General features: G+C 43.1%; 119 protein-coding genes and 1 riboswitch (1 of these 120 only partly in view). Of the genes, 19 read left to right on the top strand and 100 right to left on the bottom strand.

The window, feature by feature from the left end; all coding sequences use genetic code 11:
- The 9 genes from ftsH to pth form a co-directional block, all read right to left on the bottom strand.
- Nucleotides 1-951 carry the start of an ATP-dependent zinc metalloprotease FtsH gene (gene ftsH / locus A5868_RS18675; protein ID WP_010779624.1) on the bottom strand. It extends 1,119 nt beyond the left edge of the window, so the window shows 951 of its 2,070 coding nt (coding positions 1-951); it begins with the start codon at nt 949-951; its stop codon lies off the left edge, out of view.
- 104 nt (nt 952-1,055) lie between these two features.
- Nucleotides 1,056-1,601, bottom strand: coding sequence for a hypoxanthine phosphoribosyltransferase (gene hpt / locus A5868_RS18670; protein ID WP_010779623.1), 546 nt, complete (start codon nt 1,599-1,601; stop codon nt 1,056-1,058).
- 13 nt (nt 1,602-1,614) lie between these two features.
- Nucleotides 1,615-2,949 (bottom strand): tRNA lysidine(34) synthetase TilS, encoded by a 1,335-nt coding sequence (gene tilS, locus A5868_RS18665; RefSeq protein ID WP_086306427.1) that lies wholly within the window; start codon nt 2,947-2,949, stop codon nt 1,615-1,617.
- Between the two features lie 81 nt (nt 2,950-3,030).
- A complete protein-coding gene (locus tag A5868_RS18660; RefSeq protein ID WP_010779621.1) occupies nt 3,031-3,477 on the bottom strand; it encodes a S1 domain-containing RNA-binding protein in 447 nt (148 codons plus the stop codon).
- A 56-nt stretch (nt 3,478-3,533) separates the two neighbouring features.
- Nucleotides 3,534-3,968, bottom strand: coding sequence for an FtsB family cell division protein (locus tag A5868_RS18655; protein WP_010779620.1), 435 nt, complete (start codon nt 3,966-3,968; stop codon nt 3,534-3,536).
- 74 nt (nt 3,969-4,042) lie between these two features.
- On the bottom strand, nt 4,043-4,312 hold the full coding sequence (locus A5868_RS18650) for an RNA-binding S4 domain-containing protein (RefSeq protein WP_010779619.1): 270 nt from the start codon (nt 4,310-4,312) through the stop codon (nt 4,043-4,045).
- A 3-nt stretch (nt 4,313-4,315) separates the two neighbouring features.
- On the bottom strand, nt 4,316-5,878 hold the full coding sequence (locus A5868_RS18645; RefSeq protein WP_086306436.1) for a putative polysaccharide biosynthesis protein: 1,563 nt from the start codon (nt 5,876-5,878) through the stop codon (nt 4,316-4,318).
- Between the two features lie 39 nt (nt 5,879-5,917).
- A complete protein-coding gene (gene mfd / locus A5868_RS18640) occupies nt 5,918-9,430 on the bottom strand; it encodes a transcription-repair coupling factor (RefSeq protein ID WP_086306426.1) in 3,513 nt (1,170 codons plus the stop codon).
- 99 nt (nt 9,431-9,529) lie between these two features.
- On the bottom strand, nt 9,530-10,087 hold the full coding sequence (gene pth, locus A5868_RS18635) for an aminoacyl-tRNA hydrolase (RefSeq protein WP_086306425.1): 558 nt from the start codon (nt 10,085-10,087) through the stop codon (nt 9,530-9,532).
- 348 nt (nt 10,088-10,435) lie between these two features.
- Here pth and A5868_RS18630 point away from each other — a divergent pair, with 348 nt between their 5' ends.
- Together A5868_RS18630 and A5868_RS18625 are read left to right on the top strand one after the other, a co-directional pair.
- On the top strand, nt 10,436-11,416 hold the full coding sequence (locus tag A5868_RS18630) for an L-lactate dehydrogenase (protein WP_010779615.1): 981 nt from the start codon (nt 10,436-10,438) through the stop codon (nt 11,414-11,416).
- Nucleotides 11,417-11,625: 209 nt separating this feature from the next.
- Nucleotides 11,626-13,032: a L,D-transpeptidase family protein gene (locus tag A5868_RS18625; protein ID WP_086306424.1), complete on the top strand. Its 1,407-nt coding sequence runs from the start codon at nt 11,626-11,628 to the stop codon at nt 13,030-13,032.
- A gap of 352 nt (nt 13,033-13,384) precedes the next feature.
- Here the strand turns inward: A5868_RS18625 and A5868_RS18620 are convergent, their stop codons facing one another.
- The 20 genes from A5868_RS18620 to A5868_RS18525 form a co-directional block, all read right to left on the bottom strand.
- Nucleotides 13,385-14,107, bottom strand: coding sequence for a YebC/PmpR family DNA-binding transcriptional regulator (locus tag A5868_RS18620; protein WP_086306423.1), 723 nt, complete (start codon nt 14,105-14,107; stop codon nt 13,385-13,387).
- A gap of 77 nt (nt 14,108-14,184) precedes the next feature.
- Complete coding sequence (locus A5868_RS18615) at nt 14,185-14,688, bottom strand: VanZ family protein (RefSeq protein ID WP_086306422.1); 504 nt, start codon at nt 14,686-14,688, stop codon at nt 14,185-14,187.
- A 63-nt stretch (nt 14,689-14,751) separates the two neighbouring features.
- Nucleotides 14,752-16,206 (bottom strand): C40 family peptidase, encoded by a 1,455-nt coding sequence (locus A5868_RS18610; protein ID WP_010779611.1) that lies wholly within the window; start codon nt 16,204-16,206, stop codon nt 14,752-14,754.
- A gap of 218 nt (nt 16,207-16,424) precedes the next feature.
- Nucleotides 16,425-16,955, bottom strand: a complete 531-nt coding sequence (gene mreD, locus A5868_RS18605) for a rod shape-determining protein MreD (protein WP_010779610.1) — start codon at nt 16,953-16,955, stop codon at nt 16,425-16,427.
- Nucleotides 16,952-17,812, bottom strand: coding sequence for a rod shape-determining protein MreC (gene mreC / locus A5868_RS18600; protein ID WP_010779609.1), 861 nt, complete (start codon nt 17,810-17,812; stop codon nt 16,952-16,954). The genes mreD and mreC overlap by 4 nt, the downstream gene beginning before the upstream one ends.
- A 159-nt stretch (nt 17,813-17,971) precedes the next feature.
- The gene (locus tag A5868_RS18595) at nt 17,972-18,610 is read right to left on the bottom strand and encodes a thiamine diphosphokinase (protein ID WP_086306421.1); all 639 of its coding nucleotides are present in this window, start codon (nt 18,608-18,610) and stop codon (nt 17,972-17,974) included.
- Nucleotides 18,610-19,260 (bottom strand): ribulose-phosphate 3-epimerase, encoded by a 651-nt coding sequence (rpe, locus tag A5868_RS18590; protein ID WP_086306420.1) that lies wholly within the window; start codon nt 19,258-19,260, stop codon nt 18,610-18,612. Before rpe ends, A5868_RS18595 begins: the two co-directional genes overlap by 1 nt.
- 79 nt (nt 19,261-19,339) lie before the next feature.
- Nucleotides 19,340-20,221 carry a ribosome small subunit-dependent GTPase A gene (rsgA, locus tag A5868_RS18585; RefSeq protein WP_086306435.1) on the bottom strand — a complete coding sequence of 294 codons (882 nt, stop codon included), beginning with the start codon at nt 20,219-20,221 and terminating at the stop codon, nt 19,340-19,342.
- 198 nt (nt 20,222-20,419) lie between these two features.
- Nucleotides 20,420-22,579, bottom strand: coding sequence for a Stk1 family PASTA domain-containing Ser/Thr kinase (gene pknB / locus A5868_RS18580; RefSeq protein WP_086306419.1), 2,160 nt, complete (start codon nt 22,577-22,579; stop codon nt 20,420-20,422).
- Entirely contained in the window at nt 22,576-23,319 is a 744-nt protein-coding gene (locus tag A5868_RS18575; RefSeq protein ID WP_086306418.1) for a Stp1/IreP family PP2C-type Ser/Thr phosphatase, read from the bottom strand. The genes pknB and A5868_RS18575 overlap by 4 nt, the downstream gene beginning before the upstream one ends.
- A 21-nt stretch (nt 23,320-23,340) precedes the next feature.
- A complete protein-coding gene (gene rsmB / locus A5868_RS18570; RefSeq protein ID WP_086306417.1) occupies nt 23,341-24,693 on the bottom strand; it encodes a 16S rRNA (cytosine(967)-C(5))-methyltransferase RsmB in 1,353 nt (450 codons plus the stop codon).
- Nucleotides 24,693-25,634 carry a methionyl-tRNA formyltransferase gene (fmt, locus tag A5868_RS18565; protein ID WP_086306416.1) on the bottom strand — a complete coding sequence of 314 codons (942 nt, stop codon included), beginning with the start codon at nt 25,632-25,634 and terminating at the stop codon, nt 24,693-24,695. Before fmt ends, rsmB begins: the two co-directional genes overlap by 1 nt.
- The gene (def, locus tag A5868_RS18560) at nt 25,627-26,118 is read right to left on the bottom strand and encodes a peptide deformylase (protein WP_086306415.1); all 492 of its coding nucleotides are present in this window, start codon (nt 26,116-26,118) and stop codon (nt 25,627-25,629) included. The genes fmt and def overlap by 8 nt, the downstream gene beginning before the upstream one ends.
- Nucleotides 26,119-26,596: 478 nt before the next feature.
- Nucleotides 26,597-28,999, bottom strand: a complete 2,403-nt coding sequence (gene priA, locus A5868_RS18555) for a primosomal protein N' (RefSeq protein ID WP_086306414.1) — start codon at nt 28,997-28,999, stop codon at nt 26,597-26,599.
- A gap of 147 nt (nt 29,000-29,146) precedes the next feature.
- The gene (rpoZ, locus tag A5868_RS18550) at nt 29,147-29,449 is read right to left on the bottom strand and encodes a DNA-directed RNA polymerase subunit omega (RefSeq protein ID WP_010779599.1); all 303 of its coding nucleotides are present in this window, start codon (nt 29,447-29,449) and stop codon (nt 29,147-29,149) included.
- Between the two features lie 4 nt (nt 29,450-29,453).
- Nucleotides 29,454-30,068 carry a guanylate kinase gene (gene gmk / locus A5868_RS18545; protein WP_010779598.1) on the bottom strand — a complete coding sequence of 205 codons (615 nt, stop codon included), beginning with the start codon at nt 30,066-30,068 and terminating at the stop codon, nt 29,454-29,456.
- 110 nt (nt 30,069-30,178) lie between these two features.
- Nucleotides 30,179-31,063 carry a YicC/YloC family endoribonuclease gene (locus A5868_RS18540; RefSeq protein WP_086306413.1) on the bottom strand — a complete coding sequence of 295 codons (885 nt, stop codon included), beginning with the start codon at nt 31,061-31,063 and terminating at the stop codon, nt 30,179-30,181.
- Nucleotides 31,064-31,084: 21 nt separating this feature from the next.
- A complete protein-coding gene (locus tag A5868_RS18535) occupies nt 31,085-31,300 on the bottom strand; it encodes a YdbC family protein (protein WP_010779596.1) in 216 nt (71 codons plus the stop codon).
- 61 nt (nt 31,301-31,361) lie between these two features.
- Nucleotides 31,362-32,978, bottom strand: coding sequence for a patatin-like phospholipase family protein (locus A5868_RS18530; protein ID WP_086306412.1), 1,617 nt, complete (start codon nt 32,976-32,978; stop codon nt 31,362-31,364).
- Nucleotides 32,979-33,095: 117 nt separating this feature from the next.
- Nucleotides 33,096-33,800 (bottom strand): class A sortase, encoded by a 705-nt coding sequence (locus A5868_RS18525; RefSeq protein WP_010779594.1) that lies wholly within the window; start codon nt 33,798-33,800, stop codon nt 33,096-33,098.
- Nucleotides 33,801-34,067: 267 nt separating this feature from the next.
- Here A5868_RS18525 and A5868_RS18520 point away from each other — a divergent pair, with 267 nt between their 5' ends.
- Nucleotides 34,068-34,838, top strand: a complete 771-nt coding sequence (locus tag A5868_RS18520) for a hypothetical protein (protein ID WP_010779593.1) — start codon at nt 34,068-34,070, stop codon at nt 34,836-34,838.
- Between the two features lie 38 nt (nt 34,839-34,876).
- On the opposite strand, the gene thiT is transcribed toward A5868_RS18520, so the two are convergent.
- From thiT to A5868_RS18505, 3 genes are all read right to left on the bottom strand, one after another.
- Nucleotides 34,877-35,464 carry an energy-coupled thiamine transporter ThiT gene (gene thiT / locus A5868_RS18515; protein WP_010779592.1) on the bottom strand — a complete coding sequence of 196 codons (588 nt, stop codon included), beginning with the start codon at nt 35,462-35,464 and terminating at the stop codon, nt 34,877-34,879.
- Nucleotides 35,465-35,512: 48 nt separating this feature from the next.
- Nucleotides 35,513-35,611: riboswitch (TPP riboswitch) on the bottom strand.
- A 68-nt stretch (nt 35,612-35,679) separates the two neighbouring features.
- A complete protein-coding gene (locus A5868_RS18510) occupies nt 35,680-36,042 on the bottom strand; it encodes a hypothetical protein (protein ID WP_010779591.1) in 363 nt (120 codons plus the stop codon).
- A gap of 72 nt (nt 36,043-36,114) precedes the next feature.
- Nucleotides 36,115-36,573, bottom strand: coding sequence for a low molecular weight protein-tyrosine-phosphatase (locus A5868_RS18505; RefSeq protein WP_086306411.1), 459 nt, complete (start codon nt 36,571-36,573; stop codon nt 36,115-36,117).
- Between the two features lie 53 nt (nt 36,574-36,626).
- On the opposite strand from A5868_RS18505, the gene A5868_RS18500 reads away from it, so the two are divergent.
- A complete protein-coding gene (locus A5868_RS18500) occupies nt 36,627-37,595 on the top strand; it encodes a 2-hydroxyacid dehydrogenase family protein (RefSeq protein WP_086306410.1) in 969 nt (322 codons plus the stop codon).
- Nucleotides 37,596-37,597: 2 nt separating this feature from the next.
- Here the strand turns inward: A5868_RS18500 and A5868_RS18495 are convergent, their stop codons facing one another.
- The 9 genes from A5868_RS18495 to larA all read right to left on the bottom strand — a co-directional run bounded on the left by A5868_RS18495 (nt 37,598) and on the right by larA (nt 45,682).
- Complete coding sequence (locus A5868_RS18495) at nt 37,598-38,173, bottom strand: TetR/AcrR family transcriptional regulator (RefSeq protein WP_086306409.1); 576 nt, start codon at nt 38,171-38,173, stop codon at nt 37,598-37,600.
- Between the two features lie 11 nt (nt 38,174-38,184).
- Nucleotides 38,185-39,186 carry a Holliday junction branch migration DNA helicase RuvB gene (gene ruvB / locus A5868_RS18490; RefSeq protein WP_010779587.1) on the bottom strand — a complete coding sequence of 334 codons (1,002 nt, stop codon included), beginning with the start codon at nt 39,184-39,186 and terminating at the stop codon, nt 38,185-38,187.
- Nucleotides 39,187-39,251: 65 nt separating this feature from the next.
- The gene (gene ruvA, locus A5868_RS18485; RefSeq protein ID WP_010779586.1) at nt 39,252-39,845 is read right to left on the bottom strand and encodes a Holliday junction branch migration protein RuvA; all 594 of its coding nucleotides are present in this window, start codon (nt 39,843-39,845) and stop codon (nt 39,252-39,254) included.
- Between the two features lie 279 nt (nt 39,846-40,124).
- The gene (locus A5868_RS18480) at nt 40,125-40,670 is read right to left on the bottom strand and encodes a DUF924 family protein (protein WP_086306408.1); all 546 of its coding nucleotides are present in this window, start codon (nt 40,668-40,670) and stop codon (nt 40,125-40,127) included.
- Nucleotides 40,671-40,697: 27 nt separating this feature from the next.
- Nucleotides 40,698-41,507, bottom strand: a complete 810-nt coding sequence (larE, locus tag A5868_RS18475) for an ATP-dependent sacrificial sulfur transferase LarE (RefSeq protein ID WP_086306407.1) — start codon at nt 41,505-41,507, stop codon at nt 40,698-40,700.
- 133 nt (nt 41,508-41,640) lie between these two features.
- On the bottom strand, nt 41,641-42,351 hold the full coding sequence (gene larD, locus A5868_RS18470) for a D/L-lactic acid transporter LarD (protein ID WP_010779583.1): 711 nt from the start codon (nt 42,349-42,351) through the stop codon (nt 41,641-41,643).
- A 14-nt stretch (nt 42,352-42,365) separates the two neighbouring features.
- Entirely contained in the window at nt 42,366-43,646 is a 1,281-nt protein-coding gene (gene larC, locus A5868_RS18465) for a nickel pincer cofactor biosynthesis protein LarC (protein ID WP_086306406.1), read from the bottom strand.
- Nucleotides 43,643-44,383 carry a nickel pincer cofactor biosynthesis protein LarB gene (gene larB, locus A5868_RS18460; protein ID WP_086306405.1) on the bottom strand — a complete coding sequence of 247 codons (741 nt, stop codon included), beginning with the start codon at nt 44,381-44,383 and terminating at the stop codon, nt 43,643-43,645. The genes larC and larB overlap by 4 nt, the downstream gene beginning before the upstream one ends.
- 24 nt (nt 44,384-44,407) lie before the next feature.
- Entirely contained in the window at nt 44,408-45,682 is a 1,275-nt protein-coding gene (gene larA / locus A5868_RS18455; protein ID WP_010779580.1) for a nickel-dependent lactate racemase, read from the bottom strand.
- A 161-nt stretch (nt 45,683-45,843) separates the two neighbouring features.
- On the opposite strand from larA, the gene A5868_RS18450 reads away from it, so the two are divergent.
- From A5868_RS18450 to A5868_RS18430, 5 genes are read left to right on the top strand one after another with little or no spacing between them, the layout of a single operon-like run.
- The gene (locus A5868_RS18450; protein WP_010779579.1) at nt 45,844-46,500 is read left to right on the top strand and encodes a Crp/Fnr family transcriptional regulator; all 657 of its coding nucleotides are present in this window, start codon (nt 45,844-45,846) and stop codon (nt 46,498-46,500) included.
- Between the two features lie 44 nt (nt 46,501-46,544).
- Nucleotides 46,545-47,528, top strand: coding sequence for a cobalt transporter CbiM (gene cbiM / locus A5868_RS18445; protein WP_086306404.1), 984 nt, complete (start codon nt 46,545-46,547; stop codon nt 47,526-47,528).
- Complete coding sequence (locus tag A5868_RS18440; protein WP_086306403.1) at nt 47,521-48,306, top strand: energy-coupling factor transporter transmembrane component T family protein; 786 nt, start codon at nt 47,521-47,523, stop codon at nt 48,304-48,306. Before cbiM ends, A5868_RS18440 begins: the two co-directional genes overlap by 8 nt.
- A 2-nt stretch (nt 48,307-48,308) precedes the next feature.
- The gene (locus A5868_RS18435; RefSeq protein ID WP_086306402.1) at nt 48,309-49,019 is read left to right on the top strand and encodes an ABC transporter ATP-binding protein; all 711 of its coding nucleotides are present in this window, start codon (nt 48,309-48,311) and stop codon (nt 49,017-49,019) included.
- 56 nt (nt 49,020-49,075) lie between these two features.
- Complete coding sequence (locus A5868_RS18430) at nt 49,076-49,900, top strand: ATP-dependent sacrificial sulfur transferase LarE (RefSeq protein ID WP_086306401.1); 825 nt, start codon at nt 49,076-49,078, stop codon at nt 49,898-49,900.
- Nucleotides 49,901-49,958: 58 nt separating this feature from the next.
- Here the strand turns inward: A5868_RS18430 and A5868_RS18425 are convergent, their stop codons facing one another.
- The 8 genes from A5868_RS18425 to A5868_RS18390 all read right to left on the bottom strand — a co-directional run bounded on the left by A5868_RS18425 (nt 49,959) and on the right by A5868_RS18390 (nt 58,459).
- Complete coding sequence (locus A5868_RS18425) at nt 49,959-50,249, bottom strand: hypothetical protein (protein WP_010779574.1); 291 nt, start codon at nt 50,247-50,249, stop codon at nt 49,959-49,961.
- 196 nt (nt 50,250-50,445) lie between these two features.
- Nucleotides 50,446-50,874, bottom strand: coding sequence for a peptide-methionine (R)-S-oxide reductase MsrB (gene msrB, locus A5868_RS18420; protein WP_086306400.1), 429 nt, complete (start codon nt 50,872-50,874; stop codon nt 50,446-50,448).
- A gap of 79 nt (nt 50,875-50,953) precedes the next feature.
- Nucleotides 50,954-51,511 (bottom strand): Maf family protein, encoded by a 558-nt coding sequence (locus A5868_RS18415; protein ID WP_086306399.1) that lies wholly within the window; start codon nt 51,509-51,511, stop codon nt 50,954-50,956.
- A gap of 19 nt (nt 51,512-51,530) precedes the next feature.
- On the bottom strand, nt 51,531-53,531 hold the full coding sequence (gene mutL, locus A5868_RS18410; protein WP_086306398.1) for a DNA mismatch repair endonuclease MutL: 2,001 nt from the start codon (nt 53,529-53,531) through the stop codon (nt 51,531-51,533).
- A gap of 13 nt (nt 53,532-53,544) precedes the next feature.
- Complete coding sequence (gene mutS, locus A5868_RS18405; RefSeq protein WP_086306397.1) at nt 53,545-56,100, bottom strand: DNA mismatch repair protein MutS; 2,556 nt, start codon at nt 56,098-56,100, stop codon at nt 53,545-53,547.
- Nucleotides 56,100-56,486: a YlbF family regulator gene (locus tag A5868_RS18400; RefSeq protein WP_010779569.1), complete on the bottom strand. Its 387-nt coding sequence runs from the start codon at nt 56,484-56,486 to the stop codon at nt 56,100-56,102. Before A5868_RS18400 ends, mutS begins: the two co-directional genes overlap by 1 nt.
- Before the next feature lie 15 nt (nt 56,487-56,501).
- Nucleotides 56,502-57,296, bottom strand: a complete 795-nt coding sequence (locus tag A5868_RS18395; RefSeq protein WP_010779568.1) for a TIGR00282 family metallophosphoesterase — start codon at nt 57,294-57,296, stop codon at nt 56,502-56,504.
- Nucleotides 57,297-57,679: 383 nt separating this feature from the next.
- Nucleotides 57,680-58,459, bottom strand: a complete 780-nt coding sequence (locus A5868_RS18390; protein WP_010779565.1) for a Cof-type HAD-IIB family hydrolase — start codon at nt 58,457-58,459, stop codon at nt 57,680-57,682.
- Between the two features lie 481 nt (nt 58,460-58,940).
- On the opposite strand from A5868_RS18390, the gene rpsD reads away from it, so the two are divergent.
- Nucleotides 58,941-59,552: a 30S ribosomal protein S4 gene (gene rpsD, locus A5868_RS18385; RefSeq protein WP_010779564.1), complete on the top strand. Its 612-nt coding sequence runs from the start codon at nt 58,941-58,943 to the stop codon at nt 59,550-59,552.
- A gap of 195 nt (nt 59,553-59,747) precedes the next feature.
- Here the strand turns inward: rpsD and A5868_RS18380 are convergent, their stop codons facing one another.
- The 9 genes from A5868_RS18380 to A5868_RS18340 all read right to left on the bottom strand — a co-directional run bounded on the left by A5868_RS18380 (nt 59,748) and on the right by A5868_RS18340 (nt 67,235).
- Nucleotides 59,748-60,077, bottom strand: coding sequence for a hypothetical protein (locus tag A5868_RS18380; RefSeq protein ID WP_139843642.1), 330 nt, complete (start codon nt 60,075-60,077; stop codon nt 59,748-59,750).
- 40 nt (nt 60,078-60,117) lie between these two features.
- Nucleotides 60,118-60,501: a hypothetical protein gene (locus A5868_RS18375; protein ID WP_086306395.1), complete on the bottom strand. Its 384-nt coding sequence runs from the start codon at nt 60,499-60,501 to the stop codon at nt 60,118-60,120.
- A 3-nt stretch (nt 60,502-60,504) separates the two neighbouring features.
- Nucleotides 60,505-60,714 (bottom strand): helix-turn-helix transcriptional regulator, encoded by a 210-nt coding sequence (locus A5868_RS18370; RefSeq protein WP_086306394.1) that lies wholly within the window; start codon nt 60,712-60,714, stop codon nt 60,505-60,507.
- Between the two features lie 148 nt (nt 60,715-60,862).
- The gene (locus A5868_RS18365) at nt 60,863-61,567 is read right to left on the bottom strand and encodes a TVP38/TMEM64 family protein (RefSeq protein WP_010779560.1); all 705 of its coding nucleotides are present in this window, start codon (nt 61,565-61,567) and stop codon (nt 60,863-60,865) included.
- The gene (locus A5868_RS18360) at nt 61,567-62,499 is read right to left on the bottom strand and encodes a sulfurtransferase (protein WP_086306434.1); all 933 of its coding nucleotides are present in this window, start codon (nt 62,497-62,499) and stop codon (nt 61,567-61,569) included. Before A5868_RS18360 ends, A5868_RS18365 begins: the two co-directional genes overlap by 1 nt.
- A 307-nt stretch (nt 62,500-62,806) precedes the next feature.
- Nucleotides 62,807-63,979 (bottom strand): hypothetical protein, encoded by a 1,173-nt coding sequence (locus tag A5868_RS18355; protein WP_086306393.1) that lies wholly within the window; start codon nt 63,977-63,979, stop codon nt 62,807-62,809.
- A gap of 550 nt (nt 63,980-64,529) precedes the next feature.
- The gene (locus A5868_RS18350; RefSeq protein WP_086306392.1) at nt 64,530-65,744 is read right to left on the bottom strand and encodes an ABC transporter permease; all 1,215 of its coding nucleotides are present in this window, start codon (nt 65,742-65,744) and stop codon (nt 64,530-64,532) included.
- Entirely contained in the window at nt 65,734-66,420 is a 687-nt protein-coding gene (locus A5868_RS18345) for an ABC transporter ATP-binding protein (RefSeq protein WP_086306391.1), read from the bottom strand. Before A5868_RS18345 ends, A5868_RS18350 begins: the two co-directional genes overlap by 11 nt.
- Nucleotides 66,417-67,235, bottom strand: a complete 819-nt coding sequence (locus tag A5868_RS18340; RefSeq protein ID WP_010779555.1) for an efflux RND transporter periplasmic adaptor subunit — start codon at nt 67,233-67,235, stop codon at nt 66,417-66,419. The genes A5868_RS18345 and A5868_RS18340 overlap by 4 nt, the downstream gene beginning before the upstream one ends.
- Before the next feature lie 255 nt (nt 67,236-67,490).
- Here A5868_RS18340 and A5868_RS18335 point away from each other — a divergent pair, with 255 nt between their 5' ends.
- Both A5868_RS18335 and A5868_RS18330 read left to right on the top strand, forming a co-directional pair.
- Complete coding sequence (locus tag A5868_RS18335; protein WP_086306390.1) at nt 67,491-68,033, top strand: biotin transporter BioY; 543 nt, start codon at nt 67,491-67,493, stop codon at nt 68,031-68,033.
- A gap of 104 nt (nt 68,034-68,137) precedes the next feature.
- Nucleotides 68,138-69,298 carry a macrolide family glycosyltransferase gene (locus A5868_RS18330; RefSeq protein ID WP_086306389.1) on the top strand — a complete coding sequence of 387 codons (1,161 nt, stop codon included), beginning with the start codon at nt 68,138-68,140 and terminating at the stop codon, nt 69,296-69,298.
- Between the two features lie 46 nt (nt 69,299-69,344).
- On the opposite strand, the gene A5868_RS18325 is transcribed toward A5868_RS18330, so the two are convergent.
- The 7 genes from A5868_RS18325 to A5868_RS18295 all read right to left on the bottom strand — a co-directional run bounded on the left by A5868_RS18325 (nt 69,345) and on the right by A5868_RS18295 (nt 75,818).
- Nucleotides 69,345-70,244, bottom strand: a complete 900-nt coding sequence (locus tag A5868_RS18325) for a ketose-bisphosphate aldolase (protein WP_086306388.1) — start codon at nt 70,242-70,244, stop codon at nt 69,345-69,347.
- A 23-nt stretch (nt 70,245-70,267) separates the two neighbouring features.
- Nucleotides 70,268-71,119 (bottom strand): class II fructose-bisphosphate aldolase, encoded by an 852-nt coding sequence (locus A5868_RS18320; RefSeq protein ID WP_086306387.1) that lies wholly within the window; start codon nt 71,117-71,119, stop codon nt 70,268-70,270.
- A gap of 204 nt (nt 71,120-71,323) precedes the next feature.
- A complete protein-coding gene (locus A5868_RS18315; protein ID WP_010779550.1) occupies nt 71,324-72,409 on the bottom strand; it encodes a PTS fructose transporter subunit IIC in 1,086 nt (361 codons plus the stop codon).
- Nucleotides 72,410-72,585: 176 nt separating this feature from the next.
- Nucleotides 72,586-72,900 carry a PTS fructose transporter subunit IIB gene (locus A5868_RS18310; RefSeq protein ID WP_010779549.1) on the bottom strand — a complete coding sequence of 105 codons (315 nt, stop codon included), beginning with the start codon at nt 72,898-72,900 and terminating at the stop codon, nt 72,586-72,588.
- 21 nt (nt 72,901-72,921) lie between these two features.
- On the bottom strand, nt 72,922-73,416 hold the full coding sequence (locus tag A5868_RS18305; RefSeq protein ID WP_086306386.1) for a PTS sugar transporter subunit IIA: 495 nt from the start codon (nt 73,414-73,416) through the stop codon (nt 72,922-72,924).
- Nucleotide 73,417: 1 nt separating this feature from the next.
- The gene (locus A5868_RS18300) at nt 73,418-74,887 is read right to left on the bottom strand and encodes a BglG family transcription antiterminator (protein WP_010779547.1); all 1,470 of its coding nucleotides are present in this window, start codon (nt 74,885-74,887) and stop codon (nt 73,418-73,420) included.
- A gap of 289 nt (nt 74,888-75,176) precedes the next feature.
- Nucleotides 75,177-75,818 (bottom strand): DUF1054 domain-containing protein, encoded by a 642-nt coding sequence (locus tag A5868_RS18295; protein ID WP_086306385.1) that lies wholly within the window; start codon nt 75,816-75,818, stop codon nt 75,177-75,179.
- 325 nt (nt 75,819-76,143) lie between these two features.
- On the opposite strand from A5868_RS18295, the gene A5868_RS18290 reads away from it, so the two are divergent.
- Together A5868_RS18290 and A5868_RS18285 are read left to right on the top strand one after the other, a co-directional pair.
- Nucleotides 76,144-77,154, top strand: coding sequence for an alcohol dehydrogenase catalytic domain-containing protein (locus A5868_RS18290; protein ID WP_010779545.1), 1,011 nt, complete (start codon nt 76,144-76,146; stop codon nt 77,152-77,154).
- Between the two features lie 212 nt (nt 77,155-77,366).
- Nucleotides 77,367-78,098, top strand: coding sequence for an MIP/aquaporin family protein (locus tag A5868_RS18285; protein ID WP_010779544.1), 732 nt, complete (start codon nt 77,367-77,369; stop codon nt 78,096-78,098).
- 46 nt (nt 78,099-78,144) lie between these two features.
- Here the strand turns inward: A5868_RS18285 and A5868_RS18280 are convergent, their stop codons facing one another.
- The 5 genes from A5868_RS18280 to A5868_RS18260 all read right to left on the bottom strand — a co-directional run bounded on the left by A5868_RS18280 (nt 78,145) and on the right by A5868_RS18260 (nt 83,044).
- A complete protein-coding gene (locus A5868_RS18280) occupies nt 78,145-78,402 on the bottom strand; it encodes a hypothetical protein (protein WP_086306384.1) in 258 nt (85 codons plus the stop codon).
- Between the two features lie 219 nt (nt 78,403-78,621).
- Nucleotides 78,622-80,139, bottom strand: a complete 1,518-nt coding sequence (gene gltX, locus A5868_RS18275; RefSeq protein ID WP_176281413.1) for a glutamate--tRNA ligase — start codon at nt 80,137-80,139, stop codon at nt 78,622-78,624.
- A 366-nt stretch (nt 80,140-80,505) separates the two neighbouring features.
- Nucleotides 80,506-81,459, bottom strand: coding sequence for a Gfo/Idh/MocA family protein (locus tag A5868_RS18270; RefSeq protein ID WP_086306382.1), 954 nt, complete (start codon nt 81,457-81,459; stop codon nt 80,506-80,508).
- A 66-nt stretch (nt 81,460-81,525) separates the two neighbouring features.
- Entirely contained in the window at nt 81,526-82,140 is a 615-nt protein-coding gene (locus tag A5868_RS18265) for a TVP38/TMEM64 family protein (RefSeq protein ID WP_086306381.1), read from the bottom strand.
- A 31-nt stretch (nt 82,141-82,171) separates the two neighbouring features.
- Entirely contained in the window at nt 82,172-83,044 is an 873-nt protein-coding gene (locus A5868_RS18260; protein ID WP_086306380.1) for an alpha/beta hydrolase fold domain-containing protein, read from the bottom strand.
- An 82-nt stretch (nt 83,045-83,126) separates the two neighbouring features.
- Between A5868_RS18260 and A5868_RS18255 the strand changes: the two genes are divergently transcribed.
- Nucleotides 83,127-84,146, top strand: coding sequence for an acyltransferase family protein (locus A5868_RS18255; RefSeq protein ID WP_010779536.1), 1,020 nt, complete (start codon nt 83,127-83,129; stop codon nt 84,144-84,146).
- A 23-nt stretch (nt 84,147-84,169) separates the two neighbouring features.
- On the opposite strand, the gene A5868_RS18250 is transcribed toward A5868_RS18255, so the two are convergent.
- The 13 genes from A5868_RS18250 to A5868_RS18190 form a co-directional block, all read right to left on the bottom strand.
- A complete protein-coding gene (locus tag A5868_RS18250; RefSeq protein WP_086306379.1) occupies nt 84,170-85,357 on the bottom strand; it encodes an iron-containing alcohol dehydrogenase in 1,188 nt (395 codons plus the stop codon).
- 135 nt (nt 85,358-85,492) lie between these two features.
- Complete coding sequence (locus A5868_RS18245; protein ID WP_086306378.1) at nt 85,493-86,227, bottom strand: alpha/beta fold hydrolase; 735 nt, start codon at nt 86,225-86,227, stop codon at nt 85,493-85,495.
- Between the two features lie 157 nt (nt 86,228-86,384).
- Nucleotides 86,385-87,092, bottom strand: a complete 708-nt coding sequence (deoD, locus tag A5868_RS18240; RefSeq protein WP_086306377.1) for a purine-nucleoside phosphorylase — start codon at nt 87,090-87,092, stop codon at nt 86,385-86,387.
- A 44-nt stretch (nt 87,093-87,136) separates the two neighbouring features.
- Nucleotides 87,137-87,955 carry a purine-nucleoside phosphorylase gene (locus tag A5868_RS18235; RefSeq protein ID WP_010779532.1) on the bottom strand — a complete coding sequence of 273 codons (819 nt, stop codon included), beginning with the start codon at nt 87,953-87,955 and terminating at the stop codon, nt 87,137-87,139.
- A 25-nt stretch (nt 87,956-87,980) separates the two neighbouring features.
- Entirely contained in the window at nt 87,981-89,153 is a 1,173-nt protein-coding gene (gene deoB / locus A5868_RS18230; protein ID WP_086306376.1) for a phosphopentomutase, read from the bottom strand.
- 480 nt (nt 89,154-89,633) lie between these two features.
- Nucleotides 89,634-90,587, bottom strand: a complete 954-nt coding sequence (locus tag A5868_RS18225; RefSeq protein WP_086306375.1) for an ABC transporter permease — start codon at nt 90,585-90,587, stop codon at nt 89,634-89,636.
- Nucleotides 90,587-91,717 (bottom strand): ABC transporter permease, encoded by a 1,131-nt coding sequence (locus A5868_RS18220; protein WP_010779529.1) that lies wholly within the window; start codon nt 91,715-91,717, stop codon nt 90,587-90,589. Before A5868_RS18220 ends, A5868_RS18225 begins: the two co-directional genes overlap by 1 nt.
- Complete coding sequence (locus tag A5868_RS18215) at nt 91,710-93,245, bottom strand: ABC transporter ATP-binding protein (RefSeq protein WP_390888199.1); 1,536 nt, start codon at nt 93,243-93,245, stop codon at nt 91,710-91,712. The genes A5868_RS18220 and A5868_RS18215 overlap by 8 nt, the downstream gene beginning before the upstream one ends.
- 199 nt (nt 93,246-93,444) lie before the next feature.
- Nucleotides 93,445-94,545, bottom strand: a complete 1,101-nt coding sequence (locus A5868_RS18210) for a BMP family lipoprotein (protein ID WP_086306373.1) — start codon at nt 94,543-94,545, stop codon at nt 93,445-93,447.
- A 60-nt stretch (nt 94,546-94,605) separates the two neighbouring features.
- Nucleotides 94,606-94,998, bottom strand: coding sequence for a cytidine deaminase (locus A5868_RS18205; RefSeq protein ID WP_010779526.1), 393 nt, complete (start codon nt 94,996-94,998; stop codon nt 94,606-94,608).
- An 18-nt stretch (nt 94,999-95,016) separates the two neighbouring features.
- On the bottom strand, nt 95,017-95,679 hold the full coding sequence (gene deoC / locus A5868_RS18200) for a deoxyribose-phosphate aldolase (RefSeq protein WP_010779525.1): 663 nt from the start codon (nt 95,677-95,679) through the stop codon (nt 95,017-95,019).
- A gap of 65 nt (nt 95,680-95,744) precedes the next feature.
- Nucleotides 95,745-97,046, bottom strand: coding sequence for a pyrimidine-nucleoside phosphorylase (locus A5868_RS18195; RefSeq protein WP_086306372.1), 1,302 nt, complete (start codon nt 97,044-97,046; stop codon nt 95,745-95,747).
- Nucleotides 97,047-97,185: 139 nt separating this feature from the next.
- Nucleotides 97,186-98,247 (bottom strand): LacI family DNA-binding transcriptional regulator, encoded by a 1,062-nt coding sequence (locus A5868_RS18190; RefSeq protein WP_254908417.1) that lies wholly within the window; start codon nt 98,245-98,247, stop codon nt 97,186-97,188.
- 152 nt (nt 98,248-98,399) lie between these two features.
- On the opposite strand from A5868_RS18190, the gene A5868_RS18185 reads away from it, so the two are divergent.
- Both A5868_RS18185 and A5868_RS18180 read left to right on the top strand, forming a co-directional pair.
- Nucleotides 98,400-98,771, top strand: coding sequence for a hypothetical protein (locus tag A5868_RS18185; RefSeq protein ID WP_086306371.1), 372 nt, complete (start codon nt 98,400-98,402; stop codon nt 98,769-98,771).
- 93 nt (nt 98,772-98,864) lie between these two features.
- Nucleotides 98,865-99,632, top strand: coding sequence for an alpha/beta hydrolase (locus A5868_RS18180; RefSeq protein ID WP_086306370.1), 768 nt, complete (start codon nt 98,865-98,867; stop codon nt 99,630-99,632).
- A gap of 37 nt (nt 99,633-99,669) precedes the next feature.
- On the opposite strand, the gene A5868_RS18175 is transcribed toward A5868_RS18180, so the two are convergent.
- The 12 genes from A5868_RS18175 to A5868_RS18120 all read right to left on the bottom strand — a co-directional run bounded on the left by A5868_RS18175 (nt 99,670) and on the right by A5868_RS18120 (nt 108,946).
- Nucleotides 99,670-100,896 (bottom strand): zinc-binding dehydrogenase, encoded by a 1,227-nt coding sequence (locus tag A5868_RS18175; protein WP_086306369.1) that lies wholly within the window; start codon nt 100,894-100,896, stop codon nt 99,670-99,672.
- 27 nt (nt 100,897-100,923) lie between these two features.
- The gene (locus tag A5868_RS18170; protein WP_176281415.1) at nt 100,924-101,772 is read right to left on the bottom strand and encodes a mannose/fructose/sorbose PTS transporter subunit IID; all 849 of its coding nucleotides are present in this window, start codon (nt 101,770-101,772) and stop codon (nt 100,924-100,926) included.
- A gap of 27 nt (nt 101,773-101,799) precedes the next feature.
- A complete protein-coding gene (locus A5868_RS18165; protein WP_086306367.1) occupies nt 101,800-102,612 on the bottom strand; it encodes a PTS mannose/fructose/sorbose transporter subunit IIC in 813 nt (270 codons plus the stop codon).
- Nucleotides 102,613-102,640: 28 nt separating this feature from the next.
- A complete protein-coding gene (locus tag A5868_RS18160) occupies nt 102,641-103,129 on the bottom strand; it encodes a mannose/fructose/sorbose PTS transporter subunit IIB (RefSeq protein WP_010779517.1) in 489 nt (162 codons plus the stop codon).
- Between the two features lies 1 nt (nt 103,130).
- A complete protein-coding gene (locus A5868_RS18155; RefSeq protein ID WP_010779516.1) occupies nt 103,131-103,544 on the bottom strand; it encodes a PTS sugar transporter subunit IIA in 414 nt (137 codons plus the stop codon).
- 105 nt (nt 103,545-103,649) lie between these two features.
- A complete protein-coding gene (locus tag A5868_RS18150) occupies nt 103,650-104,450 on the bottom strand; it encodes an SDR family oxidoreductase (protein WP_086306366.1) in 801 nt (266 codons plus the stop codon).
- Between the two features lie 179 nt (nt 104,451-104,629).
- Entirely contained in the window at nt 104,630-105,103 is a 474-nt protein-coding gene (locus tag A5868_RS18145) for a hypothetical protein (protein ID WP_086306365.1), read from the bottom strand.
- 56 nt (nt 105,104-105,159) lie between these two features.
- Nucleotides 105,160-106,026, bottom strand: a complete 867-nt coding sequence (locus A5868_RS18140; RefSeq protein ID WP_086306364.1) for a helix-turn-helix transcriptional regulator — start codon at nt 106,024-106,026, stop codon at nt 105,160-105,162.
- Between the two features lie 33 nt (nt 106,027-106,059).
- Nucleotides 106,060-107,007 carry a sugar-binding transcriptional regulator gene (locus tag A5868_RS18135; protein ID WP_086306363.1) on the bottom strand — a complete coding sequence of 316 codons (948 nt, stop codon included), beginning with the start codon at nt 107,005-107,007 and terminating at the stop codon, nt 106,060-106,062.
- A 138-nt stretch (nt 107,008-107,145) separates the two neighbouring features.
- Complete coding sequence (locus tag A5868_RS18130) at nt 107,146-107,745, bottom strand: class I SAM-dependent methyltransferase (RefSeq protein ID WP_010779511.1); 600 nt, start codon at nt 107,743-107,745, stop codon at nt 107,146-107,148.
- A 4-nt stretch (nt 107,746-107,749) separates the two neighbouring features.
- Nucleotides 107,750-108,331, bottom strand: coding sequence for an SGNH/GDSL hydrolase family protein (locus A5868_RS18125; RefSeq protein ID WP_086306362.1), 582 nt, complete (start codon nt 108,329-108,331; stop codon nt 107,750-107,752).
- A gap of 54 nt (nt 108,332-108,385) precedes the next feature.
- A complete protein-coding gene (locus A5868_RS18120) occupies nt 108,386-108,946 on the bottom strand; it encodes a GrpB family protein (protein WP_086306361.1) in 561 nt (186 codons plus the stop codon).
- A 411-nt stretch (nt 108,947-109,357) separates the two neighbouring features.
- Between A5868_RS18120 and coaA the strand changes: the two genes are divergently transcribed.
- On the top strand, nt 109,358-110,281 hold the full coding sequence (coaA, locus tag A5868_RS18115; protein ID WP_086306360.1) for a type I pantothenate kinase: 924 nt from the start codon (nt 109,358-109,360) through the stop codon (nt 110,279-110,281).
- Between the two features lie 56 nt (nt 110,282-110,337).
- Nucleotides 110,338-111,906, top strand: a complete 1,569-nt coding sequence (gene guaA, locus A5868_RS18110) for a glutamine-hydrolyzing GMP synthase (protein ID WP_086306359.1) — start codon at nt 110,338-110,340, stop codon at nt 111,904-111,906.
- Nucleotides 111,907-111,954: 48 nt separating this feature from the next.
- Here guaA and A5868_RS18105 read toward each other — a convergent pair whose 3' ends face one another.
- From A5868_RS18105 to A5868_RS18075, 5 genes are all read right to left on the bottom strand, one after another.
- Nucleotides 111,955-113,166, bottom strand: a complete 1,212-nt coding sequence (locus A5868_RS18105; RefSeq protein ID WP_086306358.1) for a tyrosine-type recombinase/integrase — start codon at nt 113,164-113,166, stop codon at nt 111,955-111,957.
- Nucleotides 113,167-113,192: 26 nt separating this feature from the next.
- Entirely contained in the window at nt 113,193-113,393 is a 201-nt protein-coding gene (locus tag A5868_RS18100) for a DUF3173 domain-containing protein (protein WP_086306357.1), read from the bottom strand.
- 536 nt (nt 113,394-113,929) lie between these two features.
- Nucleotides 113,930-114,160: a helix-turn-helix domain-containing protein gene (locus A5868_RS18090; protein ID WP_086306356.1), complete on the bottom strand. Its 231-nt coding sequence runs from the start codon at nt 114,158-114,160 to the stop codon at nt 113,930-113,932.
- The gene (locus A5868_RS18085; protein ID WP_086306355.1) at nt 114,157-114,582 is read right to left on the bottom strand and encodes a sigma-70 family RNA polymerase sigma factor; all 426 of its coding nucleotides are present in this window, start codon (nt 114,580-114,582) and stop codon (nt 114,157-114,159) included. Before A5868_RS18085 ends, A5868_RS18090 begins: the two co-directional genes overlap by 4 nt.
- Nucleotides 114,583-114,898: 316 nt before the next feature.
- Nucleotides 114,899-115,252: a class Ib ribonucleoside-diphosphate reductase assembly flavoprotein NrdI gene (locus tag A5868_RS18075; protein WP_086306353.1), complete on the bottom strand. Its 354-nt coding sequence runs from the start codon at nt 115,250-115,252 to the stop codon at nt 114,899-114,901.
- Nucleotides 115,253-115,343: the final 91 nt, after the last annotated feature.

The following is a 115,343-nucleotide window of genomic DNA, read 5'->3' as shown; positions in this document are numbered from 1 at the left end:
CATTTCAACAAGTAACTGGTTTAAGGTTTGTTCACGTTCATCATGACCCCCGCCCATACCAGCGCCACGTTGACGACCAACAGCATCAATTTCATCAATGAAAATGATTGCTGGAGCATTTTTCTTGGCTGTTTCAAATAGGTCACGGACACGAGAAGCCCCGACCCCTACAAACATTTCCACGAAATCTGAACCAGAAATTGAATAGAACGGTACGCCTGCTTCACCGGCTACAGCTTTGGCAAGCAATGTTTTACCGGTCCCTGGAGGTCCCTCTAGTAAAACACCGGCAGGAATACGAGCGCCCAATTCGACAAAACGACGCGGGTCTTTCAAGAATTCTACAACTTCTACTAATTCTTGTTTTTCTTCTTCTGCTCCGGCCACATCAGAGAATCTTACACGGTTGGCTTTTTTGTCTGCTTCTTTCGCTTTTGACTTGCCAAAGTTCATGACACGACCGTTGCCGCCTCCGCCTCCGCCTTGTTGTCCTATCATCATATAGAAGAAGAAAATCATGATTAGGATTGGTAAGAAGCTGACTAATAATGTCACCCACATACCGCTGCTAGATTCTTCATCGATCTCTGTTTTTACATTGTTTTCTTTTGCTAGATCATTAACTTGGCTCAACGTTGAATCATTAGGCAAAATAATAGTTGAGAAATGAGTCGTTGTAGAATCGGTTGAACCAATGATGCTCAATCCACCAGAGTTTGCAACTTCTTGCTTCTCTTTGTACTCCCCAGTGATTTTGTACACACCACCAGCAGGTTGGATTTTAACATTTTTGATTTTGCCTTCTTGCATTTGTTCAGTAAAGGTTGAATACTCGATATCTGGCGAAGCTGATTTGTTATCCCCGAAAAGGAAATACACTACCATAACCATCGCCAAGATGACGAGAATATAATAGAGAGCATTTTTTACTCCCTTATTGTTTTTGTTCATCTGCGTCCTCCTCGCGCTTGTTAGCTCATTAGCTTATTAGCTTGTAAAAAAAGTTTTATCAATTTTGACCTTTTAAGTATATCACACTGTGATTTTTTCGGTCACTAATTTGATTGATAAATTTCAGGCTTTAATACGCCTACATACGGTAAATTGCGATATGCTTCTGCATAATCCAGTCCATAACCAACAACGAATTCATTTGGCACATCAAAGCCAACATAGTCCGCATGGATATCAACTACACGACCCTCGGGTTTATCCAACAATGTGACAATTTTCACTGATTTGGCTTTGCGGTATTTGAACAGATCCACCAAATAACCCAATGTTCGACCACTATCGATGATATCTTCAACGATCAACAAATCACGGCCCTCAACATTTGTGTCTAAATCCTTAATGATTTTTACTTCACCAGATGAAACGGTTTGGTTACCGTAACTTGAAACATCCATAAAGTCCAATTCTAAGTGTGCATCGATCTCACGAACGATGTCTGCCATAAAAGGTACAGCACCTTTTAAAATACCAACCACCAATGGATTATTGTCGGCGTAATCTGTCGTTAATTGTGCGCCTAATTCAACACAGCGCTTTTGAATATCTTCTCTAGTAATCAAGATTTTTTCAATATCTTTTGCTAGCATGTGGAAACTCCTTTCATTTCGCTACCTGAAGCGTATAGTCAAGTATGTAGTGTATTCTATCAGTTTCAGTTGTAATACTCAAATAGGAATTGACAAAAGGCAAAAGCGCTACGATTTCTCCCGCAGAATCTTCTACCACCCATGCGCGATCACGTGCATCTGTTGGGATTTTCTTGTCAATAAAATAACGATTTATCCTTTTTTTCAAACGCCCACTTAATTGAATGCGATCTCCCGCTTCTCTCTTGCGAATCTTTAGCGGGAGGTTCACTGTTGCGGGCAGGAAAACTTGATACCCCTCTTTATTGGAAGCTTCGCTGCTTTTTCTCAGCGCAATCCTTGCACCATCAGACAGCTCAGCCTCTTCACCTTCATCTAAATAAAGAACTTCTTTATCCACGAGGGATTTCTGCTCTAGATAAAAATGCTGATAACGACGTACAAATTGCCAATTATTGCCGATGTCTATTAACCATTGACTGGTAAAATCTTCCATTTTATCTAAGAGTAAAAAAAGTTGACGCTGTGAGACCGCGAGCGACTTCTGTTCACTGGCCTGTTGAAAAAACGAAGAAAGAAAATAATAACGAGCGCCCGTCTCCTGAGGAAGAGTTTCATAGGAAAATGACCACCGTTGACCGTCAAATTCAACATTTCTTAAATTTTCTTTTAGCGTTTCATTGATCAGCTGGTTAGCCCACATCAATTGTTGGTGAAATTGTTGCGCGTGCAGTAAGACTTGGGGATTTTCTTCTTTTAATTCAGGGACAACATTTTGTCTTATACGATTACGAAAATAATCTTGAGACGTGTTTGTTTCATCTTCAAAATAAGGGATATTTTCTTTTTCAGCGTAATCGTATAATGATTCTTTTGAAAATAGCAGCAGTGGACGTAGTAAAATTCCATTACCAAATCGTTGTTGACGCACTATTCCTTCATGGCCTGCAAGCGAACCGCCTCTAGTCAGACGCATCAATAGCGTTTCTAGCTGATCATCACCATGATGAGCTGTTAAAATCAGATCATACTTTTCTTTCTGCATAATTTCTTTAAAAAAACCATACCGAACATTTCTAGCTTCCGCTTCTACATTTTTCTCTGCTGGCTTTTCCCAGACCTTTAAATAAAACGGTATTTGCTGTTTTTCACAATACGCATGCAGGAAAGCTGCTTCTGCTTTGGATTCTTTACGTAACTGATGGTTTATGTGTGCGACACCTATTTTCAGCTTTCTTTGTTCTAGCAGATGCAGCAATACCATTGAATCGACCCCAGCCGAGACAGCTATTAAGATTTTTTTTCCTTCCACTAACTCTGGATTCTCTTTAAAAAAAGCGTGTTCCATATTAAATTCCTCATTTTTTAAAAATAGTAGTGACAACTATAAAAAAAGCTGAAATCCTAAAAGAATTTCAGCTTCCCTATTTTAACTACGACGGCCGCCTCGGCCTCCGCGTTTTCCTTCGGTATTGCGTTTGATCGATGACAAGCGATCATCGCTATCCTTTAAAAAGGAACTCATCAATGAATCGAAGTCTTGTTTGCCGCTATTTTGTTGGGGTTTGCCTTTAGCCGCTGGTCTTGGGCGGTTGTTGTCGCGAAACTCACGTTTGAAAGGTTTCTTTTCTGGTTGTGGTTGATCTTGGGCCTTACGTATTGAAAGACCTACTTTGCCGTCGTCTCCGACTGACGTAACTTTTACCGTTACCTCATCCCCGACAGTCAAAACATCATGAATGTCTTTGACGAAACCATTAGATATTTCACTGATATGGACTAAGCCCGTTTTGCCCTCTCCCAAGTCGATAAAGGCACCGAAATTGGTGATCCCTGATACTTTTCCTTGCAGCTTAGCTCCTACTTCGATTGACATAAAAAAAATGTTCCTCCTAATTTTTTTCCAATTTATTTTAAAACTGCGATTTTATATTAATTAGCAGTTTCGGACTTTACAACTTCGTCAGCAGACTGTTTGTCTTTGCTAGGCGTATTTGCTGAATCTGGTAAAACAAAAATCAATTCCCCATCTTTTGAATAATAGAAACGACTACGAGCTAGTTTTGCCACATAGTTATCATCTTTCAACAATTTTACATCTTGTTTTAACCCATTCACTTGATCATCCACTTTAGCAGATTCGGCTACTGTCTGAACCTTAATTTGCTTCAATTCGTTCAAATGACGATGTTCGTTGAAGATTTGAACTCCCATGACGATAGCGGCAAAAGCTGCGACAGCAAATAATGCTGCTAGACGACGACGCTTAAAAATTAATTGACGGTGCTGCTTTTGAAATTTGCGATATTGCTCTTTTGCATACGGCGTATCTAACGAAGCAATTTTCTGCGTCTCGTTTTCATTCATTCCTGCTCGCTCCTTACCATGAAATTCTTTACTATTATATCAATTCAGGATATAATTGTCTATTTGAATTATCCTTAATTCCCGTTATTTTCCACTCGTGTCTCACGAATGATCCGATACATTTTTGCTGCATCTTCTTTTTTTGTCGACTCATGCAACTCTTCTACCGCCACTTCTAGGACTTTGTTACCAAATTGAATGCGAAGCTCATCTCCCACTTTTATATCTGTTGAAGATTTTGCTAACTTTCCGTTTACTTGGATTCGTCCCTTGTCAGCTACTTCTTTCGCTACCGTACGACGTTTTATAATGCGCGCTATTTTTAAAAATTTATCTAATCGCATGAACTATCTCCTTTTCCAATTTATTCTTAATAATTTGCTGCCAAATGGCAACATCAACCACTCTCTAATGGTTAACAAACGTAGTTGAATGGCCAGCATCAAAAAAGCACTTCCTCCAATTCCTACACCAAAAATGGCTGCAACTAAAGCAAAACTTCTTTTTTGAATAGCACCAAAGATAATGCTGATACCGCCATAATAACATAAGAGTACGATGATCATCCCCGCTAAACAAATAAAAAGATTTCGCATAAAGTGTCGTTGCTTTCCATAGGCGCGGGTTTCACGGTTACATGCATAATGTAAAACAAATAAAGCGACTGCTAACCCCAGCAGAGTCGATAAGCTAGCACCAATTGTACCAAATTGATTCGTTAATCCCCCTGTTGTCACAACTTTTAACAGCAATCCAACGCCTGCTGCTTGCAACGAACTACGGTATTCATTTTGACTCTGGGCAATACTTTGGTAAGCTTGCACCATCGCCATAAGAAAGATCGCGAATACGAATAGCACCAGCGTGGCATTCCCCTGATAATCCTTGAATAACGCATAGTTCACATACGGCAACAACATCGCTAATCCAATTGAAGCTGCCGCTGCAATTGCACAGGTCAATCGAAGGAAAACTTGACTCGTTTTGACAAACATCCGACGGTCATCGTTGATTAAATAGCGGGTTAACAAGGGCAAGAAGCTTGAACTTAAAGCTAATGCTACAACTAATCCTAATTGTACCAGCGGCTGCCCTCTATCATAGACCCCTTTTGCGAGTTTCGCACCATGTTCGCTTAACCCAAAATCAACTAACGCTTTTTTTACAGTAAACGAATCAATGAGTTGAAATAAAATCAACAGACCGCTGTAGACAGTCATCAAACCACCTTCAAGAGCCACTCGCTTAGCAAGCTTAACCGTATTTTCGCCCACTCTGGGAAGCTTGAGAAGAATGCTGGTAGACAAGACTTTCCGTCGGTAATACCAGAGGACAGCTACTGCTGCAACGCCACCGACTAATGCCCCTGACATGGCAACCGTTCCTGTATGGTAAACATTCCAACCAAATTGTCTGAACGACCACGCAGCAATTATAATTACACCCACCCGGATCAATTGCTCCACCACTTGAGAAACGGCAGTTGGCACCATCAGTAATTTCCCTTGGAACTCTCCTCGTGTAATCGAAAGGAACGGCATAATTACAAAGGTAAACGAAACCACGCGAATCAAAGGAGCTAATTTTGCATCTCCCATCCAGACAGCGAATGGATAAGCAGAAAAGAAGAAAATGGCCCATAAAATCAAACCAAAACTGCTGATTAACGGAAATAACTCTTCCAGTGCTTGACGTTGTTTTCGAGGCTCTTTTTTCTCTACTACGTATTTTGAAATGAACTGCGGGAGTCCAGTTAAAGCAAGTGTCATCGCAATCCCGTAGATTGGATACACTTGTTGGTAAACGTAGAAACCTTCGTCACCTGCAAAGTTTTGATAAGGGACTCGGTAAACAGCGCTCAATAGCTTCGCGATGAATGACGCAGCCGTCAAGACGAAGGCACCTTGCATCATGACCCGCATTTCTTTATTTGCCAGTGCCTCCACCACCTATTCTTTGTATTTTTGTTCTCTTAACGCCCGGATAAATTTGCTGATTTCTCGTAACCAAATAGCCTCATCCATGGTTTTAGCAATAGTTAATTTGATAACCATTTGATCCTTTTCAACACCTAGAGTTGCTTTCATCTTCGTTACACTTAATGCTTCAAAAAGCTGTTCGACTTTATACGCTTTTGTTCCAACTTTGCTTAGGGTAAAAATAATTTGCTGCTGACGTTTTTGTATACTCTCAACTAATGCCCGATCGCCATCCATTTTGATTTGACCGACGTTCAGCAAATTGGCTACCTCATCAGGATAATCACCAAAGCGATCAATCAAGTCTGCTTCGACTTCATCTAGCATCTCCGTGCTTTCTAGTTCGCGAATCCGTTTATAGATCTCGATTTTTTGTCGTTCATCTTCTATATAAGTTCCCGGAATATAGGCGTCGATTCCAAGGTTGATTTCAACTGATGTACGCTCCACTTGGGTATTTTTGCCTTGCTTCCGATCTACTGCTTCGGAAAGCATTTGTGAGTACATATCAAAGCCGACTGCGTCAATAAAGCCATGCTGCTGAGCACCAAGAAGGTTTCCCGCACCACGAATAGATAAGTCCCGCATCGCGATTTTGAAGCCTGAGCCTAATTCAGTAAAGTCTTTGATTGCCTGCAGACGTTTTTCACTGACTTCATTCAGTATTTTTTGCGGCTCATACATGAAATACGCATAGGCGATTCGACTGCTTCGTCCTACACGTCCACGTAATTGATACAATGTGGACAGCCCCATATAATCGGCGTTTTCTACAAACAACGTATTTACGTTGGGAATGTCTACCCCCGTTTCAATAATCGTTGTCGTCACCAAGATGTCGTATTGTCCATCGATAAAGTCCATCAATGTATTCTCTAACTGTACTTCGGTCATTTGACCGTGCGCAAATCCGATTTTAGCATCTGGTACCAACATTTGTAATTCTTCTACTTTTCGTTCGATTGTCTCTACCCGGTTATACAGATAAAAGGCTTGCCCGCCACGTGCCATTTCTCGCTCGATCGCTTCACGGATCGCTCCGGGATTCGTCTCCATTACATAAGTTTGAATTGGGTAGCGATTTTCCGGAGGTGTCTCGATGACTGAAAGGTCACGTACGCCCAGCATCGACATATGCAGCGTCCGAGGGATCGGTGTAGCGGTCAACGTTAAGACATCCACTTGAGATCGGAGTTGCTTTAAGCGCTCTTTGTGTTTCACGCCAAAACGTTGTTCTTCGTCGATCACTAATAAGCCCAAATCTGCAAATTTTAAATCTTGTGACAACAGACGATGCGTACCGACTACAATATCGATTTGTCCTGTACGAAGTTGTTCAATCGTTTCATTTTGTTGCTTCTTTGTACGAAAACGACTCAACATTCCCACGTTTATAGGGAAATTTTCAAAACGTTCGGTCATCGTATCGTAATGTTGCTGCGCCAAAATCGTCGTCGGAACAAGGAATGCTACTTGTTTATTTTCTTTCATTGCTTTAAAGGCTGCTCGCAACGCAACTTCTGTCTTCCCAAAACCAACATCGCCAACCAACAGACGGTCCATCGGGCGCGCCTTCTCCATGTCGTGCTTGATTTCCGAAGCGCTCCGTAACTGATCGTCTGTTTCACTATAAGGAAAGGCATCTTCAAATTCCTTCTGGTATTCGTCATCTGGACCAAAAGCATACCCGCGCTCTGCTTCACGCTTCGCATATAGTTCAATCAAGTCATCTGCGATATCTTCAATTCTTTTCGATACTTTACTCTTTGTCTTAGTCCACTCGCTGCCGCCTAATTTATTGATTTTCGGCGGTTTTGCTTCAGAAGAAACGTACTTTTGGATTAGGTTCAATTGTGTAACTGGAATGAACAGTTTGTCGTCTTTTTGGTACAGAATCGACATATAGTCTTGATGGACCCCATCTATTTCGATAGTCTCCATCCCTATATATTTCCCGATTCCGTGATTTGCATGAACGACATAGTCGCCTGTCTTTAATTCATTATAGCTCTTCAGGCGTTCCGCGTTGGAGATCGTTTGGCGGCGCGCACGTTTTTTGGTTACATTTTGGAAAATTTCCCGTTCTGTTACCACTACTAACTTATCTTGCGGCAGCTCGAATCCATTCGTTAAATTTCCTATTACAATTTGCGTTTGTCCTACTACTATTTTATCTGGAGTTGTTTGCACTGCTTGGATAGCCACATCTCGAAATTCTTGTGTGAGTTTTTCTTGACGCTCTTGGTCAGAAACAAGGAATAGTACTGTTTGTCCTTGTTTTTGCCAACGATCGACTTCTGTTTTCAGTAATGGCATTTGCCCAAAAAATTGCTGCATCGAGCGGTACTGAAAATTATGGATTGCTTCGAAGCGCAAATTTCCCATTCCTTTTTGAAATAAGGAGAAGAAGCTTGTTACAAGTTTAGCCTTCTTTATTAAGTCGTGGGCATTCATTCCAAATGTTTGATCAGAAAACACTCTCAGCTCTTCGATTTTTTGCGTGTGCCACTCCGCTTCTTCTCGTTCCATTTCACGGTTCGTTTCCATTATTCGAGGATAGTCATCGACAAATAACAGCGCATCTTCAGCAAAGTGATCGAGTAGAGATACTTTTTCTTCATATAGTAAATCCGTATAATACTTGGCCTGCTCTGTAGGGATTCCATCTTCCCACGACGCAATGAGCTGACCAAAGTAATCATTTAAGAAATTATACGCTTCTTTTTCCTTCATGACCGCTAAACGATTTTGTAAAAGTTGAGTCACCTTCTGCGCGCCTTGTGTCAAATCTTCCGCAGAGAAAACCAAATCTGTAGTTGGGGTGATCCATGCTTCATCTAAATTCTCCACAGAGCGTTGCGTCTCTGGCTCAAAATAGCGTAAAGAATCTATTTCCACATCGAACAACTCTACACGAACAGGATATTCGGTCGTCAAAGGATAAATGTCAACGATACTGCCGCGCATACTGAACTCACCGGGTTTTCCGACCATTGTTTGCCGCTCATAGCCCATCAATACCAACCGTTGTGCTAAGTGATCTAGATCAACTTCGCTGCCGATTTTCCAATGTAGTTGATTGGCTTTCCATGTTTCAGTTGACGGTAAATACTTTCTCAATGCAGCGATCGGAACAACGTACAGTCCTTTTTCACCTTGAGAAAGCGCCTGTAGCGTAGCAACGCGTTCTGCTCTTGCTTCAGGGGAGGCAAAAGCCATTTCTGCCGAAAGTACTTCATCCACAGGAAACAAATGAACATCGTCAACGATCTGACGCAGTTCATCTGCTAATTGATTACTATAGTAAAGATTGGGCACTGCGATGATTGTCTGCTTTTGACTTGTCTGATACGTCGCTGCCATCACCAAAGCTTTAGCAGACCCAGAAAGACCGATCAGCAATTGCCGCTTCGCTTTTTTACTTAAATTCGCTTGCCACTCTTTTATTAGCGGCAGCTGATTTATAAATTCAATTAGATTCATCGTTCTTGCTCCTTATACATTCCTCTTTACACGTGCTGTCCAAGACTATTTAGAAAGCTTCTCGCCTCACATGCAGTTCCTATTTCCTCAGTATCAGGGTTAATTAAATCGATTCATTGTTTGTAGAAAATCCGCCCCTGCTACAAAGTCATCTGAGGCATCTGCCGCACGGGCGACACTGACAGCGATTGTTTCTGCTTCTTCTTTACTAAATGTACTTAATACATGGTTTACAACTGTTTTACCGTTTGGCCGTCCAATACCAACCTTGATACGATTAAATTCTTGTGTCCCAATATGAGAAATAATACTTTTTAATCCGTTGTGCCCCCCGGCGCTTCCTTTTTTTCTCAAACGCAATTTACCAAGATCCATATCTAAATCATCTGCGATGACTACTAATTCTTCAAGATAAACACCGAAGTACGTCATCAGTGGGCCAACTGCTCGACCAGATTCATTCATGAATGTTAAGGGCTTCACCAACAAGATTTTTTCGCCATTTACAAAGTAGTCTGCTACTTCCGCTTCAAACGTATTCTTTTTGAACGTAGCGCCATGTTCTTCTGCTAGACGGTCAACCACCATAAAACCAATATTGTGTTTCGTATTTTCGTATTTTTTCCCTGGATTTCCCAAGCCAACGATCATTTTCATTTGTATTCGCCTCATTTATAATTATCATAGTCACCTAAATGTCATCGTTTTTCAGTTGCATGACAAAATGCTGGATAGTCAGCTGACTACCCAGTAAGAAATTTTCTTTATACAGTATAACACAAACTATACTGTAGTGACCGTTTTCAATGCTCTAACCTGTTTTCAAAAACCTGTTATTTTTGCAAAAAATTAATCATATCAGCACCTTGGAGCATCAATGCATGAAACGCTTACTTTGGAAACAGCTGAAAAAACTGTATTATTAATGAGTAAAACACGTGACAAATTTCATTAATTAGTGTTATCATTCCACTGGAAAACAAATATAAGAAGGGATTGGTACACATGACTGCAACAGCAGCAAGTAAAACCCATCAAAAAGTAATGTTAATCGGAGACGGCGCCGTAGGTTCAAGCTATGCCTTCGCACTTGTCAATCAAAATATCGCTCAAGAAATCGGTATTATCGATATCGATACCAATCGTACGCAAGGTGACGCAATCGACTTATCACATGCATTAGCATTCACATCACCTAAAAAAATATATTCTGCTTCTTACGAAGACTGTCACGATGCTGACTTAGTTGTTATTACAGCGGGCGCACCACAAAAACCAGGTGAAACTCGTTTAGACTTAGTTGGTAAAAACTTACGCATCAACAAAAGCATCGTAGAACAAGTCGTTGCTTCTGGCTTCGACGGCATCTTCTTAGTTGCTGCCAACCCTGTAGATATCTTAACGTATTCTACATGGAAATTCTCTGGCTTCCCTAAAGAACGCGTTATTGGTTCAGGAACGTCATTGGATACAGCACGTTTCCGTCAAGCAATCGCTGAATTAGTTGACGTTGACGCACGTAACGTCCATGCTTACATTCTTGGTGAACATGGTGATTCAGAATTCCCAGTTTGGTCACACGCAAACGTAGCTGGCTTGCAAATTTACGAATGGGTAAAAGATAATCCAGAAGTAGATGAAGAAGCTTTAGTAAACTTATTCTTCGGTGTACGTGACGCTGCTTACGAAATCATTGAGAAAAAAGGCGCAACATTCTACGGTATCGCCGTTGCTTTAGCTCGTATCACTCGTGCAATCTTAAATGATGAAAGTGCTGTGTTCCCTCTATCAGTTTATTTAGAAGGTCAATACGGACAAAGCGATATTTATATTGGTGCACCTGCTGTTATCAATGCAAAAGGTATCCAAAACATTATCGAAATTCCATTAAGCGATGCTGAAAAAGATCGTATGGATGCTTCTGCGAAAGAATTAAAAGAAGTTATGGACAAAGCTTTTGCTGATCTTGAAGCTGAAGGAAAATAAGACACTTTTCGAAGCCGCAAGGAATCTGATGATTCTTTGCGGCTTTTTTAATATTTGCTAATGTTTCAGAACATATCATTCGTATTTTACTCATTCTGTGGTATATTTATAGTCGGTATATCATTTACACTTAGCGGCTATTATATAGAAGAAAATGCTTCGATAATGGATGAAAACCAAATACAGAAAAGCAATGAGGAGTTATTTCGATGACAAGAAATGAAAAAAGAAATTCTCGTGGCCGAACACGTATCGGCATGATTGTTGTTTTAGGTTTATTGGTAGTTTTAGTTGGCGGATACGCCGTTCGCAGTACATATTACGCACAAAGATTTCTCCCTAATACGGTAGTCAATGGCGTGAAGATTAATAATTTAACAGTAAGTGAAGCCAATCGAAAAATCACTCGCGAACTTTCAGACTCTCCTTTCTTGATTAAAATTGATGATCAAAATTGGAAAGAGATCAATCGCAAAGACTTAGGCTGGAAAAATGATTATTTGCCTGGCTTAAAGGAAATGCAAGAAAAGCAAAACCCCTTTAGTTGGGGAATGCAGTTAGTTTCTGCCGCTGACACAAAAGATGTCGAGGGCAATACATTAGACGAAAATAAATTAAACGCTGTTGGCGAAGCAGTCAGAGCAGAACTTACACAAACAAACACAACACGTACTGCCACTGAAAATGCAAAAGTCTCTCGTACAAATGAAGGCTTTGAGATCACTCCCGAAAAACAAGGGAACACGATTGATGTCGATGCAGCCGTAACTGCGTTTAAAGAGGCAGCGAAAGACGGAAAACATACTGTTGATTTTGATCATTATCTTGCCAAACCATCAATTACTAAAGATAATGCTGATTTGAAAAAGACAATGGACAAAATGAATGCTGTGGCAAAAATCAAGGCAAACTACAGCGTCAATGGTCAAAACTTCCAGATTCCTACATCAGACATTAACGATTGGTTGATTGACGATAATGGCACAATGTCTCTAGATCAGGATAAAGTAACAGCTTACGTGAAGAGCTTAGGTGAAAAATACAATACCAGCTCAAAACCAACAGAATTTAACAGCACTCGTCGGGGTAAAGTTTCAGTTCCTTCTGGTACATTCAGTTGGACGATCAATACTCCTGCAGAAGTTGAAGCCTTAACAAAACAAATTCTGGAAGGGAAAGATTTCACTCGTTCCCCTGTCGTTACTGGTGCAACGACAGCCGACAAACCATTAGTGGATAAAACATACATTGAAGTCGATCTTCAAAACCAACATATGTGGTACTACAAGGATGGAAAAGTTGCTCTAGAAACAGATATCGTTAGTGGGAAACCAAGTTCTCCGACCCCACCAGGAGTTGACTATGTTTGGTCTAAAGAAACGAATAAGACCTTAAGAGGAAAGAACGATGACGGTACTGACTATGCAAGTCCTGTGAAATATTGGATGCCGATTGATTGGACCGGCGTAGGACTTCATGATTCTGATTGGCAGCCTGAATACGGCGGCGAATTATGGAAAACACGTGGTTCTCATGGCTGTGTAAACACTCCACCAGACGTTATGGCAAAACTTTTCGATATGGTTGATGTCGGTACACCTGTTTTAGTATTTTAATAAATCAAAACCAGCGAACTTGTTTCGTTGGTTTTTTTAGTTCTTGTATCTACTTGTGTTGACGGAAAAGTCTTACTGATTTTCCGTCAACACTTTTTTATTGGAAAAGTTCTCAAACCATTCTTTACTACTATATAAATGAATGTACTTCTCTCTGCAAAAAAGAGCCATTCAATTTTTTGCTTTAAAATAGAGCATGCACAAATTATATTAAAAAATTGCAACACACTCTCCTTCTTTTAGATCTCTGATTTTTAATCAAAAAAAGTATGTTGCGCATTCGTTCTCGCAACATACTCACTAAAAATTTATTCAGCTTAGCAGAGTTGAGTACTTGAGAGCAGGTACTCACTTACTCCGCAGATGTAAATACTTCAGAAACATCATCATCATCTTCAAGCTTCTCAACTAAGCGATCCAATTTTTCTTTGCTTTCTTCGTCTAAACTTACAGTCGTTTGAGGAATCATTGTTAATTCCGCTTGAGCCAATACAAACCCATCCGACTCTAATTGATCTCTTACACTGACAAAATCCTCTGCAGCAGTATAAATCTCAAAAACCTCAGGCGAGATATCCATGTCTTCCGCGCCAGCTTCCAACACGTTTTCAAACATGGTATCCTCATCAACTGATAAACCCTCTCGTTCAATCGCCATATACCCTTTACGATCAAACATATAATTAACAGAACCCGTCTCACCTAAATTCCCGCCATTTCTAGAAAATGCAACACGTACATTAGTAGCGGTTCGATTGCGATTGTCTGTAAGCGCATGGACTAAGATAGCAACGCCCCCCGGACCATACCCTTCGTAAGTGATCTCATCGTAATGTTCCCCTTCACCTGCCGAAGTAGCCTTTTTTATCGCACGATCGACATTGTCGTTTGGCATATTTGCGGCTTTCGCTTTATCGACTACTAAACGTAAGGCTGGATTTACACTTGGATCAGGACCCCCAGCTTTAGCTGCCATATAAATTTCTCGAGACATCTTCTGAAAAATTTTTCCTCGTTTAGCATCTTGTGCATTCTTACGCCCTTGAATGTTATTCCATTTACTATGTCCTGACATGGTAGATTCCTCCAATTAATTATTGATCCCTCTTATTGTCCGTCTGATTGTATTTTTCGTCAAGAATAATCTTCACATTAACGTTTCTTACGAAGAGCACGATAAATGATAATAATTACGCAAGCCGTCAAAGCACCGCAAGAATCCAACATCACATCTTGGAATAAAGGCGTTCGTCCGCCCGTTAACATTTGATGAAACTCATCCGTAGCTGCATACCCAGTTGCAGCCATCCAAGCAAAATACAGGCTTAAGACCGATGACTTTTGCTTCAATTTCGGTGATAATCCTAAGTATAGACTTCCTCCTAAAATAAAATACGTCATGAAATGCGCACCTTTGCGAATAAAAAACTCGACAAATTTAACATAGCCTTTTGCAGAAATACTTACTTCGCTGCCCGCGTAGTTAAATGAAACGCGACTAAAGAACTCTTTCAATGGCTCGTTTGCTAATAATTTTTGAATTAAAGATACCTGACTTTGTTGTTGATACGTCATCGACGAACTAATAAATAAAATCATCATCATCAAAATGGCAATACCTAAATAAAAATTACCATTTTTCATTTGTTTCTGCATTGCTTTTCCTCCAATAAAAAAACCGGTACGAAACCCGTACCGGTCATAAGTGATTTAGTTTGATTACATACGAACCGCAAAGCTTGGTGCATAATAGCTTACAGAACTTACTGTAACTGTTTCACCTGGTTGTGGTGCGTGGATGTATTGTCCTCCGCCCATTGCGATCGCTACGTGGTATGTTCCACCAGGGCTACCCCAGAAATATAAGTCTCCAGCTTGTGCTTCACCGACTGAGATGCGTGTTCCAGCTGATTCTTGAGGAACAGTCCATCCGCCGATTTCACGACCAGTTGCTTGACGGAATACATATGAAGTAAAACCAGAACAGTCAAATCCTGCTGGTGTTTTACCACCCCATACGTAAGGTGTACCAATGTATTTCATCGCTTCAGCAACCACTGATCCGCTTGTAGCAGGCGGTGGTGTTGGTGTTGATGGTTTTGGTACTTCCGGCGCTGGTGTTGGCGTAGGTGCCGGAGTTTGATCATTAGTTGATGACGATGTTGAACCTTGATTGTTATTAGCGCTTGAGTTCCCATTGTCAGTCGGAGTTGCACCGCCACCTTGGAAGTTGTCTTCGCTAGATGATTCTGATGAAGAAGATTCTGTCGTGCTTGTTTGTTGTTCTGTTGATGATGTTTCTACTGTAGTTGAAGACTCAACTGTTGAGCTTTCAGTTGTCGTTGTGCTTGCAGCAGCTTCTTCTTGTGCTTTGCGATCTGCTTCCGCTTTCGCGTCTGCATCGGCCTTTGCTTTTGCATCTGTTTCAGCTTTTTTAGCAGCTTCTTGTGCTTCTGCAGCTTTACGAGCTTCTTCTTGCACACGTTGTTGTTCTTTGATTGCAGCATCTTGTTTTTCTTTCAGACTAGCTTTTTCGCCTTCAGCAGTTGCTTGATCAGCGGCTAGAGTCGTCGTTTGAACATTTAAGTCTGCTTGTTTCGTAATCAAATCACCTTTTTGGCTTTCCAATGTAGCTTGGTTTGCAGCGATTTGTTCTAATTGTTTTTGGTTTTCAGATTGTTTTTGTTCAACTTCTGCTTTGTCTGCTTTTTGTTGTTCAACTAAGTCATTGTTTGCTTTAGCGATTGTTGCCATCGCTTGAACACGACTAACAACATCGGTAAATGATTCAGCGTTCAATACGACATCCACAACATTTGAACCTGAAGATTGTTTTACTTGCGCACTTCGCGCTTGCTCTTTGATTGCTTCTGAGCGTTTTTCGATACGTTTATCCAACGTTTCAATTTGCTTTTGTAATTCTTGTGATTTTTGTTTTAATGATGCTTGTTCGTTTAATAACCCTTGGGCTTTATCGTTAATTGAAGCAACTTCACCTTCTAATGCACTGATTTGTGACTGTGCATCGGTTTGTTGATTCTGTAAACTTGAAATTTTAGCATCCTGATCAGCAATTTTACTATCGAATTCATCGGCAGAAGCTGCGGCTGGAGCTGCTAATGCGCTTAATGTTACTGAACATACCATTAATGCTGATAACAAACTTTTTTTCACTCTTATGTCCTCCGACTACTTAATCTTTTATTTTGAATTTTATTAGACTTTTTTTCTAACACATTCATGAGTTTACCACAGCTGTATGTCACCCATATAATAGCTTTGTTACAAAAACATTTCATTTTACTATTTTTGAGTTACAAATTCAGGCAACAAAAAAACAGAAGAAAAATTCTTCTGTTTTTTCCATTTGACCCATACCACTAGTTTTTCCTTTATAAATCAAGGTTTTCTTCAGGCGGGCCAATCAAAATTTTCTCTAATGGGAAGATTAAAATTACAAACGTTAGAATATTAAAAAGCAGTGTTGGACCTAGGTATCGGGGGACAAAAAAGTCTCCGCTGATGCCTGTTAAACCAAAGACTGACTGCAACAATAAACTAATTAATTCAAAGAGCGTCACACTAATCACAATAGTGAAAAAGAGCGTCAAAATATTTTGCTGGATTGTCTTTTTGAAAAGGTAAAACAGTAGGACCAAGAGTGGGAAAATGACGGCATAAATACCGATAACTCCTATGTAATAAAGGTCATACAAGATCCCTAAAAACAATGATGTTCCTAACAAAAACCGTTCATCTATCACGCGCGACAGGATCAATAGAACCAACAGTGCCAAATGCGCATTTGCAACATAAACATTGTCTGTCAAAGAAGCGATGATCCGCGTGATATGTGCGTCTAGTAAAAATAAGAAAAATAAGAGGAATGGCGTAATATATTTTAAGGTTGTCCGCGTAATCATTCAGTTGCTCCCGCCATTCTTTGGATAATCGTTACGACTGAGATATCATACATTTGCGCATAGGGTTTAATGTAGACCTCGCGATTTAACCCATAGCTATCTGGCTTGACCTTGACAACTGTTCCAATAGCAAGGTCTGCTGGAGAGTTTCCTCCTAAACCGGACGTTTGAACGACATCGCCTTCTTTGATGTCTTCTTCGCCAGTAATTTCCGATGCGATTAATTGTTGCGATTTTACGTCGTATTTATTCAATACTCCGAAAGAATTCCCCTTGCCGGAACTTATTTTTACTGGAAAATGATTGCTGCTTTTATTATCTGATGTTAATAACTGGATTTTAGATGAATGTGCATTTACTTCCATCACACGACCAATTAGTCCTTTCTTGGACATGACCGCCATATTTCCCTCAACACCATCGCTGCTCCCTTTGTCCACGATCAGCATATCTTGCCAAGTATCCGGCGAACGGGTAATGACATTTGCCGTTACCTTCTCATAGCTGGTCAATGTTTGGTTCAATTCTAGCTCGTTTTTTAAACGTTCAATTTCTTGTGCTTGATTTTTTGTTTGCTGTTTCACTTCATCGTATTGATCAACTTCATTTTTTAATTTTTGATTTTCTTCATACGTGTTCATCAAATTCGACACGGAATGAACGCCGCTGCTAAGCCAACGTCCTGGTGCAGTAATTACTTTATCGACAACACTGATCGTATCATTCACAGCTGATTGGACGATATTCGTGTCGCTGTCTTTCGCACGATTCGCTGCAGTAATCGAAACAGTCGCCACAACAACGATAACAACAATTAATATAATAATAATATTTTTATTCGGATTGAACTTTCTCACTTAGGCACCTCTGAACGCTATAATATAGATTGAATTTTACCACTAAATGGCGGTATAAAAAAGCGTGGACGGTTGATTTTAGAGAATTTTAGTATCTCACATCAAATAAAAAAAGAGCGGCAGATTTGTTTTAAAAAAAACAATCTGCTGCTCCTCTATTTATACATCCCTACTCTGAATCACAGCGATCAATCCCTCCTCAAAGGATACCTCTGCATCACCATCCAAAAATTCATTACTGGCTAAACTAGTGGGTTGTGCAAAGTCTACATTTGAGAGTTCATACTTCACATTTTTCAATGTCAATTTTTTTACAGGAACGATACAGCAAAATGCGACATACTTCATCATTGGGTTTTTAGCAATTTGATAACGTCCTGAAGAAATATAATTCACAACATTGCCTTCATCTGCGATCTCTATTTGACTTAAAAATGGCTGAAAGCGCGGCTCAGCGCCTAACCATAGATTGGCTAACAGATGATCCAACCGCCCGCCCGTTGCACCGATCAGCGTTATTTCAGCTTCAGGGAAACGTTCAAAAGTTGTTTGGAGTGCCAATTGTGTATCGGTGTCATCTTTTTCTGCTGGAGAAGTCATCACTTCCGCGACGCTGTCAAATACTTCCTTTTTTTCCTCTTCATTTAGAGAATCAAAATCGCCAATCGCTAAATCGGGAATGATTCCTTGACGCAACAGAAAGAGGTTCCCACGGTCAATTCCGATGACTTTATCGAATTCATTTGAAAAAGCAGGCCAGTGATTTGGATCACCGCCTGCAACAAGTAATATCTTCATTAGTCGATAGCCGCTCTCAAAGCATTGATTTTTTCTTGCGGGTTTTCTGCGTCATAGATATACGAGCCGGCAACAAATACATCTGCGCCTGCCTCCGCACATTTTTTAGCTGATTCTGGTTGAATACCACCATCTACTTCAATTTCATATTGGTAACCATGTTTTTTTCGTAGGCGATCCAATTCCGCGATTTTTTCAACTTGGCTCTCTATGAATGTTTGACCACCAAACCCTGGATTAACGGTCATCACTAAAATCTGGTCTACGTCACCCAAGATAAATTCGATTGATTCAATCGGTGTCCCGGGATTCAAAACGACTCCCGGCTTCACGCCTGCCGTTTTGATCATTTGAACCACACGATGAATATGCGGCGTAGCTTCCACATGAGCCATAATGATATCCGCACCCGCTTTTGCAAAATCATTGATGTAATTCTCAGGATTAGCAATCATCAAATGAACATCCAATGGTAATTTAGTTACTGGACGCAAGGCGCTCACGACAACTTGGCCGAATGAAATATTCGGAACAAAGTTTCCATCCATTACATCAATGTGGATGTAATCTACGCCGGCATTTTCAACCATTTTTACTTCTTCACCTAGTTTTGCAAAATCTGCGCTTAAGATCGATGGGGCAATTTTCATAATTAGTACTCCTTTTTCATTTTAATGTATTTATTTTATGCTTTTAAAGCCTTACTCTACTAAAAAACGATCCAGTTCATTATTTATTTTTCTTGTAAATAGGACGACGCTTCTCAATTTCCTGCAGGAATTGCAAGTAATTGTCATAGCGAGTTTGTGCAATTTGCCCTTCTTCGAGAAGGCGTTTTACTTCGCAGCCAGGTTCTTTCACATGACGGCACTCGCGGAATCGACAACGTGGAGCCGCCGAACGGAATTCAGGAAATTCTTTGGGTAATTCTTCAGCAGAGATTTCAAGAAAATCAATCGAGCTGAAGCCAGGTGTATCCGCCACTAGACCATCAAATAAATACAGCAATTCTACATGCCGCGTCGTATGCCGACCACGTCCCAATGAATCCGAGATTTCACCCGTTTCTAAATTCAAATCAGGAGAAACGTCATTCAACAATGTAGATTTTCCTGCACCGGATTGCCCCATAAACACAGTTAGATTTCCCTTAAACAAGTCTGTTAGCTTTTCCTTGTCCTGATCCCCGTCGATTACCGGGTAGCCTAAAGGCTCATAGACAGAACGAATGTCGTCAACTAATGAGTGGTCCGAGACTAAATCTGTTTTCGATAAATAAATAATCGGATGGATGTATTTATTTTCTAAAGTCACTAAAAAACGATCCAACAAATTGTAAGAGAAGTTAGGCTCAACTAAACTGGTTACGATTACGCCTTGATCCACATTGGCAACTGGCGGTCGAACCAATTCATTTTTTCTTGGCAGCAGCTCAAGGATGTACCCCTCACTGTTTTCTTCACTGCTGAAAACTACTTCGTCGCCTACTAAAGGTGTCAGCTTTCTTTTACGAAAATTCCCGCGTGCACGTGTTTGATAGGTCTTTCCTTCACTCGCAACATAATAAAAACCGCTTAGTGCTTTACGAATCTGTCCTTCGATCCGACTCATCTCCTTTTTTGTAAACATCTAACTATTTTTGAGAATCCTTTTACATTCAAACGTACGCCCACAATCATCCAATAGTTCTTTTTCTATCGAATAAACAAGAGATATATAGTTCAAATTCCATTTTATTGTAGCATACTTCAAAACCAATTTCAGTACAAATGACCTAAAAAACCTTTCCTCATGGAGGAAAGGTTTTTTCTACGGTACGGTTATTGTCTCTGCTTTTGTAACGCTTTTTGTAACAGCCGGTTTTCCATTCCGTTGAATCTCTATTGTAGCGGACCCACCTTCAGTGGTGGTTACGGAGACAGTCTGTTCTGTCGTAGGCGTATTTTTATCTAATGGGAAGTTTAAAACCTCCACAGCACTCGTGTTTTTTGCATCTTTTAGCATCACAGAAATTGTATCTTGTTTGTCATCCGGCCCATTGAACCGGGCGGAAATCTTCACATCAAATGTATTTTCCTTATTTTCAGGTCCTCTAGAGACATACACTGTCACCGTATCACCTGCTTTTAGAGAAGAAGTTCCCGCTCCCGGGTCTGTTCTTATGACTTTTCCTGCTTCTACCTCATCAGAAAATTCTTGCTGTTCAGAATACTTTAGACCTGAATTTGTAATCGTTGCTTCTGCCGTTGCTTTATCTTGGCCGGTTAAATCATCTAGCTTAACGTAGGCAGAGCCCGAACTGACTTTTAAAGTAATGATATCTTTTGACGTCAAACCAGCCCCGCTTACAGGGTCTTGGCTGATCACTTCATCAATCGAGGCCGTTTCACTTGAAACATTTACACGCTTGATTTGATTTTTTGTCAGCCCTAGCTCCAGCAAACTTTGTTCCGCTTCCGCATAACTCATTTGCGAATAATCACCAATTTTAATTTTTTGAGGACCATCGGATACTTCAAAAGTAATCTCATCTGTCTTTGGATCACTTTTTGTTCCTTCTTTAGGGTCTTGACTCAAAATTTGACCACTCGGAGCTGTTTCGTCAAAAATTTTCTTGATACGAATATTTTTTTCGGAGAATCCAATTTTTAGCAGATCTTCCTCTGCATCGTCAATAGTATCCCCTTTATAATTTTTCAGTGAGACCTTTTTCGTTCCCGAACTTATATACAACCGGACAGATTGGCTTCTTTTGATCATAGTTCCAGCATCAGGATTTGTTCTGACTACTCGACCCTTTTTGATAGTATCACTTGGTGCTTCATCGGTTTTACTATCAACAGTCAATTTCGCCGCTTTCAAGGCTGTTCGCGCATCTGCTTCAGTCATATCCTCCACTTGCGGGACAGATACTTCTGCCGAACTAATCATCATATAGCCTACTACTCCGCCGATCGCCAGCATCAGCAGTAGAAAAAGAAAAACAAAGCGTTTTTTGCCTTTTTTCTTCTTCGGCTTTTCTTCTGATACCGGAGGTTCTTCTTTTGGTTTTTCAATAGCAGGTGCCTCTTCTGGCTGAATCGGCGTCAATACTTTCGTTTCATCAAGCATCACCGTTGGCTGCCAAGGCAATTCATTTACGCGTGCCGGTATCAACGCTGTTGAAAGATCCGCCGCCATCTCATCAGCAGTCTTATAGCGATCTGCTGGATCTTTTGCTGTAGCATGCATCACGATATTCTCTAAGGCTTGTGGCACTTCAGGATCAAAGCCTTTTACTGAAGGCATGTCATCTTGAAAATGTTTCAAGGCAATCGTTACCGCAGATTCTCCATCAAACGGCACACTCCCAGTGATCATTTCATACAATATGATCCCTAAGGCATAAATGTCTGATTGCTTTGTTGCCATACTGCCTCGGGCTTGTTCTGGAGAAAGATAATGCACAGAGCCTAGCATGGAGTTGGTTTGGGTCAGAGAGGTTTCTGACAAGGCGATCGCGATTCCAAAATCAGTGATTTTAACAACGCCTGCCTGATCCATCAAAATATTTTGCGGCTTCAAATCACGATGAATAATGCCGTGAGCATGAGCCAAACTAACCGCAGATAGTATTTGTTCCATAATATCTACAATTTTGCCGTAAGGAATTGGCGATCGCGACTGGATATAGCGTTTCAGATCCATTCCTTTTACATATTCCATGACTAAATACTGCATGCCGCTTTCTTCATCTACATCGTATACACCAACGATATTAGGATGAACCATTTCGGTCGCCGCTAGCGCTTCACGCTGGAAACGACGAATTGCAGTTTGATCATTTTGAAAGTCAAAGCGTAATATTTTGATGGCAACATCACGATCCAAAATTAAATCGTGGGCCAAAAAGACGTTTGCCATACCGCCGCTACCGATGCTGGCGATGATTTTATAGCGTCCATTGACCAACTTGCCTATTTCAATCATGGACGAGCCTCCCCTTCAAAATGGATCAGCAAGACAGTAATATTGTCTGCACCACCAGCATCATTGGCAGCATTGATCAGCTGCTTCGTTTTTGCTTCCAATGTTTGATCGCTTTCTACAATTGAAAGAATATTTTCTTCGCTCACCATATTGGTCAATCCATCTGAACATAGCAGCAAATAGTCATTCTGATGGCACGCATGCTCTGAAACATCCGTTTTGATTGTTCCAGCTATCCCTACTGAACGAGTCAGTACATTTTTTTGCGGATGGATCGCTGCCATCTCTTTCGTGATCTCCCCAGACTTCAACAGCTCATTCACTAATGAATGATCATCTGTCAATTGCTGCAATTGACTATTTTGAATCAGGTACGCACGACTATCGCCAACATGTGCCAGAACGAATTTCTCGTCTAATAAAGCTGCGCTGACAATCGTTGTTCCCATTCCTTGCATCTCTGGATGCGCGATTCCTTCTTGATAGATTGCTTCATTTACTTTTTGAATTTCTTCTGTAAACCAGTGCCCAGCTTCCTCAGGCTGTGCAATCGTCGAGGTTGACCAAGCAGCGCCTAAACCGTCAACAGCCATTTTGCTAGCAACATCGCCAGCTAGATGCCCGCCCATGCCATCAGCTAATATCGCTAAATACATACCTGCTTGATTGGTAAAAACATTTGCATAGTCTTGATTCATGTTGCGCCGCTTGCCGATGTCTGATTGAAATTGGATCTCCATCTTTTTGTCCACCTCATTTATCTATTTTTTTCGCATTGCACAAATAAAGAACCCGTCTGTCATAAACATTTCTGGATATAAAACCAACATTTGATCATGGATCGCTGGTTCTAATTTCGTCTCTAAATTTAAGTCGATTTTTTCGAAATTTGAATTTTCATTCAAAAACTCATTCACCACTTGCTGATTTTCTTCTTTAGCCGTTGTACATGTACTGTATACCAAAATCCCCCCTGATTTCAATGTGGGGGCGCAATTCTTTAAGATTTCTAGTTGAATATTAGGTAATTGAACAAAATCCTGCGGCTGTTTCTGGTATTTGATGTCCGGTTTTCTGCGCATCAAGCCCAAGCCTGAACACGGTGCATCCACTAAAATACGATCGAAGCTTTCTGATGGGAAATTCTCCGCGGCTTCTCGTGCATCCATCTTTTTCGTTACGACAGTATCTGAGACCCTCAAACGTTCTGCATTTTCGCGTACTAGCTTTAACTTATGGTCATGAATATCTAGAGCAGTCACCGAGCCTTCATCATTTAGCAAAGCCGCAATGTGAGTCGTCTTTCCTCCAGGAGCTGCACAAGCATCCAGCACCCTTTGACCCGGTTCAATTTGCATAGCTTGAGCAACGAGCATCGAGCTTTCATCCTGAATGGTCAGCCACCCATTTTGAAACAACTCGCTGCCTGCTAGAAACCCTCGGTCCGCAACGATACCATAGGGTGACAGCTCACTGATGCGTGCTTCTATTCCATCTTCTTCTAACGCCTCAATTGCTTCTGCTCGTGTTAAGAAGCGCAAATCAATTCGTGCACTAACACGACTCGGCTCTAGCAAAGAGAGACCTAGTTTGCGCGTTTCTTCTTCACCAATCTCTGCGACAAATTTTTCTGTTAAAAATTTTGGTAAGCTGATTTCCGTTGCTAAGCGTTCAATAGGGTCCAAAATCAAGTCTAGCGAAGGCGCTCCTTCACGTTGGAACGAACGCAGCACCCCGTTGACAAACTTTCCTGTCCCAGGATTTCCTTTAGCCTTAGCGATTTCTACTGCTTCATTGATGATCGCATGGTCTGGGACCCGATCCAAATAGAGCATTTGATAAATGGAGAGCTGCAATAGGCTCTTGACCCACGGATCGACTTTCTTCGCTTTTTTGATAAATGGCTCAATATCGTAGGCTAACAGCAGCTGACGACTAATCGTTCCATAAACAAGCTCTGTTAGCAATGCAGTATCCTTGCCATCCACTTGATTCTTTTGGATCAACTCGTTTAGCAGCAAATTTGAATAAGCACCGCCTCGATTGATACGTTCAATGGCTTCTAAAGCTGTAAAACGAACAGACCGCAATAATTTTTTTGGAATTTTTCCCATTAGCCCACCTGTTGTCCTTCTTCGATTGTTTGTCCGCTACCATTTAGAAAGGCTTGGATCGTTTGTTTAGCCTTGCCTGCAGGCTGCAATTCTTCAATTGCTAGAACAGTGCCCTTCCCACATGCGATGTGTAAGGCTTTTTTTGTGCGCGCTGTGATTGTTCCAGGTTTCGCTGACGTCGTTTCTTCTACGGGCGTTGTGTGGAAGATTTTCCATCGCGCACCTTCGTAGGTGGTAAATGCCACAGGCCACGGATGCATTCCCCGAACTTGATTGTCTACTTCTTCAGCCGTTTTTTCCCAGTCAATCGCTTCTTGCTCACGACTGATATTTGGTGAAAAGGTCGCTTCTTCTTCGTTTTGCGGTAATGGCTTTAATTCACCTGAAATGATTTTAGGCAAGGTTTCCAGCAGCAAGTCTTTACCCACTCGGCTTAGTTTTTCAAACATGGTACCGACATCGTCTTGCTTAGTAATCGCAATCTTTTGTTGGCTGAAAATACCGCCAGCATCCATTTTCTTGATCATCTCCATGATCGTTACGCCTGTCTCAGCTTCACCCTCCATGATAGCGTAATGAACGGGGGCGCCGCCACGATATTTTGGCAATAAAGAGGCATGAACATTAATTGCTCCCAATTTAGGGACTTGCAGTAATTTCTCTGGTAAAAACTGGCCGAAAGCAGCCGTAATCAATAAGTCAGGGGCTAGTTCTTTGATTTTCTCCATTTCAGGTGACCCGCTGATTTTTTCTGGCTGCAATACCAACAAGTCATGCTTCAGCGCTGCTTCTTTCACCGGTGTTGGTGTGATTATTTTTTTTCTTCCCACTGGTCGATCTGGTTGTGTCACCACTGCAGCGACATCATACCCTGCTTCAATCAAGCTCTCTAAAATCGGCACTGAAAAGGCCGGTGTTCCCATAAATACAATTTTAGTCATCCACGTGTTCCTCCATATACCGTTCTAAGTCTTCTGGTTCAATTTTTTCGATCACTTGGTCAATAAATAGTTTTCCGTCTAAATGATCAATTTCATGCTGAAAGGCTCGGGCTAAATACCCATAAGCCGTTACTTCCATCTCCGAACCTTCACGATCATAATAACGCACAGTCACTTCATCTGCGCGCGCAACTGTTCCATAGGTTTCAGGGATTGAAAGACACCCTTCCACGTCAATACTAGTTCCCTTACGTTCAATAATCTCAGGATTGATAAAATCAAAACGATCGCCTTCATCAACTTCTACGACTGCGATACGGAGATTTTTGCCGATTTGGGGTGCCGCAAGTCCGATTCCATCATGGGCAACCATTGTTTCGTACATATCGTCTAATAAAGTGACGATCTCATCGGTGATATATTCGATCGGTGCTGCTTTTTTTAACAGTCGATCATCCGGGTGAATAATAATTGGGTAACGCATAGACGCCCTCCTTATTCCTATTAATGTATTTATTTTTCTTTCAGAAAAATAAATTTGATGTTCATGCCGTATATCATTCCACTAGTTTTTTCAACTTGATTTTCTTAATTTGCTGCTTCGATTATTCTAATTAGTTACTGCTAAAAAGTGGAACTGACATCCTTATTCCTATTAATGTATTTATTTTTCTTTCAGAAAAATAAATTTGATGTTCATGCCGTATATCATTCCACTAGTTTTTTCATCTTGATTTTCTTAATTTGCTGCTTCGATTATTTCTCATTAGTTACTGCTAAAAAGTGGAACTGACATCCTTATTCCTATTAATGTATTTATTTTTTTTTCAGAAAAATAAATTTGATGTTCATGCCGTATATCATTCCACTAGTTTCTTCAACTTGATTTTCTTAACTTGCTGCTTCAATTATTCTCATTAGTTGCTGCTAAAAAGTGGAACTGACATCCTTATTCCTATGTATTAAATAAAATACATAGGTTCATTGTCAATTGCGATCAGCAAGCCTTGCCGCTGGTCTTTCTGGCTCACCTGTAAAATATCTTCTAACGCAGCTTGCAGCTTAGGTTCTTTTTTATATTTAATGATCAATTGGTAATAGTAACGGTTTTTTATTCTTAAAATGGCTCCCGGCGTCGGCCCTAGCAAAATACTTTGAGGACTTAATTGCTGCCGTAGTTTTTCTGCTAATTGAAAAGCTTTTTGCGCCGCGCGCATCTCTTCTTGATGAGAGATCGTCACTTTGACTGTGTAATAATACGGCGGGTAATCTGTCTGATGACGAATCTGCATCTCTTGTTTGAAGAAGCTTTCATAGTCATGATGTTGCGCTAATTGGATCGTATAATGTTCTGGATTAAAGGTTTGGATGATGACTTCCCCGGCTTTTTCTCCACGTCCTGCGCGCCCGCTGACCTGGGTCAGCAACTGGAACGTCCGCTCACTAGATCGGAAGTCTGGCAGATTCAATGCTGTATCAGCATTCAGTACACCGACGAGTGTGACATTCGGAAAGTCCAATCCTTTCGCAATCATCTGAGTTCCCAGCAAAATGTCTGCTTCCTTGTCTCCAAAAGCAGTCAAGATTTTTTCATGTGCGCCCTTACGGCGAGTCGTATCTACATCCATCCGAAGCACTCGTGCTTCTGGGATCAGCTGCTCTAATTCCTCTTGCACTTTTTCAGTTCCCGTTCCAAAATAGCGAATCTTATCTTTTCCGCAGTTTGGACAACGATGAGGGATGCCTTCTTCATGTCCACAATAATGGCATCGCATCGTTTTCGTATCCATGTGGAGTGTTAGGGATATATCGCAGTTCGGACAAGGCAAAACAAATCCGCAGTCACGGCACATCACAAATGAAGAGTACCCACGACGATTTAGCAGAAGGACACTCTGTTCACCTTTTGCTAAACGGTCACGCAACTTATCTTCTAACGCTTCCGAAAAAGAGGAATTCAGCCGACGCTGCATCTCTTCTCGCATATCAACGATCTCAACCTCAGGTAATTTTGCCTGTGCATTGGCACGTTCTGTCAATTTCAATAATCGGTAAACACCTTTTTGCCCTCGCGCTCGCGATTCTAAAGAAGGCGTTGCACTTCCTAAAACTACTGGACATTGTTGGTATTTCCCACGCCAGATTGCTAAGTCTCTAGCATGATAACGCGGTGTTTCTTCTTGTTTATAGCTTGTCTCGTGCTCTTCATCAATAATGATGACGCCTAGATTTTCTAAAGGAGCAAAAATTGCTGAACGGGCACCTACGACTACATGGGCCTCTCCGCGTTCCAATTTTCGCCATTCGTCATACTTCTCTCCTTGTGACAATCCGCTATGCAATACAGCTACTTCGCTGCCAAATCGAGCTTTGAAACGTGTCGCCATCTGCGGTGTTAACGAAATCTCAGGTACTAGCATCATGGCTGTTTGTCCTTGCGCCAGTACATCTTGGATCACTTGTAAATAGACTTCCGTTTTCCCACTGCCAGTGACGCCTTCCAATAAGAAGACTTGATGCTCCTGATCGGCACTTTTTTTGCTGATTTCTTCATACGCTATTCGTTGCTGTGGATTCAAATCCAAGGCAGACGTCTGTTGAATGTTTCTATTCGCATAAGGGTCCCGATATTTTTCTACCGCGACAAATTCCAACCAGCCTTTTTTCTCTGCTTGATTCAAGTTGGCTAAAGAAAAATCTTCTGCCTTCATTTGCTTAACGGCGATCAATTCTTCTTCAGGCAGTGCCGCTAAATAATCCAGCAGCTGTTCTTGCTTATGCGAATTTTTCCGCAGTGTTGTTTTTAATGACTCCTTCTTTTCTGGCTGGAATAACCGTTTGATATATCGTTCGGTCTTCACTTTGTTTTTTGTATGTACTTCGTAGCGCAGCTCCACGATCCCTTGTTCTCGAAGAACGGCCAGTTCTTTCAGCCAGCCTTTTTCTTCTGCGTCTTCCCAGGTCAGCGACTCGGCATCGCCAAAATATTTCTCTCGAACATCGGCGTCCTCAACAGAAAGATATAGGCGCTTTTGATAATCCGCCTTCATGACGCTAGGCAGCATTGTTTGCAAGCAGGTAACTTTGAATGCAAAGGTCGTTTCCTTCATATAATCTGCCAATGCCAATAGTTCTTTGTTTAATACGGGTGCTAAATCCAATACGCGAATAATTGGTTTTAAGTTGTCCGGCAAAGGCTCTGGGGCTGTTTCAAAACCAACGACAAACCCTTGGACATGGCGTGAGCCAAAACCAACTTCTACACGCATACCGATTTCTACCGCTAATTGAGGCGGGATCAAGTAACTGAAGGGTTGATCCGTCTGCATCGCCGGCACATCTACGATCACTTGTGCTAATTTCATTTCTTCCGCCTCCATTCTTAAACAGTGTACTAAATTTTCTCTATGTACGTCTAAATTTATGACAGTATGTAACACAAAAAGAAGGGATTGCGCCAAAAGTATTGGTACAATCCCAGTTACGCTTCATTCGTGAGAGAACAGTTACGCTTAGTTTTGTTCGTTGCGAATCCGTGCTTCTAGATCACGTTGGTCACGTTCACGTTGCAAGTGGCGTTCTTCTTCTTCCATTTTCAACCGTTCGCGTTTGATTTCTGGATGCGGATCGTTAATCACAGCACCGGCATCGATTTCTTCTAGGGCTTGCCCTACACTTTTTACAGATTCAAAAGTTTCTAATGTTGGTTGTGCACCGGCATCTAATTCATGGGCACGTTTGCTGGCTAAAATAACTAATGAATATTTTGAATTTACATGGTCTAACAATGTATCAATTGAAGGTTTTAACATCATAAGCTTATATCTCCTTTAACATTTTTATATAGTTGCCAATGACTCGGTCTACTCGGTAATGCTCACTGACGATGATATCTTTGATACGATCAACAGCTTTGAATACTTCATCGTTAACGACAGCATAATCATAAAGGGCCATCATTTCGATTTCTTGGCGTGCAACACGCATGCGTTCTTCGATCACTTCAGGGCTGTCCGTACCGCGTCCAACGATCCGCGCTTTTAATTCTGCAAGATCCGGCGGCGTGAGAAAGATGAAGACGCCGTCTGGGACTTTTTCTTTTACTTGCTGCGCCCCTTGGACCTCAATCTCTAAAAAGACGTCCTTGCCTTCGTCCAACGTTTGGTTCACATAAGTGAGCGGTGTGCCATAATAATTTCCAACATACTCTGCATATTCCAGCATTTCGCCAGCTTCAATCATGGCCTCAAATTCTTCTTTGGTGCGGAAATAATAATCGACACCGTCTACTTCCCCTTCCCGCATCGGACGGGTGGTCATTGAGACAGAGTATTGAAACTCGTTATCGTCTCTTTCAAAAATGGCTTTTCTGACCGTTCCTTTTCCAACTCCGGAAGGTCCCGACAATACAATCAACAGTCCTCGTTCAGACATACTAACGCCCTTTCATGCTCTTTTTAGCTAACGCCTATTGTGCACTTTTTTTGTGAATATTTCAAGAGGCATCGTTGACCCGCACGCTATTTCTTAGAAAAAACGGCTATTTATTCAACATTCTGAATCTGTTCGCGAATTTTTTCTAACACCGTTTTTAATTGGACAACGATATCTTTGATCTGGATCGGGCTGGATTTTGACCCGATTGTATTGACTTCACGATTCATTTCCTGCAAAAGAAAATCCAATTCCCGTCCTACCGGTTCTTTTACCTGCAGCAGTTTTGCTAATTTCTCTAAATGGATACTCAGCCGATCCAACTCTTCATGGATATCGCCACGTTCCAATAAAATTGCTAATTCTGTCAGCAATCGATCCTGGTCAACCGTATTGCCTAAGTATTCCTCCAGCTTTGCTTGATAACGCTGCTGAAAATCGGCTTCGTATTCGGTCACAAACCCGTTCAGCTTTGTCACCAATGCTTGAACTTGCTTATTGTAGTCTGCTAGCACCTTTTGAATCCCTGATCCTTCATGCTCCCGGCTAGCCGCCAGCTGCGTAAAGGCTTCACTAGCAACCGTTTGGACCAATTCTTCTAACGTGTCTTCTTCCGTCGGCTGATCTACCAAGGTCACAAAATCGGATTGCTCCATCGCCTTCACCAGCACCTGCTCTACTGGAAAATCGACTACACCAAAATGTTCTTTTCCACCTGTTTGAAGCTCAGTAACTAATTGGTTTAGCAGTTCCCAGTTTACTGAAACTTTCTTATTGCCGCTTTTTAGGGGAGCAAGGTTAATGAACACATCCACTCGACCACGTTGAATTTTCTCTTTTGCGGCTTTGCGGATCAACGCTTCAAAGGGATTCAATTCTTTGGGCATCCGAATCTGCAAATCTAAGAAGCGATTGTTGACACTTTTTAACTCAATCGTTAACTCATAGGCTTCGTTCGTTTTAGCCGCTTGTCCGTATCCAGTCATACTTTTCATGCGCTTTTTTCCTTTCCTTCGCTACATATTTGCGAGCGTCTCTTTCAAAATAGCAAATTCTTCATTGCTTAATGTAACACCTTTTCCCATTTTCTCATGGTCAGGCGCCCAATCACGCAAATCAAATTTTGGCGGGCGTTCATTCCAGCTCACTAAGTTCAGCTCTTTGCGCCAGCCCTTCGGATTTTCCGACAGCACAGCGATTTCTTCCACGATCTCATAATTAAATTCTGCCATTGTAATTCCTCCAAATTTATATGTATTCCGTATTTTCCTTATTGTTATAGGTAAAAAACGATTAAATAGAACCCTCACGTATATAGCTTAAAAAAAGTGCCAGCAGCGTCGGAATCGGCCAACGGTGATAAAAAGATTTAAAGGCGCCTTTTCTCTGATACAGTTGCAGCACGTGGTAATAATCTGAAAACACATTATGATTCTCAATAAAATCTTCAATCTGCTCTTGGACAGAGAACGGGATCGTCCCTTTGACCGGCATCTCAAATTGCTGCAAGAGGATCTCGATAAATTCTTCCGGGGTATAGACTCTCACTGGTGGTACCTTTACCCAATAGGCAAAGAATTCCAAGAAGGCTAAGCTTAGCATCTCTACCGGGATACTTTGTCGAAAATATTTTTGCAGTTCTGGATAAAGAGACGCTGCGTCAATTGGAAATGCTTTTTTAACACTGCGTAAAAAGTTTTTTGTTAACGTTTCAAAATCAGCATGATCCTCAAAAAAGTAACGATAGCCTTGCAACTCTCCAAATGCTCGTTTAGCCTCTAAATAGCCCAGATCAATATTTTCTGATGAACGATCACTATGAAACAATAATAAATCTCCCAAACTCCACGGACTGGCCAAGTATAGCTCAGCAATTCCGTCTGACAACCGATATTTCCTATCTAGTCCAGGACCATGAACATCTACTATGATCACCTCAGTAATCGGCTCTCTCAAAGCGATATCCACGGGTAAATTGTTGCGATAGCCCCCGTCTACATAGAACTCACCCTTTAATTTTGCCATTGCCATCATGGGGAAAAAGGCGGAAGAAGCTAGCAGCCAGTCAATAATTTCTTCTTTGGGGCAATCATTCAACGAAACAACGACTTCCTGAAAAGCCGGAACTTTTGTTGTCACGATAGAAAATGGGCAACCCATCTGAATCTTTTTCGGATCCAAACGTTCCTCTAGCAACCTTCTAAGCGGCTCGGAAGAGAGTCCTTTTTGTTTTAAAGAGGTTCGAATAAAGGTTCGCAATTGATCGACCTGCGCGGAAAAATCCAGTATCTCCACTTCTTTAAAGGTAATATCTAAAACCTTGTCCGTTTCAATTTCTTTCCATAGAGAGAAGGCCTGGTCATAGTCTCCTTGGGCAATCAATGCACCATTCAGCCCTCCGACTGACGTACCCGTAATCACTTCAAATTGAATGTTTTTCTCCAATAGCGCTTTCCAAACACCGATTTGATAGGCACCACGCGCACCGCCGCCACCTAAGACAAGTCCTGTATGATAGACCAATTCTTTCTGCCAGATACCTTCATTGGAATAATACCCTTGCGTCACTAACCATTGCTGAATAACCAAGTTTGCCTCAAGCTTCAATTGTATGGATCGTTTGAACATTTGACGGGCTGTCGTTTCTAATAATTGAAAAGCGGTCTGCCAGTCCATTTCAGTTGAAATCAACAAGTTAGTGATTCGCCAAGTCTCTCCGGCATCGACTTTCTCTACTAACAGCCATTGAGAATCACGCTGAACCCAATACCCTTCCCCGCGTCTGACAGCAGCAAAAAATTCTGAACGCGCTTGTCCGTGAGAGGGATAGAAAGGAAAAAGCAAATGTGATTGCTGGAACACTTTCCAACTCGCTAATAGATCCGAAACGTACATCCTTTTGAGCGTCATCTAGGCCTCCTTGATTACTGTTGTGACTGATACATTCAGTGTCTGTGTCCAGTATAGCAGAAATTTTCCCGCAACAAAAAGCGCAACAGAACCTGATTGTTCTGCCACGCTTTATTTTTAATATGTTCGTTGTTCCATTTCAAAGGCTTTGAGCATCGTATCTGTCGCATTTTTTGTCGGTGTGATCGCCGTCAGCTCTCCTTGAACAATAATCCGTGTAACGCCCTCGATCTCGCCACAAGTAATCAAGGTGACTTGTTGTTTGTCTGGATGCACATCTAAATATTTTACTTCTGTCGGCTGCACGCGGACTTTCAACGTCGTTTTGTAGGTATAAATATTGTGTAGATCGGTTAGATAGATCAAATCGCCTTCTTTGATGCTATCAAGTGGTGTAAACAATAGGCCAGGCCGGTCCGCACGGTGGCTGGCTAATGCATAATTTCCTTCGCCCATTTTTTGGTCAGGAGACAAGGTTCCTGCACCATAAAAGAGGACTTCATTGGATAAGCCTTTAAAAATAGGCAGATTGATCTCTACAGAAGGGATCGCAATCCCGCCGATCACAGGCAAGCGCTTGTTACTCAACTGTGCTTGCAAGACGGCTTCTGTGCTGACTGGCTGTACAGCATCAAAATCAAACGTCTCTTCTTTTTGCATATTTTTATCGATTTCAGCTTGATCGAGTTGGGACACGGCATAACGTTCGCCATTATGCTGCATCAAAAAATACTTGATCTGATTATTGAAAATCAAAGCCAAACCTACTAAAAGTAATAAGAAAAGAAAAATATTAAGGATCCAATTTCTTTTTTTCTTCATCACAAGCCTCCTGCATTCTCCCGCTAATCATATCATACTCTTTTAGAACCGGTGATACTACTTTCACTTACTACAAAAAAAATTAAAAAAAGAAATAATTGCATTAGGGATTCGTTATTTATTAAAATCATTTTAAATGTTAAAAAGGTGCGATAGTGTTGCAGTTTTTAAGGGGTTTGTAATCTAATTTTAAAATAAAAGATACGAGCTTTTTTTTTATTATTGGGTTAAAATGATTGTGACAACTATTAGAAAGGGTGAAAATTTGTGCCAGATACGTTATTTGCTTACATCGATTCCACAAGTAATGCTGTTCTCTCAAAAGGTTTTTCACCCGCTGATTTTGTTGAAGGAATCGTTCATCAGCCAAAACATTTGTTATTGCTGGATCCCGTTGCAGAAGCTGGAGAATACGAACCTCATACAGGTTTAAAGGTCGTCACTAGCCCTGAACAAGTACAGCAATTTTTCGCTAATAAAGTCTTTACTAACTCAAAGGGAACCAAATGGATCGATTTTAATGATCTTGCGATGTTAAAAGAACTCACTCCATTAGAAATTTCTGAATTGCTTTATTTTGGTCATATGCGGACGCATCTGCATTCTCCCTTTTTTTATAAATTACAAAACAATTTTGTCTATTTCAACTTAGGCAATGAAACCATGCGTATCTACTATCGCTATTTAGATGAATTTTACCGCATCCTAGCTAGCAAGTTAACTCGGATCGTTTTGGAAAAAGTCAATGATCGCCGGTCGTTTTTCCGTAAAGGGTCTTCTGTCGCCCCATTGGATGGGGAACTATTGAAGGAATTGTACCCTATTTTGCAAGAAGGAGCCATTTTCTGCTTTAATTTATCTGAATTAAAAAATAAAACCTACCGAATCCCTATATTTTTATCTGATGAAAAGGGATGGCGGCGCAGTCCTAAGAATTATAAAAAAGATCAACAAATTGCAGAGATCAGTTATGACACATCGAAACAACAGTGGTCCTTGGATGTCGAAAATGATGATCCTGTCTTCTCATTTAGATAAAAGAAGCATTTGTCCGGCAGACAAATGCTTTTTTTTTATTATTCACTTTGTTTGCGAACCAAGATCCCATCTTTCGGTAAATACAACTGCGGAACTTTTTCCGCTACTAAAACTGCTACAATCGCCGTCACGATAGCTGTAACTAAGCCGCTGACCCCGTTCATGATAAACGAGAATATCCAAGGATTCATTCCCCATAACGCATAACTCCCCCAGAAAACCACACCGGCGATAAAATGCCAAAAGAATCTCGCTCCCGTTCCAGCGAAAGCACCTAAAATAATATTTTTACGTGCCCCTTTTGTATCTTCAGCCAGCAATGCTTGCTGTACCTTCTTGGCATAAAGTCCCGCAAATCCAGCAAACGTAAACGCGATCGGGTATTCGATCAACACTTGAATAACACTTAAGAAATACACATCACCTGCTGGAAAATGCAGGATTCCCCAAATAAATGCAGACAGCAGCGCAGGCTTCACTCCACGACGCAAGGCAAACAGAGTCATTGGGATCATTCCCAACGACAGGGTGAAACTACTGCCGATCGTTGTTGGGATCAGAGACAGCATGAATGCCAAAGCCGCCACAATCGTTCCTTCAATCATTATTCTTGTTTTGTTATGCATAAAAAAACTCCTCCTTTTGAACATACAGTCCACAAAGGAGAAGTAATAATCTTACTTCATCACAATTCCTACGCTCGAATAACCGAAACAGGTACCAGGGTTTAGAGTAATCTCAATCTCAGCCCGAAGGCTCCCCTTTGTGAAAGTATTATTCTTTTTTTTGTTCCCTCAAAGTATATCAGATGTCTGCATGCCCGTAAAGGTATACAATACTTTTAACGTGAAATGCTCTCTTGATCGCCGCTTGGGGACAACGTCGTCACCTTTTTAATGCGATCGATCGTCAACATCACTAACTGATTGTCCTGTGTACGAATAACAATCGAATCATTCGTTACCACTTTAGGCAACCAACCAGAGATTGTTTGAAATTTTTCTTCGTCTTTTTCATCTTGCACTTGAATGACCACTAAACTATTTTGTAGTGCCGCCATTTTTAGTTTAAGAAAAATGTTCTCATTTGCTTGCTCTTGCGCACGTTTTTCAGCAGAATCATTCAAAAAATCCGAGATGAAACGATACGATGAATTAGAAAACAGCTTGATTAAATTCTTTTTAGGTTTCTCGTTTTTAGTCATTCAGCTTCCTCCTATCAAGAGCATGATTACGTAGTATGATTTTACTTAAATTTCTAGGAAAAAACAAGGAATCTAGTCCATTTCAAAAAAAGTTAACCATTCATTTAAACCTTTTTGAATCAATTGGTACGTTTCTTCAAAATCCCCGGTGTACCAAGGGTCTGGAATATCTTTTCCTGCATATCCAGAGACACGATCCAAGTAAAGATAGATCTTATCATTTGTCCCTTCAGGCGCCATTGCCTGAAGGTCGCTGACGTTTTCTCGATCCATCCCTATAATATAATCCGCCGTATAAAAATCCTCCGTCGTCACTTGACGTGCGCGCATTCCTTTGGTGGAAATCGAGTGCTCCGCCAATAGCTGCTGTGTTCCATGATGAGGCGGATTTCCCACTTCCCAACGGCTCGTTGCTGCTGAGTCAACTTCGAAAGTGCCGTTTCCTTCTTTTTGAAGCGCGTCTCGAAACATTGCTTCTGCCATTGGCGAACGGCAAATATTTCCCATACAAACAAATAGAATCTTTTTCATGTCATTCCTCCTGTGCTATAGTCAATTTATAGAAATGAAACGGGGGATCGTAAATGAGTAAAATTTATCTTTCCGCCAAACTTCCTAAGCTTGGCACAACATTATTAAAAAAAGCAGCACTTGATTATAAGGTCTATGAAGGCACTGGGTTGATCACTAAAAAAGAATTGATCCAACAGGTCGCCGATTGTGAGGTATTGATCTGTCCGCTATCCACACAAGTTGATCGCGACGTCATAGATGCCGCTCCAAACTTAAAATTGATCGCAAACTTCGGTGCAGGATTCAACAATATCGATACCGATTATGCAAAAGAAAAAAATATCTATGTAACAAATACGCCTGTCGTCTCTACTAACGCAACTGCTGAGCTGACTGCCGGATTGATCATTGCCTTGTCTCGCCGCATCGTTGAGGGCGACCGTTTGATGCACGACAAAGGTTTTGATGGGTGGGCGCCTCTCTTCTTCTTGGGCCATGAATTAAAAGACAAGACATTAGGGATTATCGGAATGGGCCAAATCGGACAAGCATTAGCTACTATGATGACTGCTTTTGGCATGAAAATCGTCTATAGCCAACGACACCCCTTAACGCCTGAACTAGAAAATGACTTGCAGGCAACGTTCGCTTCACAAGAGGACGTCATACGCCAAGCAGATATTCTAACGCTTCATGCACCGTTAACGAAAGAAACACACCATCTTTTAACAAGCGAGACCTTTAAACAGATGAAGAACAGCGCCTTCTTGATCAACGCCGCTCGCGGACCGCTCATTGATGAAGCTGCCTTGCTACAAGCATTAAACGACAAGCAAATCGCTGGAGCTGCTTTGGATGTCTATGAATTTGAGCCGAAGGTTACTGAAGGGCTGAAGGAATTATCGAATGTCGTCTTAACGCCTCATATTGGCAATGCCAGTGTAGAAGCACGAGACCAAATGGCTGAAATTGTCGCAAAAAATGCGATCGCTCTTTCGAAAAAAGAACCAATTACTCATATCGTCAACGGACTGGACTGAGCCTAACGCTCATTCCAGTCTTTTTCATAGAGTCGATACGCAAAGAACTCGATGTCCTTAGCAAAACGAAACAATTGTGCCGCGACTGTAATCGGCGGCTGCTCCGCTCCAGCCAGCAGCCAGTCGATCAAAATCCCGCCACACCCGTGAGCCAAAAAACGAGCATAAAATTCTTTATCAGCAGGTGAAAGCTCTCCTTCCTGATCGACTTCATCGAACAAACGGACAAACAACTGCTTGGCCAGCTCATTAAACTCTTTCGTCAGTATCTCCGGTCTTACCCTTACAGTATTCAAATAGAATTGATGACAGAGCTGCATCTCCTTTAACATTTTGAGAACAGACTCCTCCCAATTTGTAAGAGACAGCTCAACAGAAATCAAATACTGCAGGCCTCGCTGATAATAAGCATAGTGGAGCAGGTCATTCTTATCCTTAAAGTGATAATAAAACGTTTGGCGGTTCAGGCTGGCCTGCTGACTGATGTCTTGAACGGTAATTTTGTCGTAACTTTTTTCTCGGCACGCGGCGACTAACGCTTGAACAAATGTTTCTTTGGTCGCTTTTCCTTCCGCCATCTTTTCACCTTCTATTCTTGATACGGATAATTGAAGTGCTCATAGGCCAGCGGTGTCGCCATCCGCCCCCGCGGTGTCCGCTTAATAAAGCCTTTTTGAATCAGGTACGGTTCGTACATATCTTCCACTGTTTCTCGTTCTTCGCCAATATTCACCGCTAATGTGCTCAATCCGATGGGGCCTCCGTGGTAAAGCTCGATCATTGTCTTTAACAGCTTCTGGTCGATATAATCGAGACCGGCTTCATCGACTTGTAGCAGCCCCAGCGCTTGGTCAGCGATCGTTTGATTGATCACCCCATCTGATTGCACCTGCGCAAAATCACGAATACGCTTCAAGAGGCGATTGGCGATTCGGGGGGTGCCTCGTGAACGTCGGGCGATCTCTACCGCACCTTCTCCTACGATCTCTGTCTGAAAAATGTCGGCTGAACGCAAAACAATTTCCCGCAAGTCGTCTTCTTCATAATATTCCATATGAGAGATGATCCCGAATCGGTCACGCAATGGTGCTGACAGCATCCCGGCACGAGTGGTAGCGCCCACCAAAGTAAAGGGGGGCAACGGGAAATGCACGGGATGAGCAGTTGGTCCCTGGCCTACCATGATGTCTACATAATAATCCTCCATCGCTGAATACAGTGTTTCCTCCGCTACTCGCGGCAATCGATGGATCTCATCGATGAATAACACATCTCCAGGCTCTAATTCATTCAATATCGCTACTAGATCCCCTGGACGTTCGATCGCCGGACCACTTGTCGAGCGAATCTGGACATCCATTTCATTGGCGATCACCATCGCCATTGTCGTCTTCCCTAGACCTGGCGGGCCATATAATAACACATGGTCGAGTGCCTCTTGGCGATTTTTTGCCGCTTCGATGTAGATTGATAATTCTTGCTTGACCTTGTCCTGACCGATATATTGTGCAAGATAACGGGGACGCAGTGATTTTTCTAAACTTTTATCACTTTCATCCGCATCGGGTGAAAGCAAACGTTCCTCATCCATCCCTCTTCCTCCTACTTCCTAGTTCATAAATGCATTTTCCACTAACGAAAAACACCTTTGATCCTCTATTTTTTCATCATTAGTTTCAGTGCTGCCCGTAAATAATCGTCGGTATTTTGCAGCGTTTCTTTTTCCAAGATCTTTTCGACTTTTTTGATTTCTTTTGGACTATAGCCTAGCGCTTGTAAAGCTTCCATAGCTTCCGCCAAGGCAGTATCGTCGTTTCCTTCATAGAACAAGGACATTGGATCATCGACCAATTCGGCTAGCTTGCCTTTCAAGTCCAAAACCATTTGCTGTGCTGTTTTTTTGCCAACTCCTGGGAATTTGGTCAAATAAGTCACATCTCCCGCTTCGATCGCCTGGATCAGTCCTTGATGGTCTTCATTTGCCATGATCGCCAACCCGCTTTTCGGGCCGATTCCAGAAACAGAAAGCAGGCGCAAAAACAATTCCTTTTCAGCCAGTGTCTCAAAGCCATATAATAAATGCGCGTCTTCTCGGATAATCTGCTGGACATAGATCGTCACCGACTGCTCCATTTTACTGCTGTAGCGATAGGGATTTCCCAACGCGATTTGATAACCGATACCATTCACATCCAGCACCACATAGCTGGGGCTGATGAAGGTCAAACGGCCTGTAATATATTCGTACATAGTGGTTCCTTTCTTGTATCAAAGAAAATTTTTCTACTATTATTGGATTCTTCTTTTCATGGTAACACGTAAACGTGAAGAAACATTGACAGCCTCCCGTCAATCCCTTTATCCTTTGGACTGTAATAAAAACCTTTAGTGTCCATAAAACAAGCATACTAGTGATCAGCAGGCAATTTCTGCACATATGTTCTCATTATTTTAGCACAAAATGCGTCGGTAAAAAACTCTTACCTTTGAATCTCCCCCATCCACGGTTATGAAAAAAAGACAAAGTCTCTAGGACTTCTCCTTTTCTAAATACGTTTGTTCTTCTGCCGTAGTGATTCGGCCCAATGCTTTGTTTCGATAAGGAAAACGGCCAAATGCCTTGATGGTGTCATGATGTTCTTTTGCGTAGCGGTACCGTTTCTCTAAGCCGGGCTCCTTAAAATAGGGCAGCGAAAACGTTTCTTGAATAACCAGCGACTCAGAATGCATGAATGGCATGTATAAAAAGGAGCGCTCTTCAACACTCAGATTCTCTTTTTCCTTCATGAGTGCCGCTTCTTGTGCCAACACCAATGCCACCGCGTCTCCTTCAAAAGCGCGTCCATCTTCTCTATAGATATTTCTGGCAAACTGATCCAATACGATGATTTCTGCCAATCTGCCCCGCATATTTTTTCTCCAAAAAACCAGCTCACCTTTTTTTGCCGCTGTCAGCATGTCACCAAAACGTTTTTCAATTGTCTTATCCAATTCCGAATCAGATGCAAACCAGTCACTAGGATCTAGTTCCTTGAACCAAAAAGTCAATACGCTCTCATAATCATAAGAATCCATTTGCTCCACTCCTGCTTTTTGAACGACTTATTTTTTCTCCAATAGTTTGTTCATTTTTCCATAAGCATAGCCTTTTATGTCCAAAGATACAAATGGGTACCCAAAAGATTCGAGCGTTTTTTCGACGGCTTCTGATTTCTCAAGGAAAAGCGGAAACTTCTCTTTCTCGATTTCGATTCTTGCGACTGTATTGTGGTCTCGTACGCGGACAATCTTGAATCCTTGCTCTTGAAGATAGATTTCAGATTTTTTAACACGCTCCAGTCGTTCGCTGGTCAATACATCATTGTATTCAAATCTTGATAGAATATGACAGGTCGCTGGCTTGTTCCAAGTAGGAACCTGATAGTCTCTTGATGCTTTTCTGACATCGGGCTTGTAAAACTCCGCTTCCTGCAAAGGGCTTCGAACATTGAATGCGTCTCTGGCCTTTAACCCTGGGCGGTAATCAAAAGCATCATCCATGATCATTCCATCAACAACCCAATTAAATCCTAGATTCTCTTTAATTGCCGACAATTCTTGGTAGAGTAGACGTTTACTGTAAAACCAGCTTGAAGGTTGGTTGCTTCTGATTTCCTCAATACTCAATTCATCCAAAAAAACACCTTGAGTGCGGGCACCGATTTTTTTTGAATTCTCCATCGCGTCGAGATATTCTTTTTTCATGATTAATTCTGAATCCGCTACGACAGAAAGAACGTTCTCTTCTCCTAAAACATCTAGTGCCGCCGCTAGAACTAAAGAACTATCCACACCGCCTGAAAAAGCGATCACGACCTTCTCCATCGAGGCCAAAACAGCTTTTAATTTTTCTACCTTTTCTATGTATTCCATTTGTAAAACTTCCTTTTTTTAGGATTGATCCGTTTGGAAATCAGCTATAAAAGACTCTCTCATCTACTCTTGAAAAAGCAGACGAGAAAGTGGTATAGATGTACAAAAGCTCCTCTTTAAGATTACTCAGCGTTTAAAATTTCAAAAATCCTTTTACGAACATCGCTGCTAAAGCGGCTCCGACAAAAGGCGCGGTACCGGGTACGATCAAGCCATATTGCCAGTCATTGTTCGCTTTGTTTTTGATTGGCAGCAGTTGGAAGGCCATTCGCGGACCTAAGTCACGGGCTTGGTTCATGGCGAATCCTGTCGTACCGCCTAATCCCATACCGATTGCCCAAACCAGCAAACCAACACCGATCGGCAGCATAGATTCTGCATTATGTGCGATGGCAAGGATCGTTGTTAAGAAAATAAACGTAGCGACTGTTTCCACAAAATAGTTTCTAGGCAAGTTCCGTAAATTAGGGTTCGTTGAGAAAATATTGCGAATAGCGATTGGATCAACTTGTCCCTCAGAAGCTTTGAAATGATCTGCATACATAATATAAATAATAATAGCACCGACAAGTCCGCCTAGCATTTCAGCGATCACATAGGGAACAAAATAGCTCCATGGGATCATCCCTAAGATTGCTTGTGCTAGCGCCATTGCTGGGTTGATACACACACCACCAAAAATAAATAAGACCACAGTGATCCCGAATGCCCATGTAGTAATGGCAAACAAATGACCCGAGCCTGCGTATTTCGTTTTCTTTAAAACATCGTCGCAATGGACGCCTAGACCAAACATAATCATTAATGCGGTCCCCATGAATTCTGACAATAAGTGATGTAACATAAATATGCTCCTTTTTAACTATATTTTTCTAATTTTTTATACACTTCATAGATCGATAAATTATTTTCTTTAGCGATTCGTTGACAGTCTTGGAATTCCAACGTGTTCTTTTCAATGTCTTCGTAACGATTTTGCTTCACCTGGATTTCTCCATACGGTGTCTGCTTCGTAACAAACTGTCGCGCCATCACTGTTCGAGCCATCTGGGTATACCGCACCCCGATCGTTGCTGTTTGTTTGAACAAAAGCTTCGTAAAGAATTCTTTTTGCTCTGGTGTACAGAGGACCGTCAGTAGAATCCCACACCGGTTTTTCTTCATCTGGATCGGCGTATAAAAAACATCAAGCACGCCCTGATCCAATAAGAGAGCCATCACAAACCCTAATTGCTCTGGCGTTTGATCGTCAATATTCGCCTCGATCTTTAAAATTTGATCTTGCGTCTGATGATTTTCCCGTTTGCTTGGCTCGACAGCCATCAACGAACCTCGCAGTGCATTGAATTTCCCTGTTTCTCGTTTGCCGAACCCATACCCCACTTTCTCAATTTGCTGGACACCGTTGAGAACAAATGAAGGGTGAATTTCCTTGAAAATGGCGATCCCGGTGGGTGTGACGAGTTCTGTCCACACGTCAGTGTCTTGATGGATGATCAAGTTGGTTCCTTTTCTTAATTGCATCACTGCCGGTACAGGAACAGGCATGACCCCATGGGCGACGGTGATGGTGCCAGAGCCTTCTGTTATCGGCGAGGAATAAACGTGCGCAATTTGCAATTGTTCCCATAGAATAAAGAAACTTACGACATCGACGATTGAATCGATCGCCCCTACTTCATGAAAATGGATTTCTTCGATTGGTTTGTTGTGTACAGCGGCCTCTGCCTTGGCAATGTCGTTGAAGACCTGTCGACTATGTTGCTTGACCTGTTGAGAGAGGGTACTCTGATCAATCAGCGCTAAGATGTCCCGTAGATTTCGAGCCTCTGAATGGCTATGCGTATGGGCATGACTATGTTCGTGGGCCTGCTCATGGGCAGGATGCACATGAGACGCGTGTGCATCGAAATCATGAGGGACACCGTTATCCTTGATTCCGTGGGCTAAATGAACATCAAAATCAGTTCCATAGATACTGTTTTTAGCGATCCTTTGAACATGGAGATGGTAATTCCCTACAGACAGCTTGGCTAATTCTTGTTCTAACGCCGCCACATCTCCGCCTAGATCGATCAAAAGTCCGTTTAGCATGTCTCCGCTAAGACCGGAGAATGGTTCTAAATATAGATTTTTCATTTTTTTCTCCTTAATTGATTGATCATGCTGGCTGAGTAGGCTGCACCGAATCCGTTATCGATGTTGACGACGCTGACACCAGAAGAACAGCTATTCAGCATCCCCAATAAGGCCGTCATTCCTTGAAAATTGCTTCCGTATCCGATACTTGTTGGAACAGCGATCACCGGCACATCGACCAAGCCTCCTACTACACTGACCAATGCGCCTTCCATTCCAGCGATCACGATCACGACAGACGCCTGTTGAATCTCTTCTAAACGAGCAAACAGCCGGTGGATCCCAGCAACGCCCACATCATAGATCCGCTTCACCTGGTTGCCGAAGGTTTCTGCTGTCACGGCTGCTTCTTCAGCAACAGGAACATCGGATGTCCCCGCAGTAACGATCGCAATATACGTTTCAGAGTCTGGCAGCACAGGCTGAAGGACAAAGCACCGGGCCAGCTCAAAATAACTTCCATCCGGGAACGTGTCCTGCAACGCACGCCCCTTTTCCGAAGATATCCGCGTCGCAAGAATCGGCTTTTGTTCTTCTTTAAGAACAGTCACTATTCCGATGATCTGTTCAAGGTTCTTTCCTTCGCCGTAAATGATCTCAGGAAAACCATTTCTTTCTTTTCGTTGCGTGTCGATCTTGGCATAACCTAATTCATTAAAGCCCGTCAGTTTTTCAGCAGCTTCCTCAACGGACAGTTTTCCTAGCTGTACGTTTCTAAGCAATTCTTTCTTGTCCATCGTGTTCATCCCTCCAAACGACTTCTATTGAACGATTACAGATAAGCCATCTCGGATGACCGTGACTTTTGCCTCATTGCCTTCAATTTCAAACGCCTTTTCCATCGCTTCATCAATGGTCTGAGCACTATCCATATGCATAGTCGTGATCAATGTCGGATCAACTTTATCAGAAACGTAGATCACATGATGGTGAACCAAGATTCTTGCTAAGATTTGCGATGTCCACTGATCTGGGACCGTTTCTAAGCGCGGTGTATGGATTGCTTGATCCAAGAATTCTTTTGGATCACTGACATCTGCTAAATTATGGTAAAACCCTTCGCCGCCGTGACCGTCTCCTGATGCAGCGACCATAATAATGACGCCGCCTTCTTTATTTGTTGCCTCGGCTGCGGTCATTCCTTTCACTGCTTGGTAAATGTTTTGGTCAAGAGGAAAGCCCCCGTTTGTTGAAATCGCAATGTCACTTGGGATTTTTTGCACACTGGCTAATTCACGAACAAACTCACAGCCGACTTTATGTGCGTCCTCCATATCTCCCGCGAAAGAGCCGATGATCTTTTTTTCTCCATCGAGAACCACATTCACGATGAATGCTAAGTTGGCTGTGCGAGCTGCATATACCATATCCTTATGAATCGGATTGTGATTCAAATTTCCTGTTCTCGCTTTTTGAGAGTCGATAAATTCGCCAGAGTGGTTAGCCATGATGGTTCTATAAGAAGCAACCCCCGGTAAAACTGCCTTTCGTCCGCCAGAAAAGCCTGCGAAGAAGTGGGATTCAATGAACCCTTCGGCAATCAGCAGATCCGCTTCTGCCGCGATGCGATTGATAATGCAGTCGCCGCCGGAGGGCAGTTGACCGATTTTTTTCATCGAAGAATCATCTGTTGAGACGTGCATGACGATTTCTTCATTATCAACAATTTCCTGACCGTATTTATTGATAAGTTCTTCCCGTGTGGATGGTCGGTGGAACCCTGTCGCAACCAAAATACGGATACGGGCGTCTGGGGCTGTGCTTCGGATACGGCGTAACAGAATAGGTGTGATAATATGTGAAGGAACGGGTCTTGTGTGGTCAGAACTGATGATGACGATGTCCTTCTTGCCTTTCGCCAATTCTTCTAATGAACGGCTTCCGATCGGATCGTCCAATGATTTTTCTACGGTCTCTTTTTCTGAAAGAGCCGCTTGGAAATTCTCTGCTTTTGACTCCAATAGACCTGCAAAATTCTTTTCAGGGATTTTTGCTGTGATCAATTGTTTGTCGTATGGTAATTTAACGTCTACCATCGTGTGTCATCTCCTATTTTTTACTTACGGACGTTAGTATACTGAAATGAAATTTCAGAGATAGCGCAATTGATAGTAATATTTGTTAACGTGTTTTTTTCGATCGCGTAGATAATATGTAACAGGAAATCAAATCAAAAAAAGAAAAAGGAGTTTTTTTGGTGGAGGCAGATTATTTAGTTTCTTTCTTAGAAGAGAAGCAAACGACCATTATCAAAAAGAGAAGACATACCTATTTGTCTTATCACGGATTAGAGGAGGCCTATACGTATGTCCTAAAGGATGGGATCGTCAAAACGAGTATCATTCTTAAAGACGGGCGAGAATTTAATCTATCGTATATTGTCGCTCCAGACATTATTTCCCTATTAAAGGATGAGGTATCGAACTATACTTCAGCCCCCTTTAACGTCCGGATCGAATCGGAGGAAGCGAGTTTCTATCGTATTCCGAGAGCGAGCTTTTGGGAATATGTCAAGCACAACCAGCAATTGCAGGACTATGTTCGAGATTATTACCGAAAAAAATTATCCGAAAACATACAAGCCCTGCAAAACATGACGATGAATGGGAAAAAAGGGGCAGTCTGCGCCTTTATCAATAAACTCGTCACCCTTTTTGGCATCAAGCAAGCGTCGGGAATCTTGATCGATTTTCCTATAACAAATGAAGACATCGCTGGGTTCTGCGGCATCTCAACGCGAAACAGCGTGAATCGGATCATCCACGACCTTAAACAAGAAAAAGTGATCGAGATCCAGCATCAAAAAATCGTCGTTCTTGATCTGGACTATCTTGCTGATTACACCACACAATGACAAAAAAATGATTTTTCCTTATTATGAAAAAGGAGTCTTACCTTATGCACATCCCTGAAAATTATCTTAGTCCTGAAACCTGCGGCGTCATGCTGGCCACAGCTGCACCGTTTTGGTATCTCTCTATACGAAAGGTCGAAGCGCAAGTCTCATTGCACAAGGAAACGATCCCTATGCTGGGTCTTTCCTCCTCTCTTTCTTTTCTGATCATGATGTTTAATCTTCCGGTACCGGGGGGAACAACGGCTCATGCAGTCGGAGGTGTCCTTCTTGCTATCTTGATGGGTCCCTGGGCTGCTTGTCTTTCTGTCTCGGCAGCACTGCTCTTACAGGCGCTCCTTTTCGGCGATGGCGGGATTCTCGCCTTCGGAGCGAACTGTTTTACGATGGCTATCGTTATGCCTTTTGTTGGATACGGCGTCTATCAATTAGTTAAAAAGCATTGGCCTAAAATAGGTGCCTTTCTGGCTGCGTATCTAGGTGTAAATGCCGCAGCGTTTACGACAGCGGTCTTACTAGGCATACAGCCTGTACTTTTCCATGATGCTGCCAATCATCCCCTTTACAATCCGTACCCGTTAGCCATCACTATTCCCGCGATGATGAGCACGCATCTGCTAATCATTGGTTTTGTTGAAGGGTTCTTCACATTAGGTGTGCTGAAATTTGTCAAACGAACAAACGAAACCGCGCCATTGTCGGCACCCGTCGAAGGAACAAATACACAACGGTTGAAGTATGTTCTGATCACCTTTCTTTTATTTTCTCCGCTTGGCTTATTAGCCAGTGGGACTGCTTTTGGCGAATGGGATCTGCAAGAGCTGCTCCAAACCTTGCGCGACTACCATTTACCCGTCAACAAACCGCAAGGAATGGTGAAAGGCTGGAACTTCCATTCTTTATTTACGGACTATACGATCCCAGGATTGCCTGTAGGAATTGGGTATATTCTCTGCGGCGTCACCGCCATTTTGGTCTTTCTTTTGATTTATCGTGTTCTTTTTGAAAGAAGGAACAAGCATGCCTGATTGGTTGACGTCGCAAAATGTGGACGCGTTGCTGCTTGATAAAAAAAATTCCTTTCTGATGAAAAATCAGAAAGGGCTTCTTTTTATCCTTGAGAAATTTGATCATGGATCAGAAAGAAGCGCGGCGTCAGCGATCCATCCTTCGCTTCGCTTTCTTTCAACGCTTGCTTTGCTGCTGATCGTGAGTCTGTCACAAAAAATGTTGGTGCTGTGGATCTGTGGGTTGTATATTTTTAGTGGGCTGCTTTTCTTTTCTCAAAAGGACCTCAAGAAAATTTTAGGAAAAAGCGTGCTCTTGTCAGCTATGCCTTTTCTCATCTACTTGCCTAGTCTCCTCCTGCATCAAGGGACGTTTCTTTTCCTGATACGTGTGCCGCTGATCGCCTGCTTGATCAGCCAGTATACGGAGACGGCTACGACTTACGAGCTGCTTTCTTTGTTAAAGCGCTGGCACTTGCCGAATATCGTCTTATTTCAATTGGATATCACGATCAAATACATTTATATTTTGGCGAAGGTAATGGTTCATATGATGAAAGGAATCAGCGCGCGTCATGTAGGTAATCAACAGGTGAAACTGTATCTAGGGACCAACGTGATCGCTTTGATCTATTTACGTTCGCTTGATTATGGAAAAAAACTCCAGCAAGCGATGGAAGCACGCGGATTCAATGGAACATATCCCACGCATAAACTAGCTTTGAAGAAAATCGACTACGTTTATATTTTGACGCAGGTCACCCTTTTATTCGTTCTTTTTTTCATTGGGAAGGTGTAATGATGTTTGAATTAGAAGATGTTTGCTTTAGTTATCCTGAGACACAGCGGGAGGTATTCGCCCCTTATTCAACCACGATCCCTCAAGGGGCCTATCTTTTATTGATGGGGGACAACGGCAGCGGAAAATCGACACTGCTGAATCTTTTAGCCGGCTTCCAGCAGCCGTCTGCGGGAAAGATTTTGTTTAAAGGCGAGGACATGCGCCAGTGGCAAAAGAAGAAAAAAGCTTTTTACCGGCACTTTGGCATTCTTTTTCAGGAAGTTGATCATCAATTATTCAACAATTCTGTGTATGATGAGATTGCCTTTGGGCCTAGACAGCTAGGGTTATCCGAGGAAGAAGTGCGTCAGCGGGTGGAGGACTGTCTTGCCTTGCTGTCGATTGCGCCCCTTCGCCAACGAGTTCCTTATCAACTGTCTGGCGGTGAAAAGAAAAAAGTCGCCTTCGCCAGTATTTTAGCCATGAATCCTGAAACATTTTTATTGGACGAACCCTTCAACGGATTGACGAAGGATTCGGAAAAATTATTCAAAGAGATCTTGCGGAAGCTCCACGACTTGGGAAAAACCATTTTGATTGCTTCCCATGATTACCGCAGCTTTCAAGACGAACCCGTCGATGTCTTGCTTTTCACGGAAAAAATCACTCCATATAAAAAAGAAGACATTCAAAAGGATCAAAAATTGATTGCTCGTTTAGCTAGTTATTAATCGTTTATCCGTTATACCGCTTAGACGACGAGTCCACTTATTAGGAGATGCTTCAAATGACAGCGTTAGAAAAAGAACAACGGTTGATTCAACAATTAAAAGAAACCAACAAACTTGCTATTGCCTATTCTGGAGGTGTCGCTAGTTCCTACCTCCTCCATACCGCACTAACCGTGTTAGGTCCCCGCAACATCTTAGCGATCGTCATGAATTCTGAATTGATCTCTGATGAAGAATTTAATGAGGCGTTAGATTTGGCTGAAGCGATGGGCGCAAATGTTTTAGGTCTTGAAATGAGCGAGCTTTCTCAGCCTAAAATCGCCACAAATACTTCTGTCAGTTTGTATTACAGCAAAAAGATGCTCTATCAAACGATCCATGCCGCAGCCGTCGAAGAAGGATTTCCGGTCCTTGCGGATGGAATGATCATGGACAACAAAGAAGATTTCCAACTTGGGTTAAAGGCCCGAGACGAGGAAGGCATCATCAGCTTTTTGCAAGAAGCTGATTTGTACGAAGAAGATGTCCGACAATTAGCGAAGGAGGCCGGCCTTTCCAATTGGAACAGAAATAGTCTCTGGAGCTTGGCGAACCGTTTTCCTCGAGGAAAAAAATTGACCCTTAGCGATATCGAAAAGGTTTTTGAAGGCGAAAAATATTTACGTGAGATCGGCTTTCCCATCGTTCGCCTGCACAGTGAGAACGAGGAAGCACGGATCGAAGTCCCTGAACAGCACTTACTGCCCTTAGTTGAAAAGAAAGAAGAAATCATTGCCCACATCAAACAGCTAGGCTTCAGTCATGTGTCGATCGACCTTGAAGGGTTTCATTACGAACGGGAATCAAAAAAAAGCACGATCCAGAGAAAAACAATCTCTTAACACAAAAACAGTGCATCAGAAGCAGCTTCTGACGCACTGTTTTTTTATTTTGGGGGATTTACATCGTTAAGTGCAGGTTCAATTGTTTTAGTTCAGCGATTTGCTGAGCAACTTCTGTATAGCTAGAGGGATAACGGTCGACTACCTGACTGATAAACAAATCCCGTGTGTGATTGAATGCCGCTAAAAACTCCTCCATCGCTGTATTGGTTTCTCCTAAAGATTCTTTTCTCAACATCAACGCATTTTGGTACGCGTCATTTAGAAAGACCAGTACCGCCTCCTTTTCAAAGCGCACTTGATACGCTGAATCCAAGCGTTCAATCATTGTCGTTGTCCAATTGTTCATACGAAACTCTCCCTTTAATCAAAATCTGTTTACTAATCGTACTGCTTACTCTATTGATTATAAGGATTTTCAAAATGGACGATAGCCATTATCTTATTAAAGAAAGATAGTAACATTTAGGTGTAGTATCTATGGACGCTTTTTTCTGGCGGTTCAAGAGACAAAATAAAAAGATGCGCCGAAAAATCGGCACACCTTATTTTACTAATTCTTTGTACTCGCTGTAGCCTGCTGCTTCCATCTCATCGACAGGGATAAAACGTAACGCTGCGGAGTTGATGCAATAGCGCAGACCGCCTTGATCCTGCGGGCCATCATTGAACACATGACCAAGATGAGAATCGGCTTCTTTGCTGCGTACTTCTACCCGATGCATCCCGTGAGAAAAATCGGCTTTTTCAGCAACTCCCCGCTTTTCAATCGGACGGCTAAAGGCTGGCCAGCCACAACCGGCATCGTATTTGTCACTTGAAGAAAACAACGGTTCACCGCTAACGACATCGACGTAGATGCCCTTTTTGTAGAAATCGTCGTACGTTCCAGAGAATGGACGTTCTGTCGCATTTTCCTGAGTCACTGCATATTCCATTGGTGAGAGTTTCTTTTTCAATTCTTCTTGTTCCATCATTCTGCCCCCTTTGTTACTGCCTATCATACGCCGGAAAAAAGAAAGACACGAAGGATTTGCTCATGTTTTTGAGGAATCAATCATCAAAGGCCTTCAGCATTTGATTTACCGCCCCTACTGGAAATCCAACGATACTGTAATAGTCGCCTTCGATTTGTTCAACGAAGACACCTGCGCCATTTTGGATACCGTAGGCGCCGGCTTTGTCTTTGTAATCGTCGCTGTCCAGGTAGCGATTGATCTCTTCATCCGTCAATGAGTAAAAGGTCACTTTTGCAGAGGTCAATTTTTCTGCTGTTTGTTCTTTTTGACGGATCACTACCGATGTATACACCAAGTGACTGCCGCCGCTCATACGTTTCAGCATACCAAAGGCTTCTTCACGACTCTTGGGTTTTCCTAGGATTTGTTCGCCTAGCACGACGACAGTGTCACTGGCGATCACCAATGCTTCTGGCTGCTTCTCTGCCACTACCGCGGCTTTCTGGCGTGCCATCTCCATCACGTAATCCATTGGTGCATAACGATCCTTGACGTCTTCATCAATGTCCGCTGGTTGTATATCAAATGCTGGCAGCAGCCAGCCTAATAACTCTTTTCTCCGTGGAGACTGTGAGGCTAAGATAACGGTCATGTATTCGTACTCCTATTTTCTAGTGTGGGTCTTGGATTCGTTTGAACATATGCTCCATGTCGCTGTTACTGAAATGAATCAGAACGGGACGGCCGTGAGGGCAATTAAAGGGATTCTCGCATTGTGCCAAATCAGACAACAAGACACGTGCCTGCGCCTCATTCAAATGATGGTTGGCTTTGATGGATCGTTTACAGCTCATCATGATCGCCGTCGCTTCACGGAATTTCTTGACGCTGACTGAACCAGTGATCAGCAGCATGTCGATCATCTCGCGAATAATGCTTTCTTCTTGCCCTGCTGGATACCAAGTCGGATGGGCACGAACGATGAAGCTGTTCGGACCGAATTCTTCCAAATAAATCCCGACTTCCTGCAACAGCTCTGTCTTCTCTTTCAGCTTGATGGCGTCATTGTTTGGGTAATCCAACACAAAGGGCACCAGTAATTCTTGCAGATTGTCTGAAACATCACCGATTTTTTCCCGGAAGTATTCGTACTTGATTCGTTCTTGGGCCGCGTGCTGGTCGATGATGTACAGCCCGTCCTTACTTTGAGCAAATAAATACGTGCCATGCATTTGACCGAAATATTCCAGCATCGGAAAGCGTTCCTTTGGCTGTTCATGTTCCAGTTTGGTGATGGCCTGCTCGATCACCTTTTCCCCGGACTGGGTGCTTAGGTCGAACTCAGGATGGTCGGTATTCGCAGCTTCTTGATCGACACTCTCCTCAATTGGTGCGGAAGCCTCCGCTAGTGGTTCGATTGTTTCTTCTACGATCGACAGCTTCTCCGCTTCTGTTTCCAGCGGGACCGTCATCGTTTTCTCGACGATCTCTTCGTTTAAGGGAATCGGCGTCTCAACGATTTCCGGCGCTTTCGGTTCTACATAGAAAATCCCCGTCTTGGGATCGTAATTCAAATCGCTTCTTTTCTTGGTCTGTTCCTCTAACGGCAAATCTAATTGCTCTGTTTGGAGCTTTTCGACCTTCTTCTTGAAGCTTGGGTTTTCGCCAACATCTGGGATCAGGTTGATCTGACGAAGAGTTTCCGAGATCCCTTGACTGATGAGCGCCATCAATTCTTTTTCTTTAGAGAGACGAATTTCTTGTTTCGTCGGATGGACATTGACATCGATCAGCAAGGGGTCCATGGTGATTTCCAACACAGCGATCGGAAAACGGCCTACCATCAATTTCGATTGATAGCCTTGGATGATCGCCTTATTCAAGGCGTAGTTTTTGATATACCGGCCGTTGATGATGAGGGACAAATAATTTCGGCTTGCCCGCGTCACTTCAGGAAGTGAAATGTATCCGTTCAAGGTAAAGTCTAAGTCTTTGGCTTCGACCTTCAGCATTTTCTTCGCAGTCGCGACGCCATAGATCCCGGCAAGCGTCTGCTTCAGAACTCCGCTTCCGCTGGTGCTCAGCATTTTGTGCCCATCGTGAACCAACCGAAACGCGATCTGAGGATGACTCAGCGCCATCCGGTTGACGATATCACCAATGTTGGACAGTTCCGTTTGGAGGGATTTGACATATTTCAGCCGTGCAGGCGTGTTGAAAAACAAGTTCTCCACGGTGATTTTTGTCCCTGTCCGCAATGCGGTCGGGCGATGCTCTTCAATCTTGCCGCCCTTCAAGAAAAGGTACGAACCTTGCGCTTCATCGGCGGTCGCTGTCTCCAAGGTCATCTCAGAAACAGAGGCGATCGACGGCAACGCTTCGCCGCGAAACCCCAATGTCCGAATGCGGAACAAGTCATCGCGATTGTGGATCTTGCTGGTGGCATGGCGTTTAAAGGCATTCTCCACGTCGTCTTCGCTGATGCCTTCGCCATTGTCGACGATTTGAATTTTTTTCAATCCCGCTTCTTCGATCAAAATATCGATCTGGGTCGCCCCCGCATCGATCGCATTTTCTACCAATTCTTTCACGACCGAGGCCGGACGTTCCACGACTTCTCCGGCAGCGATCTGATTGGCTAAACGTTCAGATAATTCTTGGATCTTGCCCATCAAAGGCCTCCTCCTAAATCCGTTTTTGCAACTCGTATAGGAAGTTTAATGCTTCCATCGGGTTCATTTCAAGCAAATTGGCTTTCTTGAGGCTGTCCACCACACCCAATTCGGCAGTGGATACTTCATTGAATAACGACAACTGCTCATTTTCTTCGATCACTTCAGGCTGCTTTTGTATCGGCGCGTCTGCTTCTAACGCAGAGAGGATCGTCGCTGCTCGTGACAATAATTCGGTGGGCATTCCGGCGATCTTCGCTACATGAATCCCATAGCTCTTATCGGCAGGACCATCCATCAATTTATGCAAGAAGACGACCTCGCCATTTTGTTCAACAGCACCTACGTGGACATTTTTTAGTTGCGGCAAAGACTCTTCTAAAACGGTCAACTCATGGTAATGGGTCGAGAAGAGCGTTTTGGCCTTCACATTTTTATGGATGTACTCGATGATGGCTTGCGCTAAGGCCATGCCATCATATGTCGCCGTCCCTCGACCAAGCTCATCAAATAGGATCAAGCTGTTTGGTGTCGCATGGCGCAGCGCCTGATTGGCCTCCATCATTTCCACCATGAAGGTCGATTGTCCGGCGATCAAGTCATCGCTGGCTCCGATCCGAGTAAAGATCTGATCGAAAATCGGCAACTCCGCACTTTCTGCTGGAACAAAACAGCCCATTTGCGCCATGATCACCGTCAATGCCAACTGACGCATATACGTACTTTTACCAGACATATTCGGTCCAGTGATCAGCAGCAGCATCTCATCTGGACTCATGTGGACACTGTTCGGAATGTATTCTTGGTGCCCAAGGACCTTCTCCACAACGGGATGACGGCCTTCTTTGATTTGTAAATTGTGGGTCCCAACTTCCATCGCTGGCTGCACGTATTGATACCGTTCGCTGACTGTCGCAAAGCTTTGCAGCACATCTGTCGCACTCAAGCTTTTTGCCAGCTTTTGCAGACGCGTGATGGCCTTTTTCACTTCGTTTCGGACTTCTAAGAAGAGATTGTATTCTAGCGCTACGGATTTTTCTTCCGCCTCTAAAATCAATGTCTCTAATTTTTTCAATTCCGGTGTGATGAAGCGTTCGGCGTTGGCTAAGGTTTGCTTCCGCTCGTATTTGCCTTCTTCTAAGTTGGCAAGGTTCGACTTCGTGATTTCGATATAGTAGCCAAATACGCGGTTGTAGCCGACCTTTAAGGTTTTGATCCCTGTCGCTTCACGTTCCCGGGCTTCTAATTCGGCCAGCCAGGTCTTGCCGTTCTTCATGGCTTCCCGGTAGTGATCCAGTTGCTCATTGTAGCCGTCTTTGATGACATTGCCTTCCGTGATCTGCAGCGGGGCTTCCTCATTGATGGCTTTTTCGATCAACGCCACCAAATCGTCCATCGGTTCCATATCAACCAATAAATCATTCCACTCGCCTTGGTTGATCCCGGTCAATAATTGACGGATCTGAGGGACCTGCATCAAGGAAGTCTTCAATTGGATCAAATCCCGTCCGTTGACGTTGCCAAACGCCACACGCCCAGCAAGTCGCTCCAGATCATAGACTTTCGTTAACGTCTCATTCAGATCCATCCGCTCAAAATACGCATTTAATAACGAAGAAACCATCGCTTGACGGGCATTGATCTGACGTTTTTGGATCAGCGGACGATCGATCCATTGCTTCAAAAGACGGCCGCCCATCGCGGTTTTTGTTTCATCTAACAGCCACAAAAGCGTGCCCTGTTTTTTCCCGGTCCGAATCGAACGGGTCAATTCCAAGTTGGTCTTAGAGAAATAATCCAGCTTCAAGAAATGCTCCGGCTGGTATTCCTCCGCTTTTTGGATATGTCCCAAGCTGCGTTTTTGAGTAACAGACAAGTAGGTCAACAATTTGCCCGTTGCTTCTTTTTCCAAAGCATCTGTGATCTCTGCGGTCAGAAAGCTGAATTCTGCATTGTCCTCGATCGTTTCTTGCGTAGAGAAAACCAAGCCCAGACGTTCCGCCAGATTTTTCTGCAGGCCTTCTGGGATCTCACTGCCAAGAACGATCTCTTTCGTTTGCAAAGCGGTCGCCTCGTTCATTACGGCTTCCTCGTCATGAAGCAGGGCTGTTTTTAGTTCTCCGGTGGAAAGGTCGACGTACGCAAAACCGAATTTGTCTTTTACCTGCGTAACAGCCGTCAAGAAGTTGTTGGCCTTGGCTTCGATCCCTTTGCCTTCCATCAACGTCCCCGGCGTGATCAATTGGACAACTTCCCGTTTCACCATTCCTTTGGCTTGTTTGGGGTCCTCCATTTGCTCACAAATAGCAACCTTGTAGCCTTGTTCCACTAGAGTATCGATATAGCCCTGTGCGGAATGATGCGGCACGCCGCACATGGGGATCGGGTCCTCCGCATTCCGGTTGCGGCTTGTCAGGGTCAATTCTAGGAGCTGCGAGACTTTGATCGCGTCCTCATTGAAGAGTTCGTAAAAGTCTCCGAGACGATAGAATAAAAAAGCATCTTTATATTGTTCTTTGATCGCCAAGTATTGTTCCATCATTGGCGTATTTTTCGTTTTTTGAGGCATTAGATCTCTCCTCCTTTTGTGGATTCTTCCTCTTCCAATGCGGCATTGACCTCTTTTTGGATCATCGTCGTCAAATGCTGCAACAGGTCATTGGCTTCATAGAGCTGCTCACGGTAAGCAACCACTAACGGGTGTTCGTCGAAGGCTTTGGTCAGACGATCTGCTTCCTTCAACGCCTCGCGTTCTGCTTCTGGTTTGCCATAATGAGCGAACTGGACCGCGTCTTTTTGCGCGGCCTTGATGCCTTCTTCTAATTCTTGAAGTGTGTCGTTTTCCGCTACTCGTTTTTGGAGCTCTTGGTAGTGGACGATCACTTCGTTTTCACCTAATAAGGCAGTTAAATGAGATAAAGCCGCTTCGACGGCGGCTTCATTTGCTAGATTCATACGATCCCTCTGCTTCTATTCTCTAAATGGACGATCGTCATTGATCACGATCGTTTCGATTTTTTGTCCGTGACCGTTTTTATCAATATCGATCACACAGGCGGATAATAATCCGCGCCCTTCTTCCACTACCTCAAATCGGCGAGGCAAAGCCGTCATGAATTTCTCGATGATGGGCTCTTTTCTCATTCCTAAAATACCGTCATAAGGTCCAGTCATCCCAACATCCGTCAGATACGCGGTCCCCTTTGGTAAAATTCGTGCGTCATTGGTTTGAACATGCGTATGGGTCCCTACGACAGCCGACACGCGGCCATCTAAAAACCAGCCCATCGCCTGTTTTTCACTCGTTGTTTCCCCATGGAAATCTACAAAGATATAGGGCGTACGTTTTTGCGCTTCCGCGATCAGCTGGTCACCGATCCGGAAGGGGTCATCGATATCTGTCATAAATGCGCGACCCTGCAAATTGACGATCGCCAATTCCAAATCGTTCACTTTGACATACAAGTGCCCTCTGCCAGGTGCTCCTGCTGGAAAATTCGCTGGCCGAATCATTTTCTTCGCTTCTGGAATAAAATCAAAAATCGCTTTGTTGTCCCACGTATGATTCCCCATCGTAACAACATCAACACCGTCTTGTAAAAACTTTTTGTAGATTTTTTCCGTGATCCCGCGACCGGCTGCCGCGTTCTCACCGTTGACGATCGTCAACTGTGGATGGTATTTCTTCTTTAATCGTGGTAAATAATCACTCAGCATTTGTCGACCTAACGACCCTACAACATCCCCAATGAATAATAAGCGCACTTTTTTTCCCCTTCTCTAGTTAAGCATCTTGTCTTATTATAGTTGTTTTTGCTTAAAAATAAAAGATTCCTCGACAATCGTTTGCTTCGTCAAAGAAACCTGCCCGAAGGAATCAGACGCTTCTTCTTTTGACCCGCACGATCTGACCCTTTTTTCGCAGCACCATTGGCGGAGAAGTTCGTAGTCGTTCTAGTTATGAAAAAAGATGCGCCTGATTTATCAGGCACATCCTACTGTTTCTAGTTTGCATCGCAAATAAAGGATTATCACTAAACTTTTTCATTGTTTCACCCTTTTTTTGCATCAATAAAACGAAATGTTCTATTAGAAAGCAGAAGACAAAAAAAGGACCGGGAACTTTTCCCGATCCTTACTTGCGATTCTTAATGAACCAATTCTAATTGGCGCAACGCTTTATAGATCCCGTCGCGGTCATTTGTATCTGTCACAAGGTTGGCTGCTTCCTTCACATGAGATGCGGCATTCCCCATCGCGACACCTGTTCCCGCTAAGTCCAGCATCTCGATATCGTTGTTGCCGTCGCCAAAGGTCACGATGTTTTCAGGTTTGATCCCTACTTTTTTAGCCAATGCTAAAATCGTTTGCGCCTTTGAGCCGGGGTTCGGAATGATATCGACACTGTTTTCGTGCCAGCGTACTAACCGAAATTCTGGAAACGCTGCTTCAAATTCAGCGTCCAGCGATTGATCATAAAATGCACAGCCTTGATACACTTCATGTTGAGAGAAATAATCTGCTTCGTACTCGGGCGCTTTTTGACCGAAAGATTCCATCGCATCCAGTACTTTAGGTTCGTCAAATCTTGTCACACGTGCAAATGAATCTAGTCCGAACAACGCGATGTCCACCTTGCGTTCACTCGCAAAGTCGATCATCCGAGCCAATGCTTCGCGGTCCAGCGTATGCTTGTACACTTGCTCATGGTCTAAAAATCCAGCAGAGCCATTGCAAATAATATAGTTCGTACAGCCCAATTGATGAATCACACCGCCAGCCAGCAAACGCGAACGTCCCGTCGCGATAGTCACTAAATGCCCCGCCTCGCGCAATGCCTTCAGTGCCCCTACCGTGCTGTCCAAAGGTTCTCTTTGACTGCTCAACAAGGTACCATCAATGTCTAGTGCGATTAATTTTCTTTCCAAGATTTATCTCTCCATTTATATGTATTTGTTGTCCTGTTAAGGACGAACTTCCGTTGAAAACACGCAACTGCCCTATTTCCAACACTTTTATCTAATCTTCGCAACAGTCTGTCGTGCGACTGCCTGCCCTTATATTGTAGAGAAGTTTCAGAGAATTTGCAAAAAGTTCTCACGTACTTCCCATTCATAATTTTCACTGACTTTGAAAAAAAGTAATCGTTTTTCGTCAGTAGTCCACAATTAACACATTTTTTTCGAAAATGCAACTCCTGAACTTGACTTCGCTTCCTATTATCCGTTATACTGACCTTTGTGTAAAATAATGCAGCAGAAGAATAATAGCCCGTCCCCAGTTCGTTGCCAGTATTGGTTCAATTGCGTAACCGCGGCTGCGAAGGCGAAGATTGAAGAACGAACTACACGGATATGAATTTTTCAACGGATTATTTTACTCCAAAACAATTTATTGGAGGAATTTTTAATGTCACGTTATACAGGACCATCATGGAAACAATCTCGTCGTCTTGGTATCTCATTATCAGGAACAGGCAAAGAATTAGCACGTCGTCCATACGCTCCAGGTCAACACGGACCAAACAGCCGTGGAAAGAAATCTGAATACGGCTTGCAAATGTCAGAAAAACAAAAATTACGTTTCATCTACGGATTAAACGAACGTCAATTCCGTAACTTATTCGTACGCGCTAGCAAAATCAAAGAAGGTAAACACGGTGTTAACTTCATGATCTTACTAGAACGTCGTTTAGATAACGTGGTTTACCGTTTAGGTTTGGCTTCAACTCGTCGTCAAGCACGTCAATTAGTAAACCATGGTCACGTAACTGTCGATGGCAAACGTGTTGATATCGCTTCATACGAAGTAGAAGTTGGCCAAGTAATCGGTATCCGTGAAAAATCTAAAAACATGGTTACTGTGAAAGAAGCAGTTGAATCAGCTGTTGGTCGTCCAGCTTTCGTAAGCTTTGACGCTGAAAAATTAGAAGGTTCATTGTCTCGTTTACCAGAACGTGATGAAATCAACCCAGAAATCGACGAATCATTAGTCGTTGAATTCTACAACAAATTAATGTAAGACTTCTTACAGACACTCAAGAGTCTCGACTCTTGGGTGTTTTTTGTTTGCTCTAAAAAATCAAATTACTACTCTTCCTCATTTCAATAAAAAATCTTATGCATTAGTCTGGCTAACGCATAAGATCCACTCATTTATATTCCTAACCTATCGTCTGTCATTTCAAGAGGTTTTCCTCCCAACAACCACAAACAATCAATAATCCAATTGCTTCAAACGCAACATGGCCTTTCCTTGACCAACATACGTGATCGTATACACTTGTGCGATGTCCTGCTTCAAGTTTTCAAATTCTGTATCGTCTTCAAATAAATTGAGGAACCGTAAGACGCTGCGGGAGAGAATCGTCCCTGAGCCGCCGGACCCCAACTCAAATCCTGCTTGGACATTTTCTGAGAGTTGACTTTGTTTAATATCCTTTACCAAATCGTACAGTTCGCCCGTGACAAAAAAGGCATCTTCTTGCTTCTTCACCTTCTGCTTCAACACGTCATAACTGGTTACATCCTCTAGTGTCTTTATCAAAATCGCCCCTTCCACTCTTAAGAAACCTCTGAATCCCTTCCTACAAACGGTAACGCAACTTATTTATAAATAAACAGATAGCGAAAAGCCCTAAATCAACACCGAATGATTCCAAATGCATCTTGTACTCTCCTAATGCGTGGATAGATAAACCTGGAGTCACGACGAGATTGATATCCTGCCCTGTGTGTTTAAAATAGACGACCCGTACGATCATTTGAACGAGATGCAACATCAAAATCAATACAAAGCCCATCGCCATAGAATCGAAAACGATTTTTCTCACTAGCTCGTCGTTCTCTTTGATCATTTCTTTTGCTATGAACACGATGGATGACAGAAGTGCGTACATACTTAATAATGCAAAAATCAGCAGCACTGTCGCCAAATACCCATTCACTCCAACCGCATAAAAAAAGCTCATTTCTTACTCCCCCTTGTCTTCCAAATAAAATAGCTCCTCAAACGGCGTATCAAAATAAGCCGCGATTTTTAACGACAGCTCCAAACTAGGATTGTATTTTCCTTTTTCGATCGCGGTCATGGTTTGGCGTGAGACATTCAAGGCCTGCGCCATTTCTTTTTGCGGGATTTTCTTTTCTTCCCGTATTTCCTTAATGTGATTGATTACAGCCACGTACCCAGCTCCTAGTAAAGATATCTTTACTTAATAATAAGGCATTCCCAATCAGAAAGAAAGCACTAATTCCTTTTACAGCTTTTTTCTATCATCAAAAGAACTCAAAAAAAGAGAGCGACCTTGAGCCGCTCCCCTTTGACTATGTTTATTTTGTCGATTTCGCTTGTCTGCTTTGATACAGTTGTTTGAATACATAAACCGCGATAAATAAAGCGAACATACTTAACAAGCCAAACAAAATGGTTTTTGTACTGCCTGTCAAATTACTTCCTACATAGGAATAGACGATCGTCGCTGGTAATTGTCCGATCCCCGTCGCAATCAAAAAAGGAACGGGTTTTATCGCTGTCAGCCCTGCGGCATAACTGATAAAATCAAACGAAATAAAGGGCAGCAACCGGCAAATCAATATCGTATGTTTCCCGTAACGATCAAAGTAATTGTCCAGCGTCTCCAATGAAAAGTTTTTGTTCAAGCGTTCAACAATGTCCCGCCCTGCGATTCGTGCGATATAAAAACAAACGAGTGCCCCCGCCATCGCACTTGTCCAAGAGAGAATGGCGCCCTGCCACCAGCCAAAGACCGCTGCATTCGCAAAAGTGATCAAAAAAGCCGGCAAAGGCGCAATGATCGATTGGAACATCATTAGCAGAAAGGAAATAACGACTGCCCAGACACCAAAGGAACGCAAATACCCCACAATACTTTCCACACTCATGGAACGAAACAGCATCAAGACTTGTGTGATTTTCGATCGTACACCTGGTACAAAATAAAAAGCAAGTACCGCCATCAGAACGAAAAGAAGCAACAAGAGCCGTGCCATTTTCCACTTATTTTTCTTATCCATTATTTTTCAACATCCTCAACTTTGGCCCAACGGTAGTAAGAACCATCATAGTTCTTCACCTGCTTGAAGCCGCACATCTCCATCACAAGCTCCATGTAGGCAGAGCGAATCCCCGCCGTACAATAAGTGACGATTTCGTCGTCTTTGGATAAACCCGCCTTCTCAAAAAGGCTGGTCAACTCTTTTTTGCTCTTCAATGTCCCTTTTTCAGTGAATAATTGGGTAAAACGAAGGTGCATCGCATCCGGCAAATGGCCGCCTTTCGCTTCGCCGTACAGAACTTCTCCCTTGTACTCTTTGTCTTCCCGAACATCCACGATTTTGTAGTCTGCGTAATTTTTTTTCAATTCATCGGTTCGAATGACATGGTCCTGATTGATCGCGTCGATCTTGACATTTACAGGACTCAATTTTTTGGGTTCGATCGTTGTTTTGAGATCTGCTTTTTTTAATGCCTCAAATCCACCATCGACCATTTTTACCTTTTTATATCCGGCTGCCAATAATTCCCAGGCGATCCGGCCGTCTTCTCCCCAGCCTTTTTGTGCGCCAGCAAAGAGTACGACTTCCTTCTCCTGTGCGAGCCCTTTTTCTCCCAGCCGCTTCCCGAGTTCTTGCGGCTCAAGGATCAGCCCCCATTTCTCATCTCCAGAAGCCCCGTCTTCAACGGAGGCTAAGTCATGCCAACCGATCACCGTCGCTCCCTTGATGGTTCCTTTATTGGCTTCTTCTTCGCCACGGGCATCCACCAAAATGATCTCATCCATGTTCTTTTTTACATAGGCCGCATCGACAACATATTCGCCGGTAAAAGCGCCTGTTTCCTTTTTTTCAGAGTTGGCAGACTCACTCTTGTCCTCGTTTCCGCCGCCTCCACACGCCGTTAACCCTAAAGCAGCCAAAGCCAACAATCCAATCATTGTTTTTTTCATTTTCTTCTCCATTCATTTGTCGTTTTTTTAATCCAAGGCTCCTTTTAGAACCAAAAGAGAAATATACCCCTATATTTCCTTAAACGACCCATACAAGTGAAACCATTCACATTTTTAATACGAACAGATCTTTGAAAAAGAGAATCCTTCATTCACACTCTTAGAAACGCTAAGCTTTCTTACTGCACATGAACATCGCCGAATGTTCTCGATCCTCCCCCTTCCTCCTGGTAATCCCCTTAGTGAAAGTATATAAAACGCTTTATCCTTTTACAATACACATCCGCCATCTTCACAGACAAAAGTGTTATTTTCCTCTCCTTTTCTTCAAAATTTTAGCCACTCTTAGTCCAAATTTCCGCTCTTGTTTCCACTTATGTATTTGATTTTTTTCAGAAGAGTGTTCTGTATTTTCTGACTGTTCAGCCGCTGACGCCACCTCTACCACTTCGTCAACCGTCGATTGAGCGGCAACAGGCACAGAGGCTGCTTTCGTTATTCGCTCCTCGGTTATTGCTCCCGAATCCAAGTCTTTTTCCGCCTGCTGTTCCTTTGAAAGTTGTTCAGTAAAACGTTCTTCCTTTGGCAGATGTCCGCTTAGTAACTGCCTGATTTCAGCGGGCATCACTTTTTTGAGATCAAAATCTGTTGGGATAACAACTTCACTTCGCGGTTTCGTCTCATTATTAGCCAAAACAGGAGATTTCGTTTTTTCAGAGTTCTCTTTTGAGGTCGTTTGGCCCGCAAGTACAGCTTTTTGACTCGAAGCTATTTTACTTGGGGATTCAGCAGCCTGGTTTGCGTCCTTCTCCTGCTGTAGATCCGATGAATCTGCTTCATTTTCAGGAAGTTGCGCTTCGACTTCCTCTGCATAATGCATATCTTGTATATAGGCATCGCGAAAAACATCCACAAACTCAGCAAATTTCCGTGTGCTAGCCGTCTCAAAAATCGACAATCTCGTTAAAATTTTAAGGGCTCCAGCAACTTCTTCATGCGTTCTCGTCGGATGTGCATTCTTCAACGTCCACGTATGCTTCCGGCCATTTTCACCTTTGAAGATCGAGCGAAGAACAAACTGATGATCCGCCAATTCATCTGTCCTCGTCGGGTCTTTTTCTTGTAAATACTGTCTATGTAAACGCGCGTCCTTCGTCGTATCAAGATAATCCTTTTCATCCCGATACAAACGAGCGACCACGGTATGCCACTCCTCTTTGTCAAAATAATGTTCAAAAAAAGCACTGAACGCACGCATTTCCGCACAAGGCTTCGCAGTAAAGAACAACTCTCGGATCAGCTCCTGGCACATCAATGAAAAGTCTTCTAAAGCGAGGGCATGACGCACTAAGATCGCGACCATATACTCAATGATCGTCGATACCTCTTTCGTCTCACTGTAAAATTTCAGCACCCGCTTCTCCAGATTTCCTCTTAACATATTAAATAGCTGTCTTTGACCCAATCGTTGCGTTCCCATACCCTTCCACTCCTCATTCTTAGTATTGTCTATCCGCCTATCATTTCATTCACTATTTTTTCTTTTCCAAGCACTTTTTCATTAGCAAGATACGCAAAAAAATGACGCTGCTTTTTCCCTCTTGCTATTATTTGGATTTCGAAAAAATACGCTTACATTTTTTTGTTGATATACGCTATAAATTAAAAATATCTCTAAATTAGAAAAAAATCTATAGTTTTTCTACCCTTTATCTGACACGTTTTTAATAGATTTGAATACTTTCTTTTTAAGAAATCAGAAACGTTGTCATAGCGGGATTTCGGCCATTTTCAAGATGTGAAAATTGCCTCCTTTTTTAGAAATTTTTTTATTTTTTAGTAGATCACTGCTTCACTTGAACATTCTTCAAAATCCTATTCTGTCCTCCTTGGAACCTTAGACATCCTCAAAAAAGAGAACCACGGCACTGTTAAAACTCACGGATAACGACTAATTAGGTTCTTTTCATAAAATAACAAAAAATCCGAAAGCATTCAAAAGTGAATACTCTCGGATTGTCCTTATTTTCCTATCGTAATAATGACACAATGTCCTTTTTCGCTGCACTTTTTGCCGGCAGCCAACTGAAAACGATCCCGATTACGACTGACAAGCCAAAGGCCAATGTCACCGTGAAGAGATCCGGCCGAACGGACAATGGCGTGAATAGACTGATGGCAAAGCCTAACAGCATCGCAATCAAATACCCGATCGTCCCGCCCACAAGAGTCAGTGAGATCCCTTCTAGTAAGAACTGCATCATGATGTTGCCTTTCGTACCGCCCATTGCACGGCGTACACCGATTTCCTTCGTTCGTTCCGAAACAGAAATGTAGATCATGTTCATGACCCCGATTCCTGAAATGAAGAGCGAGATTCCGCCGATCACCGAGATCAATAGTGTGATGCTGGTCAGAAGCATACGGAGTTGATCCACCTGTCCCGCTAGATCTTCCGTCTTATAATTTCCTAGTTCTTTCCATGTCCCATATTTCTTTAAGGTGTTTTCTGCTTCCTTTGAAACATCTTTTATATTCGCTGATTGGTTCATTTTCACTTGGATCATGCTGTGATCTTCAGAATTAAAATAACTTTCGAAGACATTTTCCGGTAATTCTGCCACGACATAGTCTTCCTGTGTTGAGACGATCGTTCCGCCGTTCCGATCTTCCATGATCCCGACAACTTCAAACAAATGCCCGCCTATTTTGACGCTTTGTCCGACCAATGATGCCGGTTCTTCCTTTTGGATCGCTTTTGCGGCGGTTTGGTCAATTACTACCACTGGATTTTCATTGTAATAATCACTCGCCTGGATGCCTCGCCCATAGAGTACTTTCGAACCCTTGTTTTTTATCAGCTTGAAGCAATTCCAGCGTCCATCATTTCCGACATCATCAAAGGTTTGATCGGCATACTTGATGCCATTTCGTGAATTATCATAATAGCTCACCGATTGGACACCTGGAATACTCTCGATTTGACTGATGTCCTCTTCTGTAAATCCGCTCAAGCCGTTCTCATGGAACGTTTCATCTTTTGCTGAGAACGTGTACCCGACACTGCCGTCAAATTGATCCAACCCAATAAATTCCGACGCATAATTTTCAAAAGCACGACCGATGGAAAAGACTGTGATGACAGCAGAGACCCCAATGATCAACCCGATCATGGTCAAAAAGCTCCGCCGTTTGTTTTTACCGATCGCTTTAAAGGAGGTCTTCCATACTTCACTAAACCGCATGCACAACACCTTCTTCCAAGACTTCTCCGTCTTTCACTGTAATGATCCGTTGGCAACAGGCCGCCGCCTCTGGATCATGTGTGACCATCAAGATCGTGACTTTCTCTTCTTCGTTCAAACGTTTAAATAAGTGCATGATTTCTTCAGAGGTATGACTATCTAATGCGCCCGTCGGCTCATCCGCCACGATAAATTTCGGATTGCCAACGATCGCTCGTGCAATCGCCACTCGCTGCTGCTGCCCGCCCGAAAGCTGCTTTGGCAATTTATTGTATTTATCTGCGATACCGACCTTTCGCAACGCCTCCATTACTAAAGACTTGGTTTGTTTTTGCTTCATTCCACCATAAAGCAGCGGCAACGCGACATTCTCCATCACCGTGTTGTTGTCGATCAGTTGAAACGATTGAAACACAAAGCCCACCGATTGATTTCGCAGCCCAGACAGCTTTTCGTCATTAAAGCGGTACGCATCTTGCCCTTCGAAGCGATAGGTCCCTTCAAAATCGCCATCTAAAAAACTGATCGTATTGATCAGCGTAGATTTCCCCGAACCAGAAGGCCCCATCACCGCGACAAATTCGTGCTCCTCAATAGTCAGACTGATGTCCTTCAGCACATGGATACGCTCCTGATCGGCGGTATAGAATTTATTGATCTTTTCCATTACAATCATTCCACCGTCACATCCATCCCATCCTTGATACCTTTCGTGTCTTTGATGATTTTGTCATTTTCATTGAGGCCTTCACGCAAAATAGAGTACCCATTCCCTTTTTCAACAGTCACTGGATGTTTTTGGGCTTTGCCTTTCGCGACCGTATACACGTAATGTTCTCCCTCTTTTTCTACAACGCTTTTCAGCGGCAGGTGGATCTCATTACGAGGGATCAACAATTCTACAGAATAGCCTACCGGAATAGATTCGTCAGGAACTGCGGTAAAATTATAGGTCACTAAACTCGTCTTCTCTTCTTTGCTGGGCTCATTGTTCATTTCTGCCAAAGAGGTGATTTTCCCCTTAACTGTTTTTTCGTTGTTCGCGTATTTGATCTCGATGGGCTCATTCAACGCAACCTTCGATCGGTCATATTCCGTTACCGTTCCTTTGATCGCAGACGCTTCACTCTTTAAGACCATCAAAGCCTGTTGCGGATCATTTTTCGCATCCTCATTCAAGGAAGTCACGACAGAATCATCCGCTGCCCGAATCACTTCTCCCCAACGATACGTGACCAAGACTGTATTTTTCGTCACATGATCTCCTTCATTTACGTGGATCGTCTGAACAGGTCCTTTTTCTGTGTTCACTAGTACGGTCTGCTTCTTCGTCGACTGAACTTGCCCCTTTAAATGCAATGGGGTTTGTTTACGGACTTGGTACAACTCGACCGAGTGCTCATCCTTTGCATTTGCTTGGGTATTTTGATAAAGAAAAAAGCCCGCCCCCGCAACAACTAACACACCAATTCCAATGATTATTTTTTTCATTTTTTAAAACATCCCTTTCGTTCCAAAATTATCGTAATCGCTTTTACAGCTTAAATTTTAGAGGAAAGAGCGGGGAACGACTTCCTACGAAAGTATAAAGTCTAACTCCTACTTTGGACCGAAGAACATTTGTTTTTTTATGGATCAGTTCTTCTTCGTACCCGTTTCAAAAATTTCTCTTTACATATCGTTAATCCTCACGTATACTTTCGTTAACCAAAACAAAAATATAAGTTAACGAAAAGAGTGAGTCTATTGAAATTAAGCAGTCGAGAACTTGTTTTAGCCGGCCTATTTGCCGCAGTCATCAGTATTTTAGCCCAATTTACCATCCCTCTTGGACCAATTCCGCTAACCCTGCAAACCTTTGCTGTCGGATTTGTCGTGACCATCCTAGGAAAAAAAACGGGAACGATCTCCGTAGCCATCTATCTGTTGATGGGCATGATCGGATTGCCTGTGCTGGCTGGCGGTGCAGCCGGGATCGCCAGTTACTTCGGACCAACCGGCGGTTTTTTGATCGGATTTCTTTTTCAAGCCTACGTTACAGGGCTGATCATTGAAAAGACGCGATTTAATTATTTCTGGTCCATTTTTGCCAATATCGTCGGTGCCTTCATCACGTTGATTTTCGGTTCATTGTGGCTGAAATTCAGCGGCAGCTTACCTTGGAACGCTGCATTTTCAGCGGGAATGATCCCTTTTATCTTACCCGGAGTGATCAAAGCACTTGCGGCTGGCTATTTAGGTGTCTTGCTAGGCAAGCGCCTCTCCTTTACCCATTTGATGTACCGTTAAGTTTCCGTTTTTCGGAAACTTTTTTTCTTGACTTTTTAATCAGGGTACCGTATTATATCGTTTCGTAAGGTACCCTTAATAAAGTTGTGAAAGAAGCGAAAACAATGACAAAAGTATTATTTTTGAATGTGACAACACATGGACACGTAAATCCCTCCTTAGGTTTAGTAAAAGAACTCAGCGATCGAGGCATCGACGTTGTCTACTTCTCAAGTGAAGAATTCCGCGAAAAAATTGAAGCAGCCGGTGCTGATTACCGCCCATATACGTATGATTTAAATATTTTTAAAAATGGCTTTGATGTCTTGTTGGATCATGGATTAGCTATTGTTCAAGATATTCTGGAACAAATCCAAGACGATTCCTTTGATGCTGTCATCCATTCCATCGCAATGCCCTTCAGCAAACAAATTGCCGAATATCTGATGCTGCCAGCCGTCTCGATGCTCGCCGTTTATATGGGAATGAAGCAATTTGCGACACCTGACTATACCACCCCTTTAGCCGGAAAATTCAAATCCATGAACGACGCGTATCTAGCAGAAGCCAAAAAAATCGAGCAGACACTTTCCATTACGATGCCCCCTCGATTTTTCGATTTGATTTTTAATGTCGAACCTTTGAACATCGTCTTCACCTCCGATTATTTCTTGCCCGAAAGCGAACGCTCTTTCTTTAATGAACAGTATGTATTCGTCGGTGCAGATAGTTACCAACGATTAGAAGACACAAAAGACTTTCCGATCGAACGCGTCCGCTCGGCTAAGAATGTGTTGTATGTTTCCTTTGGTACTATTTTTGGAGACTATGCCAAAGACCTTTATCAAAAAGTGTTCACGGCCTTTGGCAACTCGGAGTATCTTGTTGTTATGGCGGCGCATCAAGTAGGTTTAGAAACGTTGACGATCCCAGACAACTTCATCGTACAAGATTATATTCCGCAAAATGAAGTGTTGAAATATGCCGACGTCGCCATCACTCATAACGGCTTGAACAGCATGAATGATTTAATTTTACACGAAGTGCCTTTCGTGTCTCTGCCAATGGGGGCAGACCAACCCGCACTCGCAGACCGCATAGCAGAACTAAATGCAGGCATCCGATTGGAGTATCAACAGGTGGATAGCGCAGAATTAAAAGCCGCCGTTGAAAAAGTTCAAACAGAACCTGACTATTTAAACAATCTGAAAAAGATCAAAGAATCTTTCCTTGATGCCGGCGGTTATAAAAAAGCGGTGGATGCGATTGAGAACTATCTAAACTAAAACAACCCGCAGTCCTTCATCAAGAAAGACTGCGGGTTGCTTCGGTCTAATTTTGCTCTTGTCTCCAAGGCTGAACATTTTCTTTACGAAAAACGGCTGCTTGTCCAATGGAGTTGAACAGCTCCATTTTTTGTTTGACAACTGCCTTGGCTGCGTCGATACATTCTGGATAAATTGCATTTGGGTCCCATAATTCTGTCGTGGATAGGATCTCGCGACATTTTTTATAGAAGGCATATTTGTAATCGGAAGAGATATTGACTTTTTGAATCCCAATTTGAACGGCTTTAGCGATTTCCTCATCCGGATTCGCTGATCCCCCGTGTAAGACCAACGGAATATCGACTCTAGCTTTGATCTCTTCTAGCACATCCATCTTCAATTCAGGTTTGATGTTTTTTGGATAGATGCCGTGTGCTGTTCCGATCGCCACGGCCAATGTATCGATCCCTGTTTTCTCGATGAATTCTTCGGCATCTTCTGGTTTCGTATAGATGACTTCTGAAACCCCGCCTTCAACAGACGTTCCAGTATTGCCGATCGTTCCTAATTCTCCTTCGACGGAGACCCCGATCTTATGACAAACCTCCACGACTTCTTTCGTAACCGCGATATTTTCTTCAAATGGCAGCAAGGACCCATCGATCATGACAGAGCTGAATCCACAGTGGACAGCGCGCATGATGCTGGCTAAGTTGTCCCCGTGATCCATGTGGATAACAAAAGGCACAGAACTATTTTTTGCCCGAGAAACCGCATATTGGAAAAATTCATCCTTTGTAAAATCCAGCTCTGTTGGATGGACCGCAATGATCGCGGGTGCATCATTTTCTTCGGCAGCTTCGATCACTACTCGTAAAAAATTACTGTCTGCGACGTTGAAAGCTCCTACTGCGAATTTATTTTCCTTTGCGATTTCTAGCATTTGCTTCATATTGATTAACATTTGACCTGATCTCCATTCTCATCTTATGATTTATTTTTAGAACCCGAAAGTTCGATGTACCGTTTGACTACTTCTTTTCCTGCTGCCATCGTTTGATGAATCAGCGTGGGATAATCCACCTCGGGATTTTCTGCTAATTGCTTTTGGACTTCGGCTTTTTGCGCCTTCATGAAGTCGGACCCGACATTGATTTTATTGATCCCTAATTCGATCGAACGAAGGATGTTTTTCTCTCCAGCACCCGAGCCGCCGTGTAATACCAACGGCAGGTTCGTCGCTGCTTTGATTTTTTCTACGATATCAAACCGAAAATTCGGGACATACCCTTCTGGATAATTGCCATGGCTCGAGCCATAAGACAGTGCCAAGCAATCCACGCCTGTCTCCTTGATAAAACGAATCGCGTCATCCGGATCGGTGTACATCTCATCATTGGTAAAATGATCCCCTGCTACGGCACCCATGTCGCCAACTTCGGCTTCCACACTGGCATTGTATACTTGCGCCAGCTCAACCATCGCTTTTGTGATACGAATATTTTCTTCTAATGGATACATCGACGCATCCATCATGACACTGGAAAACCCTTCATGCAGACACTGCTTCACGAAGGCGACGTCCTGTCCGTGATCCAGATTGATCGCCACTTCGACTTTGGCATTGTTTGCCATTCGGATAATCGGCTGGGTCAAATAACGAATATCAAGGTGTTCCTTCAAATGATCCTGCAGCAGATCGACAATGATCGGCGATCGCATTTCTTCAGCCGCCTCAATCACCGCCTTAGCCGTTTCCAGGTTGAAGCAATTGATCGCCATCACGGCATATTTCTCACGATTGGCTTTTTCCATCATTTCTCTCATCGAAACATACATGTGACAAATCTCCTTTTTCATACTAAAGAATTAATTTTTCTCTGAAAAATTAGTTCGATTTTCAAGCCGTATATCCTTCCTTACTTATCGTTATTAAGCTAACTCGCAAGTTAAGATTGATTCTCGTACGCATACCATTCTACTAACTCTTGCTAAAGCAAGAAGTAGAACTGGCAACTGGGAAAAGTGGAACTGACAGCCTTCCTACGAAATCTTGATCGAAGAAAAATCGACTTCTTCCTCTTCTTCATCATCCTTGATATCATTTTCAACAGGTGCTTTCTTCAAGGCAAACAACAGGATGCCCGTGATCGCCGAACCGATCAGTAAAGCCAACGTAAATTTCAACGGGTCCGTCATCGCCGGAATAATAAAGACGCCGCCAGATGGTACTGGGGAACCCACGCCCCATGACATACTCAGTCCGCCACCGATCGCTGCACCGACTGTACAAGAGAAGATCACCCGTAATGGATCAACTGCCGCAATCGGGATCACGCCTTCTGTGATCATACAAAGCCCCATTGGAAAGGCGATTTTGATGTTGTCTTCCTCTTCAACGGAATATTTACGTTTGCGGAGAATTTTTGATAATACCCAAGAGATCGTGACACCAAATGGCGGTACCATCGATGCCAACACTTTCACCGCTTCTGGCCCTTGTACGCCTTCCAACAACAGCCCATCAGCAAACAGAGAAGCCACTTTATTGACCGGGCCGCCAAAGTCGAAGGCCGCCATTCCGCCAACAATCGAACCGAACAAGAAGTTACCAGAGCCTTGCAGTCCGTTTAAGAAGTCCGTCAATGCTTCTGTTGCCCAAACGATCGGCACACCGATGACAAAAAACATCAATAATCCTATGATCAACGTAGATAATAGCGGTACGATCATCATCGGCATCAAGCCTTGCGCCCATTTTGGAACCTTCAAATTTTTCACTAGAAACAAAACGAAGAAACCAACCAAGTAACCACCCAACATCCCGCCTAAGAACCCGGCGCCAATAGCATTTGCGATCAGCCCCATAAATAACCCAGGTCCGATACCCGGACGGTCAGCAATTGAATAGGCAATCGCTGCTGCGATCACTGGTGCCAATAGCCCCATGCCCAACACACCCAGTGAGACAAGTGCATCTGGAACGGAATAGGCCGCCTTGTAATTTTCAATGACACCTCCACCTGTCAGATTCCCGATTGCGATCAACAACCCTGCCGTAACAACAACTGGCAACATGTACGAGATTGCCGTCAGCGCATGTTTTTTCAATTGAAGCTGCTTAAACATTTAATTCATCTCCTTTTTCATATTAAAGAATTAATTTTTCCAGGGAAAAATTAGTCTTATTTTCAAGCCGTATATCATTCCACTAGATTTTTACATAAGATTTCACTATTGCTTAGTTTTGATTTTCTCAACGAAACGAACTGCGAAAAGTGGAACTGACATCCTTATTCATTTCCTTACGCTTTTACGATTTCTTCTTCGATCTTGTTGATCAGTCCTTTTGGTGCTTTGATCACCATGCTGGTAGGGATTTCTACGATGGGCTTTCCTTCGAAGCGGTCTTTTCCGCCGACCTTGATATCTGCTGCGATGATAACGACGTCCGCTGCGTTGATTTCCTCCATCGTTAATTCGTCTTCGGTCCCGATCGTTCCTTGTGTTTCAATATGAACCGTGTGCCCAAGTGCTTTAGCTGCTTTTTCCAATTTTTGTTTGGCGATGTACGTGTGGGCGATCCCTGACGTACATGCGGCGATTCCTACTATTTTCATTCGTTGTTCCTCCGTTTCTTTTTAGTCTTCTTCCATTGGGTCTTTTGATAACAACTCCAGCATTTCTTCCTTGGTTTGCGCATTGACCATGTTCTCGATGAAATCCTCGTCTGCCAACAGCATCGCCACTTTTTGCAACAGCTTGATGTGCATCGTATTGGCGTCCGTGTTTTTGACCGCAAACAAGATGATCACACGAACAGGTTCTTCATCCAATGACTCCCATTCGATCGGGGTCGCAGCTTTGCCGACCACCAATGAGGTTTTGATGACACTGTCGGATTTTCCATGAGGAATCGCAATACTATTGCCGATCCCCGTCATGCCCTCCGCCTCACGTTCGAACACGTCGGCCATGAAATCTTCTTCGTCTTCGATGTCCCCATTTGCCATCAGTAAACGGGTCAGCTCCTGAATCGCCTCCTTTTTTGTTTTCGCTTTCATTTCTAACTGAATCAATTCTTCGGTAATAACATCTCCGATACTGAAATCATCCATCGTTTTCTCTGCTGTCATCTCACATCTCTCCTAACATCTCTTTCACTCGTTTTTCATCTTGTTTGGTAAATACGGAATTTACTAATATCGTCGGAATCATCCGCTCGATCGTTAAATTGACCGTCGTTAAAATCAAATCAATGTTTTGATATTTTTCTGGGGCTTTGGAAAATTTTCGTGCCGACAATACGTCCACGATCTCTAATTCGGGGAACGCCTTGCGGACCTTCACCTTCAGCAATTCGGACGTTCCTACGCCGCTGCTGCACATGATCAATACTCGTTTTTTTGAATGGATCATTTCTTTATATTTCACAAAATACAAAGTTAAAAAACCAATTTCATCTTCCGAAATCTCATTTAACTGGTACTTTTCCTCCGCGGATCGACTCACTTGCTCGACCTGTTGGAAAATCTCGGGGTATTCCAGCTTGATATCTCCCAGGAGATCATTTTTGACAATGATCTCATTTTTTAATCGGTACAATAAGGGATCAATATGTTCATACAGATCCTGCCGATTCGGCTGCTGATCCACCTTCATCCCCATCAAGCAGCTCATCTCTGTCGCAAAGAATTCAGTGATCGCCAGCGCCTCTTTGGATTTTCGGTTTAATTTGATCGGCTCCTTCTCCATTCGAGAGGAGATCAAGTATTGGAAAAGGTAAAACGTTTCGCTTTCTGGCAAAACAAGATTCAAGTAATGATTCAGCTTCGTGATCACCATCCGTGAAAGCTGATACAACGAATCGTAGCGTGTGATCAATTCCTCTTCGTCAGGATCGAGAAGTTCCCCACACGTATCCGCATGAATCTCCCCTTCCCGTACCCGCTTGATCAAAATATAAATGTGGGAAAAGATATTGCTGTTATAGGGATACGCGATCCCATTCTGTAATTTCCGTTCAATATATTCCAATAAGGACGTGATAAAGTTGATGTCATAGGAGCTGATCTTTTCCTGCTGTGTGGAAAAGTCCTCCTCCCACACACGATTCGCACTGATCAAATGGTTGACTGCCTTACGGATCTGTTTCTCCGTCCCTTCGATCGACAGCCGCTGTCCTTTACGAATCAGTGCTAGCTGGTGATCCATTAGAAATTCTGTCATCCGTACCAAATCATTGTTTATCACAGTGGTGCTGACATAATATTCATCAAACAGGTCTTGGATCAACACTTTCTTCGGTGATTTGAATAACAAGGTCAACAGAATCGTGTTCCTTCGTTCCAGCGGTCCACGAACGGTATCTACACCTCGTTTTTGTACACTTTCTTTTAAATAATTGTCATAATCTAAGCGAAACCCCTTGCCGACCTCGGCGGAGATCAGCTCTCCAACATCAGAAGCTTCATTGATTTTTTTGATTGTTCGGTAAATCGTTTTGGTGGAAACATTGGCAAATCCAGCTAACTCTTGAGCGGTGAGTGTCATCCCATGTTTGATAAACAGTTCGATCAATTGCGTTTCACGTTTGCTTAGCTGCATGTTGTCAACCTCCTTGTCATTAATATAGCTCTTTTTCTCCTGCGTACATTTTTTCTTGTGTCCACTAAGATGGACATTTTTATAAAACGCTTTCAATAACCGACATAAATAAGTTGTGAAAATAACCCCCTTTCAAAATCCCTGTTTCTTTTTGTCCTGTTTAAAAACTGCTTCGTAATGACCAATTCTCCTTTCTCTATCTTACTGTGCGATTAAGGTAAAAAAAACAGCGAAAAAATCGCTGTTTCTCTTCATCAATTATTTTTTTACGAAGCGATGGTTTTCCTTTTTAGGGAAGAGAGGGTTCTTTTTCCACCTGTGCACAACTCGCTGCACTAGCGAATTGATAGATGGGTACCAACTGTTCATAAGTCTCTACCATAAATTTTTGGGCCGCCTCCGGATTTTTCCACAAAGGATCTTCTCTTTTGATGATCCGCCCCACTTGAAATTCCCCTTTTTTTACATCACGGAATCTTTTCAACAGCCTTTCTGTGCTTTCTGGTGATAACTCTTCCACTTTTTCTTTCGTGTGATCGCCAGACAGAACGAAGTCTGGGGATAACTGAGCGAAACGATCCAAATGCTCTAGCAGCGTGTCCGCGATGGCTTGCTCATTTTTTGGCTGATCGATGCACGATAGCCACATAAAGACATACTCCGGCCAAATCCCCAACTGAAAATGCGGCTCCATCTTATAGCCGCGCTTTTGACGACTCAACGCAGACCACGTATTTTCAGGCGGATTCGCGGTACGGCGACGATGCTGTGCAATGTGGATAAACAATTCTTCTCCAAGCAGCGGCTCTAACACTTGTTGAAAAACTTCATCTAATTGTTGAAAAACCGGTTGGATTTCTTGACGGATCGCTGCCATCCGTTCCTCCAGCCCATCGACATCAAATACAGCAAAACTATTTTCGGTGAACATGTTACTCCTCCTTGCTTCAACTGCTGCCTTTTCCCAAAAAGGCGAATGATTCACAGGTGATAAGACACTATCCTGATTTTACCATCTCTTGATCTGCTTATACCTTTCATTTGCATTTTTCTATTGAAAAAAAGGTACATTCTTTCAGTAAAGGTTCTTTTGCTTCCTCATTTGACAAAAAACGGACTAAAATTTAATAAACCGCTTTAGTTATTTTGCTATTTTAAAGAAATTATTTCCCTCTCTTTGTTAAATCAAGTATATTATAAGTAGCCATTTTATTTATCAAGGTTTCAGAAAGTCATTTCTGAGGAGGGTAAAACGAATGATTTCAGATGCAATTGGGTTCGAGAAAAAATTTCGTTTAAAAGAAGATAAAAAATTTGAACAATATAAAATCATGCTCCCAAAATTGCGGGAAAATGATGTCATGATAAAAATTTCCGCCATCTCGATCAGTACCTTGGATACTCAGATACGTCAAAACATCAAAGGTGCCAAAAAGCCGTATATTCTTGGTTGCGGAGGGGTGGGGATCATCACTCGATTCGGCAGTAACAATCCCCGGTTGAATGTCGGGGACCGCGTTTTATATATAAATAAAGTCGGAAAATATGGCAGCTATAGCAACTTTCAGATCGCAGATGTCCATTCGGTCGTGAAGCTGCCGGACACCTTTCCTACCGATGAAGCTGCTGCATTTTCCTATAGCTTCTTCTTGGCCTTCGAGGTGTTGTTCAAGCAGTTGAAGCTAAAGCCGCAGCCTGGAAAAAATCAAGGGAATTTGTTGATTTTGAATACGTCTGACGGGTTGGGCGCGACGATCATTCAGCTAGCAAAATGGGCTGGATTGAAGGTTGCCGCCACGATCAACAAGAACAACTCTGAGATTTGGATCAAGAATATGGGGGCGGATGTCGTGTTTTCCCAGTCCACTCATTTAGAAAAGGAACTGGATCAGGCGGAAATGACACCGGTGGATTATGTCATCAATCTAGATACAGAAAAAGAAAAAAGTTTTGATCATTTGGCAGAGTTTAAAGAGACTGCCACCGTTTTACTGTTGCATTTTGTTAAGAAAAAACGGAAGGACGTTGATCCTGATTTCCTGCATTTTTATTGCGATGAGTTTTTGGAATCTTCCTTTGAAACCGCAGAAGGCATCGATTATTCACGGAAGATCATGGAGCTTTTAGTCTATCTATGGGGAAAGAATCAATTAAAATCCATTTTGACGGCACAATTAAATGGTTTCTCAGACAAGAATTTTTATGGTGCCCATAAATTGATTGAGAACAATCCAAACTTTCGACATTTAGTATTGGTCAACGAATGAAATCTTGTTCAATGGAGCAAGATTTTTTTGTTTGCAAAAAAACTTTTTTGATAAAAACGCCCTATCTGCCCCTTTGATAACAAATGTTGTCAATTATCACAGGAATTTCTTGTTTTTATGGGTTTAACATTTGCTAATTACATAGAATGGGATTAAGATATAAAATGGAATTTTCATTTACATTTTCATTTCAGAAATTTTAGGAGGTTTTTATGGATTATTCACTGACTACTCGGTTAGCAGCTGAGTTCTTGGGGACTGCTTTATTAGTAATGCTTGGAAACGGTGCAGTTGCCAATGTAGATTTGAGAGGTACGAAAGGTTACGGAAGTGACTGGATGTTGATTGCAGTAGGTTACGGGTGTGGGGTTATGATTCCTGCGATGATTTTCGGCGGGATCAGCGGTAATCACATCAACCCAGCGTTTACGATTGGTTTAGCTGTTAGCGGCATGTTCCCTTGGGCCGAAGTTCTTCCTTACATCGTCGTTCAAATTCTTGGCGCAATGGTCGGACAACTAGTCGTAGTAGCCAGCTACAAACCTTATTACGATCAAACAGAAGATAAACTACATGTGCTAGGAACCTTCTCAACGATCAATAGTGTCGGATCAAAATTCAATGGTTTCGTAAACGAGTTCTTCGGGTCATTCATTTTATTCTTCGGTGCGCTTGGAATTACCAAAGCGCCTTTCTTCCAGAATAATCTGGGAACCGCTCACTTGGCATTAGGTTTCTTAGTATGGACATTGGTTGCCTCTTTTGGCGGACCAACTGGACCTGGTTTGAACCCTGCTCGTGATTTAGGGCCACGTATCATGCACGCCATCTTACCATTGAAACACAAAGGCGATTCACAATGGGGCTACTCTTGGGTACCCGTTTTAGCACCGATCGTTGCGTCCATCGCAGCCATCGCTTTATATAAAGGCTTATTCATGTAATAAAAAAAATGTCGCAGATTTTGCGGCATTTTTTTTATTTTAATCATCAGTCCTCGCGTATTTCAACAAAGGCACCTTTGATTTTTCGTTTTTCTTTCATTGCTAGATCGTTTTCCAGTTCAAATGTCACAGGTGCCGGATCAGCGATCACAACGAAGACCTCTTGATCATTCTTCCCTTTTTTGATCTCGATGTTTTCTTGCTGATCTTCTCTTAGAAAAGCTTGAGCAACTTGCTGCATCGTGTTCCCATCGTCAATAACATCCGCGGGTTGGATAGGCGGGACAATCTCATGTTCATGCATTGGAATGACCTCCTCTTATGACGTTTATTCTACGCGCATTGCGGAAGCATCGCAAATAGAGGTCTGATCCAGACCCCTATCCGTTGTTTCTATTAAATTAGTTCCTTTACAAACGCCACCGGAAACATCGTTTTTTCAGCCGTTTCTTCGATTGACAGCCCTTGCGCCAAATTTATACAAAAAAACTACAGCCTCGATTCCAGGCTGTAGTTCTCATCATTAGTCATTCAGGTAGGTCATGGCATTATCGATTAACTGTTGAACCGTTTCTTTTGGCATCACCGACAGAATATCCGTGATTTGCGGCGCGGATTTGCTATCGGTGAAGATAACGTTCAATGGCATATATAAGTTCCGGCCTTTTTGTTGGGTTTCTTTTTGAATAGTCGCTACGATCGCTGAATAATCGATTGCACCCGATTCTTTTTCTAGCTCTGTCGACAGAACGGTCAGTATTTGCTTGATGCCTTCCTTGTCAAAATCCGCCAAATCGGCATACGTAAAGGTCACTTGCTCCACCGTTTTGATAAACAGAATTTTCTCCATGAAGGTCATCAAGGTTTTCGCTTCTGTATGATAGATGTCGACTATTTTTTTAATAAAGTCGAGATCCTTTTCGATACCGAGTGCCTTTAATTGTTCTGCAACTTCTGTTTCAGCATCCTCGACTAACGAGACGATTCGTTCCGTTAATTCATCGACAGAGAGCTTTTTGATGTATTCGCCATTTGTCCAATCGAGTTTCTTTTGATCAAAGTAAGCTGGCGAAGCGGACATCCGATTGACATCATAGGCTTCGATCAATTCCTCACGGGTAAACAATTCTTTTTCTCCCACTGGCGACCAGCCTAGAAAAGCGATAAAGTTTAGCACTGCTTCACTCAAATACCCGTATTTCCGATACTGACTGATAAATTGCAGTGTGTCCTTGTCTCGCTTACTCAATTTTTTCTTCGTGTCCAAACTGTAGATCAACGTGATATGACCGAAAACAGGAGGTTCCAGCCCGAGTGCTTCGTATACCGCTAATTGTTTAGGTGTGTTTGCGATGTGGTCGTCGCCGCGCAGCACATGGCTGATTTTCATTAAGTAGTCGTCGATCACTACCGCGAAATTATAGGTCGCCATGCCATTGCTCTTTTCGATAATGAAATCCCCGCCTATATTGTCTGAATTAAATGCGACTGGGCCTTTGATCATGTCCTTCCACTCGTAAATGTGATCGCTTGGCAAATGAAGACGGATCGTGTAGCTGCGTCCTTCTGCTTCCGCTTGTTGGATTTGTTCTTTTGTTGCACCATACCAGCGGCCATCATAATGCGGCGCGATTTTAGCGGCCACTTGCTGATCATGCAATTCTTTCAATTCCTCTTCAGTCGCGTAATCCTTATAGGCCAGACCTGCATCTAGCAATTGTTGAACATATTTGCGGTATATATCGACTCGTTCCGTTTGATGATACGGAGCGAATTCAGTATTGGGCTTGTCAGGACCTTCATCCCAATCGATGCCCAACCAATGAAGGTTTTCCATCTGACTGTCTTCTCCGTGTTCCACATTTCGCTTCAAGTCAGTATCTTCGATGCGTAAGACCCAGGTTCCGTTATAATGCTTGGCAAACAGGTAGTTGAATAACGCAGACTGCGCATTTCCTAAATGCAGGAAACCTGTCGGACTTGGTGCGTATCGAACGCGTACATCGCCGGTAACTTCTACTTTTTCTTTTTTCAATGACATTCCCTCCAGTTTAAAAGTCCAAGTAACTACTCGTTCATCCAAGGACTTTAATAACAGATGCTATTATAAGTGAAGATATCTGAGGAATCAAATGATTGCGACCTGCCCTGTAACAGCCCTGCACAGATCGCTGATAAAAAAACTGAGCATTACAAAAACCCCTCTCAGAATAAATTCTAAGAGGGGTTTTCCCAGTACCAATAAATTGATAGAAAGGTTCTTCGTCCACTAAGCTTCTTTCCGACACGCCTGAAATCCGACAGGTGACGTGTGTCATGTGCCTCTGGTATCGAAGGATCAAAATTTCAGATCCGCTCGACTCGTCGCATGAGACACACTATAGCACACTCGCTTAGCCTTTGACAATCATTTTTCGTCGTTCTTATAAATTGATTCTGTGATCGCCACTGTTTTCAACGTCAATGCCTTGGTGACGATCGGACTTTCCAACCGTCCTTGTCGCAGACATTCATTGACATGATTCACTTCAAAGACAAATTCACTCGCTTGTTCACTATGAAGTGTTTCTGTCAGTCCCGTGCCATACTGGATCTCAGCCGTGTCCGTCTTCCAAAAATCAGGGATAATGATTCTCCCTTTTTCTCCGTAAATAATCATTCGTTTCGGCAAGTCCAGATCAACCGTTAAAAAGATCGTCCCGATGACCCCATTTGGAAAACGCAGCGTAACTTGCGCCTGCGCATCGGATTGCCCTTCAGGAAATGTCAGCGTGCCCTTATAGTCCTCAGGTCCCGACAGCAACAGATGCTGCATATATTCTAATGGATAGGTCCCCGCACCGCGAAATACCCCGCCGCCCGCGCTTAAATCACGGAACCACGAGATGTGGTCGATGTTCGGGTACGCTGTGACAGAATCCAGCCACCGGACCGCGCCGATTTTGTCCTCTTCGATCGCCTGTTGGACTTGATCCGTGATCGGCAGGAACAACGCTTTTTGTGCTTCCATCAAAAACAGCCCGCGCTCTTCCGCCAATGCAAACAATTCCTCTGCTTGCGCCAATGTCATCGTAAAAGGTTTTTCCAGCAGCACATGTTTATTGTTTAGCAACGCCAGCTTTGCCGCTTCATAATGCCCTTTGTTATAGACCGCCACGTAAACGATATCGACCTCTGAACTTTGACACAATTCTTCATAGCTCCCAAACGCATGTGGTATCGCCAATTCTTGTGCCATCTTTTGCGCCTTTTCAATGCCTCGTGAAGCGATCGCAGTGACGATGCCGTCTTCGCTTTCCTTTACGCCTGCCACAAACCGAGGAACTACTTGAGCGGTACTCAAAATACCATAACGAATCATTTTCTCTTCCTCCTATCAAAATGAAAAAACTGATTTAAACAAACCAGTTCTTCTCTTGTTCCTATTCTAAAATTTTGCAAAGGTTTTGTCTAAAACAAAGAGACAAACATAGCCATAAGAAGCCACTGACCATAATTTAAAGAGCAAGACGATCCGCAAATAGTCTCTAAAGGACAATTCTGTCATCCCTGCAACTAGACAAATCAAATCATCGGGCAGAAATGGAAAGATAAAACAAACGATCAGCAACCGTTTGATATCCTGTGTGTGATCCTGCAATGTTGCTTCAAATTTAGCGTAATTTTTTTCAGACAACACCAACCGAGCAAACTTCGGGCCGAAACGACGAGCGAGTAAAAACAGCCCCACTTCTCCGATAACCAGCCCAATGTAACTGTAAAAGATCCCAGGGATATTCCCGAACATCAGCATTCCGACGATCGTCGCGACCCCTCCTGGAATGAAGGGAATGATCGGCTGGATTGCCTGCACAACAATAAATGCTGTGATCGCAAAACTCCCAAAGTTTTTAATAAACTGCTGCAAATCAGCGATCGAGCTGAACATGCCGGAGCGTCTGATATAAATCAAAAGAATAATAAACGCTGCTAACCCGACAACAGGCAAAAATTGAATCACTTTCTGCTGCCAAGGCGCGCGGGGACGTGAATGTTGAGTCATCCTTCCCCTCCTTCTTATCATTTTCTGATCACTATTGGTAAAATTCTCCGATTTGGTCCACGTACGGGAGCGATTCCTTTAATGGATAAACGACAAAATCATGCATCATGCCCTCCACGACTTCCAGCCGCATCGTTGTGCCTTCACTACGCTTGATTCGATCTTGCAAACGCAAAACATCTGGATACAGAATCTCATCCGTACCGGCGACGACGAGCAATTCGCCTAAGTCATCAAAATTCCCAAAAATCGGTGATACCATTGGATCAGTCAGCGGCAATTCGCCCGCATAATTCTCACCGGCTTCTGCCAATAAATCTTTTTCCAGCAACACATCTTTTTCCTGCAATTCATCTGAGCGAGGATCACTAAGTGACGCATCCAGCCACGGAGAAGCCAAGGCCATTTTTTTCGGCCGCTTCGGCAAATCGATATTGTGCAAATGCTGCGCCAAACTCATCGCCAATCCGCCCCCGGCAGAATCACCAAATAGGAAGAAAGAATCGTCTGGGTATAAATACGTTAATTTTTTAAAGGCCTTTTCCGTCAGCGGAACCGTTTTTTCTGCGGTGTTTTCAGGCGCCAACGGGTAATCAAAATAACTTACTTTTAAATTATAGCGTTTCACAAAACGCTCTTGGATCTCTTTATGGAAAGGTGAGGCTTCCAACGCATACCCGCCTCCATGCAGATAAAAGACGTGCCGCTTTGTCGGGTGGCTAGGAAACAACGTGATCAATTGATGCCCATCGATCGTCGAGTCTTTTTGCGGAATATCCGTTTGGGACAATTGACGACTGATCAAGCCGCGCCGCTTCGGTGGCGCCACCATATTGATCCCTACTAACTTTTTCATGTTGATCACTTTAAACACATTTTTTACGAATTTCGCTGAGTAGCGCATCGCCGGTCTCCTCCTTTTCGTGCTACAATAGACGGGTAGACCGTCATTGTTTGTTTCTTTAGCATAACGGAATCTGGAGGAGGTGTCCACAATCACAAAGCCGAATCGCGAATACCTTTATGATAATATTCGCGGCATATTGATTTTACTCGTGGTCTTGGGACACGCGTTAGAATATTTTCGTTTAGATAACAAGGTTGGTGAATTTATTTACGTCTTCATCTACCTGTTCCATATGCCTGTTTTTATCTTTATTTCTGGTTATTTCTCTAAAAATTTAGCCAAAGGGCGTTCGACAGCCGTCGAGACATTTCTCGTCCCTTATCTTCTGTTGAATATGGTCCTGTCATTGATCATGCTGGCCCTTGGTAAAATCAACGAATTCATGATCTTGAGCCCCGGTTGGACTCTATGGTACTTATATTGTATGTTCATCTGGCGCCTATTGCTACCAGACCTCGTAAAAGTTCGACGAATCTTAATTTTAAGTTTTATTGTTGGTATTTTCTCTGGCTTTTTAAGTGAATTCGGCACGTATATGGCGATGGCACGAACCCTTGGCTTTCTGCCTTACTTCTTGGCAGGTTATTTCATGGATCGCTCCTTATTGGAAAGGGCACACCGTATCCGTTGGCGTAAGTATATCAGCATCGGCATCATTTTAGCTGGACTAGGGATCGCCTTCTTCTGGGTACAGACTGATCTGCCCCCTGAAATATTATGGCGCGACCGCTCCTTCTTACTATTTAAGCTGCCGCTTTACCAAAATATTTTGAATAACGTGCTGCTCTACTTAGTCGGCTTTGCGTTTGTGTTCGTCTTTTTGAGCCTTGCCGCACCACGGCCCCATTTCTTCACATCGTGGGGACAAAAAACATTAACGATTTATTTACTGCATGTCTATCTGGTGGCCCCCCTTGTGGAATTCACACAATACGTGAAAGACCCGCTGCTGCACCTGATCTTATTAGTCGCCGGGACACTCTTGATCCTCTATGTCCTCTCTCGACCAAAAGTAACGACGACACTGCAACAAACAATCGCACGTATTTTGCATTTTATCATGCCCAATAAACCAGATAAAAACGGCGACTCGTCCTGAGTCGCCGTTTTTCTATTCCCATTCTATTCAAAGCTGCTTTCTGTTAAGCAAGCGGTATAGATTTCTTTTACCGCGGCTTCATCTAATGGAACGAACGCATCGGTTTTGATCATACTGTGGGCCACCGCTTGTTTCGCCATCTCGTCGAATTTTTCATCATCGATCCCCACTTCCGGCAGCGTCATTGGAATACCGCAAGCCTTGAAGTAATCGTATAATTTTTGGATACCGATTCGTGCAGCCAGCATCGGTACTTTTTCTTCCACGTTCCAAACATTCCACGCAAAGTTCGCAAACGTATCTACCGTTTCATCGTTCAGCGCGTATTCCATCCAGCGCGGTGTCAAGATCGCAAGGCCCACACCATGAGTAATGTCATAGAACGCACTCAATTCATGTTCCATCGGATGACACGACCACGCACCCGGTTTGCCGTTTCCAGTCAAGCCGTTCAACGCTAAGGTACTTGCCCACATCAAGTTCGCACGGGCATCATAATCCTCGGGATACTTCAAGGCGATCGGACAGTTTTTGATCACAGAACGCATCAAGCCTTCGGACACAGAATCCTGCACATCGGTTCCTTCTGTCCGCTTGAAATAATTTTCGATCAAGTGGCTCATGATATCCGCAGAGCCTGCCGCTGTTTGATACGTGTTTACACTAAAGGTATTTTGCGGGTCTAAGAAAGAGACCTTCGGCAGCATCGCTTTGCTTCCCGTCCCTAATTTTTGATGGGTCTCCAGATTAGAGATCACCGCACCGCTGTTCATTTCACTACCTGTTGCAGCAAGCGTCAAGATCGTCACTAACGGCAAGGCACCACCTTGATATTTCCGGCGTTGTAAGACAAGATCCCAAGCATCTCCGTCAAATTTTGTCGCCGCTGCGACGACCTTCGCACAATCGATCGTGGAGCCCCCGCCAACTGCCAAGATGACATCGACAGTTTCCTTACGACAGATCTCTGCCCCACGACGAACGGTTTCGATCCGCGGATTCGGTTCGACACCTGAAAGCTCAAAGACTTCGTTGCCGTTTGCCTTTAATTGGTCCATCACCTTATCGTACAACCCGATTTTTTTGATACTGCCGCCGCCATAAACGAGCAGCACGCGCTTGCCATAGTTGTTCAGCACCTCTGGCAATTCTGCCAGACGATCTTTCCCAAAACGAATATCTGTTGTAACGTGAAAATCAAAATTTTCCATGATCATTCCCCCTGTTCATTTCTATCCAATTAGCATAAACCAAAATTTTTCAGAATGAAACTATCTTCCCTCAATTTTGCCGTTTCGTCTTCGATTTTTATTGATAGGCGTCACCCACTCATTGACGCGTACGCTCTATAAATTTTCCGCGAAAAACGCGGCGATCTGATCCATCGTAGCAATCTGGACAAAATGGCGTTCCTCTGCGCTGATAAAAGTGAGGTTGTCCTGAAGGTTGGCTTCAATAAAATCAGCCGTATGCTCATAGGGAACTTTTTCGTCCTCCGTGCCATGCCAAAAGAATACCGGGCGACCCGCGACCTTATCCGGCGCTAAAGACAGATCATACCCTTCCAGCCAAGAGGTTAGCTGACGATAATCCTTGGGTAAATAGAACCCGAGCTCACCCGCGTGCCTAGCGATTCGTTCACGATACTTGATCGGTGCAGGAGAACCCATCACGCAAGCCGCCACGTTGATTTCAGGATGCTGCGTCAAGAGCATACACGTGGTGATCCCACCCATCGAGATCCCGCCGACACCGATTTTTCCCATCACCAGTCCAAGATTTTCAAAGTAATCAACGAGATACCCAAATTCATATAAGTTCGTTTGGATACTGTCCCAAAAAGTGAGAGAAGGAATCTCCGAATTTTTTGTCTTCCGTTCTCCATGGTTCGCCGCATCCGGCAGCAATACGCGAAACTGCTGCGCGGCCAATTTGCGGCCTTGTGTCAGCACCAGTTCCTTAGCCGTTTGCCACCCGTGGTAATAAATGATCAGCGGCAACGGTTCATAAATTTTATCTTCCGCGACGACCTCAAGCAAGGGGATGTTTCCTACCGTCCGCTTACGTACAACAACTTTCATTTTTGACCTCCAGTAGTTAACTATTTGTTTCTATTATACCCAACAATCCATGATTTTTTCCGACATACACGCTTCATTCCCTTTCTATCACGAAAACTCCGCAAATCAGGAGAGAAAAAAAGCCGTCCCTCGCAATTGAAGGACGGCACTTACTTGTTTATTTTGCGATCAGTGTTTCCAGACCTACATACATCATGTCTTTAAATGTATTTTGGCGTTCTTCAGACGTGGTTTCCTCGCCTGTCACCATGTGGTCGCTGACGGTCATGATCCCTAATGTTTGTACATGGAATTTCGCGCCTAAGTAATACAAGATCGCTGCTTCCATTTCGACACCCATCACGCCGTATTCTGCTAAGTTGAACGTTGGCGCCAAGTCATCTTTGTAGAAGGTGTCTTCTGACAATACGTTACCAACATGCGTCGTAAAGCCTTTTTCCTTCGCCACTTCGTAAGCCTTCATCATCAAATCAAAATCGCAAATCGGCGCAAAATGGAAGCCTGGGAAATGCTTTTCTACCATTGAAGAGCTAGTGACAGCCCCTTGCGCAATGATCAAGTCACGCACATGAACATCTTTAGATAATGCGCCGCAAGTTCCTACACGAATCAATTTTTTCACCCCGTACGATTGGATCAATTCTTGTGCGTAGATTCCGGCAGAGGGCATCCCCATTCCCGTACCTTGAACAGAGACACGTTCCCCTTTATAGGTTCCTGTGTAGCCTAACATGCCTCGCACGTTGTTATAGCATTTTGCATCTTCCAAAAAATTCTCCGCAATAAATTTTGCCCGCAACGGATCTCCCGGCAGTAAAATTTTGTCTGCGATCTCACCTTGTTTCGCCTCGATATGAACGCTCATTGTATTCCTCCCATTTCATTTTAGTGGTTATTTTAATCCCTTTTCTACAAAACTGCTAACGTTTCTTTGATCAGTTTCTTAAAGTCTTCTTTCACCCGTTCCGTGGTTTCCACAACTTCTGCGTGGTTCAAGTTGGCTTGCATGCCGGCAGCCAAGTTCGTGATACATGAAACGCCTAAGACCTTCATGCCGCTATGAGCTGCTACGATGACTTCCGGTACCGTCGACATGCCCACTGCATCTGCGCCGATCGTGCGAGCCATCCGAATTTCCGCAGGTGTTTCATACGTTGGACCTGTCATCCCAAGATAGACGCCTTCTTGTAGATCAATTGCTAATTTACCAGCAACTTCACGGGCTTTTTCTTGGTATTCTTTCGTGTAGGCCGCACTCATATCTGGGAAGCGTGGTCCCATGTTGTCATCGTTTGGTCCGATCAACGGATTGGTTCCCATGAAGTTGATGTGGTCTGTGATCAGCATCAAGTTGCCAGGTTGGAAGCCTTCGTTCACTCCGCCGGCTGCGTTTGTCACAACGACTGAGTGAATCCCCAAAGCCGCCATCACACGTACCGGATACGTAACAGTCTCCATCGTATTTCCTTCATAATAATGGAAGCGACCTTGCATCGCCAACACCTGTTTACCAGCCAATTTTCCGTAGACCAATTGTCCAGCATGACCAACAACGGTTGACACAGGGAAATGCGGGATCTCATTGTAAGGAATCACTACAGGGTTTTCGATTTCTTCTGCTAATTCTCCAAGTCCTGATCCTAAGATCAAGCCAAAAGCCACATCGGCCACTCCTTTGTCCTGGATATAATTCGCAGTCTGTTGAATTTTGTCTTGTAAGTCTGTCATAAAAGGCTCCTTTATAGATAATTTTTTATTTCAATAATTTTAAGAAACTTTCGCCATTTTCAGTTGCCGGCACATCAAAGTTTTCCGCGATCGTCGCAGCAATGTCTGAATAATAGCCCTGCGGCAATTTCCCTTGTTCCGCCATTTGCTTGCTATAAACCAAGAACGGTACATATTCACGCGTATGATCGGTTCCTTTAAAGGTTGGATCATTTCCGTGATCGGCAGTGATCATCAATAAGTCATCCTCTTGCATCGCCTCTAAAATTTCTGGAATCCGTAAATCAAACTCTTCGATGGCATGGGCATAGCCCACCACATCCCGACGATGACCGAACAAGGCATCGAAATCAACTAGGTTCGTGAAGCTCAAGCCAGTGAAATCATTCTTCATTACGTCTAACAATTTGTCGACGCCGTCCATGTTGCTCTTAGTACGAACCGCATCAGTGATTCCTTGCCCGTTAAAGATATCGTTGATCTTACCAACTGCGATGACGTCTTTGCCGTTGTCCTTCAATGAATCCAACACTGTTTTGCCAAATGGATCAAGGGCATAGTCATGGCGATTGCTAGTACGAGTGAAGTTGCCTGGTTCGCCTAGATAAGGACGCGCAATAATACGGCCGATCATGTAAGGATCATCTTTGGTAATATCACGAACATACTGACAAATTTTGTACAATTCTTCCAATGGGATGATTTCTTCGTGTGCCGCGATCTGCAATACCGGGTCCGCAGACGTGTAGATAATCAAATCACCCGTCTTCATTTGTTCTTCCCCGAAGTCATTGATTACTTCTGTCCCGCTATACGGCTTGTTGGCACCCATGATAATACCGCGACCAGAAAATTCAGAGATTTTATCCAGCAATTCTTGCGGGAAGCCTTCTGGAAAGACACGGAAAGGTGTTTGGATGTTCAAACCAGCAATTTCCCAATGCCCCGTCATGGTGTCTTTTCCTACTGAAACTTCTTCAAATTTGGTTGCATAGCCATCATGCTCTGGAACATCTTTGACACCTTTTAATGGACGGATCGTCCCAAGTCCAAGCTGTTCCAAATGTGGAATATTCAATCCCGCTTCTTCAGCAATGTGACCTAATGTATCTGAACCAACGTCTCCAAATTTTTCAGCATCTGGTGCTTCTCCGATACCGACTGAATCCATTACGACTAAGTGAATGCGCTTAAACATTTCTATTCCCTCTTTCTATTGATTTATAGCTAAATAAGTAAGACAAATCTTACTCATAAATTTAACCAAAGTACTTTATTGTTAAAAATTACGGCTCAGTCCCAGTATATTGGGTTCCTGGAATTCCGTAAACTGAAAGCCATTGTCGGAAAAAAATCCGTTTACCCAAGATTCCGCGAACGTACTAAAGTTTAGATTAGGACTGGCAGCTAGCTCATTTTTAGTGAATTCATTTTTCGAAAACCGCAAAAAATGATTTTATCTTCGTACGCATACGATTCCGCTACCCTAGTACATCTGAACATTTGATTCGCAGCTAATTCGTATTAAAGGATTAACTTTTTCCAAAACTGAAAAAGTTAGTTTTATTCTCACCGCGCATACGATTCCACTAATCACGCTGAAGCGTGAAGTGGAACTCGCACAAAAGGGCGTGCTAAGAACATTGTCCCATAGCCCCACCCTTTGAAAACGAAAGAATTATTTTGATTTGATGTAATTGACGCCATCGGCTTTTGGTGCGGCTGATTTTCCTAAGAAGATAACCAGTACGATGATGGTCAATACGTATGGTGCTGATTGTAGATACACATCCGGGATTTGTGAGATGATCGGTAAGTTTGATCCGGCGATACTTAGGTTTTGCGCAAATCCGAAGAAGATCGCAGCTCCCATCGCACCAAGCGGGTTCCATTTACCAAAGATCATCGCTGCCAATGAGATAAATCCTTGTCCAGCGATCGTTGTTGCTGCGAAACGTCCAGCGATTGATTGTGCGAAAACAGCACCGCCCATACCGCCTAAGAATCCAGAAAGTAAAACACCTGAATAACGTAACGCGTAAACATTGATCCCCAATGTATCTGCTGCTTGCGGGTTTTCCCCAACAGAGCGCAGACGCAGACCAAAACGTGTTTTAAAGATGACAAACCAAGAGATCACAGCGACTAAAATCGCAAAGTACGCTGGTAAACTAGTATTTCTGAAGAACAAATCTCCGATGATCGGGATTTTGCTTAATACTGGAAAGTCAAAGTAACCAAATTGCTGTTGGATCGTATCTGTTTGACCTTTTCCATAAATAACTTTGATCAAGAAGATCGCCAATGGAGGAGCCAGTAAATTCATTACGGTTCCGCTGATGATATGATCCGCCCGGAAATTGACTGTCGCCACTGCATGCAGCAGTGAGAAGGCCATCCCAGCCAGTCCACCGACCAGCACACCCAACCAAGGTGTCATCCCGCCAAATTGATCCGCAAAAGCTAAGTTAAAGACAACTGAACTAAAGGCACCAGCTACCATGATTCCTTCCAAACCAACGTTTACGATCCCGCTTCGTTCAGAAAAGACCCCGCCAAGTGCGGTCAAGATCAATGGCGCAGAATACACAAGTGTCTGAGCAATAATCGATGCTAATAAATCCATATTCATTAGACTTTGCCCCCTTTTTCAGATTCGTCATTCGGAGCACTTTCCACTTCTTTGACCGTTTCAACTTCTTTCTTGCCGCCCATTACTTTCGCAAGTCCGACACGTACGATGTAGTTGATTGCGACGAAGAAGATGATCAATGGAATCACACTGTTGGCTAATTCGCTAGGAATACCTGAGAACTGCATTCCTTGTCCTCCAAGTTTTAAGATACTGAACAATAACGCGGATAATAAAATCCCGATCGAGCTGCCATTTCCTAACAGTGAGACGGCCATCCCGTCAAACCCGATACTGATCGAAGAACCTTGAACAAAGTAATTCATGAAGGTTCCTAATCCATAAACGACCCCACCAAGCCCTGCTAAGGCACCTGAGATGATCATCGAGATCACGATCGTCCGTTTGCTGCTCATTCCTGCATATTCAGAGGCAAAAGGATTCAACCCAACGGAACGAATCTCAAACCCTAATGTCGTGCGTTTCATTAAGAACCATACGACTACTAGGAATACTAACGCTAAGACGATCCCAAGATTGACCCGTGAGCCGCCAAACAAATTGGTCAGCCAAGGTTCTCTTAAAGAGGCATTCAAGCCAACTGCTTTAGTGACCCCTTTGTTTGAGATGATATCTGGTGACATCACGTGGTTGACGATATGATTGGCTACATAAAGAATCACGTAGTTCATCATGATCGTAACGATAACTTCACTGGTTCCAAAGAATGCCCGCAGCACCCCAGGGATCGCAGCGGCACCAGCACCTGCTAATGCACCAACAATAATTGCAATAGGTAAAACGATAAACTTCGGTGAATCCGGCATGCTAAGCGCCACCCAGATACTTGCTACCCAACCGCAAAGCGCTTGACCAGAAAGCCCGATATTGAAGAAACCCGCTGAGTTGGCTACAGAGAAGCCTAACGCCGTAAAGATCAACGGTCCGGCACCCACTAAAATTTCTCCAAAGGACATTTTACTTTGGAATGCCGAGCTGAACATGGCATTGTATCCTTCGATCGGATTGAATCCGAACACTAACATCAAAATAGCACCAAGAACAAATCCTAGAATAACTGAGATAATCGGTACTAATATATTTCTAATTTTTTCTGAACGATCATTCATTTGTCTCACCAGCCTTTGCTAATTCTGCTCGCGCTTCTTCCAAACTATAGCCGGCCATCAATAGCCCCAGCTCATTTTCAGAAGTTTCTTTCGGATCAACGATCCCAACGATCTCGCCAGCGTGAATAACCGCGATACGGTCAGAGACATTCAAAATTTCATCTAATTCAAAACTTACCAGCAGCACACCTTTTTGTTTGTCGCGCTGCTCTACTAAACGCCTATGGATATATTCGATCGCACCTACGTCAAGTCCGCGAGTCGGCTGTGATACGATCAGCAGATCTGGATCACGATCGACTTCACGAGCGATGATCGCTTTTTGCTGGTTCCCACCTGAAAGTGATGCAGCAGGCGCTTTTTCACCCGTCGTCCGTACATCGTATTCTTCAATCAATCGTTTGGCATAACGATCGATCTCCCCATAATTCAAAATTCCGTTTTTACTAAACGGCGCATGGTAATACGATTGCAAGGCAATATTTTCTGAGAGCGGCAAAGGTAAGATCAGTCCATATTTATGACGGTCTTCCGGTACATGCCCGACGCCTGTTTCCGTAATATGACGAGGCGCTTTGCCTGTCACATCTTTTCCGCAGATCGTCACAGTCCCGCTTTCGACTTTGCGCAACCCCGTTAACGCTTGGATCAATTCTGTTTGTCCGTTGCCATCGATTCCGGCGATCCCTACAACTTCCCCGCGATGAACATCCAGGGACAAGCTCTTAACAGCTTCCAGTCCGCGGCTTTCCTTCACGACTAGGTCTTTGACCGTTAGAACGACTTCACCTGGCACAGCAGGTACTTTATCTGTTTTAAATGAAACAGAACGTCCTACCATCATATCTGCCAACTGCTGAGAACTCACATCTTTCACGTCAACGGTCCCGATGTACTGTCCGCGACGGATAACTGAACAACGATCCGCTACCTTTTTAATTTCATCTAGTTTGTGCGTGATCAAAATGATGGATTTGCCTTCTTTGATCAGCCCTTCCATAATTGCAATCAATTCATCGATTTCTTGCGGTGTCAATACAGCGGTCGGTTCATCGAAAATCAGAACATTCGCGCCTCGATACAAGGTTTTCAAAATTTCTACCCGTTGCTGCATCCCTACTGAGATATCACGGATGTACGCATCTGGATCGACCTTTAAGCCGTACTCTTCAGATAAGCGCACGATCTCAGCTTTTGCTTTCTTTTGGTCCAGCATGCCGTTTTTCTTTGGCTCACTGCCTAAAATAATGTTTTCTGTAACGGTAAAGGCATCAACTAACATGAAATGCTGATGGACCATTCCGATCCCTAATTGATTGGCTCTAGTTGGACTTGAGATATCGACCTTTTGACCATCCATCAAAATCTCACCAGAAGTTGGTTGTAATAACCCTGACAAAACATTCATCAGCGTCGATTTACCGGCACCATTTTCACCTAAAAGAGCATGGATCTCTCCTTTTCGAACCTGTAAATTGATGTTGTCATTTGCTTTAAATGTGCCAAACTGCTTGGTGATATTGCGCATCTCAATGACATTTTGTTCTTCTGTCACTTTCTTTTCACATCCTATCGCTTTCTAAACCTGACAAAACATTGCAACGTTAAAGGGCGTTCTTCCCTTATCCAAATCAAGCACCCGCTGTAACTTGGATAAAAAAAGAAAGGTCCTTTTTTTAAAAGAGGACCATAGCCTCACGTGGATGGAGACTATGGTCACACCTGAATTATTTTTTCTCAGGAGTTTCTGGAACTTTGATGTCGCCGTCAGAAACTTTATCTTTCGCTTCTTTCACAGCTTCTTTTGCTTCGTCTGAAAGGAATCCGTCAGTTAGAGAAACACCGCCGTCTTTCAAACCATAAGTTAAGTGTTCGCCGCCAGGGAATTTGTCTTCTAACGCACGAGTAGAGATATCTTGAACCGCTGCACCTACACCTTTAAGTGTTGAAGTTAAACAGAAGTTGCTGTCTTTACCGTCTTTAGATTTGTATTCGCCCTCTTTTTGTTGGTCGCTATCGACACCGATAACCCAAACTTTGTCTGCTTCGTCCGCTTTTTCGTTACGTGCTTTCGCTTCTGAGAAGACCCCTTGACCAGTACCGCCTGAAGCATGATAAATGATATCTACTCCACCGTTGTACATATTCGCTGCTAGGGCTTTACCTTTGGCTGGATCACCAAATGACGCAGCATATTGAACGTCTACAGAAATTTCTTTGTCTAATTTTTTAGCAGTATCTGCGACACCTTTTTCAAAACCAGCTTGGAAGCGGTCGATTACGGCACCTTCTTCACCACCGACGAAACCTAATTTGTTTGATTTCGTTGTTTCAGCTGCTGCAACACCTGCTAGGTAAGCTGCTTCTTGGTCTTTAAATGTTGCTGAAGCGACATTTTTCTTTCCATCTATAACTGAATCGATGATAACAAAGTTTGTATCTGCATTTTGGTCTGCTGCCGCTGTGATTGGATCAGCTAATAAGTAACCAATCCCGAAGACTGTCTTGAATCCGTTCGTAACAGCTTGTGAAATGTTTTGTTCATATTCAGAAGCATCGTTTGATTGGATGTAGTTGTAGCCGCCATTTCCTCGCTTGATGTCGTGGTCCTTGCCCCAAGCTTTAAGGCCTTCCCAAGCACTTTGGTTAAATGAACGGTCGTCCACCCCACCAATGTCTGTTACGATTGCAACACTGTGTTTTGCATCTTCATTCGCAGATCCTCCACCTGAAGAATCCGTTGAACCGCCGCCTCCGCCGCAAGCTCCTAATGCTAGCAATGCTGCCATTGCCACGGTACCTAGGCCAAATAATTTTGCTTTTTTCATTTCTGTAAAGCCCCCTAAATATGTTTTTTTTCAACAGTCCTGCGACTGAATGAACATGGTTTATAAATCTTTGTCCGTGAAGCTGTATGGCAGTAATCCTTCAACGGTCGTCTCTTTGATCACACCGTTGTCACCGACTAAGGTTACTGGCATCGCTGGGTCGCAAAACTCTGCCATAACTTGACGGCAAGCGCCGCATGGAGAGATTGGTTCTGGTGTGTGACCCGCGATCACTAAATGACTGAATGCTCGTTCGCCTTCTGAAACAGCTTTGAAAAAGGCTGTACGTTCTGCACAATTTGATAAGCCGTAAGAAGCATTTTCAATGTTGAGTCCTTGATACGTTTTGCCTTCCTTCGTCACGAGACACGCGCCTACAGGAAAATGAGAATACGGAACATACGCTTTGTCGAGTGCTTCGACAGCAATGTCGATCCATTCTTCTTTATTCATAGTTTATACCCTCCGATCTTAATACCCCGTACCGGAAAGTCCGTTCATGATCGATACACCTGAGCTGGCACCTAAACGAGTTGCTCCAGCTTCGATCATCGCTTCTGCTTCTTTCGCGTTGTGAATACCGCCAGAAGCTTTGACACCCATTTCAGGTCCTACCGTTTCGCGCATCAAGCGAACATCTTCCACTGTCGCACCGCCTGTTGAAAATCCAGTAGACGTTTTAACAAAATCTGCTCCCGCTGCTTTCGCTAATTCACACGCTGTCACTTTCTCTTCATTCGTCAATAACGATGTTTCAATGATGACTTTGACTAACGCTTTGTCCTTCGCCGCAGCAACGACTGCCTCAATATCCTTTTGAACTTTCTCAACATTACCGGCTTTCAACTCACCGATATTGATGACCATATCGACTTCATCGGCACCATTTGAAATAGCGTTCGCTGCTTCGAATGCTTTTACTTCTGTCGTATTTGCACCTAGAGGGAATCCGATCACTGTACAAACAGCTACGGGCTCACCTTGTAACTCCTTCGCGCCAAGCGCTACCCATGTAGGATTGATGCAGACAGAATAGAAACGATATTTTTTTGCCTCCTCGATGATTTTCATGACATCATCTTTTGTTGCGTCGGCTTTCAAAATTGTATGGTCGATCATTCGATTGATTTCCATTGTTTAATTCCCCGTTTCCATTTATTATAATATATTCTTTATTGTTATAAAAATGTTTTAAATATTTATTCTGTAATTACATCATGAATCAAAATAGGCTCTTCCGGTGTGTCTCCGATAGAAATATTCTGATAAAGTAAATCTTTTACGTGATCGATATCCTCTGAGTTGGAATAAATCGTTAGTAACGAGTCCCCCTCAGCGATTTTGTCTCCGATTTTTTTATGCAGCTTGATTCCTACTGCATGATCGATATCATCTTCTTTTGTTTTGCGCCCTGCACCTAGCAGCATTGCTGCGATGCCGATCTCATTGGCCACGAGTTTGGTTACATAACCGCTCGCTTCAGCCGGTAACTCGATGTCGTATTTCGCCGTTAAGATTTTTTCCGTTTGATCGATCACAGATGGATCGCCACCTTGATCTTTAACCATCTCGCGGAATTTTTCTAAGGCTTTTCCTGAATGTAGTGCTTCTTCTAATAAAGCTCTCGCGTCATCAAGAGTCTCTGCTTTTTTAGCAAGTACGACCATTTGGCTACCTAAGACATAGCACATTTCTGTTAGATCTGCTGGACCGTTGCCTTTTAAGGTATCGATTGCCTCCACGATCTCCAGGCTGTTTCCAATGGCTTCGCCTAACGGTTCAGACATATCTGAAATGACTGCCATCGTTTGTCGGCCCGCAAGTTTGCCGATCCGCACCATCGTTTTCGCCAGGCGCTTCGCATCGTCAATGTCCTTCATAAAGGCACCATCGCCAGTTGTCACATCTAAGACGATCGCATCTGCACCCGCCGCGATCTTTTTACTCATGATCGAGCTTGCGATCAATGGGATCGAATCCACCGTCGCTGTCACATCTCGAAGCGCATAAAGCTTTTTGTCTGCTGGAGCCAGATTGCCTGACTGACCAATTACAGCAACTTTGCTCTTATTTACGATATCAATAAATTCTTGGTCAGATAATTCAATTTTAAAGCCGGGGATCGATTCGAATTTATCTAAGGTTCCGCCGGTAAAACCAAGTCCTCGTCCGGACATTTTCGCTACAGGAACACCGACACTTGCCACAAGTGGTGCTAAAACCAATGTCGTCGTATCACCGACACCGCCAGTCGAATGCTTATCTACTTTGATGCCTTCGATTGAAGACAAATCAATGATGTCACCCGAATTCGCCATTGCCAACGTCAAGTGAGAAATTTCTTCATCCGTCATGTCCTGATAAAAGATCGCCATCAACAATGCACTCATTTGATAATCTGGAATGCTGCCATCCGTGTAACCGTCAATAATAAAATCGATTTCTTCTTTTGATAGGGATTTTCCGTCTCGCTTTTTCTCTATCAAATCTACCATTCTCATAGGTTTTCCTCCAAGCTTCAAAAGATATTATACAATAAAATCGCGAAAGGTAAACCACTTTAGTAAAACAGTTTACTTATCGAAGTAGCGCTTTCTGTCAGCGCTACCATTGTTACTATAACGGGTCTTACTCCCGTTGTCAACTATGACCTACACTTTTCACACTCTCACGAATAATTAATTTAGTTTGGAAGATTTTATTCGGAATTCGCTGAGAAGGGAAATTGATCGCATCGACTAAAAACTTAGCAGCAGAAAAGCCGATTTCCGTACTTGGCTGGAAAACAGTCGTCAGCGGCGGCACCATATACTGACTTACTTCCAAGCCGTCGAATCCAACGACTGAAATATCTTCAGGAATCTTCAATCCCGCTTCGTACACTGCTTGGTAACAGCCGATCGCCATCTCGTCATTTCCGCAAAATATCGCTGTAATCTCTTTGTTCTTTAACACTTCTTTTGCAGCATGATACCCGCCAGAAATAGTCAGCTCCCCTGAACAAATATAGCTCTCCTCAAAAGGAAGCTGATACTCATAAACAACTTGCCGGTACGCTTTGACACGTTCTGTTAATTGGTAGTAGCCTTCACTCTCTTTCAGCATCCCAATATGCCGATGACCTTTATCTACCAACATTCTTAGGACGTCCTGAGCTCCCGCATACTCCTGCACCAGAAGCTGCCCCCAGTCGCGATCGTTTAGTCCCCGGTCGATCAACACGATGGGGTGTTTGCGATAAAAATCGCTTCCCAGTGTATGTTCGTCTTCCAGATGATTGGGTGTAGCCAGTAATATCCCGTCTACTGAACGATGAGATAACTCATTTAGATACCGTTTTTCTTGCTCTTTGTCATGACGTGAATTACATAAAATAATCATATAGCCTAAAGGATTTAGATAACTTTCCACCCCTTCGATCACTTTTGAAAAGAAAAAGTCTGTCACATCCGGCACGATCATTCCAATCGTTTTCGAATGACGATTGATCAAATTGGCCGCAAAAAAATCCGGTTTATATTGATATTCCTCGACGATCGCAAGGACTTTTTTTCGTGTCTGCTCACTGAATCGACTGCCCTTATTATTCAAGATCTGCGACACCGTCGTTACTGAAACGCCTGCTAATTCGGCAATTTCTTTGATGGTGATCTTCATCCTAGTCCTTCTCTCTGTATTTTTTTTAAGTGTAGCAAAGGAAATTTTAGAAAGAAAGCCTTTTTCAAAATTAACGCCAGCCGAAGGAGCCGAGTCTGCCTATCTGGCGTATACCATATTTGCGAGACGACTTACTTGCCGTCTCAAAAAAAGAGCGTAAATTAAGGATAGATCCACTCTCAAGGCAGGTGAGAAAAATGCTTGATGTTTTAGGAGCAATCAAAAATCTACAATGGACGACAGAGCATCACTTTCTGCATATCAAAAACCAGCATGACTTCATTCGTATTTGGGCGATTCAATTTGAGCTTGCCTATACTGATTTTCGCGTCATTCAGCTAGCACTGCAATTAGATGCTCAAACTGAGCTGCTGCAACAGTTTACAAAAGCGTATGATGCCGTTTATCGCTATGAATATGCGTTTGCGAAAGGCGGATTAGAAGGCTTTAACCAAGAGTTTGGCGATCAAATGGGGACTTACGAAGAAGCTCACGATAACTTCTTAACGGTGCTAGCGGCGTTAGCAAAATTACAGCCCCAGCCGACAGAAGAGAATGATTTAGTCTAGGACACGCAGTCGATTTAAAAACTTAGTCAAATCAATCCCTTAAAATCAAATTTATTATTTTGCGAGAAAAAAAAGAAAAAGAAGCGAGACACTATGATCAAAGATTATGTATATGATGATAAAAATCAATTAACGTTAGACATTTACGAGCCTGAAACAATCGAAGCGGCGATTATTCTGATTCATGGAGGCGGCTGGTTCCGTGGAGACAAATCAAAGGAAACGGCGTTGGCGGAACGTTTAGTATCAGATGGGTTTCTCGTTGTCGCACCCAATTATCGTTTAGCGCCAGACCATATCTTTCCGGCTGCAATGGATGATTTACTAGCTGTCTATGACTGGCTAGCTGCCAGCGATTATCCAGTAAAAGGAAAAATCACTGCACTCGGCTCTTCAGCCGGCGGGAACTTATCGATCGAATTGGCATTACAAAGAGGGATTCCAGCGGCTTCTTGGTCTGGCATCATCGATCTTTATGATTGGGTGCAGCAACACCCCGAAGTCGTTGCCGCAATGAACCAAAAGCCTGACTTTGATAAACAAGCCAGCGGAAAAATCGACCAAGACGGTGCCAACGATGCTTTTTATAAATGGTTCGTTTTAAATTACGTGAACCAAGATGAAGCGCTTTTAAAACAAGCAGATCCGTTGTCTCGTGTTTCGGATAAAAGCGGCCCACTCTTCCTCGCTAACTCCCTGCATGAATTAGTGCCCCTGACTGGCGTATATAAATTACAAAGTCAATTGGCTGAAAATGGGGTCCCAAGTGAAGTAAAACTTATCACTGGCACCGTACACGGCGAGGGCTACGCGGATATCGCTTATTCATCAACGATTCAATTTTTGAAAGACAATCTATAAAAAAACGCCGCAGAGACTAATTTCTCTGCGGTCGTTTTTATATTTCTGGATAGTTTTCTAAGACATAATTTTCGGCTTTTTGACTCCATATACCGTCTGTCTCTGCTAAGATTTTCCCTAGATCTGATTGCTCATCGATGTCTGACACTTTTTTCAACTCTGATTGCTTATGGGTGTAAACGAGTTTTTTCCCGCCGCCGATTGCTGGCTGGTTCAGCGTGGTTTCACCCACCGCATCTAAGCCTAAAATATGTGTCACCACATTTGCCACGTGGACTTGCTTGTTTTCGATCAGCTTCACCGCTTTGCGCATATCTTCTGTATTGCCGCCAGAGGTCCCAACAAAGTGTGTAAATGAATAATGAACGTCATAAAAGTTTACATTCGCTGAAAATTCTTTGTCCTGCGGCCCTGCAAAGAAATTCAGACACCCATCAGGATTCAGAATTGCAGCCGCGTCACTAACGACTGGACCGACTGGAACCATGACAAAAATATCATCAAATCCGCCGCCGACCGTTTCCTTCAAAAGACTAACCTGATCGTCAACATCGCCGACATTCACATAAGAAACCTCAATGCCCTTTTGACTCGGATAAAGCTTCGAAGCCCGTGCCAATTTTTCAGGATCGCGATCTGTAATGACCAACTTCTTCGGATTGAGCGGCCCGTGCAATGCGTAATCAATCGCCAACAATCCCATTGGGCCTGTTCCGCCCATGATCAATAGATTGCCGCCTTCTTTGATCCCCATCTTATGTTCATAAGAGCCTTCTTTTAAATGATAATTCGCTTCAAAGGCACCAATCACACACGACAAAGGCTCGATCAGCGATCCTTCAAAATACGTATCTCCTTTGTATGGAATCAAACAATCCTGATTCATCACATCTTCTGAGATCACGATATAGGTGGCATCGCCGCCTGTATAAGGATACGAATAGCCGGGACAATCTGGGCGATCCGGTAATTGAAGATTTGCCTGTAATACATAGCGCTCACCCTTTTTATATTTGTGCGCCCATTTTCCGCCTACTTCCAACAGCTCGCCACAAAACTCATGACCGACAATAATTGGCTCTTCGGCAAGATTATTTGGCGCCTTTTTATGGTCGGCACCCTGGTTCGCTAATTTCCATGTTGACATACAAATACTATCGGTGATGACAGATGCTAAAATTTCATTTTCTTTGATTTCAGGTAATTCAAATTCCTCCAAGCGCAAATCTTTCTTACCGTATAAACGCACTGCTTTTGTTTTCACTGCTATTCCCCCTAAAATTACGACTAATTAAGCTAAAATCCCTAACCAATAACCAAGAATACCGACCGCAAACAACACGAAGATCAAGACGATCGGACTGACTTTTTTCTTCAATAAATACATCATCAATAACGTCAAACCTAATGCAGGCAATCCCGGCACCAAATCATCCAAGACATTCTGAACCGTTGTAATAACTGTTTCGCCACCTGAACCAGGTGTTCTGGATACCACCAATGGAATGTTGATCGTTGTCCATTTTGTGACTAAAACACCCATGATGAACAATCCTAAAATCGTCGCTCCCTCAGTTAATTTTTGCAGCAAGTTGCCGGAGAGGTCTTTGACGATATCCATTCCTTTGCTGAAGCCATACGTGAGACCGAACCATTTCATCGATAAACGGATCGCATTGAAGGCCACGAAGAACAAAATCGGTCCCATCGCATTTCCCGACAATGCCAAGGACGCACCTAACGCTGCCGTGATCGGTCGCAATGTTCCCCAAACCAACGGATCGCCTACACCTGCCAGCGGTCCCATCAATCCAACCTTCAAACTATTGATCGTTCCATCATCAATGTCCGCACCGCTTGCCCGCGCTTCCTCCATCGCCATCGTCACACCGATGACCGGTCCGCACACTGCCGGAGTCGTATTGAAAAATGTTAAATGTCGTTTCAAAGCTTCCGACTGTTCTTCTTTTGTCTTATACACGCGACGAATCGTTGGGATCATATCCACACAAAAAGCCAACGCGTGAATTCGTTCAAAGTTGAAGGAGGCTTGCTGAAAGTTTGAAAAAACAAAGGTGGTCATCAAATCTTTCCTCGTTAACTGCGACTGTGCATAAATATCTTTCTTTGTTTCTACCATTGACGTGTTTTCCATTTTCCTGCCCCCTTAATCTTCTAATTCATCATCGGCCAATTCGCCAGCAACGACCGCCGCCATCTGATTGCCTTGACCCTCATTTTTCTTAAAGTTGGGATTTAGCTGCACGTAGACTAACGCTGTGATCAAACCAATGATCCCGAAGGCCAATAAACTGAATTCTAAGTAACCGCCCATCACAAAGCCTAGATAGAAGAATGGCATCAAGTACGCCACGCTCATCATATTCAGTACCATCGCATATCCGACTACTACGATAAATCCGCCGGCTACCGCTAATCCGCCTGTAATCACATCTGGAATCATGTTCAACATATTCGTGACCATCTCCGCACTAACGAATGCTGCTACGATCGTGGCTGGGATCGCTACCCGCAAAGCTTGGATGAATAAGGCACTAAAATGCAGGAAAATGATTTTATTAAAATTCGCTTTTTCCGCTTCACGATCCGCTGCATGCTGGAAAGCTACCGTGATCGTCCGTGCGATGACTGTCAGTACTTGCCCGGCTGCCGCAACAGGTAATGCGATCGCGATCCCCGATTGAATGTCCTGTTGGCCCACCACAACCAAGATCGTAGAGATCACACTTGCCAACGCCGAATCTGGTGATTGCGCCGCGCCGATATTCATCCAGCCTAGTGCGATCAATTCCAAGGTCCCGCCTAAGATGATCCCTGTAGTCACATCGCCTAAGATCAACCCCACCATCGTACAGGCGATCAATGGCCGATGGGTTTGAAATTCATCTAATACACTGCCCATCCCACACACACATGAAAAAAGAAAAATAAGTACAATCTGTAACGCTGATAATTCCATTTTTGTGTCCTCCTCTTACTATCGCTAGTTAAAATCCGGCTTCCTTCAGTTTTTCTTCAAAATTACCTTTTGGATCGGTCGCCACGACCCGTAAATCCAGCTCCACACCTGATGCCTCCAGCTTGCGAAATGCATCTGCTTCTGTTTGATCAACAGAGACAGCTTTGGTGATTTGCGTGCGTCCCGTTTTGAATTGCATCCCTCCGATGTTGATAGATGTGATCGGCACGTTCATTTCGACCAATTCCAACACTTCCATTGGGTTCGTGAATAAATAAAAGACTGTTTCGCTCGCATATTTTGGGTTGTGATAGACCTTCATTGCCTTTTCCGGATCAACGATATTTACTTTGATTCCAGGAGGTGCTGCTTGCTTTACCAATGTTTTACGAATGTCATCATTCGCCACTTCTTTACTGACCACAATGATTCGTTTTGCCCCTGCTTCCTTCGCCCAAACCGTTGCCACCTGCCCATGGATCAAACGATCATCAATTCGTGCTAAGTTGATCTTCATCTTAGAAATCCTCCTCTTCTTCAATCAATTGCTGCTTAAACGCTTTCACCGTATCGCAAGGAATACTTGTAGCATGATTCACAATATCCTGCAAACGACTTCCCAGCATACTGGCTACCTCCAAGACGATCGGCAGCGACATGCCCGACACGACTTCGATCTCACGCTCTGGATGCTTCATCGCCACCGCGCAGCTGGCGTTATAAGGCGTGCCGCAAAATAAATCCGTCAATACTAGATAGGACGCTTCCTGATCCTTCATCGCTGCAAAAACTTTTTCCTGAATCGTGTCCAGCCCTTCTTCCTTCAAAAATTCCACGGATTCAAAATCTGGCAATGCCCCAAAAATCATTTCTGCTGAATTTTTCATTTCGTGGGCCAGCTTCCCGTGTGCTACCAAAATTACTTTGTTCATATGTCCCTCCTTAGTCGTTTTCCTGATCTGCGAAACGTTGCACCAACAACTTTTTAAATCTTCATTTTGCTCCACCGATTGCTAGTTTCAGTGGAGCAAAAGTGATTACCCTCTTGTCTTGCCTCCAGCAACATTGACCGTCACACCGTCCACGTAACTTGAGCGTCCAGAAATGAAGTATGCGACTAGGTCAGCCACTTCACGCAATTTTCCGTCGCGACCTAGCGGGATCGTCTTTGTATTGGTATAACCCGCTCGCAGCTGCTCCACCGAAATTCCTCGAGTATACGCCAGTGCCGTTTCGTATTCGATCGTGCGCAGCCCCGTCTCTTCCATGATTCCCGGAGCGATACCAACGACACGAACACCCTTTTTACCTAATTCTTTCGCCCATGAACGTGTAAAGCTGTTCACCGCCGCTTTGGTCGCTGCGTATACGCTTTGACCTTCTGACCCTTCTAGTCCGCATTCTGAAGACATATTGATGATGACGCCGTAGCCTTGATTCACCATTACTCGACCAACGGCTTGGCCCATCAAGTAAACCCCTTTTTGATTGATAGCAATCATCTTATTAAAAATGTGCTCGTTGATTTGAAATTTTCCGTCTTCAGTCATTTCCTCATCGACCAATAGTGCCGGGATGTTGATTCCTGCATTATTAACCACTGCATCGATCGTTTGAAATTTGTCAACGGTAGTAGCGATTGTTTTTTTAACTGATTCTGGAGAAGTCACATCCGTTTGGCTAAAAACCAATTTCTCATGTGTGAATGCACCTTCTCGCAGATCAGCATTGACCACGTTGATTCCCAATTCGCATAATTCTTTAACAATGGCCGCTCCGATACCAGATGACCCTCCTGTGACAACGACTGTTTTCCCCTGAACATTTAACCAATCCATCGTGAACGCCCCTTTTTAACATTTGTGATTTGAATTTAACATTTGTTGCACCTTTATAGTAAAGGCAAAAGAAAACGTTGTCAATCACTTTTTGCAACTTTTTTAAAACGAAATCACAAAAGTGCCAAAAAGTACAAAAAAAAGGATAAGCTTTACACTTATCCGAGTGGCTTTCATGCTTATTCATAAACCAATTCCATAATCGTCTCTTGCTGCTCTGCTGGAATCTCCTCATCGCTAAGGTAGTACTCATACGACGTGCCGATAAATTTTCCGCCGATCCGCTTGATCTCATCCAGCATGGCGAAATAAGGATCGGTCATCTCCTCGTATCTTCCAACATACAAATGAGACAGCGCCTTATAGGACGGTAGAAAATAGCTGTCACTGGCAATCGTAGAAGCATTTTTCACTTCCTCTGCGACAGGAAATCCGACTTCCATCTTGACACTTGTTTCATCCACTCCGCCGCTTTCGTCCATGTTCTTATACGACACGAAGGGCGTGCTTAGAATCTGTATCCCTTGCTCCTGAATAAATCCTCCTAATTTCATAAAGGTGGGACCAATGACCTGTGGGATCTCCTCAACTTTTACGGTGAAGCTTTGGGAAAGAATCCATTGTTCTGGTTTTACGATTTGTTCGAAGTGCATCTTCCTCTCCTCCTTTTCTCTTAGTTTATCGAATCAAGTTGCCAGAACATGTCATATTAAAAATGATTTTCGTAAAAAGCGGCGACGTGATTGAGGACTTTTTCGCGAATCCAGCTTGGTCCGAGAATTTCGACATTTTTCCCTAATGGAATCAAAAAGCGATACAGATCGTCAAATTCCGCAAACTCCAAGGCAGCATCAAAGCTGCTGTCAATGTTATCCTGCCACTCAAAATCCGCAAACTCGGCATACTTTTTATAGGCGATCCGCTTGCTGAAGCGCAATTGGACAGATAACCGGGGAAATACTACGACTTCTTCAGGAAAGTCGTAAGTGATCCGCTCCTTTAAAACAACTTGTTTGATTTGTTTGAGAGGAAAGAGCATCCATTCTTTTTTCCTCAATTCCAAGGCTAGCAAATACCAGGTCTGATACTTATACAGCACACGTTTAGGCGCCAAAGACAACAAACGTGTTTGCCCATATTCCGTGTGATACACGCAGTCGACTTCACAATGATTGAATAACGCTTCTCTGATTTTTTCGAATGTCTGACTGGTAATTTCTGTCTGGCTCAGATCGACCTCCAGCCACTCGCTCCAATCATAGACTGTCCCCATTTTTTTCAGCAGCTCTTCTGTGTCAGCCAACCCTACTGATTGCAGCAAATGCAGCGCTAAAAACAAGTCGTCCTGCTCCTCTTTTTCAATCAACGCGTGGCTCACCTGATAAGAGTCATCCAGAAAAATCCCGCCGTTGCGCCCTTTATTCGCATACACAGGCACGCCCGCTAAACTCAGTGCATCCACATCGCGATAGATCGTTCGAACTGAAACTTGGAAACGTTCCGCCAATTCCTTTGCAGTTACTTGCTTGCGGCTCAATAAAATCAAGGTCGTTTGAAGCAATCGAATTACTTGCATGGCTCCTCCTTAAATAGAAAAAGACAGGTTTCCCTATCTTTTCAATACTTCCTGCGCCGTTTCTTCTGTCGTGACCAATACATTGATGTAGCGGCCTTTGAGTGCACTGGCGATCGCGTCGGCTTTATCCACTGCTTCTGCTACACCGATTCGATACGGTGCTCGTTTTAATTCAGCGATGTCGATCCCGATCAATCGGTCATCTAAGGTATTGTCGATGTGTTCGCCTTCGATATTATAAAAGCGGGAAACAACATCCCCGACTACCTTTTTACCTTCTAAATACGTCAAAACATCTTCTCCATAAAACTGCTTCCAGCTTTCACTCGCCTTTAACGTAGGAGAACCGATCCCTAAAATCGCCACATCGATCTTCCGCCAATAATCAATCAGCTCTTGGTTGAACTCGTTCTCCATCAATGCCTTTTTCAACGCGACTGTTTCGGGAAAAGCCGGCGAATCAATCAACAAGGCACGACCATTCAATTTTTTCGATGCTTCATACGTGATCGTATTGACATGAAAATCACTGATGAGGCGTCCAGAGGGCCCGCCGATCATCGGTACACACAAAATATTCTCGGCATCGTATTGACCTAATCCTTCTGGGATAGCAGCCATCGTCTCTCCCCATGAGAACCCAAAGATCATCTCATCTTTAATGATCTCTGTTATGTATTCCCCTACGCCTTGAGCCAATAACTTATCCTTTTGCGTGCGGCTTAGATCTGTGCCCGCTTGGACGATGATCGCTTTTTCCAGACCAAATTTTTCTTGAAGCTCCTTTTCGATACTATACGTTCCTGCCTTGTCATAATTGATCGAGATGTTGACGATTCCTTCATTACGAGAACGCTTCAGCAGACGACTGATCGTGCTGCGATGGATATTCAGCTCTTTAGAAATCTGACTCTGATTTTTATCTTCTTGGTAATACATTTCAGCAATACGAACCAATAATTTATCTTCTTCTTTTTGCATGGACTCACTCCTCTCAAATCACATTTGTGAAAAACATGAGTTAATGTGATTATAGCGTGTCTTTTATCGAACTTGCAAGCCTTTTCCATCACGAAAAATCCCGTTCGACAAAAGCTGAACGAACGGGAGAGTCATTTTCTATTCTTTTACGCTGCGAATAATATAGTACCCTTTGTCTTTTGCTGCGATCTCCGCATTGCCGAAGACCTCTTCCATCTTACTTTTCGCACTCGGTGCCCCTTGTTTTTTTTGAATAACGATCGTCAACGTACCGCCTTCTTTTAACAAAGGTGCCGCCTCGCTTAATATTTGATGAACGACTTTCTTTCCTGCACGGATCGGCGGATTACTGATGATCGCCGCGTATTCCTTTTGGTGCAGCGTTTCGTAAATATTCGATTGATGAATATCCGCCTCAATGCCGTTTCGTTTCGCATTGCCTTGTGCCAACTCCACCGCTCGATTGTTCACATCGATCATCTCAACAGGATGCCCCGTCTGATAAGCCAACGCCATCCCGATCGGGCCATACCCGCAGCCGACATCTAACAAGGTCCCTTCAGGTAATTCACTCGCGTCAAAATGTTCGATCAACGCCCGTGAGCCGTAATCCACTGTATCACGCGAGAACACCCCGCTGTCTGTTACAAATTGAAAATTTTTCCCTGCCAATTCAAAAGACCATTGATGCAGGTCGTGTGCGGTCTCAGGATTTTCGGAATAATAATGATTTGCCATAATTCTACCCTTCTGCTAGTAATATTTCTTTGATATCTCGTGCAATCAGTGCGCCTAAGAAATGATAGCCTTCTTCTGATGGATGAAGACCGTCATAGGATTGGACGAACTCATTGGGTTTTGGATAAACCGTCATATGATGATAGAGGTCAATCACATTCACGCCTGATTCTGCCGCCACCATTTTTGCCATCTGCGCAAAAAGCTGCTGCCGCTCGTTGTCGCCCGCAGTATAAACCGCTGTGTTGATGTAGCCAGTCGTCAATAAAATAACTTTTGACGCGTCAAAGGATTCGATCATCTCTTTCAAATTTTCACCAAAAGCTTCCAGTGAATTCTCGTGTGTCAAAGAATCATTGGTTCCAAACGAGATCACAACAAAATCACCCTCAGCATCCACAGCCTCTTCAACTCGAGCCAAACCATCTGAAGAAGTCTCGCCTCGTTTTCCTAATTTCACGATGGAGTAGCCTGGAAAGCCCATCTCCGTCAATTCATCAATGATATATGTGTCCAAAATATCACTGGTTTCACCATTCATGACACCTGCCAATAAACTATCGCCAAATAAAACGATTTTTTTCATTACGTTGTCCTCCTCGCGCTAGTATCGGTTCTATCATAGCATGAAACACGAAAATTATTCAGCCAAATAGCGCGGGCCGAACTCGTCTCTCGCCTTTTGGCTGTATTTCTGTACAAATGTCGTTTTCGCCTCGGTATAGGCATCCCGATCGTGCTCAAACCTTTCCTTTAACGATTGTTTCAACACCCCATACTGCTCTGCGATTTCTGGATGTATCTGTAAATAATCGCGAAAATACAATTCATCCCAGTCCCCCACCGTTTTCACATGTAGGTGATACACCTTCTCCGCAAACCCAGCAGGTGTGTATCCCTTGTTCAAATCCAGCGTTTGGTTTTCTGCGTCCTTAGCCATCACCGTCCAGCCATCCGCCTCAAGCAAATCAGCGATGCGTTCCAGTGGATAATCCACAGGAAATTCCAACAATATATCTACGATTGGCTTCGCGATCAATCCCTCTACAGACGTACTGCCGATATGCGTGATCCGCTGGACATCAAACTCCCTGAACAATTCCAGTAACTTGTGTTTTTCTTCCTCGTACCATTCTGCGTACTTCGGATCGTGTTCGTCCAAAACGATCGGGAACAATTGCCACAATTCTTCCAACGTCATATCTGACAACTCTTTTATAGTCCTCACCGCTTTCTTTGATTTTATTTCTTCTATCATACACTTTTTTTATGCTGCTCCTTTAATTTTCTTAATATCCCGATTATTTTCTCCCGCCCAACTAAAAATATGATGAAACTCCTACCATTCTGATAGCTTTTTACTGTTTTTTTCGGATAGAATGACCTATAGCTCTTTTTTAAGGGAAAATATTCGGATTTCTTGGAGTTGGAGCGATTCTGACTACGTTTTTTGTGTTAGAATAAGCGCAGTTATCAAAGGATGTCTGTTTACGCGTTCCGTTGCCGAGTCTCCTTTTAGAGGAGGACAGGCGGCAATTCTATCTCCATGAATGAGGTCCATTTACAGAATGATAAACAGCATGAATACCTTACTATGAATAAGGAGGCTGCTATGAACGAAAGAGGGAATTATTACCGGATCGCCCGGAATGAATGGCAAGATTTCTACACACCTGGAAATACGCCGTTGACCCAAGCTGAGTTGGATAGCATCAAAAGTTTGAATGACCGCATCTCCATGAAAGACGTGGAGGATGTTTATGTGCCATTGTGTCACCTGATCCACCTATATATGAAGGATTTTGAATCACTGACCTTAAGCAAAGGGTTGTTTCTGCACCGCTATGTAAAAATGCCGCCATTTATCATCGGGATCGCTGGTAGTGTGGCTGTTGGAAAAAGCACCACCGCTCGTTTATTGCAAACCTTATTAGACCGCTTGTTCAAACATCAAAACGTACAATTGATCACCACAGACGGGTTTCTCTACCCAAACGCCGTTTTAGAAGAACGCGGAATCATGAATCGCAAAGGATTTCCTGAAAGCTACGATATGGAGAAACTGATCGATGTATTGAATGAAGTGAAGTCGGGGAAAGAGAACATTCCCATTCCAAAATATTCTCATGATGTTTATGATATCGTCGAAGGCGAATTTGAAACCATCGATTCACCAGATATCTTGATCGTGGAAGGTATCAACACCTTGCAGCTCCCTGCCAACCAGCAAATCTACGTCAGCGATTTTTTTGACCTTTCGCTGTTTGTCGATGCTGATCCGCAAATGATCGAACGCTGGTACTTGGAACGGTTCGAATCCTTATTAGATACCGCCTTTAAAGACCCTGACAATTACTATTATCAGTATGCCATTGGGGATCGCCAAGAAGCGTTGACCATGGCCCAAGACGTTTGGAAAAATGTGAACTTGAAGAATTTAGAAGAGTACATCTTGCCAACAAGAGGCCGAGCTGATATTATCTTGCACAAGGCAAAGCATCATATTATTGATGAAATTTATTTGCGTAAATACTAGCTTATAAGGAAAGCTTGCTTTCTTTTATATATAAAACTTGAAAAGGGGTAATAATTGTGACAAACGTTTCTGCCGAAATGACAAACGTAGAAAAAATCATCGTACTTGACTATGGTAGCCAGTACAACCAATTAATCACTCGTCGTATCCGTGAATTCGGTGTTTTCTCAGAGCTTATGAGCCACCGCATCACTGCTGAAGAAGTCAAAGCCATGAATCCAAAAGGAATCATCCTATCCGGTGGTCCTAACAGTGTTTATGACGAAGGAGCCTTCTCCATCGATCCAAAAATCTTTGAACTAGGCATTCCCGTTCTAGGTATCTGTTACGGCATGCAGCTGATCACGTACAACTTAGGCGGAAAAGTCGAACCTGCGAAAAACCGCGAATACGGTCAAGCAACCTTAGAAGTCATCTCTGATGATGCCGTTCTATTTGCCGGCACACCAAAAGAACAAACTGTTTGGATGAGCCACGGCGACTTAGTAACTCAAGTCCCAGAAGGCTTCGAAAAAGTCGGCACCAGCAAAGACTGCCCGATCGCAGCGATCCAAGATACCAACCGCAACTTCTACGGCATCCAATTCCACGCAGAAGTGCGCCATTCAGAATACGGCAACGAACTGTTACGTCACTTTGCCCTAGATGTGTGTCAATGTAAAGGCGACTGGAGCATGGATAACTTTATCGAGATGCAAGTCGCAAAAATCCGCGAACAAGTCGGCGACAAAAAAGTCCTGCTTGGTCTATCAGGCGGCGTGGACTCATCTGTCGTAGGTGTGCTTTTACAAAAAGCCATTGGCGATCAATTAACCTCGATCTTCGTAGACCACGGTCTATTACGTAAAAACGAAGGCGAACAAGTGATGGAAGCACTCGGCGGTAAATTCGGCCTAAACATCATCAAGGTCGATGCCCGTGACCGTTTCCTAGATAAATTAGCCGGCGTTTCTGATCCAGAGAAAAAACGTAAGATCATTGGGAACGAATTCGTTTACCTATTCGACGACGAAGCAACCAAACTTGCTGGTCAAGAAGGCATTTCCTTCTTAGCTCAAGGTACGCTTTATACCGATGTGATCGAATCTGGTACCGAAACAGCGCAAACAATCAAATCTCACCATAACGTAGGTGGATTACCAGAAGACATGCAGTTCGAATTGATCGAACCATTAAATACCCTATTCAAAGACGAAGTTCGCGAATTAGGAACACAACTTGGCATGCCTGACTCCATCGTTTGGCGCCAACCATTCCCAGGACCAGGTCTAGGTATCCGCGTCCTTGGTGAAATCACCGAAGAAAAACTAGAGATCGTACGGGAATCAGACGCGATCCTACGTGAAGAAATCGCCAACGCCGGTCTTGACCGCGACATCTGGCAATACTTCACTGTCCTACCAGGCATCCGTTCAGTCGGTGTGATGGGCGACGGCCGCACCTACGACTACACAGTCGGTATCCGCGCTGTCACTTCCATCGACGGTATGACCGCAGACTTCGCACGTATCCCATGGGATGTCTTGCAAAAGATTTCTGTTCGGATCGTGAATGAAGTCTCTCATGTCAATCGGATCGTGTATGATATTACGAGTAAGCCACCTGCTACTGTGGAGTGGGAGTAGTCGCAGGAGAGTCAGAAATCCTTGTATACCAAGGGTTTCAGGCTCTTTTTATTTTGCCATTGCACTTTCATTGCACTTTTTCTTTTCTGTCCGTCTTAGATAATCAACGGTAAACTGGTTTCTGGGGGACGTATCAAAGTTTTGTTTGGCTGGTTCAAAGTCTAGAATGCCATTCAATTTGTCCGCTACTTGAAAGTTGCTATTCGGATATAAGTGTCCATAGGTTCCTAAAGTTGTTTCAATATCTTCATGTCCGAGACGTTCTTTGATAATCAAGGGATTTTCTCCCATACTGATTAAGAGCGAAGCATGAGAATGACGTAGCGCATGAATTCGGATACGGTGAACACCTGCTTTTTTGGCATACCGTTCAATGGCATGTGCGATGGTATACTTCTGCGTAGGAATGCCGTTGTAACTCATAATGAATCCTGTTTCAACCACTTTCTGTTGAACATTTCGCCATTCCTTCAATAGAGCCAAGGTGGTTTTATCGAGTACAATGTGGCGCACGCTGGCTTTGGTTTTCGGTTCCGTAAAGCAGTAATAATTTTGGTTCTTGTAATAGAGCGATTTATCAATCGACAAGACACCCGTTTCAAAATCAAGGTCATTCCACTGAACCGCTGTTGCTTCACCAATCCGCATGCCTGTCATAAACAACAACCACAAAGACATGAACAAAAAATGTTGATAAAAGTCTTCTTTATAAATCAATGAAATGACTTTTTCAAATTCTTCTTTTGTCCAGAAGTCCACTTCTTGTTTTTGTTTCTTCACATTGCCGATAATTTTTGATGGATTCGTTAGGGCAATACCAAGGATAACGGCTCGATCCATGGCGAGCGAGAACAAACCTTGTATCGAACGCACATAAGATGGCTTTAAGTTCGTTGAAAGCTTTAGCTGCCATTTCTGAACATGGATGGGCTCAATATCACACACTGCCATCTTATAAAAGTAGGGAAAGTGTTTTAAGACACTGTGTAATCGATTCTCATACGTTCGCGTTTTCACCTTTGAACGGTACCAAGGAAGAAACAATTCTTCTACATACTGTTTGAATAGCATTTTGTTTTCTGAGGATTCGAATTCATCAGGCTTCATCAACAGAAGCCTGTAGTATTCCTCTTTGGCTTCTTTCTTTGTTTTAAATCCGCTTCGATATTTTTGGATCTTCTTACCATTCCCAGCATAACCTAGATTAGCTCGAAAATAGTACGTACCATTCTTGGCTTTCTTAATCGGATCTTTCGTCATAGTTTTTACTCCTTACCGTGCAAAAACTAATCAGACCTGTTTTTCTCTACAATGTGAATTCCTAGAAGTTCTTCGACAGCTTCACGAGGCACTCTGTCCAATTTTCTGGATTGATAATACGTATGACCTTTTGAGATCATCAGTTCTTTTGCCTGTTTAATAATATCCGCTGAAAAAGAATTTCCATATCCTAGCGCAACTAAGTCCTTTTTAGTGACTGTAATCATTCTAGCTCCTTTCCATTGTAGGCTAGGAAAACTCCAATATTCACCTACAATTATACCAAATTTTTATTACAAGTATGCTCCTATCCAAAGGAGAATAGAAGCACACTTTGTTTATTTTTGGGATTTTCCAGCAATCGAACAGCTTTAGCAAAGCTCACGGGAATTTCACCCCTGCATGGTTATCATGTAGCCATACCCATTGCCTGCGACGGTTTGTTCACGCTCGGACTGTGGCTGTACGGGAGTATCATTATCACGATAAGAACATCATCGCTGGCAATCCTGCTAAAGATTGTTTCTCGGATCACTGACTGAATCGCTCACTATCTTTAGACAGGTCATGGCGGTCAGCTTCACTGGCTCTTTTCTTATCGAAATGTATTCGATTGCTTTATTTAATTTTCAAAGAACTACTGGCTTATTAGCCCGTCAAAACATACCGAAAGGCAATATGCTTTAATGGAATAACAAACCTCCCCAATTAGGAAGTGTGGAACGGTTGTCCGCACTTCCATGAAAAGAGAGAATGATCAGTGTCACTTGATTTCAAATGACAGAATTTTTGTAATCAATCTGGTTTCCATTCGTCCACGTAAAACTTCATCAACAACCATACTTTGATTGCCATACTCATCTTTCATCAGACTTAGAGAGCGCTTGGCGATGTACCCTCTGTAATAATTAAGAATCTGGTTAATTGCTTCCGTATCGCCATCACAAGCCTTTACAATGAGTGGAAACGCAACTCTGGAATATTCTTTTCTCATTCTTCGTTTTCCTCCTTCATAAACTTCTTGATTAAGGCTAGTCCACTGGTTCTATGCCGATAGACAGTAGAGCGGTTCAATTTCAACAAGTCTGCTATTTCTGAATCACTCATGTCCATAAAATAGAACAGCAGTAGGATTTCACGCTTCTTGTCTGGCAATTCTCGCAATGCTTCACTCAATAAATCGTTCTCAACACCGACCGATATTCCATTGAGTGTGAAAATCTGAAAGTCAGTTGTGTAAATATCTGTGGACGCAAACTGATTGACGAGATAATCACCAATATCCGAAAAGGACACTTCACGTTTTGCCAGCCTTGAAAGATAAAGAAAATAATTTTTCCGCTCGTCGTCCATAGCTCGAATACAGATATAATCAAATTGATGTTCAATTCTCTCTTGAAAAGAAGATGGTTTCATGTTTCTCACCCCCTTTCTTTGAAAGGAAGTGAGTTTTGCTCGTTGTATCTCCTTTCACTCTTACTCCCAATGTGAAAGGGGGATTTGTTGCATTTATTCCTATAACAAATAAAAAGAAATTTAGAAAGAGCAAAAAAAGCACATAAACAGACTGACTCATCTGTTTATGTGCCTTATATAAGTATATAATGCGTTTAGTCGATTTTTGTGGAAATTTATACTGTTTAAATGGGAGTATCAGTTATTGAGTATTTTTTCGGGTTAATAAGTAGTAGCATAATAATACTGACCTCCTACTATAGTAATTACGGCATATTCAATTTTCGTTATTGGCGATAAATGCCTTTACATCCCTTATATCTTCAGTATTTCCAGATCCTTCAATATTTTTTATTAACTGAATCCCGTACTCCTTTACAAGTTTATCGCTAGAACCACAAAATGTTTTGCCATGTTTCTTGCGATCTCCATTATTAACAAAACCTATTATTAATTCTTTATTCTTTCGAATGAATTTTTTTGTAGTTCTTGGAATTTTCCCTGCACCAACATTTCTGGTTACTAAAATGCATTTTTCAGATAATTTTTCGTTTACAGGTTGGCTTTGATAACCAAGTGATTCTGAAAATTCCTTTCCAAGACCAGTTAAACTATCGTAAACAATTAACATTAACTACACACCTTTCATTTAAAGTTATTTCAATAATTTTAGTGTTAGCCACACTGCCAAACCAATGATAGGAATATAACTCATTAACTTA

The sequence above is a fragment of the Enterococcus sp. 12F9_DIV0723 genome (genome assembly GCF_002174375.1).
Lineage (GTDB): Bacteria > Bacillota > Bacilli > Lactobacillales > Enterococcaceae > Enterococcus_A > Enterococcus_A gilvus.
The sequence above is the reverse complement of the archived record's forward strand: the minus strand, read 5'-3'. Positions and strand labels throughout refer to the sequence as shown.

Bases quoted from the DNA above. Each gene is read 5' to 3' on its own strand.
- hpt (WP_010779623.1), bottom strand. From the start codon at position 1,601: ATGCTAGCAAAAGATATTGAAAAAATCTTGATTACTAGAGAAGATATT.
- tilS (WP_086306427.1), bottom strand. From the start codon at position 2,949: ATGGAACACGCTTTTTTTAAAGAGAATCCAGAGTTAGTGGAAGGAAAA.
- A5868_RS18660 (WP_010779621.1), bottom strand. From the start codon at position 3,477: ATGTCAATCGAAGTAGGAGCTAAGCTGCAAGGAAAAGTATCAGGGATC.
- A5868_RS18655 (WP_010779620.1), bottom strand. From the start codon at position 3,968: ATGAATGAAAACGAGACGCAGAAAATTGCTTCGTTAGATACGCCGTAT.
- A5868_RS18650 (WP_010779619.1), bottom strand. From the start codon at position 4,312: ATGCGATTAGATAAATTTTTAAAAATAGCGCGCATTATAAAACGTCGT.
- A5868_RS18645 (WP_086306436.1), bottom strand. From the start codon at position 5,878: ATGCAAGGTGCCTTCGTCTTGACGGCTGCGTCATTCATCGCGAAGCTA.
- mfd (WP_086306426.1), bottom strand. From the start codon at position 9,430: ATGAATCTAATTGAATTTATAAATCAGCTGCCGCTAATAAAAGAGTGG.
- pth (WP_086306425.1), bottom strand. From the start codon at position 10,087: ATGAAAATGATCGTTGGCTTGGGAAATCCAGGGAAAAAATACGAAAAT.
- A5868_RS18630 (WP_010779615.1), top strand. From the start codon at position 10,436: ATGACTGCAACAGCAGCAAGTAAAACCCATCAAAAAGTAATGTTAATC.
- A5868_RS18625 (WP_086306424.1), top strand. From the start codon at position 11,626: ATGACAAGAAATGAAAAAAGAAATTCTCGTGGCCGAACACGTATCGGC.
- A5868_RS18620 (WP_086306423.1), bottom strand. From the start codon at position 14,107: ATGTCAGGACATAGTAAATGGAATAACATTCAAGGGCGTAAGAATGCA.
- A5868_RS18615 (WP_086306422.1), bottom strand. From the start codon at position 14,688: ATGCAGAAACAAATGAAAAATGGTAATTTTTATTTAGGTATTGCCATT.
- mreD (WP_010779610.1), bottom strand. From the start codon at position 16,955: ATGATTACGCGGACAACCTTAAAATATATTACGCCATTCCTCTTATTT.
- A5868_RS18595 (WP_086306421.1), bottom strand. From the start codon at position 18,610: ATGAAGATATTACTTGTTGCAGGCGGTGATCCAAATCACTGGCCTGCT.
- rpe (WP_086306420.1), bottom strand. From the start codon at position 19,260: ATGAAAATTGCCCCATCGATCTTAAGCGCAGATTTTGCAAAACTAGGT.
- rsgA (WP_086306435.1), bottom strand. From the start codon at position 20,221: ATGAGTCGGATCGAAGGACAGATTCGTAAAGCACTAAGCGGTTTTTAT.
- pknB (WP_086306419.1), bottom strand. From the start codon at position 22,579: ATGATTGAAATAGGCAAGTTGGTCAATGGACGCTATAAAATCATCGCC.
- A5868_RS18575 (WP_086306418.1), bottom strand. From the start codon at position 23,319: ATGGAGATCCAATTTCAATCAGACATCGGCAAGCGGCGCAACATGAAT.
- rsmB (WP_086306417.1), bottom strand. From the start codon at position 24,693: ATGGGAAAAATTCCAAAAAAATTATTGCGGTCTGTTCGTTTTACAGCT.
- fmt (WP_086306416.1), bottom strand. From the start codon at position 25,634: ATGACTAAAATTGTATTTATGGGAACACCGGCCTTTTCAGTGCCGATT.
- def (WP_086306415.1), bottom strand. From the start codon at position 26,118: ATGCGTTACCCAATTATTATTCACCCGGATGATCGACTGTTAAAAAAA.
- priA (WP_086306414.1), bottom strand. From the start codon at position 28,999: ATGAAATTAGCACAAGTGATCGTAGATGTGCCGGCGATGCAGACGGAT.
- rpoZ (WP_010779599.1), bottom strand. From the start codon at position 29,449: ATGATGTTAAAACCTTCAATTGATACATTGTTAGACCATGTAAATTCA.
- gmk (WP_010779598.1), bottom strand. From the start codon at position 30,068: ATGTCTGAACGAGGACTGTTGATTGTATTGTCGGGACCTTCCGGAGTT.
- A5868_RS18540 (WP_086306413.1), bottom strand. From the start codon at position 31,063: ATGAAAAGTATGACTGGATACGGACAAGCGGCTAAAACGAACGAAGCC.
- A5868_RS18535 (WP_010779596.1), bottom strand. From the start codon at position 31,300: ATGGCAGAATTTAATTATGAGATCGTGGAAGAAATCGCTGTGCTGTCG.
- A5868_RS18530 (WP_086306412.1), bottom strand. From the start codon at position 32,978: ATGACGCTCAAAAGGATGTACGTTTCGGATCTATTAGCGAGTTGGAAA.
- A5868_RS18525 (WP_010779594.1), bottom strand. From the start codon at position 33,800: ATGAAGAAAAAAAGAAATTGGATCCTTAATATTTTTCTTTTCTTATTA.
- thiT (WP_010779592.1), bottom strand. From the start codon at position 35,464: ATGCATAACAAAACAAGAATAATGATTGAAGGAACGATTGTGGCGGCT.
- A5868_RS18510 (WP_010779591.1), bottom strand. From the start codon at position 36,042: ATGACTAAAAACGAGAAACCTAAAAAGAATTTAATCAAGCTGTTTTCT.
- A5868_RS18505 (WP_086306411.1), bottom strand. From the start codon at position 36,573: ATGAAAAAGATTCTATTTGTTTGTATGGGAAATATTTGCCGTTCGCCA.
- A5868_RS18500 (WP_086306410.1), top strand. From the start codon at position 36,627: ATGAGTAAAATTTATCTTTCCGCCAAACTTCCTAAGCTTGGCACAACA.
- A5868_RS18495 (WP_086306409.1), bottom strand. From the start codon at position 38,173: ATGGCGGAAGGAAAAGCGACCAAAGAAACATTTGTTCAAGCGTTAGTC.
- ruvB (WP_010779587.1), bottom strand. From the start codon at position 39,186: ATGGATGAGGAACGTTTGCTTTCACCCGATGCGGATGAAAGTGATAAA.
- ruvA (WP_010779586.1), bottom strand. From the start codon at position 39,845: ATGTACGAATATATTACAGGCCGTTTGACCTTCATCAGCCCCAGCTAT.
- A5868_RS18480 (WP_086306408.1), bottom strand. From the start codon at position 40,670: ATGGATTCTTATGATTATGAGAGCGTATTGACTTTTTGGTTCAAGGAA.
- larE (WP_086306407.1), bottom strand. From the start codon at position 41,507: ATGGAATACATAGAAAAGGTAGAAAAATTAAAAGCTGTTTTGGCCTCG.
- larD (WP_010779583.1), bottom strand. From the start codon at position 42,351: ATGTTACATCACTTATTGTCAGAATTCATGGGGACCGCATTAATGATT.
- larC (WP_086306406.1), bottom strand. From the start codon at position 43,646: ATGAAAAATCTATATTTAGAACCATTCTCCGGTCTTAGCGGAGACATG.
- larB (WP_086306405.1), bottom strand. From the start codon at position 44,383: ATGGACAAGAAAGAATTGCTTAGAAACGTACAGCTAGGAAAACTGTCC.
- larA (WP_010779580.1), bottom strand. From the start codon at position 45,682: ATGGTAGACGTTAAATTACCATACGACAAACAATTGATCACAGCAAAA.
- cbiM (WP_086306404.1), top strand. From the start codon at position 46,545: ATGCACATCCCTGAAAATTATCTTAGTCCTGAAACCTGCGGCGTCATG.
- A5868_RS18440 (WP_086306403.1), top strand. From the start codon at position 47,521: ATGCCTGATTGGTTGACGTCGCAAAATGTGGACGCGTTGCTGCTTGAT.
- A5868_RS18435 (WP_086306402.1), top strand. From the start codon at position 48,309: ATGTTTGAATTAGAAGATGTTTGCTTTAGTTATCCTGAGACACAGCGG.
- A5868_RS18430 (WP_086306401.1), top strand. From the start codon at position 49,076: ATGACAGCGTTAGAAAAAGAACAACGGTTGATTCAACAATTAAAAGAA.
- A5868_RS18425 (WP_010779574.1), bottom strand. From the start codon at position 50,249: ATGAACAATTGGACAACGACAATGATTGAACGCTTGGATTCAGCGTAT.
- msrB (WP_086306400.1), bottom strand. From the start codon at position 50,874: ATGGAACAAGAAGAATTGAAAAAGAAACTCTCACCAATGGAATATGCA.
- A5868_RS18415 (WP_086306399.1), bottom strand. From the start codon at position 51,511: ATGACCGTTATCTTAGCCTCACAGTCTCCACGGAGAAAAGAGTTATTA.
- mutL (WP_086306398.1), bottom strand. From the start codon at position 53,531: ATGGGCAAGATCCAAGAATTATCTGAACGTTTAGCCAATCAGATCGCT.
- mutS (WP_086306397.1), bottom strand. From the start codon at position 56,100: ATGCCTCAAAAAACGAAAAATACGCCAATGATGGAACAATACTTGGCG.
- A5868_RS18400 (WP_010779569.1), bottom strand. From the start codon at position 56,486: ATGAATCTAGCAAATGAAGCCGCCGTCGAAGCGGCTTTATCTCATTTA.
- rpsD (WP_010779564.1), top strand. From the start codon at position 58,941: ATGTCACGTTATACAGGACCATCATGGAAACAATCTCGTCGTCTTGGT.
- A5868_RS18375 (WP_086306395.1), bottom strand. From the start codon at position 60,501: ATGAGCTTTTTTTATGCGGTTGGAGTGAATGGGTATTTGGCGACAGTG.
- A5868_RS18365 (WP_010779560.1), bottom strand. From the start codon at position 61,567: ATGGATAAGAAAAATAAGTGGAAAATGGCACGGCTCTTGTTGCTTCTT.
- A5868_RS18360 (WP_086306434.1), bottom strand. From the start codon at position 62,499: ATGAAAAAAACAATGATTGGATTGTTGGCTTTGGCTGCTTTAGGGTTA.
- A5868_RS18355 (WP_086306393.1), bottom strand. From the start codon at position 63,979: ATGGGAACGCAACGATTGGGTCAAAGACAGCTATTTAATATGTTAAGA.
- A5868_RS18350 (WP_086306392.1), bottom strand. From the start codon at position 65,744: ATGCGGTTTAGTGAAGTATGGAAGACCTCCTTTAAAGCGATCGGTAAA.
- A5868_RS18345 (WP_086306391.1), bottom strand. From the start codon at position 66,420: ATGATTGTAATGGAAAAGATCAATAAATTCTATACCGCCGATCAGGAG.
- A5868_RS18340 (WP_010779555.1), bottom strand. From the start codon at position 67,235: ATGAAAAAAATAATCATTGGAATTGGTGTGTTAGTTGTTGCGGGGGCG.
- A5868_RS18330 (WP_086306389.1), top strand. From the start codon at position 68,138: ATGACAAAAGTATTATTTTTGAATGTGACAACACATGGACACGTAAAT.
- A5868_RS18325 (WP_086306388.1), bottom strand. From the start codon at position 70,244: ATGTTAATCAATATGAAGCAAATGCTAGAAATCGCAAAGGAAAATAAA.
- A5868_RS18320 (WP_086306387.1), bottom strand. From the start codon at position 71,119: ATGTATGTTTCGATGAGAGAAATGATGGAAAAAGCCAATCGTGAGAAA.
- A5868_RS18315 (WP_010779550.1), bottom strand. From the start codon at position 72,409: ATGTTTAAGCAGCTTCAATTGAAAAAACATGCGCTGACGGCAATCTCG.
- A5868_RS18310 (WP_010779549.1), bottom strand. From the start codon at position 72,900: ATGAAAATAGTAGGAATCGCCGCATGTACGTCAGGGATCGCCCACACG.
- A5868_RS18305 (WP_086306386.1), bottom strand. From the start codon at position 73,416: ATGACAGCAGAGAAAACGATGGATGATTTCAGTATCGGAGATGTTATT.
- A5868_RS18300 (WP_010779547.1), bottom strand. From the start codon at position 74,887: ATGCAGCTAAGCAAACGTGAAACGCAATTGATCGAACTGTTTATCAAA.
- A5868_RS18295 (WP_086306385.1), bottom strand. From the start codon at position 75,818: ATGTTCACCGAAAATAGTTTTGCTGTATTTGATGTCGATGGGCTGGAG.
- A5868_RS18290 (WP_010779545.1), top strand. From the start codon at position 76,144: ATGATTTCAGATGCAATTGGGTTCGAGAAAAAATTTCGTTTAAAAGAA.
- A5868_RS18285 (WP_010779544.1), top strand. From the start codon at position 77,367: ATGGATTATTCACTGACTACTCGGTTAGCAGCTGAGTTCTTGGGGACT.
- A5868_RS18280 (WP_086306384.1), bottom strand. From the start codon at position 78,402: ATGCATGAACATGAGATTGTCCCGCCTATCCAACCCGCGGATGTTATT.
- gltX (WP_176281413.1), bottom strand. From the start codon at position 80,139: ATGTCATTGAAAAAAGAAAAAGTAGAAGTTACCGGCGATGTACGCGTT.
- A5868_RS18270 (WP_086306382.1), bottom strand. From the start codon at position 81,459: ATGATTCGTTATGGTATTTTGAGTACCGCTCAAGTAGTTCCTCGGTTT.
- A5868_RS18265 (WP_086306381.1), bottom strand. From the start codon at position 82,140: ATGACTCAACATTCACGTCCCCGCGCGCCTTGGCAGCAGAAAGTGATT.
- A5868_RS18260 (WP_086306380.1), bottom strand. From the start codon at position 83,044: ATGCGCTACTCAGCGAAATTCGTAAAAAATGTGTTTAAAGTGATCAAC.
- A5868_RS18250 (WP_086306379.1), bottom strand. From the start codon at position 85,357: ATGGAAAATTTTGATTTTCACGTTACAACAGATATTCGTTTTGGGAAA.
- A5868_RS18245 (WP_086306378.1), bottom strand. From the start codon at position 86,227: ATGAAAGTTGTTGTACGTAAGCGGACGGTAGGAAACATCCCCTTGCTT.
- deoD (WP_086306377.1), bottom strand. From the start codon at position 87,092: ATGAGCGTTCATATCGAGGCGAAACAAGGTGAGATCGCAGACAAAATT.
- A5868_RS18235 (WP_010779532.1), bottom strand. From the start codon at position 87,955: ATGACAGACTTACAAGACAAAATTCAACAGACTGCGAATTATATCCAG.
- deoB (WP_086306376.1), bottom strand. From the start codon at position 89,153: ATGTTTAAGCGCATTCACTTAGTCGTAATGGATTCAGTCGGTATCGGA.
- A5868_RS18225 (WP_086306375.1), bottom strand. From the start codon at position 90,587: ATGAATATGGATTTATTAGCATCGATTATTGCTCAGACACTTGTGTAT.
- A5868_RS18220 (WP_010779529.1), bottom strand. From the start codon at position 91,717: ATGAATGATCGTTCAGAAAAAATTAGAAATATATTAGTACCGATTATC.
- A5868_RS18215 (WP_390888199.1), bottom strand. From the start codon at position 93,245: ATGCGCAATATCACCAAGCAGTTTGGCACATTTAAAGCAAATGACAAC.
- A5868_RS18210 (WP_086306373.1), bottom strand. From the start codon at position 94,545: ATGAAAAAAGCAAAATTATTTGGCCTAGGTACCGTGGCAATGGCAGCA.
- A5868_RS18205 (WP_010779526.1), bottom strand. From the start codon at position 94,998: ATGAATAAAGAAGAATGGATCGACATTGCTGTCGAAGCACTCGACAAA.
- deoC (WP_010779525.1), bottom strand. From the start codon at position 95,679: ATGGAAATCAATCGAATGATCGACCATACAATTTTGAAAGCCGACGCA.
- A5868_RS18195 (WP_086306372.1), bottom strand. From the start codon at position 97,046: ATGAGAATGGTAGATTTGATAGAGAAAAAGCGAGACGGAAAATCCCTA.
- A5868_RS18185 (WP_086306371.1), top strand. From the start codon at position 98,400: ATGCTTGATGTTTTAGGAGCAATCAAAAATCTACAATGGACGACAGAG.
- A5868_RS18180 (WP_086306370.1), top strand. From the start codon at position 98,865: ATGATCAAAGATTATGTATATGATGATAAAAATCAATTAACGTTAGAC.
- A5868_RS18170 (WP_176281415.1), bottom strand. From the start codon at position 101,772: ATGGTAGAAACAAAGAAAGATATTTATGCACAGTCGCAGTTAACGAGG.
- A5868_RS18165 (WP_086306367.1), bottom strand. From the start codon at position 102,612: ATGGAATTATCAGCGTTACAGATTGTACTTATTTTTCTTTTTTCATGT.
- A5868_RS18160 (WP_010779517.1), bottom strand. From the start codon at position 103,129: ATGAAGATCAACTTAGCACGAATTGATGATCGTTTGATCCATGGGCAG.
- A5868_RS18155 (WP_010779516.1), bottom strand. From the start codon at position 103,544: ATGAACAAAGTAATTTTGGTAGCACACGGGAAGCTGGCCCACGAAATG.
- A5868_RS18150 (WP_086306366.1), bottom strand. From the start codon at position 104,450: ATGGATTGGTTAAATGTTCAGGGGAAAACAGTCGTTGTCACAGGAGGG.
- A5868_RS18145 (WP_086306365.1), bottom strand. From the start codon at position 105,103: ATGCACTTCGAACAAATCGTAAAACCAGAACAATGGATTCTTTCCCAA.
- A5868_RS18140 (WP_086306364.1), bottom strand. From the start codon at position 106,026: ATGCAAGTAATTCGATTGCTTCAAACGACCTTGATTTTATTGAGCCGC.
- A5868_RS18135 (WP_086306363.1), bottom strand. From the start codon at position 107,007: ATGCAAAAAGAAGAAGATAAATTATTGGTTCGTATTGCTGAAATGTAT.
- A5868_RS18130 (WP_010779511.1), bottom strand. From the start codon at position 107,745: ATGGCAAATCATTATTATTCCGAAAATCCTGAGACCGCACACGACCTG.
- A5868_RS18125 (WP_086306362.1), bottom strand. From the start codon at position 108,331: ATGAAAAAAATCGTTTTATTTGGCGATAGTTTATTGGCAGGTGTCATG.
- A5868_RS18120 (WP_086306361.1), bottom strand. From the start codon at position 108,946: ATGACGTTGGAAGAATTGTGGCAATTGTTCCCGATCGTTTTGGACGAA.
- coaA (WP_086306360.1), top strand. From the start codon at position 109,358: ATGAACGAAAGAGGGAATTATTACCGGATCGCCCGGAATGAATGGCAA.
- A5868_RS18105 (WP_086306358.1), bottom strand. From the start codon at position 113,166: ATGACGAAAGATCCGATTAAGAAAGCCAAGAATGGTACGTACTATTTT.
- A5868_RS18100 (WP_086306357.1), bottom strand. From the start codon at position 113,393: ATGATTACAGTCACTAAAAAGGACTTAGTTGCGCTAGGATATGGAAAT.
- A5868_RS18090 (WP_086306356.1), bottom strand. From the start codon at position 114,160: ATGAGAAAAGAATATTCCAGAGTTGCGTTTCCACTCATTGTAAAGGCT.
- A5868_RS18085 (WP_086306355.1), bottom strand. From the start codon at position 114,582: ATGAAACCATCTTCTTTTCAAGAGAGAATTGAACATCAATTTGATTAT.
- A5868_RS18075 (WP_086306353.1), bottom strand. From the start codon at position 115,252: ATGTTAATTGTTTACGATAGTTTAACTGGTCTTGGAAAGGAATTTTCA.